This is a genomic window from Bradyrhizobium yuanmingense (assembly GCF_025200905.1).
GTDB lineage: Bacteria > Pseudomonadota > Alphaproteobacteria > Rhizobiales > Xanthobacteraceae > Bradyrhizobium > Bradyrhizobium yuanmingense.
The window spans coordinates 7,271,668-7,384,424 of the sequence record NZ_CP104173.1 but is presented as its reverse complement, the minus strand read 5'-3'; the positions used below and the strand labels follow the sequence as shown (position 1 = coordinate 7,384,424).

At 65.0% G+C, this 112,757-nt stretch carries 102 protein-coding genes and 1 pseudogene (2 of these 103 only partly in view); 47 read left to right on the top strand and 56 right to left on the bottom strand.

Annotation, left to right across the window (positions count from 1 at the left end; all coding sequences use genetic code 11):
• Positions 1-853, bottom strand: partial view of a flavin monoamine oxidase family protein gene (locus N2605_RS34195; protein WP_225148235.1) — the 5' portion only. It extends 395 nt beyond the left edge of the window; the window shows 853 of its 1,248 coding nt (coding positions 1-853); it begins with the start codon at positions 851-853; its stop codon lies off the left edge, out of view.
• Between the two features lie 214 nt (positions 854-1,067).
• Between N2605_RS34195 and N2605_RS34190 the strand changes: the two genes are divergently transcribed.
• On the top strand, positions 1,068-2,930 hold the full coding sequence (locus N2605_RS34190) for an exosortase/archaeosortase family protein (protein ID WP_225186437.1): 1,863 nt from the start codon (positions 1,068-1,070) through the stop codon (positions 2,928-2,930).
• A 3-nt stretch (positions 2,931-2,933) separates the two neighbouring features.
• Here N2605_RS34190 and typA read toward each other — a convergent pair whose 3' ends face one another.
• The 5 genes from typA to N2605_RS34165 all read right to left on the bottom strand — a co-directional run bounded on the left by typA (position 2,934) and on the right by N2605_RS34165 (position 8,429).
• Positions 2,934-4,760: a translational GTPase TypA gene (gene typA, locus N2605_RS34185; protein WP_036002847.1), complete on the bottom strand. Its 1,827-nt coding sequence runs from the start codon at positions 4,758-4,760 to the stop codon at positions 2,934-2,936.
• A gap of 239 nt (positions 4,761-4,999) precedes the next feature.
• Positions 5,000-5,287 (bottom strand): hypothetical protein, encoded by a 288-nt coding sequence (locus N2605_RS34180; RefSeq protein ID WP_225172094.1) that lies wholly within the window; start codon positions 5,285-5,287, stop codon positions 5,000-5,002.
• Positions 5,284-6,729, bottom strand: a complete 1,446-nt coding sequence (locus tag N2605_RS34175) for a radical SAM protein (protein WP_036024195.1) — start codon at positions 6,727-6,729, stop codon at positions 5,284-5,286. The genes N2605_RS34180 and N2605_RS34175 overlap by 4 nt, the downstream gene beginning before the upstream one ends.
• On the bottom strand, positions 6,726-7,442 hold the full coding sequence (locus N2605_RS34170; protein WP_225144202.1) for a prolipoprotein diacylglyceryl transferase family protein: 717 nt from the start codon (positions 7,440-7,442) through the stop codon (positions 6,726-6,728). Before N2605_RS34170 ends, N2605_RS34175 begins: the two co-directional genes overlap by 4 nt.
• A 222-nt stretch (positions 7,443-7,664) precedes the next feature.
• On the bottom strand, positions 7,665-8,429 hold the full coding sequence (locus tag N2605_RS34165; protein WP_036002835.1) for a Crp/Fnr family transcriptional regulator: 765 nt from the start codon (positions 8,427-8,429) through the stop codon (positions 7,665-7,667).
• Between the two features lie 179 nt (positions 8,430-8,608).
• Between N2605_RS34165 and N2605_RS34160 the strand changes: the two genes are divergently transcribed.
• Positions 8,609-8,989, top strand: coding sequence for a response regulator (locus tag N2605_RS34160; protein WP_225186435.1), 381 nt, complete (start codon positions 8,609-8,611; stop codon positions 8,987-8,989).
• Between the two features lie 4 nt (positions 8,990-8,993).
• Here N2605_RS34160 and N2605_RS34155 read toward each other — a convergent pair whose 3' ends face one another.
• From N2605_RS34155 to N2605_RS34145, 3 genes are all read right to left on the bottom strand, one after another.
• Entirely contained in the window at positions 8,994-9,617 is a 624-nt protein-coding gene (locus N2605_RS34155) for a hypothetical protein (RefSeq protein ID WP_260345131.1), read from the bottom strand.
• 199 nt (positions 9,618-9,816) lie between these two features.
• A complete protein-coding gene (locus N2605_RS34150; protein ID WP_260345130.1) occupies positions 9,817-11,358 on the bottom strand; it encodes an alkaline phosphatase D family protein in 1,542 nt (513 codons plus the stop codon).
• A 186-nt stretch (positions 11,359-11,544) separates the two neighbouring features.
• Positions 11,545-12,990: a TAXI family TRAP transporter solute-binding subunit gene (locus N2605_RS34145; protein WP_225142344.1), complete on the bottom strand. Its 1,446-nt coding sequence runs from the start codon at positions 12,988-12,990 to the stop codon at positions 11,545-11,547.
• 152 nt (positions 12,991-13,142) lie between these two features.
• Between N2605_RS34145 and N2605_RS34140 the strand changes: the two genes are divergently transcribed.
• Entirely contained in the window at positions 13,143-13,433 is a 291-nt protein-coding gene (locus N2605_RS34140; RefSeq protein WP_260345129.1) for a 4a-hydroxytetrahydrobiopterin dehydratase, read from the top strand.
• Positions 13,434-13,547: 114 nt separating this feature from the next.
• Positions 13,548-13,934 (top strand): YkvA family protein, encoded by a 387-nt coding sequence (locus N2605_RS34135; protein WP_036024189.1) that lies wholly within the window; start codon positions 13,548-13,550, stop codon positions 13,932-13,934.
• A gap of 192 nt (positions 13,935-14,126) precedes the next feature.
• On the opposite strand, the gene N2605_RS34130 is transcribed toward N2605_RS34135, so the two are convergent.
• Positions 14,127-15,101, bottom strand: coding sequence for an NADPH:quinone oxidoreductase family protein (locus tag N2605_RS34130; protein ID WP_260345128.1), 975 nt, complete (start codon positions 15,099-15,101; stop codon positions 14,127-14,129).
• Between the two features lie 254 nt (positions 15,102-15,355).
• Between N2605_RS34130 and N2605_RS34125 the strand changes: the two genes are divergently transcribed.
• The 7 genes from N2605_RS34125 (at position 15,356) to N2605_RS34095 (ending at position 23,162) form a co-directional block, all read left to right on the top strand.
• Positions 15,356-16,195 (top strand): SDR family oxidoreductase, encoded by an 840-nt coding sequence (locus N2605_RS34125; RefSeq protein ID WP_225127902.1) that lies wholly within the window; start codon positions 15,356-15,358, stop codon positions 16,193-16,195.
• 116 nt (positions 16,196-16,311) lie between these two features.
• Positions 16,312-16,980, top strand: coding sequence for an invasion associated locus B family protein (locus tag N2605_RS34120; protein WP_036002810.1), 669 nt, complete (start codon positions 16,312-16,314; stop codon positions 16,978-16,980).
• 187 nt (positions 16,981-17,167) lie between these two features.
• Entirely contained in the window at positions 17,168-18,370 is a 1,203-nt protein-coding gene (rlmN, locus tag N2605_RS34115) for a dual-specificity RNA methyltransferase RlmN (protein ID WP_036024187.1), read from the top strand.
• A 163-nt stretch (positions 18,371-18,533) separates the two neighbouring features.
• Positions 18,534-19,028 carry a hypothetical protein gene (locus N2605_RS34110; protein WP_225172100.1) on the top strand — a complete coding sequence of 165 codons (495 nt, stop codon included), beginning with the start codon at positions 18,534-18,536 and terminating at the stop codon, positions 19,026-19,028.
• 57 nt (positions 19,029-19,085) lie between these two features.
• The gene (locus tag N2605_RS34105; RefSeq protein WP_036002803.1) at positions 19,086-19,862 is read left to right on the top strand and encodes a phosphatase PAP2 family protein; all 777 of its coding nucleotides are present in this window, start codon (positions 19,086-19,088) and stop codon (positions 19,860-19,862) included.
• A 91-nt stretch (positions 19,863-19,953) separates the two neighbouring features.
• Positions 19,954-21,291 carry an argininosuccinate synthase gene (gene argG / locus N2605_RS34100; protein WP_036002800.1) on the top strand — a complete coding sequence of 446 codons (1,338 nt, stop codon included), beginning with the start codon at positions 19,954-19,956 and terminating at the stop codon, positions 21,289-21,291.
• A gap of 113 nt (positions 21,292-21,404) precedes the next feature.
• Positions 21,405-23,162: an alkaline phosphatase gene (locus N2605_RS34095; RefSeq protein ID WP_260345125.1), complete on the top strand. Its 1,758-nt coding sequence runs from the start codon at positions 21,405-21,407 to the stop codon at positions 23,160-23,162.
• A 92-nt stretch (positions 23,163-23,254) separates the two neighbouring features.
• On the opposite strand, the gene N2605_RS34090 is transcribed toward N2605_RS34095, so the two are convergent.
• Complete coding sequence (locus N2605_RS34090; protein WP_260345124.1) at positions 23,255-23,875, bottom strand: TetR/AcrR family transcriptional regulator; 621 nt, start codon at positions 23,873-23,875, stop codon at positions 23,255-23,257.
• 230 nt (positions 23,876-24,105) lie between these two features.
• Between N2605_RS34090 and N2605_RS34085 the strand changes: the two genes are divergently transcribed.
• Positions 24,106-25,062, top strand: coding sequence for a homocysteine S-methyltransferase family protein (locus tag N2605_RS34085; protein WP_260345123.1), 957 nt, complete (start codon positions 24,106-24,108; stop codon positions 25,060-25,062).
• 50 nt (positions 25,063-25,112) lie between these two features.
• Here N2605_RS34085 and N2605_RS34080 read toward each other — a convergent pair whose 3' ends face one another.
• The 11 genes from N2605_RS34080 to N2605_RS34030 all read right to left on the bottom strand — a co-directional run bounded on the left by N2605_RS34080 (position 25,113) and on the right by N2605_RS34030 (position 39,097).
• Positions 25,113-27,338, bottom strand: coding sequence for an OmpA family protein (locus N2605_RS34080; RefSeq protein ID WP_260345121.1), 2,226 nt, complete (start codon positions 27,336-27,338; stop codon positions 25,113-25,115).
• Positions 27,339-27,522: 184 nt separating this feature from the next.
• A complete protein-coding gene (locus N2605_RS34075) occupies positions 27,523-27,765 on the bottom strand; it encodes a hypothetical protein (RefSeq protein ID WP_036002774.1) in 243 nt (80 codons plus the stop codon).
• Positions 27,766-27,848: 83 nt separating this feature from the next.
• Entirely contained in the window at positions 27,849-28,232 is a 384-nt protein-coding gene (locus N2605_RS34070; protein ID WP_260345120.1) for a VOC family protein, read from the bottom strand.
• Between the two features lie 25 nt (positions 28,233-28,257).
• Entirely contained in the window at positions 28,258-29,082 is an 825-nt protein-coding gene (locus tag N2605_RS34065) for an FkbM family methyltransferase (RefSeq protein WP_225114865.1), read from the bottom strand.
• 163 nt (positions 29,083-29,245) lie between these two features.
• Complete coding sequence (locus tag N2605_RS34060) at positions 29,246-31,201, bottom strand: ABC transporter ATP-binding protein/permease (protein WP_260345119.1); 1,956 nt, start codon at positions 31,199-31,201, stop codon at positions 29,246-29,248.
• A gap of 54 nt (positions 31,202-31,255) precedes the next feature.
• A complete protein-coding gene (locus N2605_RS34055) occupies positions 31,256-33,400 on the bottom strand; it encodes a hybrid sensor histidine kinase/response regulator (RefSeq protein WP_260345118.1) in 2,145 nt (714 codons plus the stop codon).
• Between the two features lie 186 nt (positions 33,401-33,586).
• Complete coding sequence (locus N2605_RS34050; protein ID WP_036002750.1) at positions 33,587-34,369, bottom strand: succinate dehydrogenase iron-sulfur subunit; 783 nt, start codon at positions 34,367-34,369, stop codon at positions 33,587-33,589.
• 42 nt (positions 34,370-34,411) lie between these two features.
• The gene (gene sdhA, locus N2605_RS34045; protein ID WP_036002747.1) at positions 34,412-36,247 is read right to left on the bottom strand and encodes a succinate dehydrogenase flavoprotein subunit; all 1,836 of its coding nucleotides are present in this window, start codon (positions 36,245-36,247) and stop codon (positions 34,412-34,414) included.
• A gap of 3 nt (positions 36,248-36,250) precedes the next feature.
• A complete protein-coding gene (gene sdhD, locus N2605_RS34040) occupies positions 36,251-36,667 on the bottom strand; it encodes a succinate dehydrogenase, hydrophobic membrane anchor protein (RefSeq protein ID WP_036002745.1) in 417 nt (138 codons plus the stop codon).
• Entirely contained in the window at positions 36,664-37,062 is a 399-nt protein-coding gene (gene sdhC, locus N2605_RS34035) for a succinate dehydrogenase, cytochrome b556 subunit (protein WP_036024159.1), read from the bottom strand. Before sdhC ends, sdhD begins: the two co-directional genes overlap by 4 nt.
• A gap of 505 nt (positions 37,063-37,567) precedes the next feature.
• Entirely contained in the window at positions 37,568-39,097 is a 1,530-nt protein-coding gene (locus N2605_RS34030; RefSeq protein ID WP_260345116.1) for a malonate--CoA ligase, read from the bottom strand.
• Between the two features lie 86 nt (positions 39,098-39,183).
• Between N2605_RS34030 and N2605_RS34025 the strand changes: the two genes are divergently transcribed.
• From N2605_RS34025 to N2605_RS34010, 4 genes are all read left to right on the top strand, one after another.
• Positions 39,184-39,945: an SDR family oxidoreductase gene (locus N2605_RS34025; RefSeq protein ID WP_225130238.1), complete on the top strand. Its 762-nt coding sequence runs from the start codon at positions 39,184-39,186 to the stop codon at positions 39,943-39,945.
• A 341-nt stretch (positions 39,946-40,286) separates the two neighbouring features.
• Positions 40,287-40,841, top strand: a complete 555-nt coding sequence (locus N2605_RS34020) for a fasciclin domain-containing protein (RefSeq protein WP_036002736.1) — start codon at positions 40,287-40,289, stop codon at positions 40,839-40,841.
• 182 nt (positions 40,842-41,023) lie between these two features.
• Positions 41,024-41,653 (top strand): cytochrome b/b6 domain-containing protein, encoded by a 630-nt coding sequence (locus N2605_RS34015; RefSeq protein WP_225152250.1) that lies wholly within the window; start codon positions 41,024-41,026, stop codon positions 41,651-41,653.
• Between the two features lie 70 nt (positions 41,654-41,723).
• Complete coding sequence (locus N2605_RS34010; RefSeq protein ID WP_225190083.1) at positions 41,724-42,506, top strand: molybdopterin-binding protein; 783 nt, start codon at positions 41,724-41,726, stop codon at positions 42,504-42,506.
• Positions 42,507-42,566: 60 nt separating this feature from the next.
• Here N2605_RS34010 and N2605_RS34005 read toward each other — a convergent pair whose 3' ends face one another.
• Entirely contained in the window at positions 42,567-43,769 is a 1,203-nt protein-coding gene (locus N2605_RS34005) for an MFS transporter (RefSeq protein WP_260345112.1), read from the bottom strand.
• A gap of 232 nt (positions 43,770-44,001) precedes the next feature.
• Between N2605_RS34005 and leuB the strand changes: the two genes are divergently transcribed.
• Together leuB and N2605_RS33995 are read left to right on the top strand one after the other, a co-directional pair.
• Positions 44,002-45,114 carry a 3-isopropylmalate dehydrogenase gene (leuB, locus tag N2605_RS34000; RefSeq protein ID WP_036002726.1) on the top strand — a complete coding sequence of 371 codons (1,113 nt, stop codon included), beginning with the start codon at positions 44,002-44,004 and terminating at the stop codon, positions 45,112-45,114.
• Positions 45,115-45,233: 119 nt separating this feature from the next.
• Entirely contained in the window at positions 45,234-45,869 is a 636-nt protein-coding gene (locus N2605_RS33995) for a DapH/DapD/GlmU-related protein (RefSeq protein WP_225148720.1), read from the top strand.
• 76 nt (positions 45,870-45,945) lie between these two features.
• Here the strand turns inward: N2605_RS33995 and N2605_RS33990 are convergent, their stop codons facing one another.
• Together N2605_RS33990 and N2605_RS33985 are read right to left on the bottom strand one after the other, a co-directional pair.
• A complete protein-coding gene (locus N2605_RS33990; RefSeq protein WP_225148719.1) occupies positions 45,946-46,332 on the bottom strand; it encodes a hypothetical protein in 387 nt (128 codons plus the stop codon).
• Between the two features lie 170 nt (positions 46,333-46,502).
• Entirely contained in the window at positions 46,503-47,291 is a 789-nt protein-coding gene (locus tag N2605_RS33985) for a hypothetical protein (RefSeq protein ID WP_225148718.1), read from the bottom strand.
• Positions 47,292-47,408: 117 nt separating this feature from the next.
• On the opposite strand from N2605_RS33985, the gene N2605_RS33980 reads away from it, so the two are divergent.
• On the top strand, positions 47,409-48,443 hold the full coding sequence (locus N2605_RS33980; RefSeq protein WP_057025860.1) for an aspartate-semialdehyde dehydrogenase: 1,035 nt from the start codon (positions 47,409-47,411) through the stop codon (positions 48,441-48,443).
• Between the two features lie 5 nt (positions 48,444-48,448).
• Here the strand turns inward: N2605_RS33980 and N2605_RS33975 are convergent, their stop codons facing one another.
• The 4 genes from N2605_RS33975 to murJ all read right to left on the bottom strand — a co-directional run bounded on the left by N2605_RS33975 (position 48,449) and on the right by murJ (position 52,604).
• Positions 48,449-49,018 carry a NifU family protein gene (locus tag N2605_RS33975; protein WP_036038709.1) on the bottom strand — a complete coding sequence of 190 codons (570 nt, stop codon included), beginning with the start codon at positions 49,016-49,018 and terminating at the stop codon, positions 48,449-48,451.
• A gap of 318 nt (positions 49,019-49,336) precedes the next feature.
• On the bottom strand, positions 49,337-49,831 hold the full coding sequence (locus N2605_RS33970) for a universal stress protein (protein WP_036002710.1): 495 nt from the start codon (positions 49,829-49,831) through the stop codon (positions 49,337-49,339).
• A 106-nt stretch (positions 49,832-49,937) separates the two neighbouring features.
• Entirely contained in the window at positions 49,938-50,990 is a 1,053-nt protein-coding gene (trpS, locus tag N2605_RS33965; RefSeq protein WP_036002766.1) for a tryptophan--tRNA ligase, read from the bottom strand.
• Positions 50,991-51,071: 81 nt separating this feature from the next.
• On the bottom strand, positions 51,072-52,604 hold the full coding sequence (gene murJ, locus N2605_RS33960) for a murein biosynthesis integral membrane protein MurJ (protein WP_225148716.1): 1,533 nt from the start codon (positions 52,602-52,604) through the stop codon (positions 51,072-51,074).
• Between the two features lie 124 nt (positions 52,605-52,728).
• Between murJ and N2605_RS33955 the strand changes: the two genes are divergently transcribed.
• Entirely contained in the window at positions 52,729-53,730 is a 1,002-nt protein-coding gene (locus N2605_RS33955) for an adenosine kinase (protein WP_109142029.1), read from the top strand.
• 150 nt (positions 53,731-53,880) lie between these two features.
• Here the strand turns inward: N2605_RS33955 and N2605_RS33950 are convergent, their stop codons facing one another.
• Positions 53,881-54,714 (bottom strand): outer membrane protein, encoded by an 834-nt coding sequence (locus N2605_RS33950; RefSeq protein ID WP_260345109.1) that lies wholly within the window; start codon positions 54,712-54,714, stop codon positions 53,881-53,883.
• Between the two features lie 443 nt (positions 54,715-55,157).
• Entirely contained in the window at positions 55,158-56,852 is a 1,695-nt protein-coding gene (locus N2605_RS33945; protein WP_225186499.1) for an AMP-binding protein, read from the bottom strand.
• A 221-nt stretch (positions 56,853-57,073) separates the two neighbouring features.
• Here N2605_RS33945 and N2605_RS33940 point away from each other — a divergent pair, with 221 nt between their 5' ends.
• Positions 57,074-58,228 carry an IS4 family transposase gene (locus N2605_RS33940; protein WP_036046927.1) on the top strand — a complete coding sequence of 385 codons (1,155 nt, stop codon included), beginning with the start codon at positions 57,074-57,076 and terminating at the stop codon, positions 58,226-58,228.
• Between the two features lie 53 nt (positions 58,229-58,281).
• Here N2605_RS33940 and N2605_RS33935 read toward each other — a convergent pair whose 3' ends face one another.
• On the bottom strand, positions 58,282-59,478 hold the full coding sequence (locus tag N2605_RS33935) for a serine hydrolase domain-containing protein (RefSeq protein WP_036002698.1): 1,197 nt from the start codon (positions 59,476-59,478) through the stop codon (positions 58,282-58,284).
• A 346-nt stretch (positions 59,479-59,824) separates the two neighbouring features.
• Between N2605_RS33935 and N2605_RS33930 the strand changes: the two genes are divergently transcribed.
• Together N2605_RS33930 and N2605_RS33925 are read left to right on the top strand one after the other, a co-directional pair.
• On the top strand, positions 59,825-60,145 hold the full coding sequence (locus tag N2605_RS33930; RefSeq protein ID WP_036002694.1) for a hypothetical protein: 321 nt from the start codon (positions 59,825-59,827) through the stop codon (positions 60,143-60,145).
• Positions 60,146-60,253: 108 nt separating this feature from the next.
• Positions 60,254-61,747: an NAD-dependent succinate-semialdehyde dehydrogenase gene (locus N2605_RS33925; protein WP_036002692.1), complete on the top strand. Its 1,494-nt coding sequence runs from the start codon at positions 60,254-60,256 to the stop codon at positions 61,745-61,747.
• Between the two features lie 165 nt (positions 61,748-61,912).
• On the opposite strand, the gene N2605_RS33920 is transcribed toward N2605_RS33925, so the two are convergent.
• Together N2605_RS33920 and N2605_RS33915 are read right to left on the bottom strand one after the other, a co-directional pair.
• Positions 61,913-62,827: a phosphoribosylaminoimidazolesuccinocarboxamide synthase gene (locus tag N2605_RS33920; RefSeq protein WP_260345108.1), complete on the bottom strand. Its 915-nt coding sequence runs from the start codon at positions 62,825-62,827 to the stop codon at positions 61,913-61,915.
• 63 nt (positions 62,828-62,890) lie between these two features.
• On the bottom strand, positions 62,891-63,808 hold the full coding sequence (locus N2605_RS33915) for a pirin family protein (protein WP_225148711.1): 918 nt from the start codon (positions 63,806-63,808) through the stop codon (positions 62,891-62,893).
• Positions 63,809-63,968: 160 nt separating this feature from the next.
• On the opposite strand from N2605_RS33915, the gene N2605_RS33910 reads away from it, so the two are divergent.
• Positions 63,969-65,024, top strand: coding sequence for a helix-turn-helix domain-containing protein (locus tag N2605_RS33910; protein ID WP_260345107.1), 1,056 nt, complete (start codon positions 63,969-63,971; stop codon positions 65,022-65,024).
• A gap of 335 nt (positions 65,025-65,359) precedes the next feature.
• On the top strand, positions 65,360-66,787 hold the full coding sequence (locus N2605_RS33905; protein WP_260345106.1) for a serine hydrolase domain-containing protein: 1,428 nt from the start codon (positions 65,360-65,362) through the stop codon (positions 66,785-66,787).
• Between the two features lie 44 nt (positions 66,788-66,831).
• Here the strand turns inward: N2605_RS33905 and N2605_RS33900 are convergent, their stop codons facing one another.
• Positions 66,832-68,199 carry an MmgE/PrpD family protein gene (locus N2605_RS33900; protein ID WP_260345105.1) on the bottom strand — a complete coding sequence of 456 codons (1,368 nt, stop codon included), beginning with the start codon at positions 68,197-68,199 and terminating at the stop codon, positions 66,832-66,834.
• A gap of 117 nt (positions 68,200-68,316) precedes the next feature.
• Here N2605_RS33900 and N2605_RS33895 point away from each other — a divergent pair, with 117 nt between their 5' ends.
• Complete coding sequence (locus N2605_RS33895; protein WP_036002665.1) at positions 68,317-69,432, top strand: FUSC family protein; 1,116 nt, start codon at positions 68,317-68,319, stop codon at positions 69,430-69,432.
• A 309-nt stretch (positions 69,433-69,741) separates the two neighbouring features.
• Complete coding sequence (locus N2605_RS33890; RefSeq protein WP_192893029.1) at positions 69,742-70,236, top strand: septal ring lytic transglycosylase RlpA family protein; 495 nt, start codon at positions 69,742-69,744, stop codon at positions 70,234-70,236.
• A gap of 35 nt (positions 70,237-70,271) precedes the next feature.
• Here the strand turns inward: N2605_RS33890 and N2605_RS33885 are convergent, their stop codons facing one another.
• Together N2605_RS33885 and N2605_RS33880 are read right to left on the bottom strand one after the other, a co-directional pair.
• The gene (locus tag N2605_RS33885; RefSeq protein ID WP_036002662.1) at positions 70,272-70,760 is read right to left on the bottom strand and encodes a DUF2867 domain-containing protein; all 489 of its coding nucleotides are present in this window, start codon (positions 70,758-70,760) and stop codon (positions 70,272-70,274) included.
• Positions 70,757-72,157 carry an MATE family efflux transporter gene (locus tag N2605_RS33880; protein WP_260345104.1) on the bottom strand — a complete coding sequence of 467 codons (1,401 nt, stop codon included), beginning with the start codon at positions 72,155-72,157 and terminating at the stop codon, positions 70,757-70,759. The genes N2605_RS33885 and N2605_RS33880 overlap by 4 nt, the downstream gene beginning before the upstream one ends.
• Before the next feature lie 159 nt (positions 72,158-72,316).
• On the opposite strand from N2605_RS33880, the gene N2605_RS33875 reads away from it, so the two are divergent.
• From N2605_RS33875 to N2605_RS33855, 5 genes are all read left to right on the top strand, one after another.
• Positions 72,317-73,045, top strand: a complete 729-nt coding sequence (locus tag N2605_RS33875; RefSeq protein WP_260345103.1) for an outer membrane protein — start codon at positions 72,317-72,319, stop codon at positions 73,043-73,045.
• 43 nt (positions 73,046-73,088) lie between these two features.
• Complete coding sequence (locus N2605_RS33870; RefSeq protein WP_311735384.1) at positions 73,089-73,691, top strand: RNA polymerase sigma factor; 603 nt, start codon at positions 73,089-73,091, stop codon at positions 73,689-73,691.
• The gene (locus N2605_RS33865) at positions 73,688-74,116 is read left to right on the top strand and encodes a hypothetical protein (protein WP_260345102.1); all 429 of its coding nucleotides are present in this window, start codon (positions 73,688-73,690) and stop codon (positions 74,114-74,116) included. Before N2605_RS33870 ends, N2605_RS33865 begins: the two co-directional genes overlap by 4 nt.
• Positions 74,113-74,556, top strand: a complete 444-nt coding sequence (locus N2605_RS33860; RefSeq protein WP_260345101.1) for a periplasmic heavy metal sensor — start codon at positions 74,113-74,115, stop codon at positions 74,554-74,556. The genes N2605_RS33865 and N2605_RS33860 overlap by 4 nt, the downstream gene beginning before the upstream one ends.
• A gap of 78 nt (positions 74,557-74,634) precedes the next feature.
• Positions 74,635-74,937 carry a hypothetical protein gene (locus tag N2605_RS33855; protein ID WP_036002645.1) on the top strand — a complete coding sequence of 101 codons (303 nt, stop codon included), beginning with the start codon at positions 74,635-74,637 and terminating at the stop codon, positions 74,935-74,937.
• A 6-nt stretch (positions 74,938-74,943) separates the two neighbouring features.
• Here N2605_RS33855 and murA read toward each other — a convergent pair whose 3' ends face one another.
• The 9 genes from murA to rpsT all read right to left on the bottom strand — a co-directional run bounded on the left by murA (position 74,944) and on the right by rpsT (position 88,615).
• Entirely contained in the window at positions 74,944-76,236 is a 1,293-nt protein-coding gene (gene murA / locus N2605_RS33850) for a UDP-N-acetylglucosamine 1-carboxyvinyltransferase (RefSeq protein WP_036024088.1), read from the bottom strand.
• Positions 76,237-76,365: 129 nt separating this feature from the next.
• Positions 76,366-76,833: a hypothetical protein gene (locus tag N2605_RS33845; RefSeq protein WP_225134669.1), complete on the bottom strand. Its 468-nt coding sequence runs from the start codon at positions 76,831-76,833 to the stop codon at positions 76,366-76,368.
• Between the two features lie 208 nt (positions 76,834-77,041).
• Positions 77,042-79,477 (bottom strand): DNA topoisomerase (ATP-hydrolyzing) subunit B, encoded by a 2,436-nt coding sequence (gene gyrB, locus N2605_RS33840; protein ID WP_260345100.1) that lies wholly within the window; start codon positions 79,475-79,477, stop codon positions 77,042-77,044.
• Positions 79,478-79,862: 385 nt separating this feature from the next.
• Positions 79,863-82,025, bottom strand: a complete 2,163-nt coding sequence (locus N2605_RS33835) for a hypothetical protein (protein ID WP_260345099.1) — start codon at positions 82,023-82,025, stop codon at positions 79,863-79,865.
• A 120-nt stretch (positions 82,026-82,145) separates the two neighbouring features.
• On the bottom strand, positions 82,146-82,880 hold the full coding sequence (locus tag N2605_RS33830) for a hypothetical protein (RefSeq protein ID WP_260345098.1): 735 nt from the start codon (positions 82,878-82,880) through the stop codon (positions 82,146-82,148).
• A gap of 108 nt (positions 82,881-82,988) precedes the next feature.
• Positions 82,989-84,125 (bottom strand): DNA replication/repair protein RecF, encoded by a 1,137-nt coding sequence (recF, locus tag N2605_RS33825; RefSeq protein ID WP_036002616.1) that lies wholly within the window; start codon positions 84,123-84,125, stop codon positions 82,989-82,991.
• A 161-nt stretch (positions 84,126-84,286) separates the two neighbouring features.
• Complete coding sequence (gene dnaN, locus N2605_RS33820) at positions 84,287-85,405, bottom strand: DNA polymerase III subunit beta (RefSeq protein WP_036002613.1); 1,119 nt, start codon at positions 85,403-85,405, stop codon at positions 84,287-84,289.
• Between the two features lie 259 nt (positions 85,406-85,664).
• On the bottom strand, positions 85,665-87,074 hold the full coding sequence (gene dnaA, locus N2605_RS33815) for a chromosomal replication initiator protein DnaA (RefSeq protein WP_036002610.1): 1,410 nt from the start codon (positions 87,072-87,074) through the stop codon (positions 85,665-85,667).
• 1,274 nt (positions 87,075-88,348) lie between these two features.
• Positions 88,349-88,615, bottom strand: a complete 267-nt coding sequence (gene rpsT, locus N2605_RS33810; protein ID WP_036002606.1) for a 30S ribosomal protein S20 — start codon at positions 88,613-88,615, stop codon at positions 88,349-88,351.
• 423 nt (positions 88,616-89,038) lie between these two features.
• Here rpsT and N2605_RS33805 point away from each other — a divergent pair, with 423 nt between their 5' ends.
• Together N2605_RS33805 and N2605_RS33800 are read left to right on the top strand one after the other, a co-directional pair.
• Entirely contained in the window at positions 89,039-89,356 is a 318-nt protein-coding gene (locus N2605_RS33805) for a hypothetical protein (protein WP_025033220.1), read from the top strand.
• A gap of 133 nt (positions 89,357-89,489) precedes the next feature.
• A complete protein-coding gene (locus N2605_RS33800; protein WP_036002627.1) occupies positions 89,490-90,236 on the top strand; it encodes a polysaccharide biosynthesis/export family protein in 747 nt (248 codons plus the stop codon).
• 148 nt (positions 90,237-90,384) lie between these two features.
• Here N2605_RS33800 and N2605_RS33795 read toward each other — a convergent pair whose 3' ends face one another.
• The 3 genes from N2605_RS33795 to N2605_RS33785 all read right to left on the bottom strand — a co-directional run bounded on the left by N2605_RS33795 (position 90,385) and on the right by N2605_RS33785 (position 92,348).
• Complete coding sequence (locus N2605_RS33795; protein WP_260345097.1) at positions 90,385-91,056, bottom strand: dienelactone hydrolase family protein; 672 nt, start codon at positions 91,054-91,056, stop codon at positions 90,385-90,387.
• 167 nt (positions 91,057-91,223) lie between these two features.
• Positions 91,224-91,559, bottom strand: a complete 336-nt coding sequence (locus tag N2605_RS33790; protein WP_260345096.1) for a hypothetical protein — start codon at positions 91,557-91,559, stop codon at positions 91,224-91,226.
• A gap of 24 nt (positions 91,560-91,583) precedes the next feature.
• Complete coding sequence (locus tag N2605_RS33785; RefSeq protein ID WP_260345095.1) at positions 91,584-92,348, bottom strand: alpha/beta fold hydrolase; 765 nt, start codon at positions 92,346-92,348, stop codon at positions 91,584-91,586.
• Positions 92,349-92,834: 486 nt separating this feature from the next.
• On the opposite strand from N2605_RS33785, the gene N2605_RS33780 reads away from it, so the two are divergent.
• From N2605_RS33780 to N2605_RS33770, 3 genes are all read left to right on the top strand, one after another.
• The gene (locus tag N2605_RS33780; RefSeq protein WP_025033225.1) at positions 92,835-93,326 is read left to right on the top strand and encodes a (2Fe-2S)-binding protein; all 492 of its coding nucleotides are present in this window, start codon (positions 92,835-92,837) and stop codon (positions 93,324-93,326) included.
• Positions 93,323-95,605, top strand: a complete 2,283-nt coding sequence (locus N2605_RS33775) for a xanthine dehydrogenase family protein molybdopterin-binding subunit (protein WP_260345094.1) — start codon at positions 93,323-93,325, stop codon at positions 95,603-95,605. The genes N2605_RS33780 and N2605_RS33775 overlap by 4 nt, the downstream gene beginning before the upstream one ends.
• A gap of 418 nt (positions 95,606-96,023) precedes the next feature.
• Positions 96,024-97,118, top strand: a complete 1,095-nt coding sequence (locus N2605_RS33770; protein ID WP_036002556.1) for an HD-GYP domain-containing protein — start codon at positions 96,024-96,026, stop codon at positions 97,116-97,118.
• Between the two features lie 135 nt (positions 97,119-97,253).
• Here N2605_RS33770 and N2605_RS33765 read toward each other — a convergent pair whose 3' ends face one another.
• Positions 97,254-98,834: an AMP-binding protein gene (locus N2605_RS33765; RefSeq protein WP_260345093.1), complete on the bottom strand. Its 1,581-nt coding sequence runs from the start codon at positions 98,832-98,834 to the stop codon at positions 97,254-97,256.
• Positions 98,835-99,052: 218 nt separating this feature from the next.
• The gene (locus tag N2605_RS33760) at positions 99,053-99,463 is read right to left on the bottom strand and encodes a VOC family protein (protein ID WP_225113275.1); all 411 of its coding nucleotides are present in this window, start codon (positions 99,461-99,463) and stop codon (positions 99,053-99,055) included.
• 123 nt (positions 99,464-99,586) lie between these two features.
• Here N2605_RS33760 and N2605_RS33755 point away from each other — a divergent pair, with 123 nt between their 5' ends.
• The 4 genes and pseudogenes from N2605_RS33755 to N2605_RS33740 all read left to right on the top strand — a co-directional run bounded on the left by N2605_RS33755 (position 99,587) and on the right by N2605_RS33740 (position 102,262).
• Complete coding sequence (locus tag N2605_RS33755; RefSeq protein ID WP_036002523.1) at positions 99,587-100,561, top strand: Bug family tripartite tricarboxylate transporter substrate binding protein; 975 nt, start codon at positions 99,587-99,589, stop codon at positions 100,559-100,561.
• Between the two features lie 149 nt (positions 100,562-100,710).
• Positions 100,711-101,163 (top strand): ArsR/SmtB family transcription factor, encoded by a 453-nt coding sequence (locus tag N2605_RS33750; protein ID WP_036002521.1) that lies wholly within the window; start codon positions 100,711-100,713, stop codon positions 101,161-101,163.
• Between the two features lie 8 nt (positions 101,164-101,171).
• Positions 101,172-101,507: pseudogene (locus tag N2605_RS33745) on the top strand (SRPBCC family protein); the annotation flags it as partial.
• A 17-nt stretch (positions 101,508-101,524) separates the two neighbouring features.
• Positions 101,525-102,262, top strand: a complete 738-nt coding sequence (locus tag N2605_RS33740; protein ID WP_260345092.1) for a DUF899 domain-containing protein — start codon at positions 101,525-101,527, stop codon at positions 102,260-102,262.
• Between the two features lie 166 nt (positions 102,263-102,428).
• Here N2605_RS33740 and N2605_RS33735 read toward each other — a convergent pair whose 3' ends face one another.
• The gene (locus N2605_RS33735; RefSeq protein WP_260345091.1) at positions 102,429-103,676 is read right to left on the bottom strand and encodes a S1C family serine protease; all 1,248 of its coding nucleotides are present in this window, start codon (positions 103,674-103,676) and stop codon (positions 102,429-102,431) included.
• A gap of 207 nt (positions 103,677-103,883) precedes the next feature.
• On the opposite strand from N2605_RS33735, the gene N2605_RS33730 reads away from it, so the two are divergent.
• From N2605_RS33730 to N2605_RS33715, 4 genes are all read left to right on the top strand, one after another.
• Positions 103,884-104,501: a hypothetical protein gene (locus N2605_RS33730; RefSeq protein ID WP_036002509.1), complete on the top strand. Its 618-nt coding sequence runs from the start codon at positions 103,884-103,886 to the stop codon at positions 104,499-104,501.
• Positions 104,488-104,862 (top strand): transcriptional regulator, encoded by a 375-nt coding sequence (locus N2605_RS33725; RefSeq protein ID WP_025033235.1) that lies wholly within the window; start codon positions 104,488-104,490, stop codon positions 104,860-104,862. The genes N2605_RS33730 and N2605_RS33725 overlap by 14 nt, the downstream gene beginning before the upstream one ends.
• Before the next feature lie 29 nt (positions 104,863-104,891).
• Positions 104,892-105,632, top strand: coding sequence for a di-trans,poly-cis-decaprenylcistransferase (locus N2605_RS33720; RefSeq protein ID WP_036024036.1), 741 nt, complete (start codon positions 104,892-104,894; stop codon positions 105,630-105,632).
• Positions 105,633-105,734: 102 nt separating this feature from the next.
• A complete protein-coding gene (locus N2605_RS33715; RefSeq protein ID WP_036002505.1) occupies positions 105,735-106,220 on the top strand; it encodes a Crp/Fnr family transcriptional regulator in 486 nt (161 codons plus the stop codon).
• Here the strand turns inward: N2605_RS33715 and N2605_RS33710 are convergent.
• Positions 106,159-106,986: a metallophosphoesterase family protein gene (locus N2605_RS33710; RefSeq protein ID WP_260345090.1), complete on the bottom strand. Its 828-nt coding sequence runs from the start codon at positions 106,984-106,986 to the stop codon at positions 106,159-106,161. The genes N2605_RS33715 and N2605_RS33710 overlap by 62 nt on opposite strands.
• A gap of 208 nt (positions 106,987-107,194) precedes the next feature.
• Between N2605_RS33710 and N2605_RS33705 the strand changes: the two genes are divergently transcribed.
• Positions 107,195-107,881 carry a DNA-3-methyladenine glycosylase I gene (locus N2605_RS33705; protein WP_225183664.1) on the top strand — a complete coding sequence of 229 codons (687 nt, stop codon included), beginning with the start codon at positions 107,195-107,197 and terminating at the stop codon, positions 107,879-107,881.
• 203 nt (positions 107,882-108,084) lie between these two features.
• Positions 108,085-108,378 carry a hypothetical protein gene (locus N2605_RS33700; RefSeq protein ID WP_057025892.1) on the top strand — a complete coding sequence of 98 codons (294 nt, stop codon included), beginning with the start codon at positions 108,085-108,087 and terminating at the stop codon, positions 108,376-108,378.
• A gap of 123 nt (positions 108,379-108,501) precedes the next feature.
• Here the strand turns inward: N2605_RS33700 and N2605_RS33695 are convergent, their stop codons facing one another.
• From N2605_RS33695 to dinB, 3 genes are all read right to left on the bottom strand, one after another.
• A complete protein-coding gene (locus tag N2605_RS33695; RefSeq protein ID WP_158284328.1) occupies positions 108,502-109,956 on the bottom strand; it encodes a lipopolysaccharide biosynthesis protein in 1,455 nt (484 codons plus the stop codon).
• Positions 109,957-110,380: 424 nt separating this feature from the next.
• Positions 110,381-111,826, bottom strand: a complete 1,446-nt coding sequence (locus N2605_RS33690; RefSeq protein ID WP_109142060.1) for a sensor histidine kinase — start codon at positions 111,824-111,826, stop codon at positions 110,381-110,383.
• A gap of 103 nt (positions 111,827-111,929) precedes the next feature.
• Positions 111,930-112,757 carry the 3' portion of a DNA polymerase IV gene (dinB, locus tag N2605_RS33685; protein ID WP_260345089.1) on the bottom strand. 273 nt of this gene lie beyond the right edge of the window, so 828 of the gene's 1,101 nt are visible here — the last part of the coding sequence; the start codon falls outside the window, past its right edge; its stop codon occupies positions 111,930-111,932.

Below are 112,757 nucleotides of genomic sequence, written 5' to 3'. Positions count from 1 at the left end.
CCGTGCGCATGGTGGCGCCGCGTAGATTGCCTTCTGTCGGAAAGGTCTCGGCGTCATCGAGGGCCAGCGTCACCTTATCGTCGACGCCGAGCGGCAGGCCCGCCGCTGCGTTCACCTTTGCGGGGAGCGGCGGCGAGAAGCGGATGGCTTCTTCCGCGATGAGATTGGTCGGCACGGTGACGATCGCCTTGTCCGCGGTCAGCGCGCCCCGCGACGTCTCGATGTGGACGCGTTTGTCCGAATGATCGATCAGCGCGACATTGCAATTCAGCGCCACCGGGCAGGGCGCACCATAGGCCGCAATCAGCGCGCCATAGCCGCGGCGGACGCGCCAATTGAAGTTGGTGTCCTCATAGGCTTCCCAGTCCAGCGTCGACATATCTTTCAGCTCGCAGCCGTTGATATAGGTCGAGATCGCGTCGATCATCGGATTCCAGCGATTACCGGGCTCCAAATGCGAGCTCGCGGCCTCGTCCTTACCTGTTTGCGCCGCTTCCCACAGACGCTCATAGAACGCGTCCATTGCGCGCATGAAATCGTCGCGCTCGCTTTCCGGAAAGGCATTGCCGTAGGCCCGCTCGCGCCAGGGCGGCAGGTCCTTGTTGAGCTCGAAACCGAGCTGTCGCGCGATCGGCACGAAAGAGTTCTTGTCGGCCGAATGCAGCCAGCCGCAGCCGACGTCGAACGTCACCTCGGGTGAGGCCTGCACCGTCCAGGCCCGGCCGCCGAGCCGGTCACGCGCCTCCAGCACGATCACCGAGAGGCGGGAGCCATGCAGCGCATGCGCTGCGCCGAGGCCGGCGGCACCGGCGCCGATGATCGCGACGTCGACGGAGGAGGGGAGGGAGGTCATGGGCGGGCTCTAGCACGTTCGCGAAGAGTGCTGAAGCCGGGCCGGCGCATACCTTCCGCAGCGCACGCGGATTCCGGATGCCACCTTGTCTCCGGTTGCGCGACTTTTGTGACGAAGATCGCTAAGTCATCGGATCCGAACCGCCTTGTTTTTCGTGCCAAGGTTGTATTCAAATTTCGCATTCTCTTCAATCCATTCTTCGAGGAATTTCCCCATGCCGAACATCGACCCGGGTGTAGAGCACAAGCGAACCGCAATTCTGGTAGTTCACGGTATCGGCAGCCAGCGCGCGCTGGAAACTGTACGCGGCGTCATCCGCGGCGTTTGGCACAACGAAGGCAATCCCGACGACAAAGCCAACAAGCTCTGGACGCATCCGGAGAAGAGCGGCGTCGACATCGATCTGACGGTGATGACGACCAGCGAGGTGCCGGGATCGGCGGACAAGCGCGTGGCCGATTTTCACGAGCTCTACTGGGCTCATCTCATGAGCGAAACCAAGGCGGTCGCCGTGCTGCTCTGGCTCTACGAGTTGTGCCGCAAGGGGCCGGTCATGAGAACCGGACTCAATGCGCTCTGGTGGACCGCGTCCATCTTTCTGTGCCTGATGAACCTCTCGTTTGCCGTGCTGGCAATCAGGGGCGTGTTGCTGTTCTCGGAAACCAGCGCGCAAAATATCCTGATTGCGCCCTTGCTTCTAATTCTATGCAGTCTTGTGTTCGGCCTTTGCGTCGCACTCAAATGGCAGGCTCTTCGTCTCGTCCCGTGGCTGGCTGCCTTCTGCGTCGCGGGTTTCGCCGCTGGCCTCGGCTATCTTTGGCTTGAGGGTACTTTCCCCGGCGGAAACGGATTCCTCGACGGCGCCGAGATCTTGACGCTGATTGGTCTTCCGACCTTGTATGCGTTGCTGACGACGTACCTTGTGATGGGACAGCAAGGATTGCGCGCGTTCTGGCGTACACTCGCGGTCTCGCTACTCATGTCCCTTGCCTTCATCTGGGCCGATCAGTACTGGTACGACAGATCACTGGCCGAAACGGTGCTCAAGGCTTGGCCCTGGGGATTGAATTCGCCCTGGAGCGCTCCGATCGCATTTGGTGTGATCGGCATCTATCTCGCCGCCAACGGTGCGTTCCTCCAGCCCTATCTCGGCGATGCCGCGCGTTATTTCCGCGGCTCACCGGCCAATGTCGCCGTTCGTCGGGCCATCCGGAAAGAGGCCGTAGACACGCTGGCGCGTCTGCATGAAAGCGGCCGATACGACCGCATTGTCGTTGTCGCTCACAGCCTAGGCACTGTCGTCGCCTACGATATGCTGCGGGCCTATTTCAGCAGGATTTGCGACGAGTTGCCGCCTGTCACGTTGCTCGGCCAGGAGTTTTTGGACGTCGATGGTGCGCCGTGGCAGCCCGAGAAAGTGGCCACCCATGAGGAGAAAGTGGAGCTTCGCCGCAAGGCACGGCAGTTGATCGCAAACATCGCCGACGTGACCGTCAGGCGGCCTGTCGAACAGCGGGAGTTCAAGAGCTGGCTGGTGACCGACTTCGTCACGCTCGGAAGCGCACTATCCCACGCTTATTTCTTGATGTGCGAAGAGGCAAAGGATCCCGATACCGCCGAGAAGGATGGACACGAGAGATTGCGCGCAGATTTCAGGCGTCGTGTCGAAGAGCGCGAGTTTCCGACCTGTCCGCCGAAGCGGCTCCAGCAGGATGGCTTGTTGGCCTTCGACAATCCGAGGAAGAAGATTCGGCAGATCCACCACGGTGCGCTGTTCGGGTTAACGCGCTGGACCAATATCTATTTCCCGATCGAACAGATCTTCTGGGGCGACGTGATCGGTGGACCGTTAGCCCCGATCTTCGGCCGGCACATCGTTGACCTCCCGGTCTCGACGAGATTGGCCGGCGGTGCGGACTTCTTCACCCACACCGCCTATTGGAATGTCGACCGGAAACCCGATACCTGGAAGGCACCGCATCTTGCGGCTCTGCGGGACGCGATCAATCTCTCCGACGAGACAACGACGATCGGCTTCATCAGTCGCGGCGAGAATGCGCCGGGCGAACCCGGGTAACTCCTACGCCACCGCTTCCTTGGCCTTTTCCGCGCGCTTGCGCTCGTTCGGGTCGAGGTGCTTCTTGCGCAGGCGGATCGACTTCGGGGTGACCTCGACGAGCTCGTCGTCCTCGATATAGGCGAGCGCCTTTTCCAGCGTCATGCGGATCGGCGGGGTCAGGCGCACCGCCTCGTCCTTCGAGGTGGTGCGGATGTTGGTGAGCTGCTTGCCCTTGAGCACGTTGATCTCGAGATCGTTGTCGCGGGTGTGCTCGCCGACGATCATGCCGCGATAGACCTTCCAGCCCGGCTCGATCATCATCGGGCCGCGGTCTTCCAGCTTGAACATGGCGTAAGCCACTGCTTCGCCCTGGTCGTTGGAGATCAAGACGCCGTTGCGGCGGCCCTGGATCTCGCCCTTGTACGGGGCATAGCCGTGAAACAGGCGGTTCATGATCGCGGTGCCGCGGGTGTCCGTGAGCAATTCGCCCTGGTAGCCGATCAGGCCGCGGGTCGGCGCGTAGAACACCAGGCGCTGGCGGTTGCCGCCGGACGGCTTCATCTCGATCAGCTCGGACTTGCGCTCGCTCATCTTCTGCACGACGACGCCGGAATGCTCCTCGTCGACGTCGATCACGACCTCCTCGATCGGCTCCATGGTTGCGCCGGTCGCTTCGTCCTTCTGGTAGACGACGCGCGGACGCGACACCGAGAGCTCGAAGCCCTCGCGGCGCATGGTCTCGATCAGGATCGCGAGCTGGAGTTCGCCGCGGCCCGACACTTCCATCGCGTCCTTGTCGGCGGATTCGACGACGCGCAGCGCGACGTTGCCCTCGGCTTCGCGCAGGAGACGGTCGCGGATCATGCGGCTCGTCACCTTGTCGCCTTCGGTGCCGGCGAGCGGGGAGTTGTTGACGATGAACGACATCGACACGGTCGGCGGATCGATCGGCTGCGCCGGCAGCGGCACCTCGACGGTCGGGTCGCAGAAGGTGTCGGCGACGGTGCCCTTGGTGAGGCCCGCGATCGCGACGATGTCGCCGGCTTCGGCTTCATCGAGCGGGGTGCGCTCGAGGCCGCGGAATGCCAGGATCTTGGTGATGCGCCCGGACTCGACCAGCTTGCCGTCGGCGTTCAGCACCTTGACCTGCTGGTTCGGCTTCAGCGTGCCGGAAGAGATGCGGCCGGTGATGATGCGGCCGAGATAGGGGTTGGCTTCGAGGATGGTACCGATCATGCGGAACGGACCTTCCTCGACCTTCGGCGGGGCGACGTGGCGCAGGATCAGGTCGAACAGCGGCTCCATGCCCTTGTCCTGCGGACCTTCGGGGCTATCCGCCATCCAGCCCTGCTTGGCCGACCCGTAGAGGATCGGGAAATCGAGCTGCTCCTCGCTGGCATCGAGCGCCGCGAACAGGTCGAACACCTCGTTGATGACTTCGGTCGGGCGCGCGTCGGGGCGGTCGACCTTGTTGATGACGACGATCGGCTTGAGGCCGACCTTGAGCGCCTTGGAGACCACGAATTTGGTCTGCGGCAGCGGGCCTTCGGCGGCGTCGACCAGCACCAGGGCGCCGTCCACCATGTTGAGGATGCGCTCGACCTCACCGCCGAAATCGGCGTGGCCGGGGGTGTCGACGATGTTGACGCGGGTGTCCTTCCACTGCACCGAGGCCGCCTTGGCCAGGATGGTGATGCCGCGCTCGCGCTCCAGATCGTTGGAATCCATGGCGCGATCGGTCACCTTCTGGTTCTCGCGGAACGTGCCGGACTGCTGCAGGAGTTTGTCGACCAGGGTCGTCTTGCCGTGGTCGACGTGGGCGATGATGGCGACGTTACGAAGATTCATGAGTGAGCTTCTTTGCGGTCGAACAATGGGTTAAGCGCGATCTCGCCGGTCGGACCGGGACCTCTTCTCGAAACAACGCTGGAAGACTGGAAACGGGGCGCTTTCCGCCCAAAAAGGAAGCCCGGCCATATCAGACCGGGCGCCCTGCGCGTTGCGGCGCAATATATGCAAAAACGGCCAAAAAACAATGTGTTCTTTGACCGTTGGTTGACTGAATTTTGTCCGGGAATCCCCGGGGCTTAGGGCTGGGTCGGGGGGTGAGCGGGGACCCTGCGCCCCTTGATGGCCGCCCAGATCATGGCGACCCCGCCGATGCCCACGACCAGTCCCAGAAGGACGAACGGCGCGATGTCGCCAGCTATCTTGCCGTCCTCGAACATCGACACTCCGCCGAACAGCAGCGCGCAGACACCCGGCAGCAGCATGAAGATCCCGGCGATCGCCATCAGGGCGGTGAGGCAGCCGCTGCGAGCTGGGCCGGGCGTTGGTGCGGGTGGCGGTAGAACCGGCGGTGGCGTGTCGCTCATCGTGGTGCCTCCTCGGTTTGCCTCGCCTCGTGATAGGTTTGCCCCTCGAGCCCGGCGCGAATCCGGGAGATGGCGCCATTCCGATAGAACAGATTGTAGGTGTCGAACGGGATGATCGCCCCCTGCTCGGTCACGAAATGGATGCAGCTGCGCTTGACGTTGCCGACGCAGAAATTGAAGCGGTCGAGAAACTGCACGATGGTGACGCGGAAGACGTTTTCGTAGGTGAGCCCGTCCGGCACCTGAAAGCTCGGCAGGCAGCACAACAATTCGCAGACGCGCTCGGACGTGTTGAGGGGCCCTGAGGAGAGCGAGAACAGGTCGATGAACTTTTCCCGCAGCATCGGATACTTTTCCGGGCTGATCGTGTTTGGCATCACCGCAACCAGCTGCTCTTGCGGAATCAACGAGGTCAGCGGCAGCACCTTCTCGCCGTTGCGCAGGCCATAGCCGATCGAGATGCTCTCGGGGTTGCAGGGCAGCGGGATCATGTCCTTGTCGCCGAACACGCCGGTTTCGATCACGCGCTTGCGGATCTCCGACAGCATGATGCGGTCGGTATTCTTGTCGAAGCTCTCGTTGCGGCCGGCATCCTGGACCGGCTGCAATGTCACCCCGCGCACGCACGTCCAGGTCAGCGCGTGGCGCACGATGTCGCCGATCTCGGAATCGTTGACGCCGCGCTTGATGGTCGCGACCAGCGTGGTCGAGATGCCGTAATGCTCGAGATTTTCCAGCGCCTGCTGGCGGATTTTCCGTAAGTCCGCGCCGCGCAGGTTGATCAGCGCATCGCGATGCAGCGAATCGAACTGGAGATAGATCTCCAGCCCGCGCCTGTTTTTGGCGAGCCGCGCCACGAAATCCTTTTCGCGGGCGATGCGCAGGCCGTTGGTGTTGATCATGACGTGGCGGATCGGCCGGGCGCGCACCGCGTCCAGGATCGCGAAGAAGTCGGGATGCAGCGTTGGCTCGCCACCGGAAATCTGCACGAGATCGGGCTCGCCCTCGCTCGCGACCAGCGCGTCGAGCATCTTCTCCACCGTCGCGAGCGGCGTGAATTTGGTTCGTGCCGGCGAGGACTCCGCAAAGCAGACCGGGCAGGTGAGGTTGCAATGCTCGGTGATCTCGATCAGCGCCAGGCAGGAATGCTGCTCGTGGTCGGGACAGAGACCGCAATCATAGGGGCAGCCGAATTGGGTTCGTTCCTGGAATTGCAGCGGCCGGTCGCCCGGCTTGATGAAATCCTTGCACAGCCGCCAATAGGCGGCATCGGTCGACACCAACGTCGATTGCACGCCGTGCTCCCTGCAACGCTTTTCGTACCAGACCTCGTTGCCGAGAATCTGGATCTTGGTCGGAACCAGCTTCAGGCAGATCTCGCAAAGAGATTGGGTCTGGCCCCAGAAGATGTAGGGGCGCGACTTACGCAACGGCGCGTTCATGCAAGTGACTCGTTTTGTAAGCGTCTCGCTTGGGGTGCCGTCGCGAGCATGAATGCGGCGTAGAGCAGGACGGACAGCGACAGTAGGTGAAACAGGGTCAGGGGCCCGACCAGCGTGCCATAAGGCTTGAGGAATTCCCATAGGAAGCGCTGCATTCCGTAATAGGCGAGCACCAGGTAGAAACCATTGGTGATCGTGAACGCGTTCCGGTTCAAGACCGCCACCACATAGGCGAGCGCGAACAGGGCCATGGCCGCGCTCTCGTAGAGCTGCACGGGATGGCGGCGAACGCCGTCGCCGAAATCATGGCCGAAGGGCAGCGCCGTCGGCGTGCCATAGGTGAAATCGTCGAGCCCTGCGAAGTAACAGCCGATCCGGCCGATCGCGATGCCGAGCGCCAGCGGCAGCGCGAAGCGCGCGCCGGTTCGCACCGTGACGCCTGCGGACCATTTGTAGAGCTCGATCGCCACGATGCCGCCCGCCAGCCCGCCCTCGACCGAGCGCGCAATGCCGCTTTGCCCGGACAGCCACAGATTGGCGGAGCCGAATAGATAGGCGCCAAGGCCTGCGCCAAACACCAGCGCGGCGATATAGGGCAGCGCGAAGGATTGCGAGGGAAACTGCAAGCCCCGTCGCGACAGCCAATAGACGGCGGCCGCCGCCGCCAGCCAGGCCAGAATGTCGAAGAGAGTGTGAAGGAAAGCCCCGCTCATGCGGGGCCAGTATAGCACGGCTACGTTCAAACAGCGCGATGCGCATGATTGCGCCCTCTCCCCTTGTGGGAGAGGGCATCACCGCTCGCAGACACAGGCTCACTGGGGTGAGGGGTATCTCTCCGCATACTCATTTGCAAGTGTGAGCGCGGAGAGAACCCCTCATCCGGCGCTTCGCGCCACCTTCTCCCACAGGGGGAGAAGGAAGAAAGCAAGAACCGCTTACCCGGCCTCCCGCTCCTCGGTCGGATAGACCCCGCGCAGCACCTCCTCGAAATGCATCTTCACCGCATCGTTGCACAGGCAGGCGCGCAGCCTCAGGCCGTCGCGGTTGCGGACGAGGATCGAGCCGCGCCGCGTGTCGAGCACGCCTTCGGCCTTGAACGACTGAAGCACGCGGCTGGCATAGGAGCGGCCAACGCCGAGCAAAGTCGCGAGCTGTTCGTGGGTCAGCGGCACACTGGTCTCGTCGCCGGTCCGCTCCATCGCCGCCAGGATCCATTTGGCGGTGCGCTGCTCGATCGAATGGATCGCGTTGCAGGCGGTCGACTGGAAGATCTGGGCCAGCATGCAATCGGCATAGCGGGCAAAGACGTTGCGCAGCGACGCCGAGCGCAGCTTGGCTGCTTCCAGCTTGGCAACGTGAATGCGCGCAAACGGTCCACCGAATTTGACGCAGATCCGGGTATAGGCCGGCAGAAATCCCTCGCTGACGATGCCGCCCACGGCGCCTTCGCGGCCGACCAGAATGGTCTCGACGTCGCGGCCATCCTCGTTGGGGACGAGGAAAGTCGCGAGCGACGGGCCGCAGGGGAAGTGGACGACCTGCACGTCATCGCCGGGATTGTAGAGCAAGTGCCCGGCTGCAGAGTCCTCGACGGTCACGTGCGGCGCCACGAGGCCGTAGTCGACCTGACTCAAACGCCGCAGCAGATTGTTGGCCGGCCGGCTCTCGACCTCGGTGATCTTGCCGATACGCGCATCCATTCTGAACTCCCACCCTTCCTTTCACCTTAGCGAGTTCCATCCGTTTCCTGTGTGCACAAGTGGACAGACCAGAGAACGATGATGTGGTGAGTTTCGTTCCGGGAACCCTCCGATGCGCTGCGCGCAGGCATCGTGTCGCGGCAGTCCTGATCCAAAAACCCCCAAACCAAGATGCGATCATGGTACCTGCACACTCCAATGGCACAGGCTGGCCGGCCGATGTTCTGATCGTCGAGGACGATCCGATCATCGCGATCGATTTCGAGGATCGCCTGCTCGGATTTGGTGTCGCCGCCGTGCGGACCGTGGGTTCGGTGACGCAGGCGTTGAACGCCATTGCGAAACGGAGACCCGATTTCGCGCTGCTCGATGTCGAGCTGATCCGCGAGACGAGCTTTGCGATCGCCGAGCGGCTGATCGCGCTGAAGGTTCCGTTCGTGTTCGTCACCGGGTACGGCGCCGAGGTGCGCATTCCGCCCGAATTGGCGGGCCGGCCCCGGCTGCAGAAGCCGTGCTCGAGCGAGGCGCTGGAGGCGGCGCTGCAGGCACGGGACACCTGATCGCCTATTTGCCGGAGCGAATGCAGAGCTCGGCGAGGTCGGTCTCGACGCCCTTGAAGAAGGTGTGCGGAAACGGCGCCGGCGATGAGGCCTTCCTGATCGCCGCACTCTGCGCAATCGCCTCTTGATCGGACAATTGCAGGAAACGTTTCAGCGCCTTCGAGCGACTCTTCATGGCGAACGTCTCCAACCGCTCTTCCGTTGCATCGGTCGGATTGAGACGGAGCAGAGCTTCGTTGCCTGTCTGCAATGGATAGACCCCTCCAAGTTTCACGCGGGCGATCACGTTGTAGCGGTCGAAATGCTCGAAGATCAAATCCAGGATCTTCGCCTGACGTATCGGCTCTTCCATCGCGAGATAGCGCTTCACATCCGGATTGCTCTTCAGGCTTTCCAATTCGGCTGCGCCGGCAAATGGATTGTCGGAGATCTGCCGGTCGATGAACGCCGATGCGCCTTCCAACATGCGCGTGCCCCATCTGATGACGATATCGCGGCCGCGCGGTTCGAGCTGGTCGGCAGCCAACCCCTTATCCGTCAGACATGCCGGGTCGGAGCTTGCGCGCAGTGACTTGCCGAGCTCGGCGGTCAGCGCCTTGCCGTAAGGCGAAGCGAGGGCCTCGCGCACCAGCGTCGCTCTGTCCTGGGTTTGCGCGCATGTGGGGGATGCTGCGCTCAGCAGCAGCGCGATAACGATCGTTGGGCGGCTGAACGGCACGGTATCAACTCGAACATGGCTCGGACGGCATCACGCCCTCGAAAATGCGCTGGCGCTCGCAATTGTCGTCCGGGCCGGCCGGAGGGTTCATCCGGCTTCGAATTGGCCGTCACGCAAGCTTCGGATCGAGCGTGGTCGACCACAGCGCGACGTCGGCGCGATCGCGCAGGGTCACCGTCATCCGGCCGGACGCGCCGTCGATCTTGACGTGACCAAAGAACTGCATGCCGGCGGACGGCGGCAGGTTCTGGCTATCCTTGCCCGGCGCCTTGACGAAGCGCACCTCGGGGCCAAAGGTATTGTCGAGCGCGTTCGGGCCGAACGTGCCCGCGTGCAGCGGGCCCGAGACGAACTCCCAGAACGGCTCGAACTCCTGGAATTGCGCCTTGTTCGGATCGTAATAATGCGCGGCGGCGTAGTGCACGTCCGCTGTCAGCCACACCGTGTTGCTGATCGGCGCCAACTTGATGAAGCGTAGGATGTCGGCGATCTCGAACTCGCGGCCACGCACCGGGCCGTCGCCCTGCGCAACGGCTTCCGAGCCGCCCTTCGGCGTGTCGGAGACGATCAGGCTGATCGGCATGTCGGACGCGATCACCTTCCATGTCGCGCGCGAATTCAGCAGGCCGCGCTTGAGCCAGGCGATCTGCTCCGGGCCAAGGAAATAGCTGGCGGGGCCATAGGCGGTTTCGAGATTGGCACCGTTCGGCCCGCGATAGCTGCGCTCGTCGAGCACGAATACGTCGAGATGCGGGCCGTAGGAGATCTGGCGATAGACGCGGCCGGGTTCAGTGATGCTCTCCCGCATCGGGTACATCTCGTGGAAGGCCCGGCCCGCGCGGGCTGCGAGCAGTGAGATGTCGCGCACCTTGTAGGCGGCCGGCAAGTCTTTCGACAGCGACCAGTTGTTGGTGACCTCGTGATCGTCCCACTGCACGAAGACCGGCACCTCGGCATTGAAGGCGCGGAGATTGTCGTCGGTAAGATTGTATTTGTACGCGGCGCGAAACTCGTCCAGCGTCTCGGCGACCTTGGCCTTCTCCGGGATGGTCAGATTCTTCCAGATCTTGCCGTCGGCGAGCTTCACCTCGGATTGGATGGGACCGTCGGCATAGATCGTGTCGCCCGAGTGCAGGAAGAAATCCGGCCGGTGCTTGCGCATGGTCGAGAAGGTGACCATGCCGCCGTCGTCGGAATTGATGCCCCAGCCCTGCCCTGCGACGTCGCCGCCCCAGACGAAGCTGACGTCGCGGCGGTCGGCCGGCGCGGTGCGGAAGCGGCCGGTCACCGCCTCGCCCTCGATCGCGCTGTGGGAGAGATCGCGGAAGCGGACGCGGTAGAAGATGTCCTGGCCGGCGGGTAGATTTTCGACCAGCATCTTGGCGGTGAAGTCGCTCTCGGGCAGCGCCGCGATCGGCGGCAATGCGCGGACGTCCTTGAAGGACTCGCTCGTGGCGACCTCGACCAGCATCTGCGCGGGCCGGTCGGTTCGCGCCCACACCACGCCGCCGTCGACGGTGATGTCGCCCGCTTGCACGCCGTGGGTGACTGCCGGCCGGTCGGCCGCGCGCGAAAGATACGGCATCGCCAGCGTGCCGAGCGCACCGGCGCTGCTGGCGAGGAAGCGGCGGCGGGAGAATGTGATGGTCATGAGGCTCCGACCCCGGGGCTTGCGGGGGAGTCCGTCATTCCGGGGCGCGCGTAGCGCGAACCCGGAATCCATGTCTCCCCGCGAATGCTGCGCAATGGATTCCGGGTTCGATGCTTCGCATCGCCCCGGAATGACGTTGGGAGCTATATTGAGACAATGTGACGCAGCAATAACGCGCGCGGGCGCTCACGCGTTGCCGGCGGCCCGGAACTGCGCGCTGGCACGTTGCAGGTTCGGCGGCAGGCTGAACAGCACAGCCTTGCGGTCGGCGACGGCGGCGTGGAATTGGTCGAGTGCGATGTTGAAGGCGGTGAGCGCGGCTTCCTCGATGGCGCCGTGATCGAAGCAGCGCAGCGTGTCGCGCAGGATCTCGTCGGCCTCGGTCTGCATCTGGTCCAGCTCTTCGGTCGTCTCGCACTTGCGTGCCGCGGCGATCATGTCGAGCAGGCGTTCGCGCTGGTGATTGTTGTTGTCGCGCTCGTCCTTCTTCAGATAACCGGCGAACCAGGCGCCGACCGAGCCCATGGCCGAGAGCGCCATCAGGCTCCACCAGATGTAATCGCTGTACTTGTCGAGGAAGGTCTTCTCCTCGCCGTCGACGAAAGCGGCCGCACCCGGATGCACCGGGATCACTGCATCCTTGTCGGTGTCAGGCGTCTCGATCTTCGCCGCCAGCGGGAATTCCGTCACCAGTTGCTGGCGCACGGCGAAGAGCTGGCGCGTGAACGCTGCGATGTCGGCCTCGGACACGCCTTTGCGCGCTACGATGTGGTGCGCGAAGCTGATGGTCTTGACCTCGTCCTCGGGCCGGTCGGGCGAGCCGCCGTAGGTGCCGGCGGGGATCTCGCCCGCTTCATAGACTGGATGATTTTGCGCGATCGCATCGGCGGAATCGATGGCGAGGAAGGTTGGCGTGCCGCCCTCCCTGACCGATGCCGAGATCGCGTCCGCCGTGATCTTGCTGTTGACCGGGCCTGCCGCGAGGTAGACGTCGGCCTTCTGCGCCTTGATCGCCTCGGCAACTTCATTGACGGGAAATTGCACGATCTCGACCTTGGCCGGGTCGACGCCGTATTGGTGCAGGATCACCTTGAGCAGATTGACGTTGGCCTGGGTGCGGCCGACGACCCCGACGCGATGGCCGGCGAGCTGCGCGATCTTGGTGATCTTCGCGCCCTTCTTCTTTCCTTTGGCGGGCACGGACCACAGCACCACGACGTTCTTGCGGAGGGTCGCGACAGCCTGCGCGTTCTTCGGCACGTCGAGATCGCCGCGCACGATGGCGAGATCGACCTTGCCTTCCGCGAGCGCATTGGCACTGGCGGTCGCGCCGTCGGTCTGGATCGGGCGCAGCCGCACATAGCTCTTGTGCTGCGCGAAGCCTTGCGTCAGCGCCTGCACGACCTTGACGTCGTCGCTGTTGGCGGGGCCGACCGCGATTCTGAGCGTCACGGGACGCATCGCGAAGTAATAGCCGCCGGCGACCACGCCGACGATCGCAAGCAGGAACGCAAGAGACACGAGCGCCGTCTTCCGCGCCGCGGATCGCGGCGAAGGCGGAGGGGGCGTTTCGGCCAGGTCCAATCCCCCGGTCATCGGTCTCCCAAAGAGGCGCTTCAGGCTCGGTTTCATCTTGGCCGGCGATTTACGCCCGCAATTGTAGCAAATTTCTTGTCCGGCGGGGTTACATCTCCGTCATGGTTAGCGGATGCAGGAAATCCCGTATGAACCGGGGCGCCGGGGCGGTGTTAGAGTAAAGTTCCCCCTAGAGGACGGAGACGACCATGGCAGAACGGCTCTCGGCGGAGGCGCGCAGGCAGGCGCTGGGCGGACTATCCGGCTGGACTGACGTCCAAAGCCGCGACGCCATCGGGAAAACCTTTGTCTTCAAGGATTTCAACGAGGCGTTCGGCTTCATGACCCGCGCCGCGCTGGTCGCCGAGAAGATGGATCACCACCCCGAATGGCGCAACGTCTACAAGACGGTGGAGGTGGTGCTGTCGACCCATGACGCCGGCGGCGTCACCGCGCGCGACATGGCGCTCGCCAAGGCGATGAACGCCATCGCAGGCTGACACCAAGCAGACGTCTTGAAGCAGACGTCTTGCAGAGACCGGCTGCATCCCCATCTTGTGATCAGCCGGGATCGGGCGGTCCTCCGCCTCCCGCAGAACGGGGAGCATTTGAGCATGGCTGCCGAGCACAGCGTTGGCTTCGAGCCGGCCGATCGGCTTGCGGAAGATCGCGAGAGCGTGCGCCGCCGCTTCTGGCGCAAGCTGAAGCGGGTCGCTGCGCATCTGCCGTTCGCGGAGGATCTACTTGCCGCCTATTACTGCGCGTTCGACCGGCAGACGCCGCGTCACGTCCAGGCTTCGCTGCTCGGTGCAATCGCCTATTTCGTCCTGCCGTTCGATTTCGTCGCGGACGTGATGCCCATGCTCGGCTTCGCCGATGACGCCGCCGTGCTCGCCACCGCCATCCGCATGGTTGCCGGCCACATCACGAACGAGCATCGCGAGGCCGCCCGCGCCGTGCTGAGGCGCGGCGTAGATGAGGCGGACGTCGAGGCAGCGTAACAGTTTCGCCACGCCTTCCGCTGTCATTCCCCGCGAAGGCGGGGAATCCAGTACGCCGCGGCCTCCCGGTTCAATCGCTGACGTCACGGAGTACTGGATCGCCCGCCCCTGTGCGCAATTGCGCACTAGGCGGGCGATGACAGTGAGTGTGTGGTGTGCAGGTCGCGACAAACGCGTTTCCGTCTCGCATCCTCACGGATGCAAGATCACCTTGCCCATGGCCTGACGTCCCGCCAACACCTTCAACGCATCGGCCGTCTGCGCCAGCGGGAAGGTGCGGTCGACATGCGATGAGATCTTGCCTTCCGCGGTCCACTTCACCAGCTTCTCGAGATTGGCGCGGTTCTTGGCCGGGTTGAGCCGGGTCCAGGCGCCCCAGAACACGCCGCGGATGTCGCAGCCCTTCAGGAGCGCGAGGTTCAGCGGCATCTTGGGAATGTCGCCGGCGGCAAAGCCGATGACGAGGAAGCGGCCTTCCCATGCGATCGAGCGCAGCGCCTGTTCGGCGTAAGCACCACCAACGGGATCGAAGATGATGTCGACGCCCTTGCCGCCGGTGAGCTTGCGCAGGCCTTCCTTCAGATCTTCCTTGGCATAGTTCAGCGTCAGCTCGGCGCCGTGCGCCTTGGCGAATTCGAGCTTCTCGTCCGACGAGGCGCAGGCGATGACTTTCAAGCCCATCAGCTTGCCGAGCTCGCAGGCCGCAAGGCCGGTGCCGCCGGCCGCGCCCAGCACAGCGAGCGTCTCGCCCGGCTTGGGGCTGGCGCGATCTTCCAGCGCATGCAGCGCGGTGCCGTAGATGATGATGATGCCTGCCGCGCGGTCGCAGTCGAGATTGTCGGGGATCTTCACGATCGATGCCGCCGGCAGCGCGATCTTCTCGCGTGCGCCGTTGTGGCCGCAGGAGGCGACCACGCGATCGCCGACCTTGAGATCAGTGACACCAGCGCCGATGCTCTCGATCACGCCCGCAACTTCCGCGGCCGGCGAGAACGGGAACGGCGGCTTGATCTGGTACTTGCCCTGGATCATCAGGATGTCGAAGAAATTCAGCGCCGCCGCCTTGATCGCGATCACGGCTTCGCCGGGCCCCGCCACCGGATCCGGCACCTCAGTCAGGACGAGGTCGTCGGGCTGGCAATATTGCGAGCAGAGGATGGCTTTCATGGCGGCACCTTGAGGGCGTTTCGGGTGGAATTATAGTTTGGCCGTTTCTGCCGGATTTAGGCAGTGGCGACAATCCGGATTCTTTGTCTGGGGTCAGCGACGGCCTATCCTCCGTCGTTGCGAGCGCAGCGAAGCAATCCAGAGTCCGTCCTGCGGAATAGTCTGAATTGCTTCGCGAAGCCCGTCATCGGGCCGCGCTTCGCGCGGACCCGGTGGCTCGCAATGACGAAATCCGCGGAGAAAGGATTCAAACGATGTTTGAAACAAGCCTGCTGAAGAACAAGCGCATCCTCATTACCGGGGGTGGTTCGGGTCTCGGCGCTGCGATGGGGCGTCGCTTCCTCGCGCTCGGCGCCGAGCTCGTGATCTGCGGCCGCAAGCTCGAGCGGCTCGAGGCGACGGCGCGCGAGATGCGCGACGAGATCGGCGGCACGGTCATCACCATCGCCTGCGATATCCGCGACGGTGCGGCGGTCGACGGCATGATGGATGCGATCTGGCGCGAGGCGCCGCTCGACATCCTCGTCAACAATGCCGCTGCCACCTTCATCGCACAGAGCGAGCATCTCTCCTTCCGCGCCGCGGACGCGATCCTGGCGCCGACACTGCATGGCGCGATGTATTGCACGCTCGCCGCCGGCAGGCGCTGGATCGAGGCTAACCATCGCGGCGTCGTGCTGTCGATCCTCTCGACCTCCACCATTACCGGCCGCGCCTTCACCGTTCCCTCGGCGATGGCGAAATCCGCACTGCTGGCGATGACCAGGAGTCTTGCGGTGGAATGGGGCCCGAAGGGCATCCGGACCGTGGCGATCGCGCCGGGCCCGTTTCCGACCGCAGGGGCCACCGGGCAGCTCCGTCCCGAAGGCCGCGACGAAGGCTGGACCTCGCGCAATCCGCTCGGCCGCACCGGCGAGCACGGCGAGCTCGCCGATCTCGCCAGCTTCCTGGTCTCGGATCACGCCGCCTACATCAATGGCGAGATGGTGGTGATCGACGGTGGCGCGCATCTGCGCAGTTCCGGCGCCGAGGATTTGCTCGGCTGGACCGAGGCGCAATGGGCCGCGCAACGCGCCGCCCGATCCAGGGCCTAGCCGCCGAAGATACCGCTAACTGCCTTCCCAAATTGAACTTTCCCGGCTATCCCTGCCCGGGGACAAAGCGCGCTCGGGCCATCTTCCAGTCACAATATTGAGGGAACCAACGCGGCATGTGGCGGGTGCTGATTTTAGCTTTGATGACTGGCGTGGCGGCCGGGGGAATCGCCGTGTCTGCGCGGGCGCAGACGGCGCAACCGACGCCCAAGTCCAGTCCAGCTCCAAAAGAGGCGGCACCGAAGCCGGCGGCGCCGCCGGCCAACACCAACGCAAAGGCGGCCCCGAAGCCCGAGAGCAAGCCGGCGGCCCCGGCTGCGGCCGTTGCGGGGGGCGCGGAGCCGACCCTGATCGGGCAGTTCGGCACCTGGGGTGCCTATTCGGCGACGCCGAACGGCAAGAAGGTCTGCTTCGCGCTGGCCAAGCCGTCATCGTCGAAGACCAATCCGCCGAACCGGCCGCGCGATCCCGCCTATGCCTTCGTCTCGACCCGGCCGGCCGAGAAGGTCAACAACGAAGTCTCGGTCATGATCGGCTATGCGCTGAAGCCGGGCTCGGAATCGACCGCCGAGGTCGGCGGCGCCTCCTTCGCCATGTACACGCAGGGGGACGGGCTCTGGATCAAGAACGCGGCCGAGGAGGAGCGGATGGTCGAAGCCATGCGCAAATCCGCCGATCTCGTCGTCAAAGGCGTCTCGGCCAAGGGGACCGAGACGACCGACACCTTCTCGCTGAAGGGCCTCGCCCAGGCGCTCGACAAGATCGCGCAGGATTGCCGGCGTTAAGACTGCGGGCGATAAGGTCGCAATCGGCGGTTCCGGTTGTTATATAGGGGCCGTTCCAGATTTCTTCGTCATTCCGGGGCGCGCACAGCACGAACCCGGAATCTCCGAGGTTCCGGGTCTGGTCCTCAGGGTCGCTTCGCGATCTCTTCGGACCATCCCGGAACGACCAAGCCATTAGGTCCATTCAATGCAACCGACGACCGAGCCGCACAACGGCCTCCTGGTGGAGAAGACCCCGCTCGAAACCTATGTGCCGCCGGCCAAGCCGTCGCTGATCGGCCTGTCGCGCACCGAGCTTGCCGATCGGCTCGGCGAGATCGGTGTCGCGCCGGCCCAGCGCAAGATGCGGGTGCAGCAGCTGTGGCACTGGATCTATTTCCGCGGCGCCCAGAGCTTCGACGAGATGAGCTCGATCTCCAAGGGCATCCGCGCCGAGCTCGCCCAGCATTTCACCGTGGACCGGCCGGAAGTCGTGGCCGAGCAGATCTCCAACGACGGCACCCGCAAATGGCTGTTGCGCCTGCCGAGCGGCGATAATGTTCAGAAGGCGCATGAAGTCGAATGCGTCTACATCCCCGAGACCGACCGCGGCACGCTCTGCGTTTCCTCGCAGGTCGGCTGCACGCTCAATTGCGCCTTCTGCCACACCGGCACCCAGCGCCTGGTGCGCAACCTCACCGCCGGCGAGATCGTCGGCCAGGTGATGGTCGCGCGCGACCGTCTCAACGACTGGGCCGATCGCGAGGACGGCACGCGCCGCGTCACCAACATCGTGATGATGGGCATGGGCGAGCCGCTCTACAATTTCGACGCGGTGCGCGATGCGCTTCTGATCGTCGGCGACAACGAAGGCATCGGCATCTCCCGCCGCCGCATCACGCTGTCGACCTCGGGCGTGGTGCCGAACATCGTGCGGGCCGGCGAGGAGATCGGCGTCATGCTCGCGATCTCGCTGCACGCGGTGCGCGACGAGCTGCGCAACGAGCTGGTGCCGCTCAACCGCAAATATCCGATCAAGGAGCTGCTGCAGGCCTGCCGCGACTATCCCGGCGCATCGAACGCGCGCCGCATCACCTTCGAATATGTGATGCTCAAGGGCGTCAACGATTCGCTCGACGATGCAAAACTGCTGGTAAAGATGCTCAAGGGCATTCCGGCCAAGATCAACCTGATCCCGTTCAATCCCTGGCCCGGCACCGCCTATGAATGCTCCGACTGGGACCAGATCGAAAAGTTCTCCGAATATATCTTCAACGCCGGCTATTCCTCGCCGGTGCGCACCCCGCGCGGCCGCGACATCCTCGCCGCCTGCGGCCAGCTCAAGTCGGAGACGGAAAAGCTCTCGGCGCGCGAGCGCCAGGCGCTGCGCGCCATGGCGATGACGGATTAGGTCGGGATGCCCACGCTCCCGCCTCCTCGTCATTGCGAGCGCAGCGAAGCAATCCAGAATATCTCCGCGGCCTCAGTCTGGATTGCTTCGTCGCATCAGCGCAAAATTGCTGCGCAATTTTGTCGCGAGCTCCTTGCAATGACGGCGAGGTGATTTTGACGTCATGTCCCTGATCGGCCGCCTCGTCGTCATCTTCATCGGCTTCCTCGCCGCCTGCTTTGTCGGCGGCATGATCGTCGTCGTCGCGCTGCTGTTTCCGGAATTCGCCGATCTGGGCGCCGGTCCGGTCGACCAGGGCACGATCGACATCCTGCTCGGCTTCGGCTTCATCTTCGTGTCCGGCTTTGCGCTGGTGCCGGCGGCGGTGATCGTCGCGATCACCGAAGCGCTCTATATCCGCAGTGCGATCGCCTATGCCGTCGGCGGCGGCCTTGTCGGGCTCGCCTGCTATCTCGGCCTCGTCCCGTTCCATTCCGACACGTTGCAGTTTGAGGGCATCGTCCGGCGTCACCTGGAGATCATGACGGGCGCGGGCATTGTTGCCGGCTTCGTCTACTGGCTGATCGCCGGCCGTAACGCCGGCGCCTGGCGCATCCCGCCGCCCCCGCGGAAACCACCGCCGCCATTGCCGGCGAATTCAAGGCCGGGCCCGCGGTGAGTTTCCTACCCTCCCTTGGGGTTTCCATCCCCGCCCCACTCCGCTAAACCGCGCGCCATGAACAGGACTGGACTCTTCATCGCCCTGGCGCTGTGGCTCGTGATCGGCGTCGTCTTCGGCCTCTATCCCGAGCTCGACCTCAAGCTCGCTTCGCTATTCTTCGACGCGGAGACCAAGACGTTTCCGCTCAAGCTGAACGGGTGGGCCGGCTTTGCGCGCGATGCGGCGATGTGGATCGCCTGGGCCTTCGCCCTTCCCTCGATCGTCGCGCTCGTGGTCAAGATGATCCGGCCCGACCGGCCGCTGATGGTGCCGGGGCGTACGGTCATCTTCCTGCTGGTGACGATGACCATGTCGGCCGGTATTTTGACCAACCTGACGTTCAAGAATTATTGGGGCCGTCCGCGTCCGGTGGTGGTGACCGAGTTTGCCGGCGATCAGCAATTCGTGCCGTGGTGGGATCCGCGCGGCACTTGCGGGCGCAATTGCTCGTTCTTCTCCGGCGAAGGCGCGACGGCGTTCTGGACGCTGGCGCCGGCCGCGCTGGCGCCGCCGGCGTGGCGGCCGCTCGCCTATGCCGCCGCCGTGGTGTTCGGCGCCTTGACCAGCGCCCTGCGCATGGCCTTCGGCGGGCACTTTTTCACCGACGTTTCGATCGCGGGCCTCGTCACCTTCGTCGTGATCTGGTTCGCCTACGCGCTGATCTATCGCTGGCCGCGCACGCGGTTCTCGGACGAAGCGGTGGATGCCGCCCTGACCCGGCTGAACATGCCCGCTTACCGGCTCCGCCAGCGCCTGTTCGGCCGCAAGACCGGCCCCGAGCCCTCGGTTTGAGCCATTAAAGGGGTGCCGAGCCCCGCGAAATTTGATATTCGCGCGGTCGAACGCACCCATCACATCAGCTTGAGACCCGATTGGAAGCCCCATGACCACGATCCTGAAAAGCCTGCCCAAGGGTGAGAAAGTCGGCATCGCTTTTTCGGGCGGCCTCGACACCTCTGCGGCGCTGCTCTGGATGAAGCAGAAGGGGGCGCGCTGCTACGCCTACACCGCCAATCTCGGTCAGCCGGATGAAGCCGACTACAACGAGATCCCGCGCAAGGCGATGGAGTTCGGCGCCGAGAACGCGCGCCTCGTGGATTGCCGCACGCAGCTGGTCCACGAGGGCATCGCCGCGATCCAGTCCGGCGCCTTCCACATCTCGACCGGCGGCATCACCTATTTCAACACCACGCCGCTCGGCCGCGCCGTCACCGGCACGATGCTGGTCGCAGCGATGAAGGAAGACGGTGTCAACATCTGGGGCGACGGCTCGACCTTCAAGGGCAACGACATCGAGCGCTTCTACCGCTACGGCCTGCTCACCAATCCCGGCCTGAAGATCTACAAGCCCTGGCTCGACCAGCAGTTCATCGACGAGCTCGGCGGCCGCGCCGAGATGTCGGCATTCATGACCGCGCAAGGCTTCGCCTACAAGATGAGCGCGGAGAAGGCGTATTCGACCGACAGCAATCTGCTCGGCGCCACCCATGAGGCAAAGGATCTCGAGAGCCTCGACAGCGGCATCAAGATCGTCACCCCGATCATGGGCGTGCCGTTCTGGCGCGACGACTGCGCCGTCAAGGCCGAGAAGGTCGTGGTGCGTTTCGAGGAAGGGCAGCCGACCGCGCTGAACGGCCAGACCTTCTCCGATCCGGTCTCGCTGTTCCTCGAGGCCAACGCGATCGGCGGTCGTCACGGCCTCGGCATGAGCGACCAGATCGAGAACCGCATCATCGAGGCCAAGAGCCGGGGCATCTATGAGGCGCCCGGCATGGCGCTGCTGCACATCGCCTATGAGCGCCTCGTCACCGGCATCCACAACGAGGACACGATCGAACAGTACCGGATCAGCGGCATGCGCTTGGGGCGCCTGCTCTATCAGGGCCGCTGGTTCGATTCGCAGGCGTTGATGCTCCGCGAGACCGCACAGCGCTGGGTCGCCCGCGCCGTCACCGGCGAAGTCACGCTCGAGCTGCGCCGCGGCAACGATTATTCGATCCTCAACACCGAGAGCCCCAACCTTACCTATGCGCCGGAGCGGCTGAGCATGGAGAAGGTGGAGGACGCCGCCTTCACGCCGGCCGACCGCATCGGCCAGCTCACCATGCGCAACCTCGACATCGCCGACACCCGCACCAAGCTCGGTCTCTATTCGAAGACCGGCCTGTTGTCGGGCAGCGAAGGCTCGCAGATCTTCCGGCTCGAGAGCGACAAGGGCTGAGGCTTTCCGGAGCCGGATTGCGCTTCGCTCCATCCGGGCACCGAGCTTAATGACGCTGTCATTCTCGACCGCTACGCTTCCACTGTTGGAAACGGGATTGCGGAGCATCGCACATGGTCAGGGGATCGGCACTCGCCTCTCTCATTGTTCTCTGTTGGGCATCATCATCGTCGGCGCAGACGATCTATCCGATCGATCGCGCCGAGATCCTGGCCGGAGCCAAGTTCGACTTCAAGGTCGAGCTCCCGGGGCTGGTCGATCCCGCCAAGTTGAAGGTGACGGTGAACGGCGCGGATTACGCGGCCGCGTTCGGCCGCTCCGGAACCTTCGTCGAGCGCGAGGACGGCAAGGAGCAGTCGGCCCTGGTCCTGCGCGACGTCACGCTGACCAAGCCGGGTAGCGTCGCCGTGGAGGTGAGCGACGGCACGCGCCAGCGCAGCGTCACCTGGACGGTCTACGACACCGGCCCGCGCAAGGCGAAGAACGTCATCCTGTTCATCGGCGATGGCATGTCGCCGGCGCATCGGGTCGCCGCGCGAATCCTGTCCAAGGGCATTTCGGAAGGCAAGAGCCGCGGCAAGCTCGCCATCGACGACATGCCCCATATGGCCCTGGTGGCAACCGCCGGCTCGGACTCGATCATCACGGATTCCGCGAACTCGGCGAGCGCCTATGCGACCGGGCACAAGAGCGCCGTCAATGCCCTCGGCGTCTACGCTGACCGCAGCGCAAGCCCGCTCGACGATCCCAAGGTCGAAACCATCACCAGCCTCGCCAAAAGACGGCTCGGCATGGCGATCGGTGTCGTCACCAATACCGAGATCGAAGACGCGACGCCGGCGGCGATGGTCGCGCACACCCGCCGCCGCGCCGCCTATGACGACATCGTCGAGCAGTTCTTCGCGGCAAAGCCGGATGTGATGATGGGCGGCGGCAGTGCGAATTTTCTGCCGAAGTCGGCTGCCGGCTCCAAGCGCAAGGACGAGACCGACTACATCGCGAAGTTTCGCGATGCCGGCTATCAGCTGGCGACCACCGCGGGCGAGCTCAGCGCCTCCGCCGCCAAGCAGGAGACGAGCAAGCTGCTCGGCCTGTTCGCCACCGGCAACATGGACGGCGCGCTCGACCGCAAATTCCTGAAAGGAGGCGGCGTCAAGAAATTCCCCGAGCAGCCTGATCTGACCGAGCAGGTGCAGGCGGCGTTGAAAATCCTCTCGAAGAACGAAGCCGGCTTCTTCCTAATGGTCGAATCCGGAATGATCGACAAATACGCGCATTTGCTCGACATGGAGCGCGCGGTCTACGACACGATCATGCTCGACAACGCGGTGCGTCAGACGCGCGAATGGGCGCGCGCACGCGGCGACGACACCCTCATCCTGGTGCTGGCCGATCACAATCACCCCAACAGCCTGGTCGGCACAGTGAATGACGACATGGCCACCGTGCCCAACGTTCCCTTACGCGAGCGCGTCGGGGTTTACGACAAGGCCGGATTTCCGAACTATCCGGCCCCAGACGCGGAAGGCTACCCGTCACGCATCGACGTGAGCCGCCGGCTTGCCATCTTCTCGGCGAGCCTGCCCGATCATTACGAGACGTTCCGTCCGAAGCTCGACAATCCCAACGAGCCGACCGTCAAGGCCGGCGACGACGGCACCTTCAAGGCCAACGACAAATACAAGGAGGTCCTGGGCGCGGTGCTGCGCCCCGGCAATCTGTCGTCGCTGGTCGGCGCCAGCGTGCATTCGGGCGAGGACGTCATTGTCACGGCGGCGGGCCCGGGGAGCGAGCGCGTGCACGGCTCGATGGACAATACCGAAGTGTTCCGTGTCATGGCCGATGCGCTGGGATTGGCTGCGCGAGAATGATGGGGGCGACTGCCAACCTGGGCCCAATCACATTCCTGCCGCAGGCGAGCGCGGCAGGCCGGGCCGCCCTGGTCCGCTCACGTTCCATCAATTCACGACGAGTGAGGCGGCGTGAAGACCAGCTTCACGCAGCTGCGGAAGAGCAGGATCTGTCGCTCCAGCCGCTTCGAGTCGTTGAGCGTCTTCGACATGATGATTGCGCCGTCGACGACGCACGAGATCATCTCCGCGAGATCGTCGAGATCGATCGGCTCGCGGGGCGGATAGATGGCGGCGATGCCGTCGAGAATCTCGCGGAAGTGCGCATTCCAGCTCCGGACCGATTGCGCGGTTAGATCGCGAACATCGCGGTCGAACAGGCGCTCCTGATAGCAGATGCTGGCGATCAGGCAGCCGGGATGGCCGTTCGGCAGATCGGCCATGACTTCGGCGAGTAGTTTCAGCGAGATCAGGAACGACTGCAGCGGGTCGTCGGAGAGCTCACGTCCGCGCCTGAAGATCTCGTCGAACAGGCGGTCATTCGTATCCACGTACCGGCGCAGCATCTCCCGTGCGAGCGCGTTCTTGTCCCTGAAGTGATAGAAGAAGCCGCTCTTGGTCAGTCCGGCCTCGGCAATGACCTCCTCGATCGAGGTGGCGCCGAAGCCCTTTGCGAGCACCGCCGCTTCCGCGATCTCGAGAATGCGCTCGCGCGTCGCTTCGCCCTTTCCCATTGATGTCTCCAGAACTGTACCGACGGTGCGGAAATTGACCCTCGGGGCCAAGGCCCACTCCGCGTGACTCGTGCAAATCATTGATTTGTCTCCGCTTGCGGGTGGAAGTTCAGCCGCACAACGGGGCTTCTAGAGCGACGCGACATTATGCGGCATCAAATGCCGCGACCGAACGCGGGCGTAGCGCGACCGAGTGAAGAGAGCGGCACGTCCAAATGATGGAGCGATCAATGGCCAGATACAGACATGGTCTGCCGCAGCGCGGCGGCGGCATTTTCCTGACCGATGGCGGCATGGAAACAACTCTCATCTTTCAGCACGGGCTGGAGCTGCCCCACTTTGCGGCATTCGTGCTGCTCGACAGCGCGGATGGCCGCGCGCATTTGAGGCAGTACTACGAAGCCTACCTGCGTATCGCGCGGCAGCATGGGCTCGGCTTTGTTCTCGACAGTCCGACCTGGCGCGCCAACCCTGATTGGGGCGCCAAGCTCGGCTATGATGCCGCCAGGCTCGAGGCCATCAACATGCGCGCCATCCGCTTCCTCGACGAATTCCGCGGCGCTTGGGAGTTGCCCGGCATGCCTTGCGTCATCAACGGCGCGATCGGTCCGCGAGGCGACGGCTACAAGGCCGGCAACATGGACGCGGCGGAGGCGGAAGCCTACCACTCAGGCCAGATCGCGGCCTTCGCCGAGGCGGGCGCCGACATGGTGACTGCATTCACGCTGAACAGCATCAACGAAGCGGTGGGCGTGGTCCGTGCAGCCAAGAGGCAGGACATTCCGGTCGCCATCTCTTTCACGGTCGAAACCGATGGCCGCCTCGTCCGGGGAGAGTCGCTGCGCGAGGCGATCGAGGCGGTCGACGACGCAACTGAACGTGCCTGTGAATACTTCCTGATCAATTGCGCGCACCCAACTCACTTCGAGAGTGCACTCGCCGCAGGCGAGGCGTGGGTGCAGCGCATCCACGGCATCAGAGCCAATGCATCGGCCAAGAGCCATGCCGAGCTCGACGAATCGGAGGCGCTGGACAGTGGTGATCCCCAAGATCTCGGCCGCCGCTACCATTTGCTCAGGCGCGCATTCCCCGGCATGCGCATTCTCGGCGGCTGTTGCGGCACCGATCACCGGCATGTTGCCGCCGTTTGCGAGGCATGCCTGCCGTCGGAAGCAATGACGGCGTGACAAGAAAAATGGCCGGGATCGCTCCCGGCCATTGTCTTCTTGCGAAGGTCTTACTGGCGCGGCGGAGGCGCCGCGTTGGCCTGGTCGCCGTTGAGCAACGGCGTGATGCGACGGACGGTGACGCGCCGGTTGATCAGGCTCGCGCCTTGCGTCTGCTCCTTCAGATACTGCTCGCCATAGCCCTGCGACGTCAGGTTCTCCGCGGGCACACTGAATTGCTGCGTCAGCAATTCGGCTGCGGCCTGCGCGCGGCGATCCGACAGCGACAGATTGTCGACCTCGTTGCCGACCGCATCGGTGTGGCCCTCGATCAGGAACACCTCCTGCGGGTTGGCCTGGAGCGCCTGGTTGATGCCGTCGGCGATCACTTGCAGCCGCGCCGCCTGATCCGGCGGAATGGTCCACGATCCGGTCTCGAAGTTGATCGTGTTGACGTCGATGCTCGGCATCTGCATGCGAACATTCGGGCTGTAGCGGATCTCGTCGAGCGAGTAGCGCCGGTCGATCCGCTGCACCGGCGGAGCCCGCATCGTTTCGTAGATCACCTGCGGCGGCGCCTCCTGGGCGTCGACGATGTAGCGATCGTAGGGAATGTTGACCACCGGCGGCGGCACGTCGACGTAGAAGCCGCCGACCGCCCGCGGATCGCGGTAGGTGTTGTCGATGATCACGATCTCGCGTCCGCGCGGGTCCCGGCGGATACGACGCAGCAGCGAGCCGTCCGGCCCGACCACGGTGATCACCTCGCTGCCGTCGGGACGGATCACGACGGTGCGGGTTTCGCCGCCGACGGTGTCGGTGCGGATGTCGCGGGCGCCATAGCGGAAGCGATAGAGATCGTTGCCGCGGACGTAAGCCTGCCCGCCCGGATCGCGGATGATGATGCGGTCCGGCTCGGTGTAGACGGTGCGGCCGCCTTCGACGACCTCGCGCCGCTGGTTATGGATATCGGCGATGGTGGCGCCGATCACGGCGCCGGCCACCACGCCCGCGCCGATCGCGAGCGGCGTCAGGTCACGCTGCTGCGGACGCGGCGGCGGCGGCAGGGGCGCGGCGACTGTCGGCGCGGCGCGGAAAGCCGGCGCGACCGTCGGCGGTCTGTATTGTGCCCGGTCGGGCGGCGGCGCTGCGGCCGGCGTGCCGGGCACCACGGTCGGAGCCGCGGCGCCGGCCGGAGGTGCCGGCGGCCGGGCGGGCGCACCAGCCTGCGGCGGCGCAGCCGGAGTCCCGGCGGCGGGCGCGCCGGCAGGAGGCGTTCCACCCTGCTGCCCCGGGGCTGGCGTCGCTGTCGGGGCCGGGGTTGCGCCGGGCGCGGGCGTTGCCGACCCCGGACGTCCGGGCGGCGGGGGTGGCGGCGTGCTGCCGGGCGCGGGCGTTGCCGTTGGAGCGGGCGTGGCGCCGGGTGCGGGTGATCCCGCCGGGGGCGGCGGCGCGCCAGGACGTACGCCGGGCGGAGGTGCGCCGGGGCGACCAGCCGGCGCTGCGCCGGGCGTGCTGCCGGGAGCCGGCGTTGCGGTTGGCGCAGGTGGCGTCGTCGGTGCCGGGGTCGCCGTTGGAGCCGGCGTGACTGCCGGCGCAGGCGCGCCGGGGCGGGCCGGGGGCGCGGCTGTCGGAGCAGGCGGTGTTGCCGTGGGCGCAGGCGCGGGAGTCGGCCGAGCCGGCGGAGCCGCTGCGGGAGGGGGCGGCGGCGGGGGCGGGGTCGGACGAGCGGCAGGCGGTGGTGTAGTCGGGGCCTGCTGCTGCGGCGCCGCCGCAGGGGGCGGTGCGGGCTGCGTGGGAGCCGGGCGTGCGGCAGGCGGCGGCGGGGCAGCGGGACGCGCGGCCGGAGGCGGCGGTGTCGGGGCTTGCTGCTGCGGGGCCGCGGCCGGAGGCGGCGAAGGCTGCTTCGGAGCAGCAGGCGCCGGCGGGGGCGGCGGAGGCGCCGGACGGGCTGCAGGGGGAGGCGGCGGCGGAGGTGCCGGGCGGGCCGCAGGGGGAGGCGGAGGCGGTGGCGGCGCTGCCGGGCGCGGCGGTGCTGCGGCCGGCGGAGGAGCTGCAGGCGGCTGGGGCGGTGCAGCCGCCGGCGGCGGAGCCGCGGGGCGTGCGGGTGCTGCAGGCGGCGCCGCGCCTGGCGGTCCCTTCGGCGGCTGCTTCGGTCTTCCGTCAGGGCCCGCGTCCTGCGGCTGGGCCTGAGCGACGACGAACGGCGCAGCGTCTTGCGCATGCGATGCGGTGTTGGCCAATTGCATCGCGGTCAGAGCCGTCGTCGCAAGCAGCACGAAACGAAGGTTGGTCATGTGGTGAACTTCCCCGGAAGGTTCTTTGTCGAAGTGTCGGGATGAACGGCTAAGCGTTAGGCCGCATTGTGGCGGGCGATGCAACTGCGACCCGATTTATTTCTGCACGCAAATCATCTCACTATGGCAACGTTCATTGCGCATTCAGACGCTGGTGGCAATCGCCTGACATTGCTTCGCTGCTTCACGCGTGATCGCGCGGCGGAATCGCATCCGTCGCAGGATTGGGCGTGAGCGGCCCGTTCGGTCCGCGCGATGGGATCTCCTCAGGCATGCGGCCCGGCAATTCGTCGGGCCGCGGCGGCGAGCCGGGCTCGCGCACCGGCGGCGTGATTTCGGGCTGCGGATTGCCGGGCGGGATTCCGGGCGGCGGCTCAGTCGGCGTACCGGGCGTCGACGGCGGAATCTCGGGCGGTTCAATCGGCATCGGCATCATCGGGATCGTTGTCCAGAGAACAACAACGAAGGTGCAGCACCGATGTTCCGCGTCACATCGCTTCGAAGACCGGATTACGGCGTGTGGCAGACCGCTTCGATGTTGTGGCCGTCGGGGTCGAGCACGAAGGCGCCGTAATAGTTCGCGTGATAATGCGGGCGGATGCCGGGCGGGCCGTTGTCGCGGCCGCCGGCCGCCATCGCCGCTTTGTAGAACGCATCGACTGTGGTGCGATCCTTGGCGTGGATGGCGACATGCACCGGCTTGTTCATCGCGCCCTCGCCCCCGATCCAGAAATCGGGCTTGCCGTCGGCACCGAAGCCTGCAGCCGCAGCGTGTCCGGTCTGCTCGGCCGTGACCTCCATGATCAGGCTGTAGCCGAGCGGCGCCAGTGCCTTCGCATAGAACGCCTTGGCGCGCTCATAGTCGGAGACGGAGAATCCCAGATGATCGATCATCGCAACCTCCCTTGTTCGTAACCCGTCAGCGAGACAAAAACGTATTGCTTCGTGTCTTGCGTGCGATCGTAAAGCCGCGCCCGACCATGTCGGCAATACAATCCTGCTGCCATTCGTTTTGTGACAGATGCTCGATCACCACCGCGCGCGGCCACAGCATTTGCGGCGCGTCGCGGAAGAAGCCGATCAGCACGCGGTCCTCAAAGCCCTCGACGTCGATCTTCAGCGAATCGACTTGGCCGACGCCGGCCTCCTCCAGAATGCGCACCAGGCGCAGCGACGGCACCTTGATGGCCTCGGCACTGGCCGTGCCGGTGACGACGTGGGTGGCGCCGAGGTTGCCGCCGCCGCTCTCGATCATCAGCTCGCCGTCGCGCTCGCCCGCGGCGGCCTGCACCAGGCGCACCTGCGGCGTCTTCGATGCGGCGTGGTTGAACGAGAGCCGTCCGAAGGTCAGCGGATGCGGCTCGATCGCCACCACTTGTCCGGATGGCCCGACCTGCCGCGCCATCACCAGTGCGAAAGTGCCGACATTGGCGCCGACATCGACGAACGTGCCGCCCGCAGGGGTGTGCTGGCGCAGGAAGTCGAGCTCGTCGAGATTGTAGTCGGGATTGAACAGCGCGCCGCGCTCGGTCGCGCTGCCCTGGTGATGGAAGCGGAACGAGGCGCCCTGATATTGCACGTCGACCGGGCCGCTGCGCAGCAGGTTGACCAGCCGCGACATCCACGGCCGGAACGCGCCGCGCTTCAGCCCCGACCGTTGAGCGAGGCGGATGATCGCAGCCTGCGCCGCATTGGGCGCAAACGCACCGAACGGCGCGGGCGAAGGGGCATTGTCGGACGTCAAGCAGCAGATCCTCGTTGCAGGCGGCGCATGCATAACCGGTTTTGACGAGGACTCCAACGCTCGATCACAGTCCGGTAGCCCGGATGGAGCGCAGCGTAATCCGGGATTCTTGCCGCGCGGATGGACCTTCCCGGATTGCGCTACGCTCCATCCGGGCTACGGATCACGCCGCCTTCTTTGGCGCCTTGCGCTGCCGCAAGAACCGCCCCAGCAGCCGGCGCCGGCCCTTGCGCGGAATCAGGTCGATATCGCTGACGAGCTTGGCGCCGCCCTTGCGCCGCTCCAGCACGATCTTGCGGCTGTGGAAAGCCTCCAGCTCGGCGCGATGCGCGACGCTGACGATGGTCGCCTTCGGCAGCGCCTCGGTGATCATCTGCATCATCTTGTCCTGGCTCTTCTCGTCGAGCGCCGAGGTCGCCTCATCGAGCACGACGATGTCGGGGTTGTGCAGGAGCAGCCGCGCAAAGGCGAGGCGCTGCTTCTCGCCGCCCGACAAGGTCTGGTCCCACGGTGCCTCCTCCTCGATCTTCTCCTTGAGATGATCGAGGCCGACCTTGTGCAGGGCTGCGCCGATCTCGTCCAAAGTCCAGTGGTCGGCCGCGCCGGGATAGGCGACCGCCCGCCGCAAGGAGCCGGAGGGCACATAGGGCCGCTGCGGCAGCATGAACAGCCGGCGATCGGCATGGAAATTCACGCTGCCGCCGCCCCACGGCCACAGCCCGGCGATGGCGCGCACCAGCGTGCTCTTGCCGGTGCCGGATTCGCCGGCGACCAGCAGCCGCTCGCCGGGCTCGATCACCACCTCGGTCTCGCCGACCACGGCCGTGCCGTCGTCGAGCGTGACCGAGAGATCCTTCAGCTCCAGCATGGCCTCGTTGCTGGTTTCGCCGCGCTTGATGCGGCCGAGGCCGTCGCCCTGCTCGGCGCGCTCGAGGCCGTCGAGCGACATCATCAGCGAGGCGATGCGGCGTGCACAGGCGTTCCAGTCGGCGAGCCGCGGATAATTGTCGACCAGCCAGCCGAACGCGCTCTGCACGATGGTGAAGGCGGACGCGGCCTGCATCACCTGGCCCAGCGTCATGCTGCCGTCGAGGAATTTTGGCGCGCAGAGCAGAAGCGGCACGACCGGCGCAACGAGGCTCGATCCTTGCGACACCAGCGTGGTGCGCATGTGCTGGCCGGCAAGGCGCGCCCATTGCCGCAGCACGCTCGTGAAGTTGCGATCGATGCCGTCGCGCTCCTCCTCCTCGCCGCCGAGCAGGGCGATGCTCTCGCCGTTCTCGCGCACGCGCGTCAGGGTGTAGCGGAACTCGGCTTCGGCCTGGTTCTTGCCCTCGGAGACCTGCACGAAGCGCCGGCCGATCACCACGATCGATCCGGATGCGATCGCGGCGTACAGCATCGCGGCGATCACGAGGAAGCCGGGAATGGTCACCGACGAACCGCCGAGCGTGACGGTAAGTGCCCCGCCGATGGTCCAGAGCACGACGATGAAGGTCGCGGCCGACAGCAGCGCCGACGTCACGCCGGCGAGGAAGTCGACGGGGGAGTCGGTCGCAATCCGCAAATCCTCCGCGATTCGGTATTCGGGATTTTTGTGATCGCCGCCGACAAGGTTGAGCTGATAGTAGCGCCCGTTTTTGAGCCACCGTGTCAGCACGCTCGCCGTCAGCCAGGCGCGCCAGCGTCGCTGGATGCCCATGCGCGCGAACACCTGCACGACTGCGAGCACGATGCTGCCGATCGCGAGCGGGAAGAACATCGCGGTGAGATGGAAGACGCTCGCCGCATCGCGCTTCTCGATGGCATCGAAGATCGCGCGATTCCAGACATTGATGCCGTATTGGAAGCCGACGGTCAGCACGATCAGCAGGCCGAGACCAACCGAGAACGGCCAGGCGAGGCGGTCGCCGTTGCGGCCCCAGAAGCCGCGGGCGCTGATCCAGAACCGTGTCAGCAGATAATCCTTGCGGACCTGCTCGGCTGCCTCGGGTGACAATTGGGGGTCGGGTTCGACCAGTTCGGGCGGCGGCGGTGTCACTTCGTCGCCGTTCTCGCCCTGGATGTCGATGATGGGCGGCTTCTTGCCCTTTTCACGCGTCGCGGCCGGCTTGTACATGAGCGGACAACGCCAAGGGAACTCGGCCGGTTCCCACGAGAGTTCCGCGTGCCCCTATTCGGCGGCGCCGTTCCTGACGCGCCGGATCCGCGCCGCCCGATGCAGAACGCGCGACAATTCCTCGATCGTATAAGGCTTTTGCACGAGGTCGCAGCCGCCTGTACCCTCCTGCGACAGGGCCTGGCTGTAGCCGGTGGTCAGCACGACCGGCACGCCGAGGCTGCGCTCGCGGATCGCCTGCGCCAGATCGAGCCCGGTCATGCCGGGCATCACCACGTCCGAGAACACGACATCGAAGCGGTCGGCATCCACGACGAGCTCGGCGAGCGCGTCGGCCGCGTTGTCGACCAGCGTGATGCTGTAGCCGAGCTCAGTGAGCCCGTCGGCGGCGAAGTTGGCCAGCTCGATATTGTCCTCGACCACCAGCACCGACATGCCGCTGCCGGCCACCGCCGGCGCCGTGTTGGGCGCTTGGCGTTGCGGCAGCAGGCCCGGCGGCACGCGCGGCAGATAGAGCGAGAAGGTGCTGCCGTGCCCCACCTCGCTCGCCACGGTCACCTCGCCGCCGGACTGCCGGGCGAATCCGAACACCTGGGACAGGCCGAGGCCGGTGCCGCGGCCGACCTGCTTGGTGGTGAAGAACGGCTCGAAGATGCGCCCGAGCCGCGCGGCGGGAATGCCGACGCCGGTGTCGCTGACGGTGACGCGGACGAAGCCGTGGTCTGGGCTGGCCGAAAGCTGCACCAGCGCGTGCGGAACGGTCGTCGTGGCCTCGACCTTGAAAACGATTCGCCCCTGGCCTTGCATGGCATCGCGCGCATTGGTCGCCATGTTGATCAGCGCCGTCTCGAACTGACTGGCATCGGCATTGACGAGGCACGGCTCCGCCGGCAGCTGCATGACGATCTCGATCGCGGGGCCCAGTAGCGTGGCGAGCATGTCGTGGAGCGACTGCACCCGTGCGCCGACGTCGAACACCTCCGGCTTGAGGGTCTGGCGCCGCGCAAAGGCGAGCAATTGCGAAGTCAGCTTGGCCGCACGCGCCACCGAATCGGCAATGGCCGTGATGTAGCGTTGTCGCCGCTCCTCCGTCAGCTGCGGACGGTTCAAGAGATCGACCGAAGCACGGATCACCGTCAGGAGGTTGTTGAAGTCGTGCGCGACGCCGCCGGTGAGCTGGCCGAGCGCTTCCAGCCGCTGGCTGTGCTTGAGCGCCTCCTCGGCCTCGCGCCGCTTTGCAGCTTCGGCCTGAAGGTGCTGGGTACGCCGCAGAGCGAGCACCAGCAGCAGGAACAGCAGCGCGGTGGCGGGAATGCCGAACACCAGATGCTGGCCGATGGTGGCGAGCCAGCGTGCGCGGATCGCAGAGGTCTCCAATCCGGCGCTGACATAGATCGGATATTCGGCGACGCGCCGGTAGGCGATGCGCCGCTCGATACCGTCCGAGGGCCAGGCGACCGTGATGAGGCCGTGCACGGGCTGGGTCGCGATCTTCTGGCCCACCGGTCCGGTCGGATCGAGCCGAAGCTCGTGGTCGAGCCGGGGAAAATGCGCGAGCATTGCGCCGTCGGTGCGCCCCATCGCGAAGAAGTTGCCGGGATCGGTGCCGATCCTGGCATAGAAGCTTTCGAAATATTCCGGCAACACGGAGGCCTGGATCACGCCGATGAAGCGACCGTCGTCGGACTCGCGGCGGCGGCTGACGCCGAAGAATCGGGCGCCCTGATAGGGCGGTCGTGGCGTCAGCGCCGTGCCGATGAACGTGCCGATGCTCTGGTCCACATGGGAATAGAAGTAATCGCGGTCGGCAAAGCTCAGGTCCGGCGGCGGCGAGACGAGGCTGTTGACCAGCGCCTTTCCGTTCGCGTCGAAGATCCAGGCCGATTTGAGCTGCGGCAGCGAATCGGTCAGCCGCTTCAGCCGGCGATGCAGCGTCGGCTCACGCTCGCGGATGATGCCGTCGGGCAGACCGCGCACGACCTCGTTGAGCTCGGCGAGGCTGCGGTCGATGGTCTCGAAGACCTTGAGCGCGTGCTCATGGGCGACATCGACCGTGCGCTCGATCTCGCGGTCGGCGGTATCGTTGGTCGATGTGTAGGAGATCGCGGCGGCGACGACGAACAGCCCAATCGGCAGCGCCAGGGATGCCGCCATCATCCACTGCAACAGCCTCAGCGAGTTGCGTTGCGCCCTCTGCACAGTCGCTCCGTCCCTGACGGGAGCTTAACTGAATCCCGCGCAAGGAAGGAAGCAGCTTGTGCTGGAACCGTTGGTTGCGAGCCGGAAATTTGCGCGTCGAGCGGGTCAGAGAAAAATTCTGCTCGAATTAACGGCAAATGCAGAACACCCCGGCCGGTTTGGCCGGGGCGGAAGGGGGACTTCGCCTCAGATCTGGCGTTCGACCATCTTGAGCTTGAGCTCGGCGATAGCTTCGGCCGGGTTGAGGCCCTTCGGGCAGGCCTTGGCGCAGTTCATGATGGTGTGGCAGCGATAGAGCCGGAACGGGTCCTCGAGATTGTCGAGCCGCTCGCCGGTGGCCTCGTCGCGCGAATCCGAGACCCAGCGGTTGGCCTGGAGCAGCGCGGCGGGGCCGAGATAGCGCTCGCTGTTCCACCAATAGCTCGGGCAGGAGGTCGAGCAGCAGGCGCAGAGGATGCACTCGTAGAGGCCGTCGAGCTTCTCGCGGTCCTCGTGGCTCTGGCGCCATTCCTTCTGCGGTGTCGGCGAGGTCGTCTTCAGCCAGGGCTCCACAGAGGCGTATTGCGCGTAGAAATTGGTGAGGTCGGGGACGAGGTCCTTGACCACCGGCTGATGCGGCAGCGGGTTGATCTTCACCGCGCCGTCCTTCACGTCGTGCATCGACTTGGTGCAGGCCAGCGTGTTCTGGCCGTCGATGTTCATCGCGCAGGAGCCGCAGACGCCTTCACGGCAGGAGCGGCGGAAGGTCAGCGACGGGTCGATGTGGTTCTTGATCCAGATCAGGCCGTCCAGCACCATCGGGCCGCAATCATTGGTGTCGATGTAATAGGTATCGACGCTTGGATTCTTGCCGTCGTCCGGATTCCAGCGATAGACCTTGAACTCGCGGAGCTCGGTCGCGCCCGGGGGCTTCGGCCAGGTCTTGCCGCCAGTGATCTTGGAGTTCTTCGGAAGTGCGAATTCAACCATTCGATTAAGGCCTTCGCTGTTCGATCAATACACGCGCGACGTTTAGTAAACGCGAGCTTTGGGCGGGATGTACTGCACGTCGTTGGTCATGGTGTAGTTGTGAACCGGGCGATACTCGATCCTGACCTTGCCGGCATCGTCCAGCCAGGCCAGCGTGTGCTTCATCCAGTTCTTGTCGTCGCGCTCGGAGAAGTCCTCGCGGGCATGGGCGCCGCGGCTCTCGGTGCGGTTGGCGGCCGAGTTCATCGTCACCACCGCCTGCGAGATCAGATTGTCGAACTCCAGCGTCTCGACGAGGTCCGAATTCCAGACCAGCGAGCGGTCGGAGACGGCGATGTCGGTGATGCCGCTGTGGACCTTCGCGATCAGGTTCTGGCCTTCGCTCAGCACTTCGCCGGTGCGGAACACGGCGCAATTGTTCTGCATCACGTGCTGCATGCCTTCGCGCAGCTTCGCGGTCGGCGTGCCGCCTGAGGCGTAGCGGTAATGGTCGAGGCGACCGAGCGCCATCTCGGCCGAGTTCGTCGGCAGCTCGGGCTGCTTGGCGTTGGGTGTGAGCTTTTCGGCCAGGCGCAACGCGGCGGCGCGGCCAAACACGACGAGGTCGATCAGCGAGTTGGAGCCGAGGCGGTTGGCGCCGTGCACGGAGACGCAGGCCGCTTCGCCGATCGCCATCAGGCCGGGGATCACCGCGTTGTCGTCGCCGTCCTTCTTGGTCAGCACCTCGCCGTGATAATTCGTGGGGATGCCGCCCATGTTGTAATGCACGGTCGGCACGATCGGGATCGGCTCGCGCGTCACGTCGACATTGGCGAAGATCTTGGCCGATTCCGAGATGCCCGGCAGGCGTTCGGCGAGCACGGCGGGATCGAGATGGTCGAGATGCAGGAAGATGTGGTCCTTCTTCTTGCCGACGCCGCGTCCCTCGCGGATCTCGATGGTCATCGCGCGCGAGACCACGTCGCGCGAGGCGAGGTCCTTGGCCGACGGCGCATAGCGCTCCATGAACCGCTCGCCTTCGGCGTTGACGAGATAGCCGCCTTCGCCGCGCGCACCCTCGGTGACGAGACAGCCCGAGCCGTAGATGCCGGTCGGATGGAACTGCACGAACTCCATGTCCTGCATCGGCAGGCCGGCGCGCAGCACCATGCCGCCGCCATCGCCGGTGCAGGTGTGCGCCGAGGTGCAGGAGGCATAGGCGCGGCCATAGCCGCCGGTCGCCAGGATCGTGGTCTGGGCGCGGAAACGGTGCAGCGTGCCGTCGTCGAGCTTGAGCGCGATGACGCCGCGGCAGGTGCCCTGGTCGTCCATGATCAGGTCGATGGCGAAGAACTCGATGAAGAACTCGGCCGCGTGGCGCAGCGACTGGCCGTACATCGTGTGCAGCATGGCGTGGCCGGTGCGGTCGGCGGCGGCGCAGGTGCGCTGCGCCTGGGCCTTGCCGAACTCGGTGGTCATGCCGCCGAACGGACGCTGGTAGATCTTGCCGTCCTCGGTGCGCGAGAACGGCACGCCCCAATGCTCGAGCTCGTAGACCGCGTCGGGCGCGTTGCGCACCATGTATTCGATCGCGTCCTGGTCCCCGAGCCAGTCCGACCCCTTCACGGTGTCGTACATGTGCCAGCGCCAGTCGTCCTTGTGCATGTTGCCGAGCGAAGCGGAGATGCCGCCCTGCGCCGCGACCGTGTGCGAACGGGTCGGAAACACCTTGGTGATGCAGGCGGTGCGGAGGCCGGCTTCGCTGCAGCCGACGACGGCGCGCAGGCCGGCACCGCCGGCGCCGACCACGACGACGTCATAGGTGTGGTCTTCGATCGGATAGGCTTTTCCGTTGGTGGCGGGAGCGCCGTTGCCCTTGCCATTGGTCTCAGCGGCCATGGGTTACACTCCGGAAGAAAGCTTCAGGATCGCGTAGGTCGAGGCGAGCGCCACGGCGACCGAGAAGAAATTGTTGAGCATGATCGCGGTGAGCTTGAGCTTCTCGTTATGGACGTAGTCCTCGATCACCACCTGCATGCCGATCTTCATGTGCCAGGCGCTGGCGAAGATGAAGAGGAGCAGGATCACCGCAACGGGAATGGAGCTCAGGGTCTGCGCCGCGTAGACCTGGTTGCGGCCGAGCAGCATCATGATAATGACCAGCGCCGGGATCATCAGCAGCGTCATGGCGACGCCGGTGATGCGCTGGCGCCAGAAATCGGACGTGCCGGAATGCGCGGCGCCGAGATTGCGGACGCGCCCGAGCGGGGTGCGCATCGAGGGACGCTTCGGAGAGCCGTGGGATTCGTCAAAGCTCATCGGCCGCCTCCGTTTGCATAGGCGATGATCCAGATCAGCACCGTCAGTGCGATGCCGCCGACCAGGGCGCCCCAGGTCAGCGCTTCGCGCTCATTGGCCTTGAAGCCGTAGCCGAGATCCCAGACGAAATGCCGGATGCCGCTGAGCATGTGGTGCATCAGGGCCCAGGTGTAGCCGAACACAATCAGCCGGCCGATGATGCTGCTGGAGAAAGCCTGGACATGGGCATAGGCGGCCGGGCCGGAGGCCGCCGCAACCAGCCACCAGACCAGCAGCAGGGTTCCGACGTAAAGGGCGATACCGGTGGCGCGGTGCACGATGGATAGAGCCATCGTCAGCGTCCAGCGATAGGTTTGGATGTGCGGCGAAAGCGGTCGTTCGATCCGTGCGGTCATGGGCGGCTTTTGATGTTTGTTGCGGCCCAGCATGGGGCGCGCGGGGATCGCGAAAGGTGGGCTCTATTTACGGAGTCGATCTGGCCTGCGCAATCACCAAATCGACATAAACCGAACTGTGGTTCAGCTCTATGGCCTTGATGAACCAAGGCCAATCAGGGTCTTGGTATACCAGCCTATCGGTCCGCCAACGAGTATAGGAATCTAAATTCATTCTTTGGCGCGAGCGTACGGCGCATTGAAATCGCTATTGGAACGCCTCTAAGCCGCCTCGAGCCCGTGCGGCCGCAACGTGCGAGGGACGTTGCCGAGGGAGCCGTCCCGGCTGCGACCCCAGCGACTCCCGGCACCCGCACCGGTTCCCGCACTGCGGGCGGATATGCGCACCCTGCATTCCACCCCAGCCGGACCGTGCGACGTGTCAGGTGCTATCTGTTGGTCGTCGGCAGCCGGATTGCTTCGTCGCAAGAGCCGCTCGCAATGACGCCGACAGAGCGGAGCTCTCTCACTTCTTCGCGTAAATATCCTTGTACGTTTCGCGCAGCACGTTCTTCTGCACCTTGCCCATCGTATTGCGCGGTAGCTCGTCGACCACGAAGACCCGCTTCGGCATCTTGAATTTCGCGAGGCGCCCGTCGAGGCCCTTCAGCACGGCCGCTTCATCGATGCTCGCGCCGGGCTGGCGCACCAGCACCGCGGTGACGCCCTCGCCGAAATCGGTGTGCGGCACGCCGATCACGGCCGACTCCACCACGCCAGGCATGGCGTCGATCTCGCTCTCGATCTCCTTCGGGTAGACGTTGAAGCCGCCGGAGATCACGAGATCCTTGCCGCGTCCGAGGATGTGCACGTAACCCTTGGCGTCGATCTTGCCGAGATCGCCGGTGATGAAGAAGCCGTCGGGCCGGAATTCGGCCTTGGTCTTCTCCGGCATGCGCCAATAGCCCCTGAAGACGTTCGGCCCCTTCACCTCGATCATGCCGATTTCGTCGCGCGCCAGCTCTTTCCCTGTCTCGGGATCGGTCACGCGCACGGAGACGCCCGGCAGCGGAAAGCCGACCGCTCCGGGCACGCGCTCGCCGTCATACGGGTTCGACGTGTTCATGTTGGTCTCGGTCATGCCGTAGCGCTCGAGCACGGCATGACCCGTGCGCGCCGACCATTCGCGATGGGTGTCGGCGAGCAGCGGCGCCGAACCCGAGATGAACAGACGCATGTGCTTCGTCGTCTCGTGCGACAGCGCAGGGTTCTGCAGCAGGCGGGTGTAGAAGGTCGGCACGCCCATCAACACCGTGGCGCGCGCCATCAGCTTGATGATCAGGTCCGGATCGAACTTCGGCAGGAAGATCATCGACGCCCGGGCGAACAGCGTCACGTTGGTCGCCACGAACAGGCCGTGGGTGTGGTAGATCGGCAGCGCGTGGATCAGGACGTCCTTGTCGGTGAAGCGCCAATAGTCGACGAGCGAGAGCGAGTTAGACGCGAGATTGTCATGCGTCAGCATCGCGCCCTTGGAGCGGCCGGTGGTGCCCGAGGTGTAGAGGATCGCGGCAAGATCGTCGCTTTCACGCGGCACCGTCGTGAATTCGCGGCTCGCTTTGTCGGTGGCCTCCGTCAGCGAGCCCTTGCCGTCAGCCCCGAGCGTCTCGACCTTCGCCCTCACCTTGCCTGCGATCGGCGCGAGCCCCTCCGCCTTGGCAGGATCGCAGACCACCAGCGACGGCTCGGCATCGCCGATGAAGTAGTCGAGCTCGTTCAGCGTATAGGCCGTGTTCAGCGGCAGATAGACCGCGCCGGCGCGCACCGTGCCGAGATACAGCACGATATTGGCGACCGACTTCTCCACCTGTACCGCGACGCGGTCGCCCGGCTTCACGCCGCGCGCGACCAGCACGTTCGCCATCTGGCCCGCGCGCGCGATCAGATCGCCATAGCTGATATGGGCGCCGTCATGCGTCTCGATCGCGAGCCGCTTCGGATCGGCGAGGCCCTCGAACAGGCGGGAAAACAAATTGGCGTTGGCAGCTTGGTTCATGCAACATTCCTCGCCGGCACAGGCCGGTCAAAACCGCGGGCTGGATTAGCAAAAACCGCCCCGATCAAGCAACGGAGACAGATTGCATGTCAAAAAGCGGGAAACGCGTGGCCTGGGTCACGGGCGGTGGCAGCGGGATCGGGGAGGCCGGCGCGGAGGCGTTAGCTGCCGACGGCTGGACGGTGGTGGTGTCGGGACGCCGCAAGGATGCGCTGGATGCCGTGGTCGCGAAGATCACGAAAGCGGGCGGCGCGGCCGAGGCGATCGCGCTGGACGTGTCCAAGGCCGCCGAGGCGCAGAAGGCGGCGGATGATATCGTCGCCCGGCACGGCCGCATCGATCTGCTGGTGAACAACGCCGGCATCAATGTTCCCAAGCGCAGCTGGAAGGACATGGAGCTGGAGGGCTGGGACAGACTGGTCCAGGTCAATCTCAACGGCGTGCTCTATTGCATGCGCGCCGTGCTGCCGACGATGCGCAAGCAGCAGGACGGTTCCATCATCAACGTCTCGTCCTGGGCCGGCCGTCACGTCTCGAAGATGCCGGGCCCGGCCTACACCACCACCAAGCACGCGGTGCTGGCGCTGACCCATTCCTTCAACATGGACGAATGCGTCAACGGCCTGCGCGCCTGCTGCCTGATGCCGGGCGAGGTGGCGACGCCGATCCTGAAGCTGCGACCGGTGGTGCCGAGCGAAGCCGAGCAGGCGAAGATGCTGCAGCCCGAAGATCTCGGCCGTACCATCGCCTTCATCGCGAGCATGCCGGCGCGGGTCTGCATCAACGAAGTGCTGATCAGCCCGACGCATAATCGCGGGTTCATTCAGACGCCGAACAACAGGGATTGAGGCGAGGACACTGCCTCAACGGGTACGCCGTCGCAGGATGGGCAAAGGCGCGAAGCGCCGTGCCCACCATCTCTCTCCGCATTTGCGTTTGGTGGGCACGCTTCGCTTTGCCCACCCTACTGCTTCGCTACGCTTGTCCGGGTGCTCTCGTTCGCACACGAACATCCCCGCCGATAGTTTCACCCATCACAAAGAATTTTTCCCCGAAACCGCACCTGAAACCCTCCCGTAGTTCGGTCCAACGACGGCACTGCTGCATCACCCTTAACTGTCGCAGGCGCCGTTGTTGCTCAACTCAACGCCGGCCAACGCCGGTCTCAATTCAATCGGGAGACTCTCTCATGTCGAAGCGCATTGCCTATCTCGCTGCCGCCGCCTTCAGCGCCCTGGCCCTCACCGCGACCGTCGTCGCGCCCGCCAGTGCCGAGGAAAAGACCGTCATGGTCGGCGGCGCCGCGATGTACCCGTCCAAGAACATCGTCCAGAACGCGGTCAACTCCAAGGATCACACCACGCTGGTGGCGGCGGTGAAGGCGGCCGGCCTGGTGCCGACGCTCGAAGGCAAGGGCCCGTTCACGGTGTTCGCGCCGACCAACGCCGCCTTCGGCAAGCTGCCGGCCGGCACCGTCGACAGCCTGGTCAAGCCCGAGAACAAGGCAACGCTGACCAAGATTCTCACCTACCATGTCGTGCCCGGCAAGCTCGCGGCTTCCGACCTCACCGACGGCAAGAAGCTGAAGACCGCCGAAGGCGAGGAGCTGACGGTGAAGAAAATGGACGGCAAGGTCTGGATCGTCGACGCCAAGGGCGGCACCTCGATGGTGACGATCACCAACGTCAACCAGTCGAACGGCGTGATCCATGTGGTCGATACCGTGCTGATGCCGGCGACGTAACACCGCGCGATCCTGTTTCATCCCCGAACAGGACGTCCTCAGACCGCGAGCCGGGGATACCCGGCTCGCTCTTTTGTGACCACAATAGCCTCACGACATCGATTCGATGGCGAACGGGATGTAACGAAAGCCGAAACACCGGCGTATAATCGCTGTCACACGCCCTCAGGATGGAACCCGCCATGGCGAGCCTCACAGTCACCGACGAGCAGGTCACGGCCACCAAGTCCAAAGTGATCCAGCCGGCCTGGGTGCGGGTCATGCATTGGATCAACGCGCTCGCCATGATCCTGATGATCCTGTCGGGCTGGCAGATCTACAACGCCTCGCCGCTGTTCGACTTCCGCTTTCCGCGCGAGTACACGCTGGGCGGCTGGCTCGGCGGCGGCCTGCTCTGGCATTTTGCGGCGATGTGGCTGCTGATGATCAACGGCTTCGCCTATCTCGTCACCGGCATCGCCACCGGCCGCTTCCGCAAGAAGCTGCTGCCGATCACGGCATCGGGCGTGCTCCACGACGTCAGGGCGGCGCTGACCTTTAAGCTCGGCCATGACGATCTCACCGTCTACAATTACGTGCAGCGGCTGCTCTATGCCGGCATCATCGTGGTCGGCGTGCTGATCGTGCTGTCGGGCCTTGCGATTTGGAAGCCCGTGCAGCTCTATTATCTCGTGATGCTGTTCGGCGATTATCCGGCCGCGCGCTATGTCCACTTCTTCTGCATGGCCGCGATCTGCGCGTTTCTGGTCGTCCACGTCTTGCTTGCGCTGCTCGTGCCGAAGAGTCTGCGCGCGATGATCATCGGTCGCTAGAGCATGATCCGGAAAAGTGTGAAGCGGTTTTCCGACAAGATCATGCTCAAAATGGATATGTGAGGAGAACATGGCCAAACGTCCGTTCCTGATCCCCGGCGTCGACAAGCGGCTGCTGATCAAGGATTCCATCAAGACCATGCCTGATCTCGCCCGGCGCCGCTTCATCGCGGGCGGCGCCAGCTTAGGGGCGCTGACGCTGCTCACGGGTTGCGATGTGATCGATTCGTCTTCGGCCGAGACCATGCTGGCGAAGGTCTCGAAGTTCAACGACGCGGTGCAGGCCTTCATTTTCAATCCCGACGCGCTGGCGCCGACCTTCCCCGAAAGCGCGATCACCAAGCCGTTCCCGTTCAACGCCTATTACGATCTCGACGACGCGCCTGACATCTCGGCCGCGGATTGGAAGCTCGAGGTGCGCGGCCTCGTCGACAACAAGAAGTCCTGGACGCTGGACGAGCTCCATCGATTGCCGCAGGTCACGCAGATCACGCGTCACATCTGCGTCGAGGGCTGGAGCGCGATCGGCAGCTGGACCGGCACGCCGTTGCGCGATTTCCTGAAGCTGATCGGCGCCGATACGCGCGCGAATTATGTCTGGTTCCAGTGCGCCGACAAGGACGGCTACAACTCGCCGCTCGACATGCGCAGTGCGCTGCATCCGCAGACGCAGATGACGTTCAAATACGCAAACGAGATCCTGCCGCGCGCCTACGGCTTTCCGATGAAGATCCGCGTGCCGACCAAGCTCGGCTTCAAGAACCCGAAATACGTGGTCTCGATGGAAGTCACCAACGATTACAAGGGCGGCTATTGGGAAGACCAGGGGTATAATTCGTTCAGCGGGAGCTGAGAGGGCGAATAGCGAATGGGGAGTAGGTAAACGCACTCGCGGCTCACAATTCGCCGCTCGCTATTCGCCATTCGCCACTTTGGGCCCCACCTTCCGCTGGCACAACGCCGCCACCGCGCCCAGCGCCAGCAGCGCCGCCGACACATTCAGCGCGTAGCTCAAGCTTCCCAGCGCATCGGTGATCGCGCCGACCACGATCGGCCCGAGCGTCTGACCGACGCCGAACGAGATCGTCATCGCCGCGATCGCGGTCGGCCACACCTCTGGCGGATAGTTGAAGCGGACGAAGGCGGTGGTCGAGCCGACCACGGCGAAAAAGGCGACGCCGAACACGATCGCGGAGACCGCGAGCCAGGCCGGCGAATGCCCGAGCATCGGCAGCGCTGCGCCAGCTGCGTTGGTGCCGAGGATGATGGCGGTGGCGAGCCCGCCGCGGTCGAGCGCCAGCACGCCGCGCCAGGCCCAGGGCGTCACGAACGCGCTCAGACCGATCAACCCCCAGAACGCCGCCTGCGCCGCGGCCCCGCCGCCGCCCTCGCGCACATAGGCGATCATGAAGGTCATGTAGGCGATGTAGCCGGCGCCGAACAGGAAATAGCCGGCCAGATAAATCAGCACCGGCAGGATCGCGAACGAGGCATGACCGCCTTCGGAGAAGCGCGCGCCGCTCTCGATGCGGATCAGGAACAGCGGGATCGTCATCGCGACCGACAGCAGCGTCAGCGCCCACCACACGATCCACCACGAGCCCGGCCCGAAATATTGCAGCGTGAACGGGGCGATCAGCCCCGAGGACAGAATGCCGATGCCGGGTCCGGCATAGAACAGGCTGAGCAGAAAGTTGGCCCGTTCGGGCCGCGACTGGGCGATGGTGGCGGCGAGCGCGCCGCCGGCGACGAAGCCGGCCGCCGCGCCCAGGCCCAGCACCAGGCGCGCCAGGCTCAGCGCGACGAAATCCCCCGTCAGCGCGCAGGTGGCGAGCGCGGCGACGCAGGCAATGGTTCCGCCGCGGATCGCGGCGGCCCAGCCGACGCGCCGGATCAGGCGGGACGCCACCAGCGCGCCGACGAGATAGCCGACGGCGTTGATCGTGTTCATGAAACCGGCCGCCGAGTAGGACCAGCCGAGGTCCTCCCGCATGTCCGGCAGCACCAGCGCATAGGCAAAGCGGCCGATGCCGAGCCCGACGGTGGCTGCCAGCGACAGGGTCAGGATCAGCCGCGCGGGGTGTGCGTCGGGCAGGGGGCGATCAGGGGCGTGCAAGGGGTACTCCGGCCCGTCCAGTGTGGCAGGCCCCGCCGGCCTTGCACAGCCGCAGCGCGGCAATGGTGTCTTGCCAAGCGCGCAACGCCGCTCTAGCACTCCGGCGCCGTCATTCCGGGGCGCGCGAAGCGCGAGCCCGGAATCCATAACCCCGGCTGGTGGCTATGGATTCCGGGCCCGCGCTAAGAGGCGCGTCCCGGAATGACGAGAGAGGATCGAAAAGGACACGACCATGGCGACCCACAAACTGCTGCTGCTTCCCGGCGACGGTATCGGCCCCGAGGTGATGGGCGAGGTGAAGCGGCTGATCGACTGGCTCAATTCGGCCGGGATCGCCAAGTTCGAGACCGACACCGGCCTCGTCGGCGGCTCCGCCTATGACGCGCACAAGGTGTCGATCTCCGAAGGCGACATGGCCAAGGCCAAGGACGCCGACGCCGTGATCTTCGGCGCGGTCGGCGGTCCGAAGTGGGATGCCGTGCCTTACGAGGTGCGCCCGGAAGCCGGCCTCTTGCGCCTGCGCAAGGATCTCGCGCTGTTCGCCAACCTCCGTCCCGCCGTGTGCTATCCGGCGCTGGCGGATGCTTCCAGCCTGAAGCGCGAGGCGGTCGAGGGCCTCGACATCGTCATCGTGCGTGAGCTCACCGGCGGCGTCTATTTCGGCGAGCCGAAGACCATCACCGATCTCGGCAACGGCCAGAAGCGCGCCATCGATACCCAGGTCTACGATACCTATGAGATCGAGCGCATCGGCCGCGTCGCCTTCGAGCTTGCCCGGAAGCGCAAGAACAAGGTGACGTCGATGGAGAAGCGCAACGTCATGAAATCGGGCGTGCTCTGGAACGAGGTCATGACTCAGGTCCACAAGCGCGAATACCCCGATGTCACGCTCGAGCATCAGCTCGCCGATTCCGGCGGCATGATGCTGGTGAAATGGCCGAAGCAGTTCGACGTCATCGTGACGGACAATCTATTCGGCGACATGCTCTCCGACATCGCGGCGATGCTCACCGGCTCGCTCGGCATGCTGCCCTCGGCCTCGCTCGGCGAGGTCGACGTCAAGACCAAGAAGCGCAAGGCGCTGTACGAGCCCGTGCACGGCTCGGCCCCCGATATCGCCGGCAAGGGCCTCGCCAATCCCATCGCGATGATCTCGTCCTTCGGCATGGCGTTGCGCTATTCTTTCGACATGGGCGATCTCGCCGACAAGGTCGACCAGGCCATCGCTGCCGTGCTGGCCAGCGGTCTGCGCACCGCCGACATCAAGTCGGAAGGCACCACGGCCGCTTCCACCACGCAGATGGGCGAAGCGATCCTGAAGGAATTGCAGAAGCTGCACGCGTAAGGCGGGAAGAATCGTAGCCTGGATGGAGCGAAGCGAAATCCGGGTTCTCACCCCGTGGACAGACCTTCCCGGATTGCGCTTCGCTCCATCCGGGCTACGGCCTCATTGGAAACCGCCTCATGGATACACCCCGCCCCAAGATCGCGGAAACCGTCATCCATGAGACGGCGCGCCTGCGCGAGGCGCAGGTCGGGCGGCGTTGCGAGGTGCTTGCGGGCACGCGCATCGAATATGCTTCGCTCGGCGACTACTCCTATCTCGGCGAGAATTGCGACGTCGCCGACGCCGTGATCGGCAAGTTCACGGCGATCGCCAACTCGGTGCGGATCGGTGCGCCAAACCACCCGATGGGCCGTCCCTCGCAGCACCGCTTCACCTACGTCCCCGAATATTACGAGGCGGGCGCGACGCGCGACCGCGACTTCTTCGCAGGTAGGCGCGGCGACCGGGTGATCGTCGGCAACGATGTCTGGATCGGCCACGCCGCCATCCTGCTGCCAGGCGTGAGCGTCGGCGATGGCGCAGTGATCGCCGCAGGCGCCGTCGTTAGCCGCGATGTCGAGCCGTACACCATCGTCGGTGGCGTTCCCGCCCGTCCCATCCGCAAGCGCTTTGACGATACCGTTTCCGCAAGCCTGCGCCGCATCTCCTGGTGGGATTGGCCGGATGCGCTGATCTTCGAACGCCTCAGTGATTTCCGCTCCGAGGCCATCGAAGAATTTTGCCGGCGCTACGATCCGGCAGCCAATGCGTAAGACGGACGCATCTCGCGAAAAACAAAAATGGCCGGGCGTGAGCACCGGCCATTTTGATTCGGTCGTGACGCCCGCCTCAGTACAGCGGGAAGTTCTGCGGATAGCCGCCGACATCCTGCGGCGGGGAGAGCGGCTGGCGGTCGATCGGCCGGTTGAGGTTCTCGCGGGCGAAGGACGGATAGCCCACGGCCGGGGGGAAGGCGTAGTCGGTGAACTTGCGGTCGCCCGGATTGACCTCGGTGCCGCCATCGAGCCAGGAGCGCTTGCTCACATAGAGGCGGGTGCGGCCCTGTTGATAGACCGTGTTGGGGCCGCTCGGGCCGTAATAGGGCCGGCCGCGGTCGTCATAGCGCTGCTTGGTCCTGGTGTCGGCGGAAGCCGGGGTCGCGAACGCAATGGCCATTGCGGCGCCCGCCGCAAGCAATGTCGCCAGTTTGTTCGCGGCAGAAAATTTCAAGCTCATCACGTCCCCTTCAGGCGGCAGGCCGCCAGTCGATTTCACCCCATACTAGCCCGGCCGGGGCGGACGCAACTAGGTCAATTGGGTCACACCAGCTCGGAATAATCGTGCGCGCCGGCAAAAGTTGCATGCAAACCAGCTACTTGAGCTTGATGCAGAATCCTTGATGCAAGTCAAAGCGCTCCGCGCAATTGCGCGTTCGCTGCGCCCAGCAGCCAGTCCGGCGAGCCCTGAGGGTCACAGCCGCGGCGCCTGAGTTCGGCATGGGCGAACAATTCCGCCAGCCTCGGCTCGTTGCCCGAGGCCAGCAGCGTCAGCCGGTTCAGCGTGCAGGCGATCGCCGCGCGGCGGGCGGGCAAGCTGTCGCCCTGGCAGGAGAAGCCGGAGATCTGCAAGGCGGGCTCCTCGTAGCGCTTGAGATAGCCGAGGCAGGCCCGCGTCCCCTCTGTCGCGCCGACCGGCCGGAACAGGGCGACGGGGCCGAATTTGCTGTCAATCAGGCCGGCCTGCTCGAGCGGGGCATCTGCACCCAAACCCATGCGGGCGGCCAAGCCCGCGGCCGCCGGCCGTGTCACGTCGAATTCGACGCCTTGGCGGTAGATTTCGAGTTCGGCCACCGGCTTGTCCGCCATATCGGTCCAGCGCAGCACGTCCCTGCGGCCGCCCTCGGGATGCCTAAAGATGACGTAAGAGGCTGTTTTTTCTGATGAATCGATCCGGCTGACGGCGAAGGCCGGATGCGAGCGGTCGGCGATGCTCCAGCCCGGTCTGTCCGCCGGACCATCGCCACGCAGGTCAGGCAGCTGTCCCAGGCCTGCGAGGGCGAGGATGGCAAACAGGGCGAGCGCCCCCACATAGGCGACCAGATGCGCCAGCGTGCCGACGACCTCGTCGGCCAAGGCCAAGAGCGTCAGCTGGATCTGGGTAGGGCTAACGGCCGTGCTGGCCTCAGGCGACTGCATCCACGTCCCTAAGGCATGGTCTTAACGTTGTCTTGAGGCCGGTTCTCGCATAGAAGCGCTGCTCTTCCTGTTTAAGCGTCAGCTTCGGGAACGGGCTTTTTCATCGGAGAGTGAACGATGGGTTACAAAGTCGCAGTCGTCGGCGCGACCGGCAATGTCGGTCGGGAAATGCTCAACATCCTGGATGAGCGCAAATTCCCCGCGGACGAGGTCGTGGCCCTGGCCTCACGCCGCAGCGTCGGTGTCGAAGTCTCCTACGGCGACCGCACCCTGAAGGTCAAAGCGCTCGAGCATTACGACTTCTCCGACGTCGACATCTGCCTGATGTCGGCGGGCGGGTCGGTGTCGAAGGAATGGTCGCCGAAGATCGGCGCCGCCGGCGCTGTGGTGATCGACAATTCCTCCGCTTGGCGCATGGATCCGGACGTGCCGCTGATCGTGCCCGAGGTGAATGCGGCCGCGACCGAAGGCTTCAAGAAGAAGAACATCATCGCCAACCCGAACTGCTCGACCGCCCAGCTCGTGGTGGCGCTCAAGCCGCTGCACGAGAAGGCGACGATCAAGCGCGTCGTGGTCTCGACCTATCAGTCGGTGTCGGGCGCCGGCAAGGACGCGATGGACGAATTGTTCTCGCAGACCAAGGCCGTCTACACCAACGACGAGCTGGTCGCGAAGAAATTCCCCAAGCGCATCGCCTTCAACGTCATCCCTCACATCGACGTCTTCATGGAGGACGGCTACACCAAGGAAGAGTGGAAGATGATGGCGGAGACCAAGAAGATCCTGGATCCCAAGATCAAGCTGTCCGCCACCTGCGTGCGCGTGCCTGTGTTCGTCGGCCATTCCGAGGCCGTCAACATCGAGTTCGAGAATCCGATCACCGCCGATGAAGCGCGCAACATCCTGCGCGTGGCGCCGGGCTGCCTCGTCATCGACAAGCAGGAGCCCGGCGGCTACGCCACGCCCTATGAAGCGGCCGGCGAGGACGCGACTTACATCAGCCGCATCCGCGAGGACGCGACCGTGGAGAACGGTCTCGCGCTGTGGTGCGTATCCGATAACTTACGCAAGGGCGCGGCCCTCAACGCGATCCAGATCGCGGAAGTGCTGATCAACCGCAAGCTGATCAGCGCGAAGAAGAAGGCGGCGTAACCGGCTTACATTGGCCGGACTTCAACCACGTCAGGCACGAAGTGCTTGAGCAGGTTCTGGATGCCGTGCTGGAGCGTCGCCGTCGATGACGGGCATCCGGAGCAGGCGCCCTTCATGTTGAGATAGACAATACCGTCCTTGAAGCCGCGGAAGGTGATGTCGCCGCCGTCATTGGCGACGGCCGGCCGCACCCGGGTCTCGATCAGGTCCTTGATCATGTCGACGGTCTCGGCGTCGGCCTCGTCGAAGAACTCGTCCTCGTCATCGAGATCGGCCTCGCTTGTGGCCGTGCCGTCGGCCAGCAGCGGCGCGCCCGACATGTAGTGCTCCATGATGGCACCCAGGATCGCCGGCTTGAGCTGCTGCCACTCACCGCTCGCCTTCGTCACGGTGATGAAGTCCGATCCGTAGAACACGCCGGTGACGCCGGGCACCTCGAACAGCTTTTCGGCGAGCGGCGAACGCGCCGCCGATTCGCGGCTCGAAAATTCCATCGGGCTGCCGTCGACCACGACGCGGCCGGGAATGAACTTCAGCGTGGCGGGATTGGGGGTGGCTTCGGTTTGAATGAACATGGTTTTCTCCAGACGTCGCCGGTTCAAGGCCGGCGCGTGCTCTATCCCCTAGCAGATGGCGACGGCTAACGCACGGTCAAGGGGAGGCGGGATATTAGCTCATAAAAATCAGTGGGTTGGCCTTACCCTCCCCTGGAGGGGTCCGGGACGAGCGTAGCTCGCCCGTGGTCGATCGCGCGCAGCGCGAGCGGGGTGGGGTGATCTCTCCACTCGGGCAGTGTCGGATGTGGAGAGACCGTCACCCCACCCCGTCTCATGCCTCGCTTCGCTCAACATGAGCCGACCCTCCCCTCCAGGGGAGGGTAAGATGCATCGTCGCTAGGACAGCGAATCCACGCTCTCATCGCTCAGGGCACCCGAGATGATCGTCACCGGCACCGGGAACGTGCCGAGCGCATGCGCGAGCAGCGAGACCAATGGCCCCGGGCCCTCCGCGCCGGGATTTGCGGCGAGCACCAGCATGGCGATATCAGGATCCTCGTCGATCACTGCGAGCAGCTGTTCCATCGCGCTGCCTTCGCGAATGACGCGCTCCGGCGTGATGGCGGCGATGCCGTTGGCGCGCCCGGCGGCGCGGTCGAGCGCGGCTTCGGCGGCTTCCTGTGCCTCGGCGCGCATGATGTCGGCGACCCCCAGCCATTCCTGGCTCTGCTGCTCAGGCTCGATGATGCGCAGCATCACCACGCCGCCGCCGGCGCGAATCGCCCAGCGGCTGGCGTAATAGACGGCGCGATCCCATTCGGCGCTGTCGTCGACGATGACGAGGCATTTGGGCTTGTGACCCGGCTCGTAGCAAAGTCGCTTGCTGGTCATGCATGTCCCGGATTGTGCACGGGGAGCATGCTGCCACACTCCCGCGATGTTTGGGAGGGGCGAAGCGGCCGGCGCCGTGGCGCCAGCCGGTATCGCGAAGCGCGCCCTAGCGCCGGCGAATGAAGCCGACGATGTCCTTGGAGAGCTTCATGGTCTCGTCGGCGATCGCGCGCGCCCGGTCGGATCCGTCGTTCAGGATCGCCTCGATGTGGCCAGGGTCGGCGACGAGGCGCTTCATCTCGCCGGCGATCGGCGCGAGCTTGGTCACGCACAGCTCCGCCAGCGCGTTCTTGAAGCTGGAGAACTGGCCGCCGCCGAACTCGCGCAGCACGTCCGCCTTGGAGCGGCCGGACAGCGCGGCGAAGATGCCGACGAGATTGTCGGCCTCGGGCCGCGCTTCCAGGCCCTTCTCTTCCGTCGGCAGCGGCTCCGGATCGGTCTTCGCCTTGCGGATCTTCTGCGCGATGGTGTCGGCATCGTCGGTGAGGTTGATGCGCGAATTGTCGGAGGCGTCCGACTTCGACATCTTCTTGGTGCCGTCGCGCAGGCTCATCACGCGCGTCGCCGGACCCGTAATCAAGGGTTCCGGCAGCGGGAAGAACAGCCCGTCATTGACGCCCTGCGCGCGGATCGAGTCGCCGAAGTCGTTGTTGAACTTCTGCGCGATGTCGCGCGACAGTTCGAGATGCTGCTTCTGGTCCTCACCCACGGGAACGTGGGTGGCGCGGTAGAGCAGGATGTCGGCCGCCATCAGCACGGGATAGTCGAACAGCCCGACCGAGGCGTTCTCCCGGTCCTTGCCGGCCTTCTCCTTGAACTGGGTCATGCGTCCCAGCCAGCCCATGCGCGCGACGCAGTTGAAGATCCAGGCGAGCTCGGCATGGCCCGAGACCTGGCTCTGGTTGAACACGATGTGCTTCTTCGGATCGATGCCGGCCGCGATGAACGCGGCGGTCACCTCGCGGGTGTTGCGCGCGAGCTCGACCGGCCCGCCCCAGACGTCCACCCCTTGCGTGATCGCGTGCATGTCGACGACGCAATAGATGCAATTGTGGGTTTCCTGCATCTTCACGAAGTTGACGATGGCGCCGAGGTAATTGCCGAGGTGCAGATTGCCCGTCGGCTGGACGCCCGAAAAGACCCGTTCAACGAATGGCATGGTCAGCCTTCCCATAGGTATTCGGCCGTCGTTTCCAACAGCGGCGCTGCCCCGTCAAGGGTCTTTCGCGGAGGCCGTGGTCTAGCTGGGCCGTTTCAATGCGTTAACCGCCTCGCGCCAGGAGGCGGCACCGAGGATCTGCAGCAACAGGCCGTAGACGGCGATTCCGGCTGCGATCTGCACACCCAGCGCAATGAAGTGGATGAGCCCATGGGCGCCGGCCGGCACCAGACCTGCGGTCAGCCAGAGCAGGGCGCCCATGGCGATCGCGGCCAGCACGATCCGCGGCAGCCGCGTGCGGGCCGCCGCGTCGATCGAGAAGCCGAACTCGCCCGCGCCCTTGCGGAGCAGCGCGAGCGCGCTGCTCCAGGCGCCAGCCGCGATGCTTGCCGCGATTCCGCTTGCGCCAAAGACATGACCGAGCAGAACCGCGAGCACGACCGTCACCACGAAGCCCTTGGCAGTCGCGAGCAGCGGCGTCATCGTGTCGCTGCGGGCATAGAACGCCGGCGACAGCGCCTTGATCAGCACATGCGCCGGCAGGCCCAGCGCCAGCCACATCAGGGCACGCGCGGTGGCCGCGCTGTCCGCCGCACCGAACGCGCCATGCTCGAACAGCAGCCCCACGATCGGCTCGGCGAGCACGATCAGGCCGACCGTGGCCGGCAGTGCCAGCCCGGCGGCAAGCTCCAGCGCGCGGGATTCGGCATGCGCCACCGCGTCGCGATCGGAGCTCGCGACGGCGCGCGTCAGCTCCGGCACCAGCACGGTGCCCATGGCGACGCCGACGATGCCGAGCGGCAGCTCGATCAAGCGGTTGGCGAAATAAAGCCAGGACACCGCGGACGGCGTTGCGGACGCGATGATCGCACCCGCCACCATCAGCCATTGCGGCCCCGAGCTTGCGATCATGCCGGGGATCGCCTTGGCGAAGAAGCCGCGCATCTCCTTGTCGAAACTCGCGCGCAGCGGTGTCGCAAGGCGCGCGCTTCGCTGCGACAGCAGCATCAAGAGTTGCAGCAAGCCGGCGAGGCCGACGGTCGCTGCCAGGATCCACGCGGCGAAGCCGGCGTCTGCATGCCAGACCAGCAGCATCGCGATCGCGGCGATCAGCGCAATGTTGAACAGCAGTGGCGAGAACGCCGTCAGCGCGAAGCGTCCCTGCGCATTGAGCAGCCCCATCAGCACGGTGACGGGACCGGCGAAGGCGAGGTAAGGCAGCATCAGCCGCGCGTTCTGAACCGCGAGATCGAGCGTGCCACTGCCGAGGAATCCCGGCGCGATCACCGTCATGATCAGCGGCATCAACAATGCGAGCAGGAGTGAGATCCCGATCAGGGCCGTGCTGACCGTGCCGATCACGCGCCCGGCGAACGCCGCGGCTTCCGCCACCCCGTCGCGGTCCCGCACCCGCAGCCAGGCTGGGATCAGCGCCGCGTTCAGCGCGCCCTCGCTGAGCAGCCGCCGCACCACGTTGACGAGCTGGAACGCCGCCAGAAACGCATCCGCCACGGCGCCGGTGCCGAGCAGCGCCGCAATCAGGGAATCGCGGGCGAAACCCAGCAGGCGCGAGGCCAGCGTTCCCGTCGAGACGGTCAGGAAGGAGCGGATCATGCTCTCGAAAATACCGTTGCTTGCCCGCCAAGGCCCGGTCGTGATAGGCCGCGAGCTTGGATTTCAGGCCGACAGGAAGCGGATTTCCGGTTAGATCGCAATCCGGCAAACAGGATCAAGGTGAATGGCTGACGTGAAATATGACGTTCTCGGCATCGGCAACGCGCTGTTCGACGTGCTGGTTAGGACCGACGAGGCCTTTCTGGCCAAGCATGGCATGGCGAAGGGCAGCATGTCGCTGATCGACGAGGCGCGCGCGGCCGCCATCTACAAGGACATGGGTCCGGCGACCGAGGTCTCGGGCGGTTCGGCCGCCAACACCATCGTCGGTATCGGCAGCCTGGGGGCGCGCGCCGCCTATGTCGGCAAGGTCAAGGACGACCAGATCGGCAAGCTCTACGTGCACGACATTCGCGCCGCCGGCGTCGCCTTCAACACGCCGGCCGCCAAGGACGGCCCCGCCACCGGCTGCTCCTACATCCTGGTCACCGGCGACGGCGAGCGCACCATGAACACCTATCTCGGCGCGGCGCAGGACCTGTCGCCCGCCGACATCGATCCGGCCGAGATTGCCGGCGCCGGCATCGTCTACCTCGAAGGCTATCTCTGGGACCCCAAGAACGCAAAGGAGGCCTTCGTCAAGGCGGCCAAGATCGCCCATGACGCCAAGCGCAAGGTGGCGCTGACGCTGTCGGATTCCTTCTGCGTTGATCGTTATCGCGACGAGTTTCTCTCGCTGATGCGAGGCGGCACCGTCGACATCGTGTTCGCCAACGAGTCTGAGCTGCACTCGCTCTACATGACCTCGGACTTCGACACCGCGCTGAAGCAGCTGCGCAACGACGTCAATCTCGGCGTCGTCACCCGCAGCGAGAAGGGCTGCATGGTGGTCTCGTCCGAGGATGCCGTCGCAGCGCCGGCCTTCCCGGTCGAGAAGGTGGTCGACACCACCGGCGCCGGCGACCTGTTCGCCGCCGGCTTCCTCTACGGCCTCGCGCGCAACTTCGGCTACAAGCAGTGCGGCGAGCTCGGCGCGCTCGCCGCCGCCGAAGTCATCCAGCACATCGGCGCGCGGCCTCAGGTATCGTTGAAGGAGCTGGCCGAGCAGCGCGGGCTGACGGCGTAAGAAATTATCTCTGCCTCCACGATGCGGTCGGCATAGCGACCGCACTTTGCCGGCGTGCCGCGTAGAACGAGGCGCTCTCTCTGGCTCCTGATCAAAAAAAACGGCTCCGAGCCGAATGGCCGGAGCCGGGATCTTGGGCTTCTTCGCTTCTCAGTACTTGGCCATCATCGGCCCGCCGAACTTGTAGTTCAGGCCGGCCCGCACGGTATGGAAGGTGAGGTCCTGCGAGATGCGTTCGACGTAGTTGGAGCCGGGCGGAGCAAAAGTGCTGCCGGGCACGTAGGTCGATGTGTAATCCACGCCGCCGAGATCGGTGTAGAGATATTCGAGCTTAACCGTCCAATTCGGCACGAAGGCGTGCTCAACGCCGGCGCCGACCGTCCAGCCGACCTTCGTCTCGGACACCGAACCCGTCTTGGTATAACCATTGGACGAGGTGAGATCCCAGCTTCCCTTGACGCTGCCGACGGCCAGACCGCCGGTGACGTACAGCAGGGTCTTGTCGACCGCATAGCCGGCGCGGCCGCGAACGGTCACGAGCCAATCGTTGCGGATGCTTTCGTCGAATGTGCGGATCACCGGCGGATTCGCTCCGGTGAAAACGGTGCGCGCACCGATATCTGTTGCGTTGGCGTCGGCTTCTACACCCAGAACCCAAGCACCGGTCTGCCAGTTCGCGCCGATCTGAAGACCGCCGATAGCGCCGGCCGGATCGAGGCGGCGATTGCTCAGCGCCACAAACTCGTTCCTGAACGCTGCGCCTTCCACGGCCCAGCTGCTGGTGGGATCGAGCACGGTGCCGAGATCCGACTGCCCCCAAGCGTAACCCGCATTCACGCCCACGTAAAAACCGGTCCAGTTATAGACGGCTACGGCGGTCGCTGGTGCCTTGAAGGGCCGGGCCGCGAGATCTGCAGCGCTTGCCGAGCCGACGGTTGCAAGTCCAATTCCTGCAACCAGGATGGTCCTCCAAGCCAATTTCATGGCATTCCCCCTAGATCAACAATCGATCAAGTCAGGACACGACCGTAACATTGTACTGCCGCCGATGGCTGTGCCGGGCCTGCCACAGGTGATCGACATTGAACGCGCGTGGGAGACGCCACAAGCAGAATGAATGGCGCACCTGTCCAAATAGCTGGAACTAAGGGTGCCGCGCAGCATCCGGCGGCGTAACGCTCGTCATCCCCGTCATTGCGAGCGCAGCGAAGCAGTCCAGAATCTCTGCGGGGAGACAGCTGGATTGCTTCGCTGCGCTCGCAATGACGATGTAGGCAGGCGCGGGCCTCAATCAAAACTGTCATCGCCCGGCGAAGACCGGGCGATCCAGTACTCCGAGCGGCTGTGATGGATCGAGAAGCCGCGGCGTACTGGATTCGCCGGCGGGGGGAATGACGGACGTTGTATATGGAGAGCGTTCAACACTTTCACGCCGTCTTCGCCGCCTTCAATCCGAGCCGCTGCTCGACTGCCTCGCGCATCAGGAATTTCTGGATCTTTCCGGTCACGGTCATCGGAAATTCGTCGACGAACTCGACGTAGCGCGGGATCTTGTTGTGGGCGATCTGGCCCTCGCAGAAGGCACGTACTTCCTCAGCCGTCAGTTGCTCGCCCGCTCTGACACGAATCCAGGCGCAGAGCTCTTCGCCGTAGCGGGTGTCTGCGACGCCGAAGATCTGCACGTCCTGGATCTTGGGATGGCGATACAGAAACTCCTCGATCTCGCGCGGATAGAGGTTTTCGCCGCCGCGGATCACCATGTCCTTGATGCGGCCGACGATGTTGCAATAGCCTTCGTCGTCGACGGTGGCGAGATCGCCGGTATGCATCCAGCCGTTGGCGTCGAGCACGTCGGCTGTCTTTTCCTTCTCCTCCCAATAACCCAGCATGATGCTGTAGCCGCGGGTGCACAGCTCGCCGCGTTCGCCGCGCTTGACGATCCTGCCCTCGAGATCGACGATCTTGACCTCGACATGCGGATGGATACGTCCGACCGTGGAGACACGTCGCTCCAGCGGATCGTCCACCGCGCTCTGGAAGCTGACGGGGCTGGTTTCGGTCATGCCATAGGCGATGGTGACCTCCCGCATGTTCATCTCGGTGTTGACGCGCTTCATCACCTCGATAGGGCAGGGCGCGCCGGCCATGATGCCGGTCCGCAGCGATGTCAGGTCGAAGCCGGCGAATTCGGGGTGATCAAGTTCGGCGATGAACATCGTCGGCACGCCGTAGAGCGCCGTGCATCTCTCCTGCTCGATGGTGCGCAACGTCGCGAGCGGGTCAAAACCCTCGCCGGGATAGACCATTGCGGCGCCGAGCGTCACGGAGGCAAGGTTGCCCATCACCATGCCGAAGCAATGATAGAGCGGCACCGGAATGCAGATGCGGTCCTGCTCGGTGAGGCGCATCGCGCGGCCGACGAAATAGCCGTTGTTGAGGATGTTGTGGTGGGTCAGCGTCACGCCCTTCGGTGATCCGGTCGTGCCGCTGGTGAACTGGATGTTGACGGGATCGTCGAACTGCAGCTCGGCGCCGAGCGCGGCCAATTGCTGACGGTGCCGGTCGCCACCCATCTGCGCGACCTCGTCGAAGGCAATTGTGCCCGGTGCGGCCGAGCCGCCGATCTGGATGACATTGCGGAGGGCCGGCAGCCGTGCCGCTTGCAGCTGTCCGGGCCTGGCGGATGACAGCTCCGGCAACAGCGTGTTGAGCATCTCCATGTAGTTGCTGGTCTTGAACGCCGTCGCGGTGACGATCGCCGCGCAGCCGACTTTGCGAAGCGCAAATTCCAGCTCGCTGAGGCGGTAGGCGGGGTTGATCGTCACCAGGATCAGGCCGGCCTTGGCGGCGGCGAACTGGGTCAGCGTCCATTCCGGCCGGTTCAGCGACCAGATGCCGATCCGCTCCCCGCGTTCGAGGCCGAGCGCGAGAAAGCCGGCGGCGAGCGCATCGACCCGCTCGGCGAATTCTTTCCAGGTCCATCGGACGCCGTGGCTGGGCGAGACCAGCGCTTCGCGATTGCACCAGCGCTGCGCGGCCTGGTCGAGACTCCGGCCGATCGTGTGGCCGAGCAGCGGCGCGTCCGAGATGCCGCAAACGTAGCTGTCCGCTTTGTCCGCCAAGTCGAAATCCTTTCGTGAGTGATGATCGGCACACTCTACCCGTCGTCATGCCCGGGCTTGTCCCGGGCATCCACGTTCTTTGTGCCGCGTGGCAAGTCGTGGATGGCCGGGACAAGCCCACGGCTGTCCGGTTTAATTTTCATGGACAGGGCGCATGGCGTGGATTCTTCTACGGTCTTGAGCATCGCCAAATGTTCGAGACACGCCAGGAGAGTCCCGCCATGCGCCACCACAATACAGTATTTCACGGCATTCTGAACTTGGTGCCGTGGGGTGTTCTGGATCGGCTTGTGGACAGGTACCAGGCCAATAAGCGGGTGCGGCGGCTCAGCACACAGGATCAGTTTGTTGCGATGCTGTACGCGCAGCTTTCGGACGCCCAAAGCCTACGATCGATCGAAGCATCCTTCGAGAGCCATGCCGCACGGCTTTACCATCTCGGAACCAAAGAGCTGTCGCGATCGACTTTGGCTGACGCCAACGCCAAGCGGTCCAGCGCGGTGTTTGCCGAACTGTTGGCGGCGCTGATGGGCCGCTGCGAACGTGATCTTGCCGATAAAGTGGCCGAAGCGGTGTATCTGGTCGATTCGACCGGCTTTCGGCTGAACTCTCTGAGTTCCGATTGGGCGCGGTTTTGCTCCGGCGTGCATGGGGTCAAGCTGCATATCGTCTACAATCCGGACAGTGAGCGTCCGAGCTTCGCCGAGCTGACGCCCGCCAATGTCAACGACATCACCGTCGCCAAGGCTATGCCGATCCGCCCCGGGGCCACCTATATCTTCGACCTCGGCTACTACGACTATGGCTGGTGGGCTGAGCTCGACGCTGCGGGATGCCGCCTGGTGACCCGGCTCAAGGTCAACACGCCCCTGAGCGACATAGTTGAGAACAAGCTGCCTGAAGGCTCCTGCGCGCTCTCCGACCGCATAGGTCTGTTGCCTGCACGGCAGGCAAAGTCCCGCAAAAACCCCTTCAGGGATCCGGTGCGCGAGATCACGGTTCGCACCGAGACTGGCAAGATCCTGCGCATCGTGACCAATGATCTCGATGCCCCGGCCGACGAAATTGCTGAACTCTACAAGAGGCGCTGGCAGATCGAGCTGTTCTTCCGCTGGGTCAAGCACACTCTCAAAATCCGTCACTTCTTCGGCACGTCCGAGAATGCCGTGCGCATCCAGATCGCCATCGCGCTGATCGCCTTCCTGCTCTTGCGTTCGGCCCACAAAGCGCAACAAAGCGTCGAGAACCTTCTGATCTTCACCCGTCTGGTCGCTCAAAATCTCATGCAGCGGCGCCGGATCGATCACCTTCTCGACCTACCGCCCCCGATTATCAAAAATGACCGCCAGATGAGCCTAAGACTATGCCAAATTTAAACCGGACAGCCGTGGGACAAGCCCGGCCATGACGTCAGGTGAGAGGTTGCGAGTCACGCCGCCTTCTGCCCGCTTCCGGCAGCATCGAGCCCGGCATAAACGCCGCGCTCAAAGCCCGCGAACGCCTCCAGGCATTTCGCATCCGCGAACGGCAGCAGCTGCATCAGGATGACGCCGGTGACGTCGCGCGCCGGATCGATCCAGTAATAGGTGTTGGCAAGGCCTGCCCAGGCGAGGCTGCCGGCGCTGCGGCCCTCGGCGGTCTTGGCGGTGTTGATCATGAAGCTGAGGCCCCACTTCTTCACCTGCTCAGGATAGAGATCGACGTCGTTGGTGTACATCGGCGCCGCCGTCGTCATCTTGCCCATAGCGAGATCGCCGATGTGGTTCTGCCCCATCGTCGCGACCGTCTCGGCTTTCAGCACCTGGTTGCCGTTGCCGCGCCCCTTGTTGAGGATCATCTGGGTGAACTTGATGTAGTCGCCCGCCGTCGAGTACAGGCCGCCGCCGCCCATGTGGAATTCCGGCTCCTGCTCCAGCTCGAACGGGATCGCTGCCAGCTGGCCGTCCTCGCCGCGCGCATGCATGCCGACCAGGCGCTTGCGCATGTCGTCGCTGATCTTGAAAGCGGTGTCCCGCATGCCGAGCGGCGCGAACAGATTGTCGCGCAGGTACGCGTCGAGCCGCTTGCCGCTGGCGGCCTCCACGGCCTTGCCGACGAAATCGATGTTGGTGCCGTATTCCCAGCGCGTGCCGGGGTCGGACATGATCGGCGTCTTCAATGCCGCATTCTGGCAAGTGGTGATGGCGGGGATGCCGTGCTTGTCCAGATAGACCGCGAGATCGCCGTTCCACATATTGTAACAGAAGCCGGCGGTGTGGGTCATGAGCTGGCGCAGCGTGATCGGTCCTTTGGCCGGCCGCAGCTTCGCCTCGCCCTTGGCGTCAAAGCCTTCGAGCACCTGCGGATTGGCGAGCTCCGGCAAGACGTCGCCGATCGGCGCATCCAGCGACAGCTTGCCCTGCTCGACCAGCTGCATGGCACCCGCTGTGGTCACCGCCTTCGTCATGGAGGCGATCCAGAACACGCTGTCGACACTCATCGCATCGGGCTTGGACAGATCGCGCTTGCCGAACGCGCCCTGATACAGCACGTCTTGACCGCTGGCCGCGATGGCGACGACGCCCGGAATCTCCTTGGTCTCGCTCTTCTGACGCAGAATCTCATCGATCTGGGCTTGGCTTTGCATGGCGTTTCCTCGGGTTTGATTATTGTTGGAAGTGATCGATTGTCTTCCCGGATCTCTGGCGCGGCAAGCGCCATCTATGTATCTGCACCGGTCGCGATGTCGTGACTTGACGGTCTTGATCCAACGCAGGACGACAACGAGGCTGAGCGCGTACGCTCTTCTACAATCTGCGGTGGATCGGCGTGTCTCGCCTCACCTTGGATGGGTTGCTCGCGATATGCTTTGTGGTTCTCGAACCCCTGAAACATTTCGTGAGCTGCCGCGTTCAGCACCCGGCCCGATCGACGAGCCGTTAAGACTTGATGCAAATGTGCCGGCCGTGGATGGGCGGCGAGGGGGACCTCAGATGATTTCGACCTGGAGCGAATGGAAGCGCTATCCCCGTCCGGGACGTGGCGAGAACCTGGAGGCGCCGATTTCGCCGGGGATCTACGAGGTCCGCGTCGCCGGTACCGGCGCCCTTTATTCCTTCGGGGCGGTGGACAATCTGGCGCAGGCGCTGGCGCTGCTGCCGGTCGGCTCGAAGTCATGGTTCGGTCGCCGCGACACCTCGTCAGTCCCCGATTTAGAGTACCGGACCTGCGCGACGTCCACGAAAGCGGATGCCAAGGCCGCCGCGGAGCGCATGATCGGCCGCCGCGAGACCTATATGAGCGGCGCGGCCTAAGGCCGCTGCCAGTTTAGCTGCCATCTGACGTGCGTTTGCAGGGCGGTGCATTGCGCACCGTCTGTCCCTATATTGCGGCCGATCCGATCGCCGCCAGGGAGAAACGCCATGACCCAGACCGCCGCCGCACGCGCCCCGCAAGCCACCGCCACCCTGCGCGACCGGTTGAAGGACCCCTCGCTGCTGAAGGAGGCCTGCTACATCGACGGCGCCTGGGTCGGCACGCCGGTCTTCGCCGTCAACAATCCCGCCACCGGCGTCGAGCTCGCAAAGGTGCCGCAGCTTGGTGCTGACGACACCACCCGGGCGGTGGAAGCTGCCGAGCGCGCCTTTCCGGGCTGGGCCAAGCACACTGCAAAACAGCGCTCGAACATTCTGCGCAAATGGTTCGAGCTGATCACGGCCAATCGCGAGGATCTCGCGCTGATCCTCACCTCCGAGCAAGGCAAGCCGCTCACCGAGGCGCTGGGCGAGGTCGATATCGGCGCCGCCTATATCGAGTTCTTCGCCGAAGAAGCGAGGCGCGTCTATGGCGAGACCATCCCGACCCAGCGGCCCGATGCGCGCCTGCTCGCCATCAAGCAGCCGATCGGCGTCTGCGGTGCGATCACGCCGTGGAATTTTCCGAACTCGATGATCACCCGCAAGGTCTCGCCGGCGCTGGCGGCCGGCTGCACCGTGGTGCTCAAGCCCGCCAATGAGACGCCGCTGTCGGCGCTGGCACTGGCCGTGCTTGCCGAGAGGGCCGGCATCCCCAAGGGCGTGCTCAACATCATCACGGGCGATGCGCCGCCGATCGGCAAGGTGCTGTGCGAGCATCCGGCGGTGCGCTTCGTCGGCTTCACCGGCTCCACCGCCGTCGGCAAGATCCTCTACCAGCAGGCCTCGGTCGGCGTGAAGCGGCTCGGCCTCGAGCTCGGCGGCAACGCCCCCTTCATCGTATTCGACGACGCCGACATCGACGCCGCGGTCGAAGGCGCGATCGTCTCGAAATATCGCAACATGGGCCAGACCTGCGTCTGCGCCAACCGCATCTACGCCCAGGACAAGATCTACGACGAGTTCGTGCAGAAGCTGTCGAAAAAGGTCGCGGCAATGAAGATCGGCGACGGCACCGAGAGCGGCGTGACGCAGGGCCCGCTGATCAACATGAAGGCGGTCGACAAGGTCGAGCGCCACATTGCCGATGCCGTCAAGCGTGGCGCCAAGGTCGTCACCGGCGGCAAGCGCAGCGAGCTCGGCCGCTCCTTCTTCGAGCCGACGGTGCTCGCCGACGTCAAGCCAGATTCGCTGGTGTCGCAGGAGGAGACCTTCGGCCCGCTCGCGCCCGTCATCCGCTTCAAGGACGAGGCGGACGTCATCGCGATGTGCAACGCCTCGCCGTTCGGCCTTGCGTCGTACTTCTACTCCCGCGATCTCGGCCGCGTCTGGCGCGTCGCCGAGGCGCTGGAGTCGGGCATGGTCGGCGTCAACACCGGCCTCATCACCACCGAGGTCGCGCCCTTCGGCGGCGTCAAGGAAAGCGGCCTGGGCCGCGAAGGCTCGCGACACGGCATGGAAGAATATGTCGAGATCAAATACGTGATGATGGCGGGGGTGTGAGCACTGCCGTCCTCTTCGCGAACGCGAGCCAGGCAGAAATGGCGGAGAGGCCCCGGCCTCTCCACGTCATTGCGAGCGCAGCGAAGCAATCCAGAATCCCTCCGCGGAAAGACTCTGGATTGCTTCGCTGCGCTCGCAATGACGGAGCTGCGGTAACAGTCGGGCCTAAATCTTCAGCTCTGTCCCCGTCACGCGCCGATACGCTTCCAGGTACCGCTTGCTGGTCGCGTCCACCACGCTGGCCGGCAGCGGCGGCGGCGGGGCGTCGCCGTTCCAGCGGCCGGCGCGGCGCTCGACGTCGAGATAGTCGCGCAGCGGCTGCTTGTCGAAGCTCGCCTGCGGCTGGCCCGGTCTGTAGGCGTCGACCGCCCAGAACCGCGACGAATCCGGCGTCATCACCTCGTCGATCAGGATGATGCGGCCGTCCTTGTCGCGGCCGAACTCGAACTTGGTGTCGGCGATGATGATACCCTGCTCGCGGGCGAGCTCCTCGCCGAGCGTGTAGATCGCCCGCGTCATGCTCTCCAGCGTGTAGGCGACCTCGTCGCCGACCACCGCGCGCATCTTCCCGATGGTGATGTTCTCGTCATGGCCGCTTTCGGCCTTGGTCGCGGGGCTAAAGATCGCCGGCTCCAGCTTCTCGCTCTCGACGAGGCCCGGCTTCAGCTTCTCGCCGGCCAGTGTGCCGCTCGCGGCATATTCCTTCCAGGCGGAGCCTGAGAGATAGCCGCGGATCACGCATTCGATCGGAAACACGGTGGTGCGCTTGCACAGCATGGCGCGGCCGAGGATCTCGGCGCGGTGCGGCTGCAACGCCCGCACGGCCGCAATGATCTCGTCGGTGTCGGCGCTGATCATGTGATGCGGCACCACGCCTTCGAGCTCATTGAACCACCACGCGCTGATCTGGGTCAGCACCGCGCCCTTCATCGGGATGGTCTCGCCCATCACCACATCGAAGGCGCTGATGCGGTCGGTGGTGACGAGCAGCAGGCGGTCGTCGTCGACGGCGTAGATATCGCGCACCTTGCCGCGTCCGATCTTGGATAGAGGCAGGTCGCTGGAGAGCATGGTGGTCATCGGCAAAGCCTTCGCACAGGACATCCGGCCGCGTCTGATCGCGCGGCCGGACACCGGATTAGCCTATTCCGGCAGCGGAATGAACTCGTGTTCCTGCGGAACTGCGGCGAAGCGCCCGGTTTTCCAGTCCTGCTTGGCCTGCTCGATCCGCTCCTTGCTGGAGGAGACGAAATTCCACCAGATGTGGCGCGGGCCTTCCAGCGCATCGCCGCCGAGAAACATCATTCGCGTCGCCTTCAGCGCCTTCACGGTGATGCGGTCACCGGGCCGGAAGATCAGCAGGCGCGGCCCCTCATAGCGCTCGTTGGCGATCTCGACCTCGCCGTCGACGACATAGATCGCACGCTCCTCATGATCGGGGTCGAGCGGCACGCTCGCGCCCGCGAGCGCCGTGACCTCGGTGTAGAACCAGGGCGAGACCATCGAGACCGGCGAGGTGATGCCGAAGGCGGAGCCTGCGATCACCCGCGCGGTGAAGTCGCGCTCGGAAATCATCGGCAAATCGCCTGCCGCATAATGCTGGAACGACGGCGCGATCTCTTCGGAGCCCGCCGGCAGCGCGATCCAGCTTTGCAGGCCGAGCATCTTCTGGCCCGCGGCGCGCTGCGCATCCGGCGTGCGCTCGGAATGCGCAATGCCGCGGCCGGCCGTCATCAGGTTCATTGCGCCGGGAGCGATCTCCTGGACGTTGCCCTCGCTGTCGCGATGCATGATGGCGCCGTCGAACAGATAGGTGACGGTGGCGAGCCCGATATGCGGATGCGGCCGCACGTCCATGCCCTTGCCAGAGACGAACTGCACCGGGCCGAAATGATCGAAGAAGATGAAAGGCCCGACCATCTGCCGCTTGCCGTGCGGCAACGCCCGCCGCACCGCGAACCCGTCACCGAGATCGCGCGTGCGCGGCACGATGACGAGATCGAGCGCATCGCAGGACATGGGATCGCCGAGCACGGGATCGTTCGAGGGCTGCCAGCTCATGGGGGGACTCCTTTTGGCTTTGTTGAACGCGACGCTAGCAGGATTTGGCGTCGCCGTCGCGACAAAGCTCCGCTAACCCTTGCATGCGGATCGTCCTTGAAAAACCGGGCGCAACGAACGATGTTCGGCTGCCTTCAACCGCGACCGTTCGCCCCAGCCGATGACCCTTGCCGCAACCGAACTTGCCTTCCGCGCTGCCAGCGTCGCGCTGCTATTGGTGCTGGCGGCGTCATTGCTCTCCGATTTCCGCAATGTGCTCGCGGCCCGCCTCGGCGCGGCCTTCGCGCTAGGCTCGGCGGCGCATGCCGCGAGCTATTCCATCGGCGTGTCGTCGCTCGTTCCAATCTGGCACGCGCCGCTGATTGCACTGTCGACCGGCAACATCGTCGTGTTCTGGCTGTTCACGCGCGCGCTGTTCGACGACGAGTTTCGGTTCCGCTGGTGGCATGGTTTGATCTGGGCCGCGGTGACCGCCTTCAGCTTCGTCGGATGTCTCTGGATCGCGCCGGGCGGCAACGCGCGGTTCTCCGTGACGGCAGTGAATCTGATCGTGCTCGGCTTCATCGCGCTCGCGGTGGTGCAGACGATCGGATCGTGGTCCGCCGATCTGGTCGAGCGTCGCCGCCGCCTGCGCGTCGTCATCGTCTGCGCCGCCGCACTCTATGGCGGGTTGAATGCGCTGCTCCAGATCCTCGTTGCCTTCAGCGCGAGCGATGTCGCCGACACCATCAATACAGGCGTGCTCGCCTGCATCGTTGCCGCGATCGCCTACGCAATGTTGCGAGTCGATGGCGCCGATCTGTTTCCGATTGCGCCAGAGCCCGCACCCGCGATCGCGCCGATCCAGCCTTTGGCCGAGGACTCCGACCAGAAACTCATCGATGCCCTGATGCGCCTGATGGCGGACGAGCGGATCTATCGCCAGGAGAACATTACCATCGGTGTGCTGGCGGGCCGGCTGAGGATTCCCGAATACAGGCTGCGCCGCCTGATCAACCAGCGGCTCGGCTATCGCAATTTCAATGTGTTCCTGAACAACCACCGCATCGAGGAAGCCAAGGCCGCGCTCGCCGATCCCTCCCAGGCCGAGGTCCCCGTCATCACCATTGCCATGGACGCCGGCTTCCAGTCGCTGGGACCATTCAACCGCGCCTTCAAGGCGGTGACAGGCGTAACGCCGACCGAGTACCGGCGGTTGAAGACGAGTGCGGCTTGATCTTTCTTTACCTCTCCCCGCTTGCGCGGAGAGGTCGGATCGCTCTTGCGATCCGGGTGAGGGGGTACGGGTCCGTCGGCAGTCTCGCGTGCGGAGAGGCCCCTCACCCCAACCCTCTCAGCGCGAGCGAAGCTCGTCGCGGCCCCGTAAGAACGGGGCGAGGGAGCGCACCACCGCTGTGACGGCACGGTACCTCTAAGAATTTGGAATGGCTTCACAATTCCAAAATCGGCCAGCCCGCCCCGATTTCAACCAACCCCTTTTCCAAATCCGGCGAGCATCCCCCGCCCGCATCCCGCTTCCTCCCCGGCATACGCCTCAGCCGGAGAACGCCCGTGACCCGCCGCCGCAAGATCGTCCTTTTCGCCTCCGCCATCGCCGCAGCCGGCCTCGCGCTCGGCGCGGCTCGAGCCCACGACGTGCCGAAGGTCGCGACCGGCTTCGTCGCCGACATCCTGTGCGCCGAGACGTTCGTGTCCGGCCTCGATCCCGGGCGCAACTTCGCCGAGACCACCGACGCCATGCCCGGAGCGGGCCTGATCAGCTGGGCGATGGAGTACAGAATCGACCGCGTCCGCAAGGATGTCACGGTGACGCTGTTCGGCCTCGGCCGCAGCCACGCCATCTATCGCGAGGGCCTCGGCTGCACGCTCGAGCACGGCGCTGGCATTGCCTCCGTCGAGCCGCTGCCCGACGACAAGCGGCCCGCGTTGCTTCCCGCGATCGCCGGCCCCGCGATCGTGCCGCCGCAGAGCCCCGAGCTCGGCGCCGCGCTCGACCGCGCCTTCGCCGAGCCCGCTCAGCCGCCTTACCGCCGCACCCGCGCCATCGTCGTGATGAAGGCCGGCCGCGTCGTCGCCGAACGCTACGCCGACGGCATCGGCCCCGAGACGCCGCTGCTCGGCTTCTCCATGACCAAGTCGGTGGTCTCGGCGCTGATCGGCGTGCTGGTGCGCCAGGGCAAGCTGAAGCTCGACGGCCCCGCACCGGTCGCCGCCTGGAAGGATCCCGACGATCCGCGCCATGCCATCAATGTCGATCAGCTGCTGCGCCACACCGCGGGCCTCGCGCTCGGCAGCTCGTTGCAGGCCTCGCTGGGCTCCGCCTTCGAGCCGGTCAACAGGATGAAATTCGCCGAGAAGGACATGGCCGCCTATGCCGAGAGCATGCCGCTCGCAACCGCGCCCGGCACCGCATGGAATTATCACGACGGCAACACCCTCATTCTCTCGCGTCTGATCCGCGATGCGGCCGGCGGCACACCGCAAGACGCGCTGCGCTTTGCGCGCCGCGAATTGTTCGCCCCGCTCGGCATGCGCCATGTCGTGCTCCAGCTCGACGGCGCCGGCACGATCGAGGGGTCGACCGAGATGCTCGCCTCCGCCCGCGACTGGGCGCGCTTCGGCCAGCTCTATCTCAATGACGGCGTCGCCGGTGGCAAACGCATCCTGCCGGAAGGGTGGGTCACCTATTCGGCGACGGCCACGCCGAATGCGTGGGTCGGCATCGGCGCCGGCTTCTGGACCAACCAGGGCGACAGCTTCGGCGCAAATCTTCGCATGGAGCACGGCTGGCCGCGCGATGCCTTCTTCGCCAAGGGCACGATCGGGCAGTACACCATCGTGATCCCGTCGGAGCAGCTGGTGATCGTGCGCATGGGGCGCTCGCCGAACGCGCCGCCGCACGCCGACGGTGTGTTCGACCTCGTGCGCGATGTGGTGGCGGCAACGCGCGAGAAGGGGAGGCTGGCGGGAGGGGATTGAGGTCTTCTTACCCTCCAGGGGGGAAGCGGAGCGCCGCGGTGAACTTACCTCCCCAATTCCGTTGCCTGCGCTACGCGGTCGAACCGCTCCAGCGTCATGATCGCATCCGCGAACTTTTCCGCGCGCGCGTTCAGCACGGGGCGGGCCAATGTCAAAAATTTCTGCTGCATCGCCTGTGTATCCGGGAACGAGGTCGGCTCTCCGGACGGATCGGCGTAGAGCCGCTCGTGCACGCCGTCGTCCGTGGTGATGCTCACGCGCGCGCCGAAGGGATGAGTGCGGCCGATCTCGAGCCGGTCGTCCTGCACCACGTCGAACTTGTCGGCGAGCGCGTCGATGGCGGCATCGCCGAGCCGGTTGTAATCGTCCCAGCCGAATGAACCCTGGTCGAGTGCGAGCGCGCCGGTGAAGAACATCGAGAACTGGCCGCCGACGATCGAGCGCGGGTGCCGCTTGGTCGCGGCGTCGCCGGTCAGCGTGATGCCGTTGCGGTGCAGGCCGATCTCGACGCGCTTGACCTGCTCCGGCGTCAGATTGTGCTCGCGCCGCATCGCGATCAGCGCGTCGATCGCGGCATGGGTGTAGCGGCAGCTCGGATAGGGCTTCACGCCGATCTTCATCGTTTCATAGGTCTTGCCGAGCTCGGCCACCGCCTTGCCCGGATGCGCATCGTCGGTGTAGCCGGCGAGCAGGCCGTGCTTGCCCTCGACCGATTCCGTCGCACCGACGAAATCGTTGCGCGCGAGCGTCGCGGCGATCACCCCGTTCATCGCGGCGGCGCCGACCTGGTAGCGCTTGTTCCAGGCGCCGTTGACCAGAAATTGCAGCGAGCCCGCGGCCTGGCTGCCGGAGACGCCAAACGCGGCAATCAGCTGCTTCTCGCTCAGGCCGAACAGCTTGCCCGCCGCCGCGGCCGCGCCATAGGTGCCGGCCGTCGCCGTCGGGTGGAAGCCGCGCGCGTAATGCGAGGTCGGATCGAGCGCATTGCCGAGGCGGCAGCAGACCTCGTAGCCAGCAACGATCGCCGTGAGCACGTCGCGCCCGGAGGCGCCGACCATCTCGCCGACAGCGAAGGCGGCCGGCACCACCGGTGCGCTCGGATGCAGCGAGGAATCGGCATGGGTGTCGTCGAAATCGAGGGAGTGGCCGAGCGCGCCGTTGAGCAGCGCCGCGACCGCCGGCGTCCAGGTCTTGGCATCACCGAACACGGTGGACTCGCCCTTGGTGTCGAGCGCCAGCGCCTCCAGCATCTTCAGCATCGACGGGGTCGATTCCGCCTCGCGTCGCGCCCTGATGGCGCTGCCGAGGAAGTCCAGCGTCAGGACCTTGGCGCGCTCCAGCACCTCCGCCGGAATATCCTGGTACTTGAGATTGAAGACATAGGCGGCGAGCGTTGCGGTTTCGTGAGCCATCGTGTTTCCTCGATTTGGCGCGCAAGTTAGGCGGGCTGATTTGGCCTTTCAAGCGGCCTTGCGTCGGCGGGGATCAGCCATGCTTTTGCTTAGGCGAAAAGGATCGGGATATTCCGCATGACGCGCGCAAGGCAGCTGTTCGACCGGATTCGAGCGCGGCGGACGCAATTGGGGCTGGCGATCCGGGTCACGGTCGCCGCGACAGCGGCCTATGCGATCGCGACCGCGCTGCATCTGCTGCTGCCGCTCTGGGCGGTGCTGACCTCGCTGATCGTGACCCAGATGAGCGTCGGCCGCTCGCTGAAGGCGACACGCGACTACATGCTCGGCACCATCGGCGGAGCCCTCTATGGCGGCGCCATCGCCATCCTGATTCCCTATTCCAGCGAGGCGGGCCTGCTCGGCCTGCTGGTCCTCTCCGTCGCCCCGCTCGCCTTCATCGCCGCGATCAATCCGAGCCTCAGCGCCGCCACGGTCACCGCCGTGATCGTGCTCCTGGTTCCGACCCTGCATCATGCCGATCCCCTGACCTCGGCGATCGATCGGGTCAGCGAGGTCGGCGTCGGTGCCGTCACGGGATTGCTGGTCTCCTTCCTGGTGCTGCCCTCGCGCGCGGTGCGGCAGATCCGCGCCAGCGCGGCGGTTCTGCTCGAATTGATCGCCGATGCCCTCGCCGAGCTGCTGGCAGGCCTCACGCGCGGCCGCGACAACGACGCGCTGCACCGGATCCAGGACGGAATCGGCACCGCGATGGTCAATCTGAATGCGATCGGCTCCGAAGCCGAGCGTGAGCGCGCGGCGCGCTTGTCGAGCGGTCCGGACACCGGCCCATTGCTGCGAACGATCCTGCGGCTGCGCCATGACGTCGTGATGATCGGCCGCGCCACGGTGGTGCCGCTGCCGGTGGAAGTGCAATTGCGGCTGGCAGCGCCCCTGTCGGAAGTGTCGACCGTGATCGCCCGCTTCCTCCGCTCGGCCGCTGGCGCCTTGCGCGAGGGCGCCGGCGCGCCGCCGATCCATCCCGTCCATGTCGCGCTCCAGCACTATGCCGAGGCGGTCGCGTCCGTCCGTCAGGATGGCCTGATCCGCGGCCACGCGAGCGACACAGCCGAGCGCTTCTTCGCGCTCGGCTTCTCCCTGGAGCAGATGCACCAGAATCTCGGCGACCTCGACCGCGTCGTCGGCGAATGGTCGGAGGCCTCAACAGATAAAACCGCACGCGTTGCGGAGTGAGTTCGGGCGCGTCGTCGTCAACGTCGGCTTTCGACAGTAATGCGCGTGTGCGCGCGGCGGTGATCGGCGGTCTGCGGCTCTGAGCCGCTCCACGCACAAGGTTCCATCGGGTCATGTTGCTGACGCATTCTCTGTTTTAATCGGCGGCAAGCTAAACACGACGTGAGACCACTCCGGTTCTCACAACGGTTCCGTAGCCAGGGGTTGGCTCGAATCCGCAAAACGTTCGGCAAGTTCATGAGCGCTGCTGCGTTCGCTTGACCACGTTTGCGGTTCTGGAACCGGACAATCTAAAAAATCACAGGACTCATGATGCTCTTCCGCTCGAGCGCCGCAGTTTGCGGCGCCCTGGTTACGCTTGCCTTCTCTGTTGCCGTTGCTCGAAGTGAAACGCGTGGGGATCACTCAAGTGCCGTCGTCGATGCCGCCTCGGGCGATGCGATTATTGGCGCGGCGTCCACCTATAATCCGTTCAAGCCCGGCAAGGAGGAGGGCGGTCCGCAGACGGCTTCCGGCGAACGTTATGATCCCTCCGCCTGGACGGCTGCCATCAAGACGAGCCTGCGCCGGAAATTCGGTGGGGTCGGATTCGGCGCGAGGCCGAAATATGCTCTCGTCGAGGCCGTGGGCAAGAAGGTCATCGTCAAGATAAACGACGTGGGACCACTAAGACCTGGCCGCATCATCGACCTCAATGAGCGAACGATGCGCCATTTCGATCCGAGCATGGACCTCGGTGTCATTCCTGACGTGAAAGTCAGTCCGCTCGCTGGCGACAATTGGACTGCAGGGCCGGTGGGCTGAACAGGGCGTGTTCGTTCAATGTCGGCCCGCACAGTTCATCGGGCCGTCTCCACGATGCGTCCCATCATGTTGCGAACCACGAGCTTGTGGAAGGGCATGATCAGCGCAAGATAGGTCCGGCCGAGCAGGTTGTGCGTGCGCACCAGCGTGGTCGAGGTCACCTGCCGGCGCGCGGCATTGCCTGAAACGTCGACCACGATGCGGAAATCGAGGTGCGAATCATCGAAGCCCGCGACCAGCTGCTCCGGCGTCTCGCTCAGCACCGGAAACAGGCCGATCATGCCGCCCGGCGCCGGGGCGCCTTCGCCCGATGTCTTCAGCCCGAACGGCCTCACCAGAATGTTGCGCAGGCGCAGCAGTGCGTCGATCCAGCGCGGCCCGTGCAGCACCATCCTGGTGCAGGCTTCGCGGGCATTCACCGCCGCGGCGCCGATGTCCACGCAAAACGCGTCGATGAACTGCGCGCCGGCGAGCAGCGCATCGGCATCGACTTCAGGCGCGACTTCGCGGACCGTCCCGATCATCCCGCCATTTTGCGCGTCAGCATCCGGAAGCGCAAGATCAGGAGCCCGGCATAGACGAACGTGCCGATCGAGAATCCGATCCAGACGCCGATCGCGCCCAGCCCTGTGTGGAACGCCAGCAACCAGCCGATGGGAAAAGAGACGCTCCAATAGCCGATCGCGGCGAACAGCAGGGTCATCTTGGTGTCGTTGATGCCGCGCAGCGCGCCGCCCATGATGGTCTGCAGGCCGTCGGCGATGAAGAAGCTGGCCCCGACCAGCAGCAGCGTTGCCGTCAGCTCGACGGTGACCGCACTTTCGCTGCCGGCGCCGAAGAACAGCCGGCCGAGCTGATAGCGACCGATCACGATGGCGATCGTCAGCGCGGAGACCAGCGCGAGGCCGAGCACGGCTGCGACGAGTCCTGCGCGCTTCACCGCCGCCGGATCCTTGCGGCCGAAGGCATGACCGACCCGCACGGTCGCCGCCATGCCGATGCCGAGCGGCACCATGAACAGCACGGCGGTGACCTGGAGCGCGATCTGGTGCGCGGCAATCGCGCTGGTCGAGATCAGGCCCATCAGCAGCGCGGCCGAGGAGAACAGGCCATATTCCAGCAGCAGCGAAAACGAGATCGGCGCGCCGATCGCGATCAGCTGGCGCATCAGGGGCCAGTCGATCCGCCAGAGGTGGGCGAGCGGACGATAGTCCGCGAACGGCTTGCGCAGCCCGGCGATCGCGAGCGCGGCGAGGAAGGTGCCGAGATTGACCAGCGTGGTCGCAAGCCCCGCGCCGAACAGGCCGAGCTCGGGCAGGCCGAACAGGCCGTGGATCAGGGCATAGACCAGCGCGGCATTGACCGGGATCGCCGCCAGCGTGATCCACAGCGGCGCCTGCGGCCGGTTCACCGCACTCATCATGCTGCGCAGCGCGATGAATCCGAGCGCCGGTGCGATGCCCCAGGCAAGGCCGTTTAGATAGTGCTGCGCCAGCGCGGCCGAGTGCGGCGTTTGACCGAGCGCGAGCAAAATCTGCTCGCCATAGAGCGGCGAGGCCATCATCGGCAGCGAAATCAGCAGCGCGGCCCACAGACCGACGCGCAAGGAGCGCCGAATGCGCCTGACGTCGCCGGCGCCGAACGCCTGCGCCGCCAGCGGCGACACTGCGGACGTCAATCCGAGCCCGAACGTGAAGCTGACGAAATAGACCGTATGGGCCAGCGCCGCCGCGGCCACCGCCTCCTCGCCGAGCCGCCCGATCATCGCAAGATCGGTCGTGATCATCGCGATCTGGCCGAGCTGCGTCAGCATCAGCGGCACGGCGAGGCGCAGCGTCTCGATGAATTCTTCGGCAAGATGGTTCTGCCGTGCGTCCAGGCGTGCCCGGTACCGCCGTTTGGTATCCAAAAGCTCGGTCATGCCGGGGACATAGCAGCCTCGATCGGCGAAGTAACGGCAAAGAAATGTGAGGGCGGGTGCCGCTGAAAAAAGGCGGGGGCTCAGGCGAAGGAAAGGTCGGGTTGCACCGTATTCGTCATGTGCGGCGAATCTGGGCCGGTCTCACATTGGGAATTGAGTATGATAACGAGATTTAGACTGACGTTCGCCGTACTGTTCATCGGTTCTGCCATCCTGGGTGCCGGCGCCGCTGCAGCGGCCGACCTGAGGCTGCCCGCAGCACCGCCGGCGCAGGCGGCGTCGGCAGCCCTGCTGAGCTGGGCGGGGCCCTATTTCGGCGTTCAGGCCGGCTATCTTTCGGGCCGCTCCGAGATCTGGCTGCCCGCGACGGGTGAATTCCACTTTGTCGATCCGAAGGGCGCGATCGTCGGTGCAACGGCGGGCTTCTCGGCGCAATGGGGCCGGATCGTCGCCGGGCTCGAGGGCGACGTGAACTTCGTCGATGCGCGCACGACGATCGATACCGGCTTTGCGCCTACCCCCGCGGTCACGCAGCTTCAATCCGCGGTCAATTGGAACAGCCATCTGCGTGGACGGATCGGCTATGCTTTCGACCGCACGCTGCTGTTCGCCGCCGGTGGCCTTGCCGTCGCGGGCGTCGAGAGCAAGGCGTTCGACAATGGGATCGGGGCCGTTGCGAGCTGGAGCGATACACCGATCGGCTGGTCGGTCGGAGCGGGCGGGGAATTCCGCTTCGCACCGCAGGCCTCGGTCCGGCTCGAATATCTCTATGACAATTACGGCTCGAAGACGCTGGCCGCCCAGACGGTCGGCCCGACGACCTTCGGCGCGCGCGAGTCCCGGCTCGACACGCACACGCTGCGAGCCGGAGTCTATTGGCGCTTTTGATGCTCGGTTGGAGGCGGCTATCGCCTGGTAGGATCGGTTCGCAATTCTCGACTACGATGTCCGCAGGCCAGAGCAACAGATCGATGTGATGGAAGAGCCATCGGACGAGGCCTTGATGGCGGAGGTTTCGGCGCAGCGGCAGCATGCGTTTCGCGTCCTCATGCGGCGCCATATGCCTCGGGCGCTGCGGGTCGCGGAGCGGATCGTGCGCGACCCGGCCGAGGCCGACGATATCGGCCAGGAGGCGTTCATGCGGGTCTGGACGCACGCAGCCTCGTTCGATCCGCAGGTTGCGAAGTTTACGACCTGGCTCTACCGCATCGTCCTCAACCTGACCTTCGATCGCACGCGGCGGCGAACGTTCCTGCCGCTCGAAGACGCCGGCGACGTACCCGACATGGGACCGCACGCCGTCGAGCGGCTGATCGCGGATGAGGAGCTCAGTCTTCTCAACCGCGCGATGGCCGGCCTGTCGGACCGGCAACGCGGTGCGATCGCCCTCTTCCACATGGAGGGATTGAGCGGTGAGGAAGCGGCGAACGCGATGAATCTCAGCGCCAAGGCGTTCGAATCGCTGCTGGGCCGCGCCCGCACGGCGCTGAAGGCAAACGTCCAGAAAATACAGGAGACAGGGAGCTACGCATGACGCCGGATCAGTTCAGACGATTGGCCGAGACATGGGGAGGCGATGTCGAGCGTTGGCCCGCGGCAACGCGCGAGGCCGCGCGGCGATTTGCGGCAAGTGCGGAAGGCGCGGCCGTCCTGGATGAGCAGGGACGGCTCGATCGCCTGCTCGCGGTGGCCCCGGAGATCGACGAGGCGAGGGCGGATCGTTCGAGCCTGCTCGTCCTGCAGCGGCTCGCCGCGGTCCCGCAGCAGCATCGGCCGGCATGGTATCGACGCCTGCTGCGCTGGCCCACGCTCGTTCCCGCCGCAAGTCTCGCCTGCTCCGCGATCGTCGGCGTGTGGCTGGCGGGGGCGATGCCCTATGTCCATTCGGCGTCGGACCCGTTGTCCCTCATGAGCGGCGTCTTCGACGTCTACTCAATCGGTTTGGGATCGGTGCAATGAAGTTCTGGCGAGAATGGTCCACTCCCTGGCGTGCGCTCATGCTGCTGTCGCTGTGCGTCAACGTCGTCCTGTTCACCTATGTCTCGGCGCAATGGCTGCTGCCCGGCGGCTTTCGACCGGGCGCGGTCGTGCCGCTCCGCATGATCGAGCGCGTTGCGGAGAGACTTCCGGCGGAAGACGCGGAGATCCTGTGGAGCATCTATCGCGGCAAGGAGGCGGAGCTGGCCCCGCTCCAGGCCGAGTACCGGCTCGCGCTGATGAAGGCGATGAAAACGGCTGCGCAGACGAATCTCGACAAGGCCGAGCTGGAAGCAGCCGTGAAGGATGCCCGCGACAAGCGCGTGAAGATTGGCGACCTCGTCGTCGCGACCTTCGTCGAGATGCTGGAACGAATTTCAGCGAAAGGACGCCGACAACTCGTCGGCGGCTATTTTCGCTGAGCCGCGCAGAGTGCACGAGGGATTCGGCCCGTCCAGGCGTATCACCTACATCGATGTCTGCGAATTGATGGAGGTGACATGGTGCAACGATTTGGCCGGACGGCAAGCGGACCGGTGGTGAGGTTCTCGCATCGGACGGCCGTCTACGTGCGTGCGGGTCTTGCGGCCGCGAGTCTGGTCGCACTTCTCGTGCTGTTTCTTTCGCAAGCCTCCGCAGGCGATGCGCGGAGTGAGGCGAAGCAGGCCTGCAAGGCAGACTATTCACGGTTCTGCGCCGGCACCATGCCCGGGGGCGGCCGCATCCGCAAATGCCTCGGCGACAATTACGCGAGCTTGTCCGCGGCCTGCAAACAGGCCTTCGACGCGAATCCGCCAAAATAGAACAGGTTAGCTCCGCTCCGGTACGCGCTTGATCTTCGCACCAAGCGCGTTCAGCCGCTCCTCGATGCGCTCATAGCCGCGCTCGATCTGGTCGGCGTTGTTGATGGTCGAGGTGCCCTCGGCGCAGACGGCCGCGAGCAGCATCGCCATGCCGGCGCGGATATCGGGCGAGGTCATCGTCGCGCCGTGCAGGCGGCTGGGGCCGGCGATGATGGCGCGGTGCGGGTCGCACAGCACGATGCGCGCGCCCATCGCGATCAGCTTGTCGACGAAGAACATCCTGGATTCGAACATCTTCTCGAACATCAGGATCACGCCCTCGCATTGCGTGGCGGTGACAATGGCGATCGACATCAGGTCGGCCGGGAAGGCCGGCCAGGGCTGGTCCTCCAGCTTCGGCACATGGCCGCCGAAATCGTCCTGGATCTTCAATGTCTGGTTGGAAGGCACGATGAGATCGTCGCCCTCGATGCGGCAGACGATGCCGAGCCGCTCGAAGCCCATACGGATCGAGCGCAGATGCTCGACGCCCGCGCGCGCGATGCGCAAGGGCGAGCGCGTCACCGCGGCGAGCCCGATCAGCGAGCCGACCTCGATGTGGTCGGGCTGGATTCGGTACGTCGTCCCGCCGAGCGTCGCTTGACCATGGATGATCATGGTGTTGGTGCCGATGCCTTCGATCCTGGCGCCGAGCGCAACCAGGAAATTGGCGAGGTCCTGCACATGCGGCTCGGAGGCCGCGTTGCGCAAATAGGTGATGCCGTCGGCGGCGACCGCCGCGACCAGCGCGTTCTCGGTGGCGGTGACGCTCGGCTCGTCCAGGAACACGTCCGCGCCCGCGAGCTTTGGCGCGCGGAATTCGAGCCGATCGGTCGCGGTGACCTTGGCGCCGAGCTGCTCCAGCGCGAGCACATGCGTGTCCAGTCGCCGGCGGCCGATGACGTCGCCGCCCGGCGGCGGCAGCATCACCTCGCCGCAGCGGGCGAGCAGCGGCCCGGCGAGCAGGATCGAGGCGCGAATGCGCACGCACAGCTCGGGGTCGAGGTCGGCGGCGCGGATGCTCTTGGCGTGGATGTGAAGCGTGTTGCGCGCGGACCATTCGGCCGACGCGCCGACCGAGCGGACCAGCTCGACCAGCGTCTCGGTGTCGCGGATCCGCGGCACGTTCTCCAGCACGACCGGATGCTCGGTCAGCAGCGCGGCGGCGATGATCGGCAACGCCGAGTTCTTATTGCCGGACGGCTCGATCGAGCCCGAGAGCCGGTGACCGCCCTCGACGATGTATTGGATGGGCGCCACGGGGTTCTCGCTGTCCTGTTGAGTGGGAGGGCCTGTTTCGGGCGGAAACTACAGAGATTTGAGCGCGGGAGCAATTGTGCCGGCTGGGACCCGCACACGTCCGTCCGTCGCTTGTGGCAGGACCCGCCCTCAGAACAACCCGATGATACTCCCGACCACATAGAGGAACGCGATCAGGATCAGGACGCCCATCAGGAAGAAGGAGATTTCGATGGCGATGGCGCCGGTGCCGAGTGCGGCGGCGACAGCGGCAAGGAGCCGTTCCTCCCGAAAGATCAGCGAGAGCACCGACAGCAGGATGGCGAGCAGGCCGAGCGAGATCGCCGTGACCGATGCGATATCACGCCAGCTTCTTCCAGCCGACTTCTCGAGGTCCGGAGCCTTGAACTCCACGCCCTTCACCTTCGCGACGATGCGGTCCTTGATGCGATGTCCGGTATCGACGATCACCTTGTCCGCCGGCGGCGGCGGAAACACCATCGGCACGACCCAATGCGGCAGCACCGCCGCTATCAGCGCCAGCACGCCGACGATGCTGCCGATGATGCCGAGGCGACGCGAGGGCGCGGCGGAGCTGGTCGTTGCAGAGGCGGTCATGGCGCGACACTTCCCGGCCGGAATTGGCCTTGCGGGGGCATGCCGTTTCGTCGCGATGGCGGGTGGGGAGGTTCAGGGCCGGATTGGTGCTGCCGTCATGCCAGGGCTTGTCCAGGCTTGTCCCGGGCATCCACGTTCTTTGTTCCGCGGGGCAAGACGTGGATGGCCGGGACAAGCCCGGCCATGACGCCGCGGAAGCAGCGAGCCCTCAAATATCGATCGTCGCGCTCAGCGAATGTTCCTGAATGAAATCGCGGCGCGGCTCGACGACGTCGCCCATCAGCTTGGTGAAGATGTCGTCGGCCTCGTCGACCTCCTTGACCTTCACCTGGAGCAGCGAGCGTGCCTCGGTGTCGAGCGTCGTTTCCCAGAGCTGCTCCGGGTTCATCTCGCCGAGGCCTTTATAGCGCTGCAGGCTGATGCCCTTGCGACCCGAATCGGTCACGGCCTCGAACAGATCGACCGGGCCGTGGACCACGTGCTCGGAATCCTTGCGCCGCAGCTTGCCGGAGCGGGCGTAAACGTCCTGGAGCTTGGTCGTGTATTCGTCGAGCTTGCGCGCCTCGGCCGAGCCAAGCAGCGCATCGTCGATGACGGCGGCTTCCTTGACGCCGCGCACGGTGCGCTCGAACAGGAAGCCCTGGCCCTCGATGAATTGTCCGACCCAGCCGCGCTCGACCTCCTCGGCCTGGTTGTCCAGCCGGCTCGCGATGTATTGCGCGGCGGCCGCCGCCTTCTCGGGATCGCCGTAGATCTCCTTGTTCAGCACGCCGGTGATCGCGGCCTGCTCGACCACCTTGCGATTATAGCGGCCGTGCAGGTTGCGCAGGACGCTGCGGACTACGCGGGCGTCGTCGACCAGCGCGCGCAGATCGCGCCCGGAGCGGTCGCCGCCGGTGCCGGGGATGTACACGCAATCATCGAGGCCGGCGTCGATGAGATAGTCTTCCAGCGCCCGCTCGTCCTTCAGGTACTGCTCGGACTTGCCGCGTGAGACCTTATAGAGCGGCGGCTGGGCGATATAGAGATAGCCGCCATCGATGATGTCGCGCATCTGCCGGTAGAAGAACGTCAGCAGCAGCGTGCGGATGTGGGCGCCGTCGACGTCGGCGTCCGTCATCACGATGATCTTGTGATAGCGCAGCTTCTCGACCGAGAACTCGTCGCTGATGCCGGTGCCGAGCGCGGTGATCAGCGTGCCGATCTGCTCTGACGACAGCATCTTGTCGGGACGCACACGCTCGACGTTCAGGATCTTGCCGCGGAGCGGCAAGACGGCCTGGAACTCGCGGTTGCGGCCCTGCTTGGCGCTGCCGCCTGCCGAGTCGCCCTCGACGATGAAGAGCTCGGACTTGGCCGGATCCTTTTCCTGGCAGTCGGCGAGCTTGCCCGGCAGCGAGGAGACCGAGAGCGGGCTCTTGCGCGTCAGCTCGCGCGCTTTTCGCGCAGCTTCACGGGCCGCCGCGGCCTGAATCACCTTGCCGACGATCATCTTGGCTTCGCTCGGGTGCTCCTCGAACCAGGCGGCAAGCGCCTCGTTAAGGACGTTCTCGACCACGGGGCGCACTTCCGAGGACACCAGCTTGTCCTTGGTTTGCGACGAAAACTTCGGATCGGGCACCTTCACCGAGAGAACGGCGGTGAGCCCTTCGCGGCAATCGTCGCCGGTCAGCGCGATCTTTTCCTTCTTGGCATTGGCCTCGGCATAGCCGTTGACCTGGCGCGTCAGCGCGCCGCGGAAGCCGGCGAGATGGGTGCCCCCGTCGCGTTGCGGGATGTTGTTGGTGAAGCACAGCACGTTCTCGTGGTAGCTATCGTTCCACCACAAAGCGGCCTCGACGCCGATGCCGTTGGCTTCCGAGCGCACCATGATCGGCGCCGGCACCAGGGCCTTCTTGTTGCGGTCGAGATATTTGACGAACTCCTCGACGCCGCCGGAATAGAACATCTCCTCGCGCTTCTCGACCGCGTGGCGCATGTCGGAGAGCACGATGTTGACGCCGGAATTGAGGAAGGCGAGCTCGCGCAGCCGATGCTCGAGCGTGGCGAAGTCGTATTCGATGTTCTTGAAGGTCTCGGTCGAGGCCAGGAACGTCACCTCGGTGCCGCGCTTGCCCGGGGCATCGCCGACGACCTTGAGCGGTGCCACGGCATCGCCGTGGGCGAACTCGATATAGTGCTCCTTGTTGTCGCGCCAGATGCGCAAGCCGAGCTTGCTCGACAGCGCGTTGACGACGGAGACGCCGACGCCGTGCAGGCCGCCGGAGACCTTGTAGGAGTTCTGGTCGAACTTACCGCCGGCGTGCAGCTGGGTCATGATGACCTCGGCCGCCGAGATGCCTTCGCCCTTGTGGATGTCGACGGGAATGCCGCGGCCGTCGTCGCGCACGGTGACGGAATTATCCGCGTTGAGGATCACCTCGACGCGCGAGGCATGGCCGGCGAGCGCTTCGTCGATGGCGTTATCGACGACCTCGTAGACCATGTGGTGCAGGCCCGAGCCGTCGTCGGTGTCGCCGATATACATGCCCGGGCGCTTGCGGACGGCATCGAGTCCCTTGAGCACGCGGATCGATTCCGCGCCGTAATCGCTCGCGTTGGAGGGCTCGTTTTCGGCAGCGTGCTGCCGAGCAGGTTCTGTCATGAGAGGCCTTCGAGATGTCGCCCGAATCAGCGGCGCAAAGGCGCTGATTTGCGGGGCTATTTGTGCCATGAAAGACCGCTTGCGCCTAGCGCAAAGTATCCTCCGGCAACCCTTTGAGCAGATAGGGTTTTTCGGCCGGCTTTCAAGGCGCCGGAGGGCCGATTCTGGGCGCCGCAAAAAGCCCGATTCGAGGGCAGTTTTTTGCCTCGAAAAGCCGTGGATTTTGCGGGGCCAGGAAGAGTGGTTTTGGGGCACCTGAACTGATTCATCGATCGCCGTCATGCCCGGCCTTGTCCTGGCATCCACGTTCTTGGCGTCGCGGAAGACGTGGATGGCCGGGACAAGCCCGGCCATGACGATACCGCGAATCTGAAAGCGTGCAGCCTCAATACATCTGCAGCGGCAGCACGTCGCCGCTCGGGCCCACCAGAAGGCCCCAGGCCTCGCCGGCGGCAACGGTCAGGGACTCGCTACGCGCAGGGCGGCCGGGTAGGCGCAACGCGTATACGTATTTGCCGGGCGGCAAGTCGAGCATCGGGCCTTTCGGTGATTGCGGGCCGCCGACGCCGGCTGCGATCTTCACCGTCTGCTTGTTGATCGTCAGCGCGACCTCGTTCGCTGCCATGTTTCCGAGCATGAGCCGCGCTTGTCCCGCCTTCGGCATGATCTCGGCCTTGGCCGCGGCATCGGCATTCTTCTGCGCCAGGCTGACCGTGGTCTCGCCCTTGGCGCGGCCGAGCTTGAGCACGGCGGGACCTTGCGGCGAGGTGAAGTCGATCTGCGCGCGTTCTGCGGACGCGGCTGCGCCGTCGGTCTTCTCCTGCCAGCCCAGCTTTGCAAGCTCGGCCCGGTAGAAGGCGAGGACCTCGTCGAGCGAAGCGGGGATGCGGGCCTCGAGCTCGCGGCGGAGCGGCGCTTCGCCTCCGGGTATCTTGGTGGTGGCGAGCGATTTCGACGAACGCTGCGTCGGCACCGGCAGCGGGGACTCAGGATCGGGCTTGAGCGGCTCGGCGGATTTGGCCTGAACCTCCACCTCCGCGCCGGCCGCAGCCTTGGCCGCTTCGGTCACCAGGCCCGATCCGTCGGCGCGGACATTCACCTTCGGGCCCATCTGCATCACCGTCATCGAGATCGACTTGCCGCCCTTCGAGAACGCCATCACCGCCATGTTCGGCTGGTTGATGACGGAGGGCTGCTCCTTCCAGCCCGAGCTCTTCAGCGCGGTCCGATAGAAGCTGCTGAGCGCCTTCACGCTCGACGCCGAGGAGAATTCCAGGTGGCCGTCGCCGCCTTCGAACTTCACGGCTTCGGCGTTTTCGGGCAGCGGCACCGGCGTCTTGCTGTCAGCGAGCGCGGTGAGCGGGGCGTCCGACAGGGAGGCGGCCTGCGTCTTGCGCCTGATATCATCGGCCGCAATGAGCTGCTGAGCCGTACCCAAGGCATCGCTCAGGAACCTCGCGTCGGCCTCCTTCTTCGCCTTGGCGCGAGCGGCGAGCGCGGATTCCTTCACCTGCGCGGTCAGGCTGACCATGGTGAAATCATACTTGCGGCCGAGCCGCAGCACACCGGTTTCATCAGTGTTGGAAATCTTGATCGCCACCTCGTCGCCGGGCGCGAGCGGCGCGCGGCCGTCCTCCTGCCAGCCGCGCGCGGTGAGCTCGCGCTGGTAGAAGGCGAGCACGGCGGGCAGCTCGGCGATCGCGGCGGCCGAGATCTCGCGCTTGTTCGAGCTGGCGCTGCCGAGGCCCCGCGCAGATTTGGTCGGCTTCGGCCGCGGCAGGCCGGCCATATCGTCGTCGGCCTCGAGCACCTCCGGCAGCGCGAACGGCGCCACCCTGATCTCGACATTGGTGCGGCCATCGTCGCGGCGCGTCAGGGTCAGCATCACCGGCTTCTGGTAGATGTGCGTCGCGTCGCGATCGGGGTGGTCGTAGAAGACGCGAACGCCGTTCGGAACGGCTCCGGCAAGATCGGCGTTCGGCCAGCGCGATGCCGTATCAGGGTTAAGCTTGCGCCACCCCATCGCCGCCATGTCCTTGGTAAAGAATGCTGCGGTCGCATCGAGCGCGCCGGGCGCAATGCAGCTGAGATAGGGCCGGGTCTCGTCGAACACGAGATCGATCGCGCCTTCCGGAAAGGGCACGTTCGCATAGATCCGGTTCGGCGTGTAGAACACGGCGGACTGGTCGGGTCGCCCGCGCGCCTGTGTGAAGGAAACGCGCAGCCCCTGCCGTCCCTTCTTGAAGGTCAACGCTGCGCTTCTCTCATCCAGGGGATACACATAGGGCACCCAGCCGTCGGCGCTCAGCAGCTTCCTGGTCGCGTCCGACGTGGCGGCAAGCGGGGTCGGCACGGTGTAGATCACGCGATAGGTGTCGGGACGCGAAGTGTCCTCCACCGCACCGTCGAGCCGCGGCAGCGTATGGACGTCGACGATGCCATCGTCTGCCGCGCCGGCGGGACGCGAGGGGATCACTATCGCGAGAATGCCGCAGGCAAGCAGCAGCCATCGTGCCGGGACTTGCGCCCCGCGCCGGATCATCGGCATCGTCAAAAAACTCCTGGATGTCGCGCGGGTCGTCTTGCCCTTGCGCATTGGCGGGCTGCGGCGCCGTCGGCGCGGCCTCAGACGAGAAGTCGCGCCGGGAACCGGAGAGGTTCAACAGGCTCAGTACAGCTGCAACGGCGGCCAGGCGTCACCGTCGCGCCCGACCGTGAGCTCCCAGGTGTCGCCGGCGGCGACGGTGAGGATGTTCGTGGTGGCGGGTTGGCCCGGGACGCCCAGCCTGTACGAATATTCGCCCGGCGCGAGGTCCAGCGCGACGGCGTTCGCGCCGGCCGGGCGCGGGATGGTCCGCTCGTTGATGGTGAGGACCGCTTCCTTGTCGCCGATATTGCTGAACACGAGCTTCGCCTGGCCGGGCTCGGGCAGCACGTTCGCCTTCGTCGCCGTGTCCGCGTTCTTCTGCACCAGATGAACCGCGGTGCCGGAATCCTTGCGATCGAGCATCAGCGCGGCCGGCCCCAGCGGCGAGACGAAGGCGAGCCGGACGTGATCGGCGTTGATCACGGCGCCATCATGCTGCTCTTGCCAGCCGAGCTTGCGAAGCTCGGTCCGGTAGAAGGCGAGCACGTCGCTGAGCCCCGCGGGCACGGTGGCCTCCAGCCTGACGCGGAGCGGCGCGTCGACGCCCTGCATCAGCGTGGTGTGGATCCCTCTGTAAGTATAGCGGGTCGGTGCGGGCAGCTTGGCGTCGGAATCCAGCGTGAGCGTCGTCGGAAACAGATGCGGCAGCGAGGCACCAGCGCTGGCCGCGAGCATGCACATCGCAAGCAGGGCGAAGCCGCACGCAAACAACTGCCATCGTGCCGGGGCTTGCGCCCCATGCCTCACCGCCGTCATGCTCATGCTCCAAGGATGTCGCGCATGTCCGAGTGCTGCGCGATGGCCGCTTCTTGCGGCCTCAAGCAGCTAGTCGCGATCTGGAACAGGCGGGTTCAATGCGGCGGCCTAGCTGCGGGCCGAGACTCGTCCGCTCTCGACGTCAAACACTTCGCCCCCCGCGCCGATCTCGGCGAAGGCGGCAGGATCCGCACCGGTCAGCCACACCTGCGCGCCGAGCTTCTTCAGCTCATCGAACAGCGCCGCCCGGCGGTTCGGATCGAGATGCGCAACCACCTCGTCGAGCAGCAGCAGCGGCACGATCCCGGTCATCTCGGCGACCAGGCTCGCATGCGCCAGCACGAGGCCGATCAGCAGCGCCTTCTGCTCGCCGGTGGAGGCATCGCGCGCCGGCATGCTCTTGGGCGCGTAGATCACCTGGAGGTCGGTGAGATGCGGGCCGTCAGTGGTGCGGCCGGCGATCGCATCGCGCGGGCGGTTGTCGCGCAGGATCTGCCGGTAGCGGTCTTCGACCGACGTCGCGGTCTCCTCGAGCAGCGCGTTCTCCATCCAGCCGTCGAGCGCGATCTGAGCGGACGGAAATGCGGATGCCTGTGCGCGCGCGTTGAGCATGCCGGTGAGCCTTGCCGCGGTCTGGCCGCGCGTGGCCGCCACCGCGACGGCGAGCTCGGCCGTCTCGCGCTCGATCGCGTCGCACCAATGGTCGTCGTAATTGCGCGTCTCCAGCAGGCGGTTGCGCGAGCGCAACGAGCGCTCGAGCGCGTTGATGCGGCTGGAATGCTCGCTGTCGATGGCGAGCACGAGACGGTCGAAGAAGCGCCGCCGTTCGGACGCTGCGCCCATGAACAGCCCGTCCATGGCCGGCGTCAGCCACACCATGCGGATATGATCGCCGAAGGCGCTGGCCGAGCCCACCGGCTCGCGGTCGATGCGGCAGCGCCGGCTGACCGTGGTATCCGCGCGCGGCGCATCGATGCCGGTGCCGAGCGTCGCCAGCCCCAGCGCGCCCTCGACCTGCGCCGACACCGCCCAGGAGCCGTCGCCCTGGTTGTCGGCGACATCCTCCAGCGTCGCCCGGCGCAGGCCGCGGCCCGGCGACAGGAACGAGATCGCCTCGATGCAATTGGTCTTGCCCGCCCCGTTCGGTCCGACCAGCGCCACCAGATCAGCCGCCGTCTCGAGCCCCGCCGCCCGGTAATTGCGAAAATGCGTCAGCGTCAGCCGATGAATGCGGGAGGGGGTCATGAGATCCGTTTTCCGTCATGCCCGGCCTTGTGCCGGGCATCCACGTTCTTGGCTCCGAAGACGTGGATGGCCGGGACATAGGCGGAGCAAAGCGACGCCGTCCTTTCGGACGGCTACGCCGGCCATGACGATGTAGTGACAGGTGTGGATGCCGGTAGGTCTCACACCCGCATCGGCATCAGCACGTACAGCGCGCTCTTGTCGTCGCGGTCCTGCACCAGGGTCGGCGAGCCGGGGTCGGCGAGGCGGAGCGTGGCGACGTCGCCTTCGATCTGGGCGGCGATGTCGAGCAGATAGCGGGAGTTGAAGCCGATATCGAGCGCGTCGGAGGCGTATTCGACCTCGAGCTCTTCGGTCGCGCTGCCGGAATCCGGATTGGTCACCGACAGCACCAGCTTGCCCGCCGACAGCGACAATTTGACCGCGCGGCCGCGCTCGCTCGAAATCGTCGAGACGCGGTCGACCGCGTTCTCGAAATCCTTCTTGTCGACGACGAGCTCCTTGTCGTTGTTCTGCGGAATGACGCGGCCGTAATCGGGGAAGGTGCCGTCGATCAGCTTCGAGGTCAGCACGACGTTGCCGATGGTGAAGCGGATCTTGGCCTGCGACAGCTCGATCGTCATCTCGGCCTCGGTGTCCTCGATCAGGCGCTGCACCTCGCCGACCGTCTTGCGCGGCACGATCACGCCGGGCATGCCCTCGGCGCCCTTGGGCTGCACCAGGTCGAGCTGGGCGAGGCGGTGACCGTCGGTGGCGACACCGCGCAGGGTGGCGGCCTTTGGCGTGCCGGCGGCATGCAGATAGATGCCGTTGAGGTAATAGCGCGTCTCCTCGGTCGAGATCGCGAACTGGGTGCGGTCGATCAGCCGCTTGACGTCCTTGGCGGCGAGCGAGAACGAATGCGACATGTCGCCGGCGGCCAGATCCGGGAAATCGTTCTCCGGCAGCGTCTGCAGCGTGAAGCGCGAGCGGCCGGCGCGGATGGCGAGCACGGCGCGGTCGCCGTCGGCCTCCAGCACGATCTGCGAGCCGTCCGGCAGCTTGCGCACGATGTCGTAGAACATGTGCGCCGGCACGGTGGTGGAGCCCGCGGTCGCGGTTTCCGCCGGCAGCGTCTCGGTCACTTCGAGGTCGAGGTCGGTCGCCTTCAGCGACAATTTCGCGTTCTCGGCGCGCACCAGCACGTTGCCGAGAATCGGGATCGTGTTGCGGCGCTCGACCACGCGGTGGACATGGCCCAGCGACTTCAGCAGTTGTGCGCGTTCGACCGTAACCTTCATTGCACTACTCGCCCGATCCCTTAGGAAAACACAGCGTTGAGAAGGCCGGGCGGCGGGACGCGCGCCACGGCATCGAAGACCCCGACCGGCCGGATCATTCCTGCCGATATGACCAAAGCCGTCTGGGTCGCGCAAGGTGGCGCGGATGGCCCGCAGATTCAAGGCATTGGGGCCAGTTCCCCACGATTTACCGCCTCAAAACGAAGACCGCCGCCCAGGCAAGCCGGGGCGGCGGGAGCAGGGCGGGAGCCCTAGGCCTTTATTCCTGAAGCTGGCGCTTCAGCGATTCCACTTCCTCCGACAGCGCGGTGTCCTTGGAGACCAGCGCCTCGATCTTGCGCACCGCGTGCAGCACGGTGGTGTGGTCGCGCCCGCCGAAGCGGCGGCCGATCTCGGGCAGCGAGCGCAGCGTCAGCGTCTTGGCGAGATACATCGCCACCTGGCGCGGGCGCACCACGTTGGCGGTGCGGCGCGAGGACAAGAGGTCGGAGCGGCTGACATTATACTGCCGTGCCACCACGCGCTGGATGTCCTCGATCTTGATCCGCTTGGGCTCCTGCGGCCGCACCAGGTCGCGCACCTCGTGCTCGGCCATCTCCAGCGTCACCGGCCGGTTGTTGAGCTTGGAATGCGCCAGCAGCCGGTTGATCGCGCCTTCGAGGTCGCGGCCGTTATGGGTGATGGTGCGCGCCAGATAATGCAGCACCTCCTCGGGCACCTCGAACGTGGCGTGATGGGCGCGGGCGGCCGCGACGCGCGACTTCAGGATGCCGTGGCGCAGCTCCTCGCCGAGCGATCCCATCTCGACCACGAGCCCGCCGGCGAGCCGCGAGCGGACGCGATCGTCGAGGCTTTCCAGATCGGACGGCGGACGGTCGGCCGCGATCACGACCTGGCGGCCGGCGTCGATCAGCGCGTTCAGCGTGTGGCAGAACTCGGCCTGCGTCGACTTGCCCTGCAGGAACTGGAGGTCGTCGATGACAAGCACGTCGATGCCGCGCAGCGCTTCCTTGAAGGCCAGCGCCGTCTGCGTCTTCAGCGCGGCGACGAAGCCATACATGAATTTTTCGGCCGTGAGATACAGCACCTTGCGCTCGTTGCCGGAATTGCCGGCCCAGGTCACGGCCTGCAAGAGATGCGTCTTGCCGAGGCCGACGCCGGCATGGATGTAGAGCGGGTTGAACATCACGGGGTCGCCACGACGCCCTTCGGCGACCTGGCGCGCGGCCGCATGAGCCAGCGTGTTGGAGCGGCCGACGACGAAGCTGGCGAAGGTCAGGCGCGGATCGAGCGGCGAGCCGCCGAGTGCGTCGTGATTGGCCGAGACCGGCGCGGTCGCGGTCGAACGCAATTCCGGCGTCGGCGCGCGGCGCGCCTCGACCGGCGCGGGCGCTTCCTTCGGCTGCGCCGAGGGGCGCACGGCGGACCGCACCGTGAGGTCGATGCGATGCACTTCCGGCATCTCGGCCTGCCAGCACGACAGCACGCGCTCGGCATAATGGGCCTGAATCCAGCTCTTCAGGAATCGCGTCGGCACCGAGAGCCGCACGCTCTCGTCCTGCACGCCTTCCAGATCCATGCGCGCAAACCAGCTCGTGTAGACGTCCTCGCCAACGCTCGAGCGCAGCCGACCCTTCACGCGTGACCAGCGATCCTGTTCCATTGTCATCGTCAGAAAACTTCTCTTGAGAGATATAGTTGCGTTTGTGAGCGCCATGCAGGGTTCCTGCCACGGTCCCTGAAGTGGCGCGACCTCGAGCGAGTCCATCGTCGGGCATGGCTCGACCGTTCGGCGCGAACGCCGCGGGTCAGATCAGCGATGTCAGAGATGGTGGGGTCGCGAGGTCAGCGCGTACTCGGCGCTCCGTCACGCGCGGGAGGCTGGAAATCCGACGGGGCTGAAACGGCATCGTTGGAAAAGGAAACGTGCTGCAATACCGCGTTGAGTCCGTAAGACATGATACCTCCCCGTCCTGCCGTGATCGCTCACGACAAGGTCCTGCGTGTCCTAAAGACAACCGCGCCGTACTCCTGTCGCGGATGCCTGCCCAAATGTACTAGTCGTCCGCTCGACTTCGCCACCTTGCGTGCCGGGGTAGCTTCGCGATGTCTCTCATATGAGCCTGGCGCGAGTAGATGCGCCTGGCGCGAGCGGGAAAGGTCCCGCTTGGAAACATTCAGACAAAGAGCTACCATTCCCACATTGCTGTGGGTTTTGCACCGACATCACTTTTTGAAGCGTCGCCTACGTGCACACCGCCGCCGATTTGCACGCTCGCCCCGTTTCCTAAACCGCGCTGGTCTGAAGATCGTGGGCGCCGCTGACTGGGTTAAGGAATACACTAAGCGGAAAGACTCGCAACGAAATTGATTCACAGTTGAGCCGTCAAAAAACTTGACCTCGGTTAACGTCGCACAGGAGTTGTTCACAGGCTGCGAAGCAAGTTTTTGAATCCGTGCACAGAATCGAGAAGGCCGCGCGTCATGTGACAATTCTCGTTCAGCGCCAAATTATTTTTATAAATTCGTCATGCGCCCGACGTGCGGGCGAATTTTCCAAATGCTTGTCCCTGCTATGTTGATAAGTGATTATCGAGCCATCGCTTTTCGAGACTCGTTTTGCAGGGTAACTCCACCGTGACACACGTTCCGGTGAATCTACGGTGTGCAGAACTCTCATCGGCCATCGATTCAATTCGCGCCCGCCTCACAGGGGTTTTTTGCAACGCAGTGAAGTTTCCTCTGTTGCAGAACATCGGCAGGTAGAATTACGGAATGAAGACTGACGCAGACGATGTAAATCATCCAAGCGAGGCGTGAGCCTCGCGTGACTGCTTGCGTGAATGTGACAGTCAACAAAAAAGCCCGGCGCGAGGCCGGGCTGTTTGATGCGCTGACCGGATCGACCGATCAGACGATGTCGCCAAGATGACTTGGCAAGATTTACTTCGCGAGCTTGGCGATCTGCGCGGTGAGGCGCGAGACTTTGCGGCTGGCGTTGTTCTTGTGAATGATGTTGCGCTGGGCGGCGCGCATCAAGGCGGGCTCGGCCGTCGCGAGCGCCTTCACGGCAGCGGCGCGGTCGCCGCTCTCGATGGCTTCCTCGACGTTGCGCACAGCGCCACGCATCTGGGTGCGGCGCGACTTGTTGACGGCAGTGCGGCGGGCGATCTTGCGCGTCGCTTTCTTGGCGGAAGTGGTATTGGCCATGGTCTCAATGTCCTTTGCGGGTACCGGTCGCGTCTTGGTCGGGTAGCGCCGGCTTGCTTGACCGCGGAATCGACGCTCGGATTTAGGGTGTTCGGTTGCTGGGCCGTTCCCGGAACATGAGCGACCGCCTTGCGGCTGTCTCTGAGGCTCCAAGGTGTCTTCAAGCTCGGATGAGTCCTGAAGCCCAGGGTGCCTGCAACTGCTCAAAGAACAGCGGCGGCGGGATTGCGCCCACCGCCAGTTGGCGCCCTTATAGAGAGGGTCTTTCGCACCGTCAACGCTTTCGGGCGCCGGAAACGCCCCTTTGGCGGCCTGGATGAGTGCCGTAACGCCCTGAAGAGGTTGAATTTCTGCCGTCGCCCGGCTATTGGCTGGCATCGTTCCGAAAAGGTCGTCCGCTTCGACGGCCATCGTAGGTGAGGCATGATCCGCGGCTTTTTCCGACTGATAGGGCTGTTGCTGCTCGCCGGCGGGTTCATCTTCATGGTCTATGACGGCGCCCGCTGGGTGGCCGACCAGACCCTCAAATTCACCCGCTTCGGCCAGTTCTGGAACGATATCAATCAGGCCAGCCAATCGGCCTTCCGCACCTGGGTCGAGGCCAAGGCGCCCTGGCTCTGGACCTCGGTGATCCGCCTGGTGCTGGAGCAGCCGGTCTTCGCCGTCCTCGGCATTCTCGGCATCCTCCTGATGATCTTGTTCCGCCCGCGGAAACCGCTGATCGGCTATTCCCGGGATTGAGCCTGCAGCTGGCGCCGCGTAACAGCGCTGCCTCTTACCCTCCCCCTCCAGGGGAGGGTTGGAGCCCCACTCAACGCTTTATTAACCATAACCGGTGCATCACTGGAGCCGTCTCGTTTCGAGGATGGGTCCGGTGCCGGTTGCACGCGCGTTTCGATGGTCGAACTTGGCGTCCTTGGCAGCGTCCGCCGCGCTCGCTTTGGGCGGCTGCATGCAGACCGCAACTCCCGTCGCGATGGTGCAGCCTCGTCCCGATCTCGATGCCATGGCCTATGGCCAGCCCTATAATGCGCCGCGGCCGGTCGTCGTCGCCAACAACGGCGGTGGCGCGATCGCAGCGCTCAGCAATTCCTTTGCCGCTTCGCCCGCACCGATGCCTGTCGGCTACGCCGCGCCGATGGCGGTGCCGGTGCGCAATGGCCCCTCCTACCATCTCGACGCCGGCGACAAGCTCCGCGTCGTGGTCTACGGCCAGGAAGGTCTCACCAACAGCTATGCGATCGACGCCGGCGGCTCCATCACCATGCCGCTGATCGGCGCGGTGCCCGCCCGCGGCCGCACCACGGCGGGGCTGGCCGGCGAGATCGCCGCACGCCTGCGCAACGGCTACATCCGCGAGCCTTCGGTGGCGGTCGAGATCGAGACCTATCGTCCGTTCTTCATCCTCGGCGAGGTCCTCGCGCCCGGCCAATATCCCTACGTGCCGAACATGACGGTTGAGAGCGCGGTCGCCATCGCCGGCGGCTTCTCGCCGCGCGCCAAGCGCGACATGGTCACCGTCACGCACACCGAGAACGGCGGCGCCATGCGCGCCGTGGTGCCGCTCGGCACGCCGCTCGCGCCCGGCGACACCGTGTTCGTCGGCGAGCGCTGGTTCTAGGATTCAAGCCCGACTCTCTCCTTCGTCATTCCGGGGCGCGACGAAGTCGCGAGCCCGGAATCCATTCATCCACGAACGCTGACGCACGATGGATTCCGGGCTCGCGCTGCGCGCGCCCCGGAATGACAGTGGAAAGAGCCGCGCGCTACTACGTCAAATGCTTCGCGAAAAAATCCATGCTGCGCGGCCAGGCGATGTCTGCGCTGGCCTTGTCGTAGCTGGCGCGCTCGTCGCAATGGAAACCATGCTGGGCGCCTGGATAGATGAAGACCTCCACATCCGGCCGCTTCGACTTGATGGTCTCGACATCGGCGAGCGGAATGCCGGCATCCTTCTCGCCGAAATGCAGCTGGGTCGGCACCTTCGGCGTCTCGTCGGCGAAGCGCACGACGGCGCCGCCGTAATAGCCGATCGCAGCCTTCAGGCCGGTCAATCGCGTCGCCGCGACGAAGGCGATGCTGCCGCCTAAGCAAAAGCCGATGATGCCGACGGGCCCGATGCTCTTCACCGCATCGATCGCAGCTTGCGTGTCGCGCAGCATCGCGGCCCAGTCCGGATTGGCCACGAACTTGCGCGCCTCCGCGATCTCGTCGGGCGAATAGCCCGACTGGAAGTTCGGCGCCGTCCGGTCGAAGATCGACGGCGCGATCGCGACATAGCCTTCCCCGGCGAGGCGGTCGCAGACCGAGCGGATGTGGTGATTGACCCCAAAGATCTCCTGGATCACCACCACCGCGCCCTTCGGCGTGCCGGCGGGATCAGCGCGATAGGCGCCGAGCTGGAAATTGTCCGAGGCTGTCAGCTTGATGTCCTGTCCCACGCGGGTTGTCCTTCTTGGTTGTCGATCCGAAATTCAGCTCTCTCCCCTCATCCTGAGGAGCGCGCACCTGCGCGCGTCTCGAAGGATGAAAGGCCGAGATGCAGCAGCCGGGCCTGCATCCTTCGAGACGCTTGCTGTGCAAGCTCCTCAGGATGAGGGGTAACACCTCACTCCCACATCCAGTTCTCGCCGTAATCCTCCTTCCATCCGGCCAGCCGGCCGTGGCGGAATTGCAGGAACAGGCGATGGCGATAGGGGATCAGGCCGCTGCCGCCGATGTTGCGCAAGGCGAGATAGATCTCGTGGCCGGGACGTCCCCGTACATATTGCAGCTTCTGCCCGAGCGCGCGTGCGGTCTGTTCGGCATCCATGCCGAAGGCGAGCGGCGTGTTGTTCGACAAGGTCGCGGCGAAGGGCTGGCGCGGCGGCACGGCGCCGATCGGCTCGGCCTGCGCAGATAGCGACAGCAACATCGTGCCCGCAGCCAGCATCATCAGCTTCATCGCCTGTGTCCCTGCTCGATCCGCCTATGCCGGCAAGTTCTTCAGGAAAGGCACGACCGCGTCAACAAAAGCCTCGGGCTGATCGATGTTGACGGCGTGTCCGGCCGCGGGGATCACGGCCTTTTGTGCGCCCGGGATCTTTGCCGCCATATAGTCGGACGCGGCGAGGAACGGGGTGTCGTCGGCGCCCACCACGATCAGGCTGGGCACTCGGATGTCGGGCAACAGTTCCATCACGCGCGCATCGCGCTGGGTCAGCATGCCGCGCGCGGCGAGCGCAAGCCCACTGGCGTTGCGATGGTTCGCGGTGGCGCGCTCGCGCGTCGCCGCTTTCAAGACATCGAGGCCTTCGCGGTCGAGCCGGTCGGCCGTGGCAAGCGCTCGCGCGTTCCAGGCTTCGCGCGCATCGTCCTTCCTGAAGCCGGGGCCGGTGTCGATGATCAGTAGCGCGCGGGCCCGCTCCGGATGTGCGCGATAGAACGCCAGCGACATGTAGCCGCCGAGCGAAAGCCCGCCGATGATGGCGCGCTTCGCGCCGACCGCATCGAGGATTGCCGCCATGTCACCGACCGTCAGCGCTTCGCTATACGCGCTCGCATCGTCAGGGTAATCGGACTGGCCGTGGCCGCGCATGTCCCACAGGATCAGCGTGTGGTCCTTCGCCAGCGCGTCGATTTGCCCATGCCACATCGCCGACGTTGAGGAATAGCCGTGGGTGAGCAGCAGCGGCGGCCCGTTGCCATGAACCTCGTAGTAGATGTTGACGCCGTCGCGATTGATCTCCGGCATTGTTCCTGCCCTTTCTTTTTTTCTCGCCGCGACATCGGCGCACCCTCTCCCCTTGTGGGAGAGGGTGGCTTCGCTGAAAGCGAAGCCGGGTGAGGGGTCTCTATCCGCGCATGACTCTCTCAATGCGAGTGCGCGGATACAACCCCTCATCCGGCGCTTCGCGCCACCTTCTCCCACAAGGGGAGAAGGAAGAAAGCGGCGGCAGCTGCACCTTAGCTCGCTAAGTTACCTCGAAGAAACTGCCTGAATGCGATGGCACGCATGCCGGAGGCATGCGCTGTTGTGTTCAGTGGCTGCGTCGACGCCCTTGGCGCGGCGCACAACGGGCGAGTGTGGCGAGCGCTTTTTCGACTCGTTCCAAATTGCATTTGCCTCCGCGCCGGAACGCGATCATTCTCGCCGGCAAGGCTGACGCCAGCCCGGTGGGCGTCCGCCATTCAAATTGCCGCCGTAAGCGGCTTCATGCACCGGCAGGGGAAGACGCCTATGCCAACTCTCACCATCAACGGGCGGAGTCTGTCCGTGGATGCGGCGAACGACACGCCGCTCCTCTGGGCGATCCGCGAACAATTGCAGATGACAGGCACCAAGTTCGGCTGCGGTGCCGGGCTGTGCGGTGCCTGCACCGTGCACGTCAACGGTGAAGCCGTGCGCTCGTGCCAGACTATGCTCAGTGACGTCGCCGGCAAGAAGATCACCACCATCGAAGGTCTCTCCGCCAAGGGCGATCATCCCTTGCAGAAGGCCTGGATCGCCGAGCAGGTGCCGCAATGCGGCTATTGCCAGTCCGGCCAGATCATGCAGGCGGCTTCGCTGCTCGCCAAGAATCCCAATCCAACCAAGGAAGAAGTGGTCGCCCATATGGACGGCAATCTCTGCCGCTGTATGACCTATTCGCGGATCCAGAAGGCGATCATGCGCGCCGCATCCGAGATGCGCACCGCCTCGGCCACCTCGAGCGAGCGGAGGCCCACATGAACGAGCATGTGAAGAACGTGACACCTGAGACGACCGATCTCAGCCGCCGCTCCTTCCTCGTCGGCACCGCCGCGACCGGCCTCGTGCTCGGCTATGCCGGCGTGCCCGGCATCGAATCGGCAGCCGCCGCGCCCGCCAGTTTCGAGCCGAGCGTGTGGTACGCGATCGCGCCGGACGGGCTGGTCACCGTGACCTGCGGCAAGGCGGACATGGGCCAGCACATCGCCTCCACCATGGCGCAGATCGTCTGCGAAGAATTGGGCGCGAAATGGGGCGACATGCGCGTGCAGCTCGCCTCCAACGATCCCAAGTTCAACGATCCCGTGCTCGGCGCGCAGATCACCGGCGGCAGCTGGTCAACCATGATGAACTTCGAAGCGATGAGCCGGGCCGGCGCGGCTGGGCGGATCGCATTGACCGAAGGTGCCGCCGCCGCCATGGGCGTACCGGCATCGGAGCTCGTGGTGCGCGATTCCATGATCGTGCATCCGAAGTCGAAGAAGCAGATGTCGTTCGCCGATGTCGTGAAAAGCGGCAAGGCGACGAAGACCTTCACGCCCGACGAGCTGAAGGCGATCAAGCTGAAAACGCCCGATCAATATACGATGATCGGCGTCTCGGTGCCGCAGCTCGACATCCCCTCCAAGACCAACGGCACGGCCAAGTACGGCATCGACGTGATGTTGCCGGGCATGGCCTATGGCGCGCTGGTCACGCCGCCGGTGCGCTTCGGCGCCACCGTGAAATCGGTCGACGACAGCGCGGCAAAGAAGGTGCCGGGCTTCATCAAGGCCGTCACGCTCGACGACAAGACCGGCACGACATCGGGCTGGGTCGTCGCCGTCGCCAGCACCTACGCCAACGCCAAGAAAGCGGCGCAGGCGCTGAAGATCGCCTATGACGCGGGACCGAATGCGAAGGTGTCGAGCGAGTCGCTGCTCGACGAGGCCAAGCGGCTCCAGAAGCTGGACGATTCCGGCCAGTTCTTCGTCAAGGACGGCGATCCCAATGCAGCCTTCGGCTCGGCGGCCAAGGTGGTGGAGGCGGAATACACCACCAGCATCAACATCCACGCGCCGCTGGAGCCGATGAACGCCACCGCGGAGTTCAAGGGCGACATCCTGCACATCTATTCCGGCAACCAGTTCGCAACGCGCTCCGGCGCGATCGCGGCGGGCGCTGCCGGGATCGATCCGAAATTCGTGGTCATGCACCAGATGTGGCTGGGCGGCGGCTTCGGCCGGCGTCTCGATGCCGACATGATGATTCCGGCGGTGCAGGCGGCCAAGGCCGTCGGCAAGCCGGTGAAGGTGATCTATTCGCGCGAGAACGACATGACGATGGATTTCTCGCGTCCGCTCACCTATCAAAAGGTGAAGGCCGGCGTGGACGGCGATGGCAAGCTCATTGCGATCAGCCACGACGTGGTCTCGGCCTGGCCGACCGCGCGCTGGGGAATCCCCGATTTCCTGACGCCCTCGGTCGACAAGAAGGGCCCGCTCGATTCCTTTACGGTGAACGGGGCGGACTTCTTCTACACCGTGCCCAACCATTATGTGCGCGCGATCAAGAACGAGCTCGCGCACAACGCCACGCCCTCCGGCCAGCTTCGCTCGGTGGCGCCGGGCTGGACCTTTTGGGCGGTCGAAAGCATGATCGACGAGATCGCGGCGGCGACGGGCAAGGATCCCGCCCAGTTCCGCATCTCGTTGCTCGACGGCGCCGGCAAGAACGACGGCGGCGCGCAGCGCTTGCGCAACACGCTGCTCGCCGCGATGGGACTGTCCGGCTACGGCACCAAGCAATTGCCGAAAGGCGAGGGCATGGGCGTCGCCTGCGTCTCGTCGCAGGAGCGGGCGACCGCGAGCTGGACGGCGTGCGTGGCTCACGTCGCCGTCGCGCCGTCGGGGGAGGTGACCGTGAAGAAGCTCACGGTCGCAACCGACGTCGGCACGCAGGTGCATCCCGACAATGTCCGCGCCCAGGTCGAGGGTGCGGCGCTGTGGGGCCTGTCGCTGGCGATGTACGAGAAGGCGACGCTGAAGGACGGTGGCATCGAGCAGACCAATTTCGACGGCTACACGCCCTTGCGCATGAGCCAGACGCCCGAGGTCGCGATCGCCGTGATCGCCAATGGCGAGAAGGCCACCGGCGTCGGCGAGCCCGCGGTCACCGTGGTCGCGCCGGCCATCGGCAACGCCATCTTCAATGCCAGCGGCGCCCGCGTCCGCGCCCTGCCGATCACCGCGGAAGCCGTGAAGGCGAGCATGAAGGCGTAAGTCGAGCCGTGATTGCCAAATGAGCTGATCCGCCGGAGGGCAACCTCCGGCGGATTTGTTTTGGAGCCGCCTCCACACCCTCACCGTCATGCCCCGGCTCGACCGGGGCATCCAGTACGCCGCGGCTTCTCGGTTTCAGCCGGACCGTCTCAGCATACTGGGTCGCCCGGTCGAGCCGGGCGACGACAACGGACGGCGGGGCGATAGCGTCCAAAATTCCCCTTATCCATCAATGCCCGTTCTACTGTGCATGGGGTTGTTTTCGCCGGTTGTGAAATTCCCCCCTGAACCCCAATCCGTAAAATTGCGTGCAATTCCCCAAGGTTCCATTGAGCACGCCTCTTAAGGGCCAGAGAACCTGATCCGGCTTAGGCTCATCGGCCAATACGCCCGAGTTTCCGGTCCTTGTGGGGAAGCCATGAACGCCACAGCCAAATCCGCCGCCAAACGCCGGCTCCTGCTCGCCTCCGATCGGAGCGACGGGAGCAGCGAGCTCGCCAGCATCCTGAAAGCGGTCGGCGACGTCTCCACGGTGAAGACGGACGAAATCCCCGCCCAGCCGTCGCGCGATCTCTCCGGGCTCGTGGTCGACATCAATCTGCGCTCGCCCGACAGCGTGCAGCGGGTGCGCAACAAACTGCGCGGCGATGCCTATCGTTCGATGCCGCGGCTGTTCGTGCTCGCGGACGCCCTGCATCACGGCACCATGCAGGCCTGGGCGTTAGGAGCCACCGACACCATCTCACGGCCGCTCCAGGCCGAGGCCATCCTGCAGCGCATTCGCGCCGCCTTCCCGGACACCGCGGCCTATGACGCGACCGATCGCGGCAAGACGCTCAACCGCGGCGTCGAGGCGGCCCATGCGGTGCTGACCAAGATGTTCGAGAAGCTGCCGCTCGGCGTGGCCCTGACCTTCGATGACGTCATCGCCGCCGAAAGCAAGATCCTGAAGGCGATCAAGCATTCCTCGCTGCGGGAATGGCTCACCACGGTCGGCTGTCACCATGTCGGCAGCTACCGCCATTGCCTGTTCGTCACCGGCTTCGCCGTCGCCTTCGCCCAGCATCTCGGCATGCGCGAGGACGACCAGCGCCGCCTGACCCGCGCCGCGCTGCTGCACGACGTCGGCAAGGCCTTCGTTCCGGCCTGGCTGCTCGACAAGCCCGGCAAGCTCACCGACGAGGAGATGGCTGAGGTCCGCCAGCATCCGCGCCGCGGCTATGATGCGCTCGCCGCGCAAGGCGGCTTCCCGCCGGAGATGCTGGACGTGGTGCTGCATCACCACGAATTCCTCGACGGCTCCGGCTATCCGAACGGCCTGTCGTCGAACCAGATCAGCGACATCGTGCGCCTGACGACGATCGTCGACATCTACGCCGCCTTGGTGGAGAAGCGCGCCTACCGCATGCCCTTCACCCACTCCCGCGCCTTCACGATGATGGAAGGCATGGGCGGCAAGCTCGACCAGCAGCTGCTGCAGGCGTTCCGTCCGGTCGCGCTGGGGTCGTTCTAGTCGGGATGCCGTAGTCGTAGGGTGGGTTAGCCTCGCGGCTGCGCGAAGCGCAGGCGCCAGGCGTAACCCACCATGCCTCCGCAATTGCCGAACGAAGTTGGTGGGTTACGCCTTCGGCTAACCCACCCTACGAGATCACCCCACCAGCTTCCGCAGCTCCGCCTTCGCCACCTTCTCCAGCGTCGAGCGCGGCATGTCGTCGACGAGCCTGATCTCGCGCGGCAGCTTGAAGTCGGCAAGACTCCGGCGGCAGGCTTCCATCACGCGATCATGCAAGTCGGGCGCAGCGCCTGCGACGCCGCCCTGCGGGATGATGAAGACCACCGGCACCTCGTCCAGCATCGGGTGCTTCTTCGCCACCACCGCGGCCTCGCGCACGCCCGGCACGAGCGCGATCACCTGCTCGATCTCGGAGGCCGCAACGTTCTCGCCGCCGACCTTCAGCATGTCCTTGGCGCGGTCGCCGAACTTGATGAAGCCGTTCTCCAATCGCTCGACGCGGTCGCCGGTGAGGAAGAAGCCGTGCTCGTCAAAACTCTCGCGCGTCGCCTTCTCGTTGTGCAGGTACTCGGCGAACAGCGACAGGCCGGGGATGCCTCTGATCGCGAGATTGCCGGTGTCGCCGACCTCCGTCGGCCGTCCGTCGTCGTCGGTGATGCGGATCTGATATTCGGGCGCGGCGCGACCGATCGACATCGGGATGTTGGGCTGATCCACCTCGCCGACGATGCCGTGGGTGATGGTCTCGGTCATGCCCCACCAGCCGATCATCTTGACGCCGAAGGCGGCAAAGGCCGGCGGCTCGTTGATGGCGGTGCCCCACAGGCGGAACTTGTGGTCTTTCGGGATATCCTGCTCGAGCAGCGCCTTCATGCAGAACGGGATCGTCGAGGTCCAGGTTGCGCCATGCTCGCGCGCGACGCTCCAGAACCGGCTGGCGGAGAAACGCGGCTGGATCACGCAAGTGGCGCCGACCCACAGCGCCGCCAGCATGGAATAGGCCAGCGCATTGGTGTGGAACAGCGGCAAGTACGCCTGGTGCACGTCGCCGGCGTGAAGGTCCTCATGCGCGGCGTTGATCTTGGCGCCCCACAGCGCGTTGGCATGGGTCCACAGCACCGCCTTCGGCCGCGACGTCGTGCCCGAGGTGTATTGCACGCTGCATGCCGCCAGCGGATCGGTCGCGCGCCGGGGACGATCGGCACTGTCGGCGAACAGCGATTCGAAGCTGTCGCCCCGCGAGACGCCCCGCGCGGGCGCCGCGCCCGCATCGTGCGAGGTCACCGCGAGCCAGCGTATGCTGCGGCAGTTCTGCGCGACGGCTTCCGCATAGGCCGGCTGCGTGATCGCGGCGACCGCGCCGCAATGATCGGCGAAATACGCGATCTCGGCCGGCGCCGAGCGCGTGTTGGTGGTGACGGCGACGGCCCCGAGCTCGACGCAGGCGAACCAGGCCAGCATCGCCTCGATGCAATTGTCGAGATGAATGAGCACATACTCGCCCGGCTTGACGCCGCGCCTGGCGAGGCCGGCCGCGAGCGCGCCGACGCGCTCGTGAAACTCGCCGTAGCTCCAGCGCCGCGCCGGCGCGTCGAACGGCGCCCAGATCAGGAACGGATGATCACGCCGGACCTCGGCGCGCAGCTTGAGCAGCCAGGGCACGTCGAGCCCGTCGAACGGGCCCACGATTCCAGCTGTGGTCTGTTGAACTGGCATGGCTCCTCCCGGTGCAGCCGCATCTTGCCGGCGGCTGTCTTTTGATGATTGCGTCTTCCTGCCATTGGACGACGCGGGACGCAAATCCGGGGAAGGGCCGAGCTCTCTCCTGCGTCATTGCGAGGAGCTCCCGCGACGAAGCAATCCAGACTGGTTCCGCGGAGGGGTTCTGGATTGCTTCGCTGCGCTCGCAATGACGGTTTGGCTGGGGGCGCGCCTCAATCCTCGTACGACGAGATCTCGATCAAACTGCCATCCGGGTCCCGGCAATAGACCGAGCGCAACGTGCCGCGGGCGCCTTGCCTCGGGCCCGGACCTTCCTCGATCGCGACGCCATGTGCCCGCAAATGCGCCACCACCTCGTCCGGCGTGGCCGAGGTGAGAAAGCACAAATCTTCGCTGCCCGCCGTCGGTTGGTTCGCGGTGAACCACTCCACCTTGTCGGCATCGCGTTGCCGGACGTTGATCCTCTGGTTACCGAATTCAAGGAAAGTCCGCGGCGCTTTGCCGCCGCCGGGATCGAACACCTTGACTTCCATGCCGAGAATCTTGCCGTACCACGCAGCACTTGCCGCGACGTCGCTGACATTGATCACGAGATGATCCAGGGCATGAACCTTGACCGGCATGTCTCATCCTTTCGTCGTGATGTGCCCCGCGCACTTTCCGCACGCGGCAAGCTTTGTTACAACCGCAGCGACGCGGCTTTCAAGCCATCCGACTTCAAGAACAACACTGGGAGAACCCTTGAGATGATCACTCGCCGTACCGCGCTGGGCCTGCTCGCCGCCAGTCCGCTTGCAGCCACCCCGCTGTCGAAGGCCCTTGCCGCCGATTATCCGGCCCGTCCGGTGAAATGGGTGGTGGGCTATCCGCCGGGCGGCGCCACGGACATCCTGGCACGGCTGATCGGCCAGCGCCTGTCGGAAAAGCTCGGCCAGCAATTCGTGGTCGAGAACAAGCCCGGCGCCGGGAACAACATCGCGACCGAATCGGTCATCAATGCCGAGCCCGACGGCTACACGCTGCAGCTGGTCAACCCGGCCAACTACATCAACGCCTCGCTCTACAAGAATCTCAAGTTCAACTTCGTGAACGATATCGCGCCGGTCGCCTCGTTCCAGCGCGTTCCGAACGTGATGACCGTGAACAAGGATGTGCCGGCCAAGAACGTCGCCGAGTTCATCGAGTATGTGAAGGCCAATCCCGGCAAGGTGAACATGGCCTCGTCCGGCAACGGCACCTCGGTGCATCTGTCCGGCGAGATGTTCATGGCCATGACCGGCTGCAAGATGCAGCACGTGCCCTATCGCGGCGCCGCGCCCGCGATCACCGACATGCTCGCCGGCCAGGTGCAGGTGATCTTCGACAACATGCCCTCGATCATTCAGCACATCCGCTCCGGCAGCCTGCGCGCGATCGGCGTCACCACCACGGAACGCTCGCCGCAGCTGCCCGACGTGCAGCCGATCGCCGACACCGTCAAGGGCTATGAGGCGAGCGCGTTGTTCGGCATGGGCGCGCCGAAGAACACGCCGAAGGAAATCATCGCCAAGCTCAACGCCGAGGTCAACGCGGTGCTCAAGGAGCCTGACATGGCCAAGCGCCTGGTCGAGCTCGGCGGCGAGCCGCGGGTGCAGACGCCCGAGGCGTTCGGCGAGGAGATCAAGGCCGAGACCGAAAAGTGGAAGAAGGTCGTCGACTTCGCCGGCCTGAAGGTCGAGTAGAAATCTCGTGATGATGAGGAAGAGGGCCCTGCCGTTCGGCAGGGCTTTTTTCTTGGCTGCATTGCCAGCAACCCGATCACGCTCTCGTGCGGATCCGCGCCTGCGCCTTCCGGCTTGACGTTGCCGTGCTCGCGTCTATACTAAACCATATGGTTAAGTATCAGGACGAGACGCTGGACCGGACCTTTGCGGCGCTGTCAGACCCGACGCGTCGTGCCTTGCTGGCGCGCCTCGGCGAGCAGGACGGCCTGTCGGTGAGCGAGCTGGCGGCCCCGTTTGCGGTATCGCTGCCGGCGATCATGAAGCATCTCGACGTGCTCACCGATGCCGGGCTGATCGTGCGCGAGAAGACCGGGCGCACGGTCGCCTGCCGGCTGACCGCGCAGCCGATGGAGCAGGCGATGAACTGGCTCAATCGTTATGCGCAGTTCTGGTCCCACAATCTCGATCGCCTTGCCGCCTTCGTGGAGGAAGAGACATGGCCAACGCAACCGCCAACACCGCCGAACGCCCGGCAGAACGACCAAGCCTCACGCTCACGCGCCGGCTCCGCGCGCCGCCGCAAAAGGTCTACGCCGCCTGGACGCAAGCCGCGCAGCTAGCGCAATGGTTCGGGCCGCCGAACATGAAGCCGGCGACGCTTCAAGCCGAGCTCGACGTCCGCGTCGGCGGCCGGTTTCGCATCAGCTTCACGGGGGACGACGGCGAATACTTCGAGGCCGGCGGCCGCTATCGCGAGGTGGTGCTGAACGAGCTTCTGGTCTTCACCTGGGCCTGGCACTCGACGCCGGAGCGTGAGTCGCTGGTGACGATCTCGCTGAAGCCGGACGCTGCCGGCACCTTGATGATCTTCCATCACGCCCAGTTCTTCGACGAGACCGCGCGCGACAACCACCAGCGCGGCTGGAGCTCGATTTTCGACAAGCTCGATGTTTTCGTCGCCTGATCCCCAAGGAGAACGCCATGCAGCAACATCAGATCGTTTCGCGCGAGCAATGGATCGTCGCGCGCAAGGCCCTTCTGGTCCACGAGAAGGAATTGACCCAGGCTCGCGAACGGCTTGCCGACGAGCGCCGCCGGCTCCCCTGGGTCAAGGTCGACAAGGCGTACGAATTCGAAGGGGCGAACGGCATTGTGTCCCTGGGCGATCTGTTCAAGGACCGGCCGCAGCTGATCGTGCAGCACGTGATGTTCGCACCCGATTGGGACGCGGCCTGCAAGAGCTGTTCGTTCTGGGCCGATGGGTTCGAGCGCATGGTGCCGCATTTGGCCGCGCGCGACACCGCCATGGTTGCGGTCTCGCTGGCGCCAAGCGCAAAGCTCGAAGCCTTCAAGAAACGGATGGGCTGGACCTTCGACTGGGTTTCGTCAGGCCACAACGACTTCAACCGCGATTACGGCGTGACGTTCTCACAGGAAGAGGTCGCGACCGGCAAGCCGATGTACAATTTCGGGACCACGCCGTTCTACGGCCCCGAGCTGCCCGGCATCAGCGTGTTCTTCCGCGACGAGGCCGGCGCGATCTTCCACACCTATTCCTGCTTCGCCCGCGGCCTCGACATGATGAACGCCGCTTATCAATATCTCGATCTCACCCCGCTCGGCCGTCACGAGGAAGGCCTGCCCTATCCGATGGACTGGGTCCGCCTGCGCGACCAGTACGAGCCGCAGCCGGCGAAGGGTGCGTGCTGCCACGGGTGAGGGGAGCGCTCGACGCACATCAAAGCTGTCATCGCCCGGCTTGACCGGGCGATCCAGTATTCCGAGACGGCAGTGATGAATCGAAAGGCCGCGGCATACTGGATTCCCCGCCTTCGCGGGGAATGACAGCTACGGGTGAGGTGCAGGGTGTGCCTTGCCCCGATAGCTACCGCTTCGCCTCCGCCTGCTCCGCCGCGTTGCACGAGATCAGCATCGTGTAAGGCCGGGCGTTGGTGGCGATGTCGGTGGTCTTGAGCTCGCTCTTTGGCTCGGCGGTCTGATAGGGCACGATCGAATTGTCGAGGAAATCGCGCAGCACTCCGGTCTTGATGGCGAAATTGATGTTTTCAGGGATGTTGCCGGTCGCCACCGCGATCCGCAAGGCTGGAATCTTGCCCGTGACCACGCCCACGACCTGACCCGTGTTGTCGAACAGCGGCCCGCCGCTATTGCCTGGCTGCACAGGTGCGCTGATCTGCAGGAAGCGCGAGTCGTTGCGCATGCCGCTGAGCGAGCTCACGATGCCGGTGGTCACGCTGAAGTCCGAGGTCAGGATGCCGTGATAGGGAAAGCCGATCGCGATCACGGAATCGCCGGAGCGGATCGAGCGGTCGCGGATCCGGGCAAAATCCTTGAAGGTCGTCGTCGACGGCGCCTGCAACAGGGCGAGGTCGTTGTTGGCATCGCTCGAGACGACGCGCAGCACCATTGCGGCTTCGCCGGTGAGATTGCCCCTGACGTCGCCGACGCAGCCGTCGATCACATGATGGTTGGTGACGACGTGCCCGCTCGCGCTGACGACGAAGCCGCTGCCGCTCCTGGCTCGGGCGGGTTTGCCGCCGGCCGGCGCTGCCGTCTGCTTCTCCGCCGTCGCCGCCGGCTTGGCCGCACCCTTGGTGAAATCGCCGGCCTTGCTGAGCCCGTCTGCCTTCACCCGCGTGACGCAGTTCGCCAGCGCCGCGATAAGGGGGGCCGTCGACGTCAGCACAAATTGGAGTGGCTTGCTCCCGTTGGTCGTGATCACCATCAGGCTTGCCTTCTGGAAGGTGCGAGCGACGTTGGGGGGCAGCATGGTCGTCACCATATTGGTGGTGCCGGCGGTCGCAAACAACCTCGCCTGCTCCTGGCCGTCGAAGATGAAGTCGATGGGCGCGGTATCGCCCTTGTTGAAGCGAAAGCTGGGGCTGGCAAAGCTCAGCAGCCAGGAGCCGGCCGCATTCTGCGCGACGAAGAGACTCACGCCGTTGGCGTAAGGTGCGGTCGCCGCGCAATGGGAGAACGCACCCGTCTCGTCATTGCTGAATGCGCCGCCGGCCCAGTTGCCGACATTGACCGTGCCGAACGGCCCCGCCGCGTTCGCCCCGAACACACTCACCTGCAACACGAACGCAACGACCAACGACCTCAACCACATACCCCAGCCCCCCGGCAAACTCACTCGCATCCATCTTATCCGCGAGGGCAGGTGAGGCGCAACCGTCAGTTGTCCGCACCAGTCGGTTCGGCTGACCGCAACAATTCGGGCTTGCATTTACTTTGCAGTGCCATATACTTTGCAGTACAAAGTAACGGGTCCGGTGTCCCGCGAAAGCCGGGGTGGAACGAGGTTTTGGCGTTGCCCATGCGCGATCTCGACAAGGCGCTGGCCGATATCGTGACGATCCGTAGCCAGATCGCGGCAGGCACCGCTTTCCGCGGCTACGGCCCGGCGACGATGGCGGCGACCGGCGCCGTTGCGCTCATCACCGCCGTCCTGCAATTCTGGCTCTTGGATGATCCCACCGGCGAGCCGCTCGTTTTCTTCATCGGCTGGTTCATCGCCGCCGCGCTGTCTGGATTGATCATCGGCATCGAGATGCGCGCCCGGTCGCGACGCCATCATTCCGGTCTCGCCGACGCGATGATCCACCAGGCGGTCGAGCAGTTCCTGCCGGCGGGCGTTGCCGGCGTTCTGCTCGCGGTGGTGATGTGGAAGTTCGCGAGCGAGACGCTGTGGCTGCTGCCGGGCCTGTGGCAGATCCTGGTGTCGCTCGGCATCTTTGCCTCGGTCCGCTCGCTGCCGCGCACGGTGGCGCTCGCCGGCGCCTGGTATTTCGTGTCCGGCTTCGCGGTCGTGGTGCTCGCGAGCCGAACCCACACGCTGTCGCCATGGACCATGGGCCTACCTTTCCTGATCGGCCAATCGCTGATGGCGGCGATTCTGCATTTCGCGTCCGGAGACAACGATGTCGAAGACTGACAGCGCGCCCTTCTCCTATGAAGGCCTCGACCGCGTGATCCACGAGAAGGCGAGGCTCGGGCTTCTGACCTCGCTGATGGCGCATCCCAAGGGGCTGGCGTTCGGCGATCTCAAGCAGCTCTGCGGCCTCACCGACGGCAATCTCAGCCGGCACCTTGCCGTGCTGCAGGAGGCCGGCCTCGTCGAGGTGACCAAGGGCTACGAGGGCAATCGCCCGCACACCACCTGCCGCCTCACCAAGGCCGGCCGCCGCCGCTTCCTCGACTATCTCGCCGTGCTCGAGCGGCTGGTGCGCGACGCGGCGAAGGCCGCTGGCCGCGAAGCGCCGCCGCTCGGCCGTCTCGGCATCGCCTCGACCTGATCTCCCCTTCTTTGACCGGAGACTTTGCAATGCAAAGTGACATCACGTCCCGCAACGAGAAGCTTCATGTCGGCATCATCATGGACGGCAACGGCCGATGGGCGACGCGGCGCGGCCTGTCGCGCGTGCGCGGCCACGAGGCCGGCGTCGAGACCATCCGCCGCATCGTCGAGGCCGCGCCCAAGCAGGGCATCGGCACGCTGACGCTTTACGCCTTCTCCACCGACAATTGGCGGCGGCCGAAGGCCGAGGTCGCGGCGCTGATGACCCTGCTGCGCTTCTACCTCGCGAACGAAGTGCAGAGCCTCGTCAAGAACGGCGTGCGCCTCTCCGTCATCGGCCGCCGCGATCGCCTGCCCGACGGCATCGCCGCCGCGATCGCGCGCGCCGAGGCGGCCACCGCCGATGGCCGCGCGCTGCATGTGCGCATCGCCGTCGATTATTCCGCGCGCGACGCCATCCTCAATGCCGCGGCGAAGGCGGCCGCGCTGACCAGCCTGACGCGCGAAGCCTTCTCGCAGCTCGTCACAGGCGAGGCTGGCCTTCGCGACGTCGACCTCATCATCCGCACCTCCGGCGAGAAGCGGCTGTCGGACTTCCTGCTGTGGGAAGGCGCCTATGCCGAGCTGTACTTCACCGAGCGGATGTGGCCCGAATTCGACGCGGGCGATCTTGCCGAGGCGCTCGCCGCCTTCCATGGCCGCGAGCGCCGCTTCGGCGGGCTGCAAGCCATTATGCCCGGAGAGGCGCCCTCGCTCTCGCAGGTGTGAGGCGCCTCGGCGCCCGCCGGCTCCCCCACCGATTGCCGCCCGGCACGGATCGTGCTCTAGTCTTCCGGCGTTGTGTACCCCTGCGACGGGAGCGTTCGCACCATGCGCGCAGTCCTCGATTACTGCACCGGCGGAACGGAGCGGCAGCTTGCCGCCGGCACCATCATCGTCGCCGAGGGGGGCACCTCCGGCCATCTCTACGTGCTGATGCAAGGCAGGCTCGAGGTGCTCAAGGGCGAGATGGTGGTCGCCACCGTCACCGAGCCCGGCGCGGTGTTGGGTGAGATGTCCGTGCTGCTGGGCCAGCCGCACACCGCAACGGTACGGGCCTGCTCCGACGCCATCGTCTACGAATTCGAGGATGCCGCCGCGTTCCTCGAGAGGGAGCCGGGCGTGGCGCTGCTGATCGCAAAAATGCTGGCGCAGAGGCTCAACGTCGCCAACACCTACCTCGCCGATCTGAAGCGGCAATATGCCGGCCACGGCACGCATCTGGCCATGGTCGGCGAAGTGCTCCAGAGCATGATCAACCTGCCGCCGGCTGAGGTTTCGCCCGGCTCTGATCGGCAATCCGATCCAAGAATGTGAGCCAGTCGGGCGGCGCCTCGATGGGGGCGGCGGGCCGCCGCAACGGCGCATTCAGGTCGATCCATTGCGCCTCGCCGGCCGCCAGCCAGAACGCCTTGTCGGCATCGAGATCGAGCACGATGCAGGTCGGGGGACGGCCGGGTTGCAGGCCCGTGTTGAAGACCCAGGTCTGGCCCAGCCGGTCGAACCACGATCCATTGCTGATGAAGGGCGATTGATGCACATGGCCCGAGATCACCATCGACGGCTGGTATTGCATGATCCACTGCACCAGCTCGACGTCGCCGAAGAAGCGCTTGCCGCCCCAGCTCGTCGGTGAATCCGCCGGCGGCGCATGATGCGCCCAGATCCAGCGCTGCGGCCTGACGGCTGCGGCATCGCGCAACTGCTCGATGAGGCGTTGCTTGACCTGGGGTCCGTCCCACCATGGGCACACCGTGAACAGGGTATCGCCGACCGTCAGGCCGTCGCCGTCGCAGGCGATGCCGAGCTCGCGCACCTCCGAGATCCAGCGCGAAATCTTCTCACCTTCGGCGTTGCGCTCGTCGAGATCGTGATTGCCGGAGCAGAGGATCACGCGGGTCGTCGCGGCCAGCAGCGCGAGATACTTCTTCACCACCACGATCTGGGCGCGGAAATCCACTATCGAGCCAATGTCGAGCGCGTCGCCGGCGAAGATCACGAGGTCGAATTGCGGCGCCGCGCTGACCAGCCAGTCGAGCTGCGGCAGCGAATAGTGCAGGTCGGCCACGACCAGGCAGCGCATGGAAAATCCGACGGCCAGAGAGCAAAATGTCAGGGAATTCCAAAAACGGCATAAAGCAAGAAGCAGACCAACCCGGCCGCCCCTTTGCATCAATCCAATGAGCGACAGCATGCTGCGTCCCGTCGCAGAGCGCAAGGGGCGGCAATGCGGGGCTGGACCGGATCGCCGAATTCTGGTGTCGTGGCCTGCTCTCAACACCTGTGTTCACATGACCTCCTTCAAGACCATTCGCGCCCGCGCCGAGAAGCGCAAGGGCGGGCCCAAGGCGCTGGACAAGTTGATGCCGGCCAAGCCGGACCTCAAGCAGCTCGCCAAGCTCGGCGACGATCGTATCCTCGCCGAAATGACCAAGCGGGTGTTCTGCGCCGGCTTTGCCTGGAGCGTGATCGACTCCAAATGGGACGGCTTCGAACAGGCCTTCCTGCATTTCCAGCCCGCCAAGCTCACGTTCCAGCCCGAAGACTATTGGGAAGGCCTGCTGCGCGACGCGCGCATCGTGCGCAACGGTGCCAAGATCATGTCGGTGCGCGACAACGCCGCCTTCGTGCAGGAGATCGCGAAGGAGCACGGCAGCTTCGGCAAGTTTCTGACGAAATGGCCGTCCTCCGACGAGATCGGCCTGCTCGACCTCCTCAACAAGCGCGGCAGCCGGCTGGGCGGCAACACCGGCCAGATGCTGCTCCGCTTCGTCGGCTGGGACGGCTTCGTGACGTCGAAGGACGTCGTGGCCTGCCTGCGCGCTGCCGGTCTCGACATCGCCGAGGAGGTCAAGTCGAAGGGCGATCTCGCCAAGGTGCAGGCGCAGTTCAACGCCTGGGCCGAGGAGTCCGGCCTGCCGTACACATATCTGTCACGCATCTGCGCGCTGTCGGTCGGCGAGAACAGCAGCGAATAGCGCCTCAATCGATAGATCGTGTGCATCCTGTGGCGATCCTGTGCTGCGAACGTGGCCGATGAAACCCCGCGATCACGAAATACATTTCGCAGGAACATTTGTCCGCAGCACCTGTTCGGGACTCTGAGCCAGGCGCATAAGGGCGCAGGGAATGCTCGCTCCCGCCTGGCTCGATGAAACCGGATACAACAACGGAGCAGCTCATGAAGCTCACATCTGAACAGGTGAAGCAGACCGTCAACCAGCTCGGCGCTCAGGTGCTGCCCGACGAACATCCGGCGATGCCGCAGCTCAACAGCATGTTCGGCGAGCACACCTTCTTCGTCGACGAGATGGGCCTCAAGGTGCTCGAGCCGACGGGATCGCTCGGCAGCGACCGCGAGAGCGGCGAGGTCGTCAGCCTCGCTGATTGGGGCGATTCCGACCTGACGCGCCTGATGGCGCATGAGCCCGAACCGACCGGCGTGATCGTGGTGTTCGAGCATGTGAGGCATTGAGCAGCCCGACGGGACGTTTTGGAGACACGTGCGCCACGGCACTCCCGTGGCGCGCGGCTTTGGCGTGACTGGTGACGTGGTGATCAGCTCCGCCGTCTTGCGAACGGTCTGGTGCCGGTCGCATTATCTGCCGCGAATGCTCTGTGCGTAGCGCCACATTTCTCCGCGACAGGCCGGAAACAGCGCAACGATCGTGAGCGAAACCGCATATGAAAGGCAGAAGCAGGCTGCCAATTCCGGGATCCCTCCGATCGAACGCGCCAGCAGCCAGCGATGCAGCAGCGACACCGTCACCACGGAAGCGAGGGCTCCGGCGAGATGTGGCCCGACCACTTCCATGAGGTCTCGATGACGCACCGGGCCGCGTCGCCCAATCAGCCACCACAGGATGGGCGTGCGCACGCACTCGCTGATCGAGTATGCGCTGGCGACGCCGACTGGTCCGAACGGCAGCCCGCATATGAAAGCGAGAATCGATGTTGAGACATTGAACAGGCCCCAGCGCATGTATTCCTTGGTGCGGCCCTGGCTGAGGAAAAGCCAGTTGGCGGGGCTGTTGCTGGTCTGCAGCAGACCGGCGATGCTGAGGGCGACGAAGATCGGCGCAGCCTCGCTCCATTGGTCGCCGAGCAGGGTTTCGACCAGCGTATCGGCGGTCGCGATCATGAAGCCGACGCCAGGCAACACGAGCAGGAGCGCCGGCAGCACCGCGCGACGGAACGAATCCCGATAGCGCTCCGGCTCCTTCAGCAGGCCCGACAGCGTCGGCAGCATGATTCGCACCATCGGATTGCTGACTTGCTGAAGCGGAAACAGCAGCAACCGGTAGGCGCGGTTATACGCGCCAAGCGAGGCAGCCCCCCAGACCTTGCCGATCAACACCCCGTCGGTATTGCGGGACAGGAATTCGGCAAGATTGTAGCCGGTCACGCCGAGCCCGAAGTTCAGCATGTCGCGTGCAGCCTTGATCGAGCCGGGCCTCGACGGCAACCATCCCGAACTAAGCCACGCGCCGCTCGCGAGCACCAGACCTGATGTCAGGCTGCCGGCGAGAATGGCCCAATAGCTGTGATAGACGTACGCGACCGCGGCAGAGGTCAGTAATCCAGTCAGTGCGGCCGCGGACTCCAGGCCTGCCAGCGTCCAGAATCTCATCTGTCGCGTCAGCAACGACAAATGCTGGACGTCAGCGCCGCTGAGCAGCAACGTGACGCTCATACCAGATGTCAGTGGGGCGAGATTTGGCGCGCTGTAGAACCTGGCGACGAGCGGCGATAGCGCCACCTGTGTGGCCGCCAGTAGCGCGCCGACCGAGAGGTTCACCCAGAACAGCGCACTCAGCTCGTTGTGCGTCAACTCGTCCTTCTGCACGGTCGCGTGTCCAAGACCGAGATCCTGGAACAGCACCGCGAAGGCGAGCACCGGCGAAGCCATTGCATAAGTACCAAAGTCGACTGGCGTCAGTAGGCGCGAGAGCAGGATCACAGATCCGGTCTGCGTCGCTACACGCACGACCTGAGTGACGATCGCAGCGAGCGCACCTTTCCGTACGTTCCGGGACTGCTCGTCCTCGGACAAGCGCATGTTGAGTTGAGTCACGATCAGCTCCTCGAGCGGCGAACAACGAAAATTTCAAGCGCAGTTCGAAAGCAAGACGGTGAATCAAACGACAGTTTATCTTTTCGATTTCATGCGATTGGCGCTTCACTCATGTGCGATCAACCGGACGCCCTCATGCGCGGACCACCGCACGAGAGAGACATCGAGGCTATCGCGCGTGAGCAGCGTCGCGAAACGCCGACGACTATCCGTCAGTACGTGTCAATTGAATGGCGCGACCAAACTGCGTTCGCAAAAAACTTTACGTCGATCGCGCTCGAACGAACAGCCAATGGAGTGCATCTTGTTCAGAGCAGCGCGTCGAAATCGAAAAAGAGGCTGGTCTGTCAGCTTCACGTCAGGCAGTGCCTCGAAGATCGACACAGAACCGCTCGCAATAGTGTCAAACCTCTAGTCTTCGCGGTTCTCTTGCAACGTGTTCTTCAACGGGAATTTCGATGACGATCTGAGTTCCCGGACTCGCCTTGCTCTCGAGCAGCAAGCGCCCGTTGAGCGATGAGGTGACGAGATTGAACGCGATGTGGAGTCCCAGACCGGCATTGCCTTTCTCGCGACTTGTCGTGACGAATGGATCGAAGATGTGCGCCTGCAGGTGGTCAGGGATTCCGACGCCTTCATCAGCGCAGACAAGGCGGACTGATCTCGGATTCGGTTGGTTTACCGTGATCACGAACCGGCCGCCTCTCTTGTCAGGATACGCATGCGCTGCAGTGTTGAGGGCGAGATTGCTGATCACCTGAGCAAGCGCTCCGGGATAGCTGTTGAGCTTGATTCCCGCCGGGCAGTGTACCTCCACGGTCAGGGCATGATGCGACAGCAATGGCCCGAGCCGGGACATCAACTCCGATAGCCAATCCCTGAGCTCGAAACTGCGCCGGTCCTCATCGGCTTGATGGACCGCGACCTGCCTGAAGCTGTGCACCATTTCGGATGCGCGGTGCAGATTTTCGAAGGTCAGGTTGAGCCCCTGCTTGAGCCGGTCAATGCCCTTGGTTAGATCGGACCGCCGGACCGATGCTCCGCCCAATGCATCACTCATCGTTTGCAGGTCATCCTGCATGGCCGTCGACGTCGTCAAGGCGAGGCCGAGCGGGGTGCTGACCTCGTGAGCGACACCTGCCACCAATTGCCCGAGCGAGGCGAGCTTTTCCGCCTGCACGAGATGCTCCTGGGTCGCGCGCAGATCGCGCAACGATTTCTCGGAGCGTTCCTTTTCCTGTTGCAGCGCCTCGGATGTCCGGAACTGCTTTCGCGCCCGGTACTCGCGCGCAGCCACCGCGTAGAGCGACAATGCGTAGGCGTTGCCGACGAGAGAATGGTTGATGAAGCTCAGGCCGGTCGGCATTGTCGACGCGAATGTCTCGGCGACCAGCAACGCCACCCACGACAGCAGGCAGAAGATCGCCAGCGAGCCGATCCGCAAGGGCAGCATGGTCGAGACGAACAGTATGATCATCATCATGCCGGGCGCGGCAAAGGTGAAGCCCGAGGGAAGCACGAGATAGATGCTCGGCAGAATGCAGCCCGGGATGACGCAATAGATGAGAAAGATCGTCTCCGCCCATGGCTTCATCCGGCGCCGCGACAGCAGCGCCGTCAGCGGGAGCAGGATGACCACGGCGGTTCCACCGCGGATTGCGAGCGTGGTCGGCACGACTTCGGGGTAGAGCACCCAATCCCAGAGCGTGTAGCTGGCATAGGTGGCGGCGCCAAGCAGCATCGCGATCTGCGTCCATCCGAGACTGCCCCGGACATATTGGTCGACAAACCGGCGTTCCTCGATGCGGTCTTCGAAGCGCAGTCCGAGGCGTATCAATAAGGCAAGCATCCAAACTCAATCGCGAAAAGTCATGTCTGGTGTATCTACGACAGGTTTGGCGCCGCGTCGCGGATAAAGATGCCGCGTTCACCGAAGGGGCCTCAAGCCGCGTTCAGATGCCCAGCGTCAGCTGCGGCTCCGACTCGCCGGCGGCGTGGAGCGACGACAGCGAGACCCCGAGCAGCCTGACGCGCTTGGGCAGCGGCATCTCGGCTTCGAGCAGACCGCAGGCCAGCCGCTCCAGATCGTCGCGTTCGGTAACGGCCGCCGCGACAGATCGGCTGCGCGTGATGATCTCGAAATCGGCGAATTTGATCTTCAGGGTGACGGTGCGGCCGCGATTGCCCGTCGCCTCGCAATGCCGCCAGACCTTGTCGACGAGCGGCCTTAGCTCGGCGGCAAGCGCGTCGAACGCATCGAGGTCGGTCGAGAACGTGTTCTCCGCGCCGACGGATTTGCGGATCCGGTTGGCGCGGACCGGCCGCTCGTCGACGCCGCGCGATATCCAATAATAATACGCGCCTGACTTGCCGAAATTCGCGTTCATGAACTCCAGCGATTGGTTGCGGATGTCCCGGCCGGTGAACAGGCCGAGCGCGTTCATCTTCGCAGCCGTCGCCGGACCGATGCCGTGGAATTTGCCGACCGGCAGCGGCTCGACGAAGGCCGGCCCCATCTCCGGCGAGATCACGAACTGGCCGTTGGGCTTGCGATGATCGGACGCGAGCTTGGCCAGAAACTTGTTGTAGGAGATACCCGCCGACGCGGTGAGGCCGGTCTCCGCCTTGATCTTCGCGCGGATCTCGAGCGCGATGTCCCGCGCCAGCGGGATGCCTTGCAGGTTCTCCGTCACGTCGAGATAGGCTTCGTCGAGCGACAGCGGCTCGATGACGGGCGTGTGCTCGGCAAAGATGTCGCGGATTTGTCTGGAGATCGCCTT

What these genes read in the sequence shown, in the direction of transcription:
- N2605_RS34190 (WP_225186437.1), top strand. Translation starts at nt 1,068, where the DNA reads ATGCCGAACATCGACCCGGGTGTAGAGCACAAGCGAACCGCAATTCTG.
- typA (WP_036002847.1), bottom strand. Translation starts at nt 4,760, where the DNA reads ATGAATCTTCGTAACGTCGCCATCATCGCCCACGTCGACCACGGCAAG.
- N2605_RS34180 (WP_225172094.1), bottom strand. Translation starts at nt 5,287, where the DNA reads ATGAGCGACACGCCACCGCCGGTTCTACCGCCACCCGCACCAACGCCC.
- N2605_RS34175 (WP_036024195.1), bottom strand. Translation starts at nt 6,729, where the DNA reads ATGAACGCGCCGTTGCGTAAGTCGCGCCCCTACATCTTCTGGGGCCAG.
- N2605_RS34170 (WP_225144202.1), bottom strand. Translation starts at nt 7,442, where the DNA reads ATGAGCGGGGCTTTCCTTCACACTCTCTTCGACATTCTGGCCTGGCTG.
- N2605_RS34165 (WP_036002835.1), bottom strand. Translation starts at nt 8,429, where the DNA reads ATGGATGCGCGTATCGGCAAGATCACCGAGGTCGAGAGCCGGCCGGCC.
- N2605_RS34160 (WP_225186435.1), top strand. Translation starts at nt 8,609, where the DNA reads ATGGTACCTGCACACTCCAATGGCACAGGCTGGCCGGCCGATGTTCTG.
- N2605_RS34150 (WP_260345130.1), bottom strand. Translation starts at nt 11,358, where the DNA reads ATGACCATCACATTCTCCCGCCGCCGCTTCCTCGCCAGCAGCGCCGGT.
- N2605_RS34145 (WP_225142344.1), bottom strand. Translation starts at nt 12,990, where the DNA reads ATGAAACCGAGCCTGAAGCGCCTCTTTGGGAGACCGATGACCGGGGGA.
- N2605_RS34140 (WP_260345129.1), top strand. Translation starts at nt 13,143, where the DNA reads ATGGCAGAACGGCTCTCGGCGGAGGCGCGCAGGCAGGCGCTGGGCGGA.
- N2605_RS34135 (WP_036024189.1), top strand. Translation starts at nt 13,548, where the DNA reads ATGGCTGCCGAGCACAGCGTTGGCTTCGAGCCGGCCGATCGGCTTGCG.
- N2605_RS34130 (WP_260345128.1), bottom strand. Translation starts at nt 15,101, where the DNA reads ATGAAAGCCATCCTCTGCTCGCAATATTGCCAGCCCGACGACCTCGTC.
- N2605_RS34125 (WP_225127902.1), top strand. Translation starts at nt 15,356, where the DNA reads ATGTTTGAAACAAGCCTGCTGAAGAACAAGCGCATCCTCATTACCGGG.
- N2605_RS34120 (WP_036002810.1), top strand. Translation starts at nt 16,312, where the DNA reads ATGTGGCGGGTGCTGATTTTAGCTTTGATGACTGGCGTGGCGGCCGGG.
- rlmN (WP_036024187.1), top strand. Translation starts at nt 17,168, where the DNA reads ATGCAACCGACGACCGAGCCGCACAACGGCCTCCTGGTGGAGAAGACC.
- N2605_RS34110 (WP_225172100.1), top strand. Translation starts at nt 18,534, where the DNA reads ATGTCCCTGATCGGCCGCCTCGTCGTCATCTTCATCGGCTTCCTCGCC.
- N2605_RS34105 (WP_036002803.1), top strand. Translation starts at nt 19,086, where the DNA reads ATGAACAGGACTGGACTCTTCATCGCCCTGGCGCTGTGGCTCGTGATC.
- argG (WP_036002800.1), top strand. Translation starts at nt 19,954, where the DNA reads ATGACCACGATCCTGAAAAGCCTGCCCAAGGGTGAGAAAGTCGGCATC.
- N2605_RS34095 (WP_260345125.1), top strand. Translation starts at nt 21,405, where the DNA reads ATGGTCAGGGGATCGGCACTCGCCTCTCTCATTGTTCTCTGTTGGGCA.
- N2605_RS34090 (WP_260345124.1), bottom strand. Translation starts at nt 23,875, where the DNA reads ATGGGAAAGGGCGAAGCGACGCGCGAGCGCATTCTCGAGATCGCGGAA.
- N2605_RS34085 (WP_260345123.1), top strand. Translation starts at nt 24,106, where the DNA reads ATGGCCAGATACAGACATGGTCTGCCGCAGCGCGGCGGCGGCATTTTC.
- N2605_RS34080 (WP_260345121.1), bottom strand. Translation starts at nt 27,338, where the DNA reads ATGACCAACCTTCGTTTCGTGCTGCTTGCGACGACGGCTCTGACCGCG.
- N2605_RS34075 (WP_036002774.1), bottom strand. Translation starts at nt 27,765, where the DNA reads ATGCCGATTGAACCGCCCGAGATTCCGCCGTCGACGCCCGGTACGCCG.
- N2605_RS34070 (WP_260345120.1), bottom strand. Translation starts at nt 28,232, where the DNA reads ATGATCGATCATCTGGGATTCTCCGTCTCCGACTATGAGCGCGCCAAG.
- N2605_RS34060 (WP_260345119.1), bottom strand. Translation starts at nt 31,201, where the DNA reads ATGTACAAGCCGGCCGCGACGCGTGAAAAGGGCAAGAAGCCGCCCATC.
- N2605_RS34050 (WP_036002750.1), bottom strand. Translation starts at nt 34,369, where the DNA reads ATGGTTGAATTCGCACTTCCGAAGAACTCCAAGATCACTGGCGGCAAG.
- sdhA (WP_036002747.1), bottom strand. Translation starts at nt 36,247, where the DNA reads ATGGCCGCTGAGACCAATGGCAAGGGCAACGGCGCTCCCGCCACCAAC.
- sdhD (WP_036002745.1), bottom strand. Translation starts at nt 36,667, where the DNA reads ATGAGCTTTGACGAATCCCACGGCTCTCCGAAGCGTCCCTCGATGCGC.
- sdhC (WP_036024159.1), bottom strand. Translation starts at nt 37,062, where the DNA reads ATGACCGCACGGATCGAACGACCGCTTTCGCCGCACATCCAAACCTAT.
- N2605_RS34030 (WP_260345116.1), bottom strand. Translation starts at nt 39,097, where the DNA reads ATGAACCAAGCTGCCAACGCCAATTTGTTTTCCCGCCTGTTCGAGGGC.
- N2605_RS34025 (WP_225130238.1), top strand. Translation starts at nt 39,184, where the DNA reads ATGTCAAAAAGCGGGAAACGCGTGGCCTGGGTCACGGGCGGTGGCAGC.
- N2605_RS34020 (WP_036002736.1), top strand. Translation starts at nt 40,287, where the DNA reads ATGTCGAAGCGCATTGCCTATCTCGCTGCCGCCGCCTTCAGCGCCCTG.
- N2605_RS34015 (WP_225152250.1), top strand. Translation starts at nt 41,024, where the DNA reads ATGGCGAGCCTCACAGTCACCGACGAGCAGGTCACGGCCACCAAGTCC.
- N2605_RS34010 (WP_225190083.1), top strand. Translation starts at nt 41,724, where the DNA reads ATGGCCAAACGTCCGTTCCTGATCCCCGGCGTCGACAAGCGGCTGCTG.
- leuB (WP_036002726.1), top strand. Translation starts at nt 44,002, where the DNA reads ATGGCGACCCACAAACTGCTGCTGCTTCCCGGCGACGGTATCGGCCCC.
- N2605_RS33995 (WP_225148720.1), top strand. Translation starts at nt 45,234, where the DNA reads ATGGATACACCCCGCCCCAAGATCGCGGAAACCGTCATCCATGAGACG.
- N2605_RS33990 (WP_225148719.1), bottom strand. Translation starts at nt 46,332, where the DNA reads ATGAGCTTGAAATTTTCTGCCGCGAACAAACTGGCGACATTGCTTGCG.
- N2605_RS33985 (WP_225148718.1), bottom strand. Translation starts at nt 47,291, where the DNA reads ATGCAGTCGCCTGAGGCCAGCACGGCCGTTAGCCCTACCCAGATCCAG.
- N2605_RS33980 (WP_057025860.1), top strand. Translation starts at nt 47,409, where the DNA reads ATGGGTTACAAAGTCGCAGTCGTCGGCGCGACCGGCAATGTCGGTCGG.
- N2605_RS33975 (WP_036038709.1), bottom strand. Translation starts at nt 49,018, where the DNA reads ATGTTCATTCAAACCGAAGCCACCCCCAATCCCGCCACGCTGAAGTTC.
- N2605_RS33970 (WP_036002710.1), bottom strand. Translation starts at nt 49,831, where the DNA reads ATGACCAGCAAGCGACTTTGCTACGAGCCGGGTCACAAGCCCAAATGC.
- trpS (WP_036002766.1), bottom strand. Translation starts at nt 50,990, where the DNA reads ATGCCATTCGTTGAACGGGTCTTTTCGGGCGTCCAGCCGACGGGCAAT.
- murJ (WP_225148716.1), bottom strand. Translation starts at nt 52,604, where the DNA reads ATGATCCGCTCCTTCCTGACCGTCTCGACGGGAACGCTGGCCTCGCGC.
- N2605_RS33955 (WP_109142029.1), top strand. Translation starts at nt 52,729, where the DNA reads ATGGCTGACGTGAAATATGACGTTCTCGGCATCGGCAACGCGCTGTTC.
- N2605_RS33950 (WP_260345109.1), bottom strand. Translation starts at nt 54,714, where the DNA reads ATGAAATTGGCTTGGAGGACCATCCTGGTTGCAGGAATTGGACTTGCA.
- N2605_RS33940 (WP_036046927.1), top strand. Translation starts at nt 57,074, where the DNA reads ATGCGCCACCACAATACAGTATTTCACGGCATTCTGAACTTGGTGCCG.
- N2605_RS33935 (WP_036002698.1), bottom strand. Translation starts at nt 59,478, where the DNA reads ATGCAAAGCCAAGCCCAGATCGATGAGATTCTGCGTCAGAAGAGCGAG.
- N2605_RS33930 (WP_036002694.1), top strand. Translation starts at nt 59,825, where the DNA reads ATGATTTCGACCTGGAGCGAATGGAAGCGCTATCCCCGTCCGGGACGT.
- N2605_RS33925 (WP_036002692.1), top strand. Translation starts at nt 60,254, where the DNA reads ATGACCCAGACCGCCGCCGCACGCGCCCCGCAAGCCACCGCCACCCTG.
- N2605_RS33920 (WP_260345108.1), bottom strand. Translation starts at nt 62,827, where the DNA reads ATGACCACCATGCTCTCCAGCGACCTGCCTCTATCCAAGATCGGACGC.
- N2605_RS33915 (WP_225148711.1), bottom strand. Translation starts at nt 63,808, where the DNA reads ATGAGCTGGCAGCCCTCGAACGATCCCGTGCTCGGCGATCCCATGTCC.
- N2605_RS33910 (WP_260345107.1), top strand. Translation starts at nt 63,969, where the DNA reads ATGACCCTTGCCGCAACCGAACTTGCCTTCCGCGCTGCCAGCGTCGCG.
- N2605_RS33900 (WP_260345105.1), bottom strand. Translation starts at nt 68,199, where the DNA reads ATGGCTCACGAAACCGCAACGCTCGCCGCCTATGTCTTCAATCTCAAG.
- N2605_RS33895 (WP_036002665.1), top strand. Translation starts at nt 68,317, where the DNA reads ATGACGCGCGCAAGGCAGCTGTTCGACCGGATTCGAGCGCGGCGGACG.
- N2605_RS33890 (WP_192893029.1), top strand. Translation starts at nt 69,742, where the DNA reads ATGATGCTCTTCCGCTCGAGCGCCGCAGTTTGCGGCGCCCTGGTTACG.
- N2605_RS33885 (WP_036002662.1), bottom strand. Translation starts at nt 70,760, where the DNA reads ATGATCGGGACGGTCCGCGAAGTCGCGCCTGAAGTCGATGCCGATGCG.
- N2605_RS33880 (WP_260345104.1), bottom strand. Translation starts at nt 72,157, where the DNA reads ATGACCGAGCTTTTGGATACCAAACGGCGGTACCGGGCACGCCTGGAC.
- N2605_RS33875 (WP_260345103.1), top strand. Translation starts at nt 72,317, where the DNA reads ATGATAACGAGATTTAGACTGACGTTCGCCGTACTGTTCATCGGTTCT.
- N2605_RS33865 (WP_260345102.1), top strand. Translation starts at nt 73,688, where the DNA reads ATGACGCCGGATCAGTTCAGACGATTGGCCGAGACATGGGGAGGCGAT.
- N2605_RS33860 (WP_260345101.1), top strand. Translation starts at nt 74,113, where the DNA reads ATGAAGTTCTGGCGAGAATGGTCCACTCCCTGGCGTGCGCTCATGCTG.
- N2605_RS33855 (WP_036002645.1), top strand. Translation starts at nt 74,635, where the DNA reads ATGGTGCAACGATTTGGCCGGACGGCAAGCGGACCGGTGGTGAGGTTC.
- N2605_RS33845 (WP_225134669.1), bottom strand. Translation starts at nt 76,833, where the DNA reads ATGACCGCCTCTGCAACGACCAGCTCCGCCGCGCCCTCGCGTCGCCTC.
- gyrB (WP_260345100.1), bottom strand. Translation starts at nt 79,477, where the DNA reads ATGACAGAACCTGCTCGGCAGCACGCTGCCGAAAACGAGCCCTCCAAC.
- N2605_RS33835 (WP_260345099.1), bottom strand. Translation starts at nt 82,025, where the DNA reads ATGCCGATGATCCGGCGCGGGGCGCAAGTCCCGGCACGATGGCTGCTG.
- N2605_RS33830 (WP_260345098.1), bottom strand. Translation starts at nt 82,880, where the DNA reads ATGACGGCGGTGAGGCATGGGGCGCAAGCCCCGGCACGATGGCAGTTG.
- recF (WP_036002616.1), bottom strand. Translation starts at nt 84,125, where the DNA reads ATGACCCCCTCCCGCATTCATCGGCTGACGCTGACGCATTTTCGCAAT.
- dnaN (WP_036002613.1), bottom strand. Translation starts at nt 85,405, where the DNA reads ATGAAGGTTACGGTCGAACGCGCACAACTGCTGAAGTCGCTGGGCCAT.
- dnaA (WP_036002610.1), bottom strand. Translation starts at nt 87,074, where the DNA reads ATGACAATGGAACAGGATCGCTGGTCACGCGTGAAGGGTCGGCTGCGC.
- rpsT (WP_036002606.1), bottom strand. Translation starts at nt 88,615, where the DNA reads ATGGCCAATACCACTTCCGCCAAGAAAGCGACGCGCAAGATCGCCCGC.
- N2605_RS33805 (WP_025033220.1), top strand. Translation starts at nt 89,039, where the DNA reads ATGATCCGCGGCTTTTTCCGACTGATAGGGCTGTTGCTGCTCGCCGGC.
- N2605_RS33790 (WP_260345096.1), bottom strand. Translation starts at nt 91,559, where the DNA reads ATGAAGCTGATGATGCTGGCTGCGGGCACGATGTTGCTGTCGCTATCT.
- N2605_RS33785 (WP_260345095.1), bottom strand. Translation starts at nt 92,348, where the DNA reads ATGCCGGAGATCAATCGCGACGGCGTCAACATCTACTACGAGGTTCAT.
- N2605_RS33780 (WP_025033225.1), top strand. Translation starts at nt 92,835, where the DNA reads ATGCCAACTCTCACCATCAACGGGCGGAGTCTGTCCGTGGATGCGGCG.
- N2605_RS33775 (WP_260345094.1), top strand. Translation starts at nt 93,323, where the DNA reads ATGAACGAGCATGTGAAGAACGTGACACCTGAGACGACCGATCTCAGC.
- N2605_RS33770 (WP_036002556.1), top strand. Translation starts at nt 96,024, where the DNA reads ATGAACGCCACAGCCAAATCCGCCGCCAAACGCCGGCTCCTGCTCGCC.
- N2605_RS33765 (WP_260345093.1), bottom strand. Translation starts at nt 98,834, where the DNA reads ATGCCAGTTCAACAGACCACAGCTGGAATCGTGGGCCCGTTCGACGGG.
- N2605_RS33760 (WP_225113275.1), bottom strand. Translation starts at nt 99,463, where the DNA reads ATGCCGGTCAAGGTTCATGCCCTGGATCATCTCGTGATCAATGTCAGC.
- N2605_RS33755 (WP_036002523.1), top strand. Translation starts at nt 99,587, where the DNA reads ATGATCACTCGCCGTACCGCGCTGGGCCTGCTCGCCGCCAGTCCGCTT.
- N2605_RS33750 (WP_036002521.1), top strand. Translation starts at nt 100,711, where the DNA reads ATGGTTAAGTATCAGGACGAGACGCTGGACCGGACCTTTGCGGCGCTG.
- N2605_RS33740 (WP_260345092.1), top strand. Translation starts at nt 101,525, where the DNA reads ATGCAGCAACATCAGATCGTTTCGCGCGAGCAATGGATCGTCGCGCGC.
- N2605_RS33735 (WP_260345091.1), bottom strand. Translation starts at nt 103,676, where the DNA reads ATGTGGTTGAGGTCGTTGGTCGTTGCGTTCGTGTTGCAGGTGAGTGTG.
- N2605_RS33730 (WP_036002509.1), top strand. Translation starts at nt 103,884, where the DNA reads ATGCGCGATCTCGACAAGGCGCTGGCCGATATCGTGACGATCCGTAGC.
- N2605_RS33725 (WP_025033235.1), top strand. Translation starts at nt 104,488, where the DNA reads ATGTCGAAGACTGACAGCGCGCCCTTCTCCTATGAAGGCCTCGACCGC.
- N2605_RS33720 (WP_036024036.1), top strand. Translation starts at nt 104,892, where the DNA reads ATGCAAAGTGACATCACGTCCCGCAACGAGAAGCTTCATGTCGGCATC.
- N2605_RS33715 (WP_036002505.1), top strand. Translation starts at nt 105,735, where the DNA reads ATGCGCGCAGTCCTCGATTACTGCACCGGCGGAACGGAGCGGCAGCTT.
- N2605_RS33710 (WP_260345090.1), bottom strand. Translation starts at nt 106,986, where the DNA reads ATGCGCTGCCTGGTCGTGGCCGACCTGCACTATTCGCTGCCGCAGCTC.
- N2605_RS33705 (WP_225183664.1), top strand. Translation starts at nt 107,195, where the DNA reads ATGACCTCCTTCAAGACCATTCGCGCCCGCGCCGAGAAGCGCAAGGGC.
- N2605_RS33700 (WP_057025892.1), top strand. Translation starts at nt 108,085, where the DNA reads ATGAAGCTCACATCTGAACAGGTGAAGCAGACCGTCAACCAGCTCGGC.
- N2605_RS33690 (WP_109142060.1), bottom strand. Translation starts at nt 111,826, where the DNA reads ATGCTTGCCTTATTGATACGCCTCGGACTGCGCTTCGAAGACCGCATC.